The sequence below is a fragment of the Roseateles sp. GW821-FHT09G03 genome, assembly GCF_059416045.1.
The window spans coordinates 167,201-280,715 of sequence record NZ_JBWKOK010000003.1 but is presented as its reverse complement, the minus strand read 5'-3'; the positions used below and the strand labels follow the sequence as shown (position 1 = coordinate 280,715).

101 protein-coding genes (2 of these 101 cut by a window edge) are annotated in these 113,515 nt (G+C 69.1%); 49 read left to right on the top strand and 52 right to left on the bottom strand.

The window, feature by feature from the left end; all coding sequences use genetic code 11:
* The 3 genes from AC07OZ_RS13485 to AC07OZ_RS13475 form a co-directional block, all read right to left on the bottom strand.
* Positions 1–359: the start of an efflux RND transporter permease subunit gene (locus AC07OZ_RS13485; RefSeq protein WP_495467610.1), read on the bottom strand. Its footprint begins 2,905 nt before the window's first position; 359 of the gene's 3,264 nt are visible here — the first part of the coding sequence; it begins with the start codon at positions 357–359; its stop codon lies beyond the left edge, outside the window.
* A gap of 181 nt (positions 360–540) precedes the next feature.
* The gene (locus tag AC07OZ_RS13480; protein ID WP_495467609.1) at positions 541–1,752 is read right to left on the bottom strand and encodes an efflux RND transporter periplasmic adaptor subunit; all 1,212 of its coding nucleotides are present in this window, start codon (positions 1,750–1,752) and stop codon (positions 541–543) included.
* 56 nt (positions 1,753–1,808) lie between these two features.
* Positions 1,809–2,657: an alpha/beta hydrolase fold domain-containing protein gene (locus AC07OZ_RS13475; RefSeq protein ID WP_495467608.1), complete on the bottom strand. Its 849-nt coding sequence runs from the start codon at positions 2,655–2,657 to the stop codon at positions 1,809–1,811.
* Between the two features lie 242 nt (positions 2,658–2,899).
* On the opposite strand from AC07OZ_RS13475, the gene AC07OZ_RS13470 reads away from it, so the two are divergent.
* Positions 2,900–3,895 carry a LysR family transcriptional regulator gene (locus AC07OZ_RS13470; RefSeq protein ID WP_495467607.1) on the top strand — a complete coding sequence of 332 codons (996 nt, stop codon included), beginning with the start codon at positions 2,900–2,902 and terminating at the stop codon, positions 3,893–3,895.
* Positions 3,896–4,153: 258 nt separating this feature from the next.
* Positions 4,154–5,539, top strand: a complete 1,386-nt coding sequence (locus AC07OZ_RS13465) for a reverse transcriptase family protein (protein ID WP_495467606.1) — start codon at positions 4,154–4,156, stop codon at positions 5,537–5,539.
* Positions 5,540–5,554: 15 nt separating this feature from the next.
* On the opposite strand, the gene AC07OZ_RS13460 is transcribed toward AC07OZ_RS13465, so the two are convergent.
* The 3 genes from AC07OZ_RS13460 to AC07OZ_RS13450 form a co-directional block, all read right to left on the bottom strand.
* Positions 5,555–5,950 (bottom strand): DUF488 domain-containing protein, encoded by a 396-nt coding sequence (locus AC07OZ_RS13460; RefSeq protein ID WP_495467605.1) that lies wholly within the window; start codon positions 5,948–5,950, stop codon positions 5,555–5,557.
* A gap of 79 nt (positions 5,951–6,029) precedes the next feature.
* Complete coding sequence (locus tag AC07OZ_RS13455; RefSeq protein WP_495467604.1) at positions 6,030–7,487, bottom strand: sensor histidine kinase; 1,458 nt, start codon at positions 7,485–7,487, stop codon at positions 6,030–6,032.
* Between the two features lie 10 nt (positions 7,488–7,497).
* Positions 7,498–8,187 (bottom strand): response regulator, encoded by a 690-nt coding sequence (locus AC07OZ_RS13450; RefSeq protein ID WP_431101668.1) that lies wholly within the window; start codon positions 8,185–8,187, stop codon positions 7,498–7,500.
* A gap of 135 nt (positions 8,188–8,322) precedes the next feature.
* Here AC07OZ_RS13450 and AC07OZ_RS13445 point away from each other — a divergent pair, with 135 nt between their 5' ends.
* From AC07OZ_RS13445 to AC07OZ_RS13435, 3 genes are read left to right on the top strand one after another with little or no spacing between them, the layout of a single operon-like run.
* Positions 8,323–9,228: an alpha/beta hydrolase gene (locus AC07OZ_RS13445; RefSeq protein ID WP_495467603.1), complete on the top strand. Its 906-nt coding sequence runs from the start codon at positions 8,323–8,325 to the stop codon at positions 9,226–9,228.
* Positions 9,212–9,487, top strand: coding sequence for an acyl carrier protein (locus AC07OZ_RS13440; protein ID WP_495467602.1), 276 nt, complete (start codon positions 9,212–9,214; stop codon positions 9,485–9,487). The genes AC07OZ_RS13445 and AC07OZ_RS13440 overlap by 17 nt, the downstream gene beginning before the upstream one ends.
* 14 nt (positions 9,488–9,501) lie before the next feature.
* Positions 9,502–10,728, top strand: coding sequence for a beta-ketoacyl-[acyl-carrier-protein] synthase family protein (locus tag AC07OZ_RS13435; RefSeq protein WP_495467601.1), 1,227 nt, complete (start codon positions 9,502–9,504; stop codon positions 10,726–10,728).
* Here AC07OZ_RS13435 and AC07OZ_RS13430 read toward each other — a convergent pair.
* A complete protein-coding gene (locus AC07OZ_RS13430) occupies positions 10,705–11,352 on the bottom strand; it encodes a response regulator transcription factor (RefSeq protein ID WP_495467600.1) in 648 nt (215 codons plus the stop codon). The genes AC07OZ_RS13435 and AC07OZ_RS13430 overlap by 24 nt on opposite strands.
* Positions 11,349–13,370 (bottom strand): PAS domain S-box protein, encoded by a 2,022-nt coding sequence (locus AC07OZ_RS13425; RefSeq protein ID WP_495467599.1) that lies wholly within the window; start codon positions 13,368–13,370, stop codon positions 11,349–11,351. The genes AC07OZ_RS13430 and AC07OZ_RS13425 overlap by 4 nt, the downstream gene beginning before the upstream one ends.
* 188 nt (positions 13,371–13,558) lie before the next feature.
* Between AC07OZ_RS13425 and AC07OZ_RS13420 the strand changes: the two genes are divergently transcribed.
* The 4 genes from AC07OZ_RS13420 to AC07OZ_RS13405 all read left to right on the top strand — a co-directional run bounded on the left by AC07OZ_RS13420 (position 13,559) and on the right by AC07OZ_RS13405 (position 19,780).
* A complete protein-coding gene (locus AC07OZ_RS13420; RefSeq protein WP_067277993.1) occupies positions 13,559–14,581 on the top strand; it encodes a TRAP transporter substrate-binding protein in 1,023 nt (340 codons plus the stop codon).
* 79 nt (positions 14,582–14,660) lie between these two features.
* Positions 14,661–15,320 carry a TRAP transporter small permease gene (locus AC07OZ_RS13415; protein WP_495467980.1) on the top strand — a complete coding sequence of 220 codons (660 nt, stop codon included), beginning with the start codon at positions 14,661–14,663 and terminating at the stop codon, positions 15,318–15,320.
* Positions 15,317–16,645, top strand: coding sequence for a TRAP transporter large permease (locus tag AC07OZ_RS13410; protein ID WP_088404913.1), 1,329 nt, complete (start codon positions 15,317–15,319; stop codon positions 16,643–16,645). Before AC07OZ_RS13415 ends, AC07OZ_RS13410 begins: the two co-directional genes overlap by 4 nt.
* Positions 16,646–16,921: 276 nt before the next feature.
* Positions 16,922–19,780: a hypothetical protein gene (locus AC07OZ_RS13405; RefSeq protein WP_495467598.1), complete on the top strand. Its 2,859-nt coding sequence runs from the start codon at positions 16,922–16,924 to the stop codon at positions 19,778–19,780.
* 75 nt (positions 19,781–19,855) lie between these two features.
* On the opposite strand, the gene AC07OZ_RS13400 is transcribed toward AC07OZ_RS13405, so the two are convergent.
* Both AC07OZ_RS13400 and AC07OZ_RS13395 read right to left on the bottom strand, forming a co-directional pair.
* The gene (locus AC07OZ_RS13400) at positions 19,856–20,557 is read right to left on the bottom strand and encodes an SDR family oxidoreductase (protein WP_495467597.1); all 702 of its coding nucleotides are present in this window, start codon (positions 20,555–20,557) and stop codon (positions 19,856–19,858) included.
* Between the two features lie 105 nt (positions 20,558–20,662).
* Positions 20,663–21,796, bottom strand: a complete 1,134-nt coding sequence (locus AC07OZ_RS13395) for a thiolase family protein (protein ID WP_495467596.1) — start codon at positions 21,794–21,796, stop codon at positions 20,663–20,665.
* Positions 21,797–22,034: 238 nt separating this feature from the next.
* Here AC07OZ_RS13395 and AC07OZ_RS13390 point away from each other — a divergent pair, with 238 nt between their 5' ends.
* From AC07OZ_RS13390 to AC07OZ_RS13375, 4 genes are all read left to right on the top strand, one after another.
* Entirely contained in the window at positions 22,035–23,021 is a 987-nt protein-coding gene (locus AC07OZ_RS13390) for an HlyD family secretion protein (RefSeq protein ID WP_495467595.1), read from the top strand.
* A gap of 22 nt (positions 23,022–23,043) precedes the next feature.
* Positions 23,044–24,045: an ABC transporter ATP-binding protein gene (locus AC07OZ_RS13385; RefSeq protein ID WP_495467979.1), complete on the top strand. Its 1,002-nt coding sequence runs from the start codon at positions 23,044–23,046 to the stop codon at positions 24,043–24,045.
* Complete coding sequence (locus AC07OZ_RS13380; RefSeq protein WP_495467594.1) at positions 24,042–25,238, top strand: ABC transporter permease; 1,197 nt, start codon at positions 24,042–24,044, stop codon at positions 25,236–25,238. Before AC07OZ_RS13385 ends, AC07OZ_RS13380 begins: the two co-directional genes overlap by 4 nt.
* Positions 25,239–25,442: 204 nt before the next feature.
* Entirely contained in the window at positions 25,443–25,955 is a 513-nt protein-coding gene (locus tag AC07OZ_RS13375) for a hypothetical protein (protein ID WP_495467593.1), read from the top strand.
* A 184-nt stretch (positions 25,956–26,139) separates the two neighbouring features.
* Here the strand turns inward: AC07OZ_RS13375 and fdhD are convergent, their stop codons facing one another.
* The 4 genes from fdhD to AC07OZ_RS13355 all read right to left on the bottom strand — a co-directional run bounded on the left by fdhD (position 26,140) and on the right by AC07OZ_RS13355 (position 31,599).
* On the bottom strand, positions 26,140–26,976 hold the full coding sequence (fdhD, locus tag AC07OZ_RS13370; protein WP_495467978.1) for a formate dehydrogenase accessory sulfurtransferase FdhD: 837 nt from the start codon (positions 26,974–26,976) through the stop codon (positions 26,140–26,142).
* A gap of 68 nt (positions 26,977–27,044) precedes the next feature.
* Positions 27,045–27,401: a hypothetical protein gene (locus tag AC07OZ_RS13365; protein WP_495467592.1), complete on the bottom strand. Its 357-nt coding sequence runs from the start codon at positions 27,399–27,401 to the stop codon at positions 27,045–27,047.
* A 10-nt stretch (positions 27,402–27,411) separates the two neighbouring features.
* Entirely contained in the window at positions 27,412–29,772 is a 2,361-nt protein-coding gene (locus tag AC07OZ_RS13360; RefSeq protein WP_495467591.1) for an FdhF/YdeP family oxidoreductase, read from the bottom strand.
* Between the two features lie 156 nt (positions 29,773–29,928).
* Complete coding sequence (locus AC07OZ_RS13355) at positions 29,929–31,599, bottom strand: OFA family MFS transporter (RefSeq protein WP_495467590.1); 1,671 nt, start codon at positions 31,597–31,599, stop codon at positions 29,929–29,931.
* Between the two features lie 746 nt (positions 31,600–32,345).
* On the opposite strand from AC07OZ_RS13355, the gene AC07OZ_RS13350 reads away from it, so the two are divergent.
* From AC07OZ_RS13350 to AC07OZ_RS13340, 3 genes are all read left to right on the top strand, one after another.
* Entirely contained in the window at positions 32,346–32,708 is a 363-nt protein-coding gene (locus AC07OZ_RS13350; RefSeq protein WP_495467589.1) for a hypothetical protein, read from the top strand.
* Between the two features lie 67 nt (positions 32,709–32,775).
* The gene (locus tag AC07OZ_RS13345; RefSeq protein WP_495467588.1) at positions 32,776–33,636 is read left to right on the top strand and encodes a hypothetical protein; all 861 of its coding nucleotides are present in this window, start codon (positions 32,776–32,778) and stop codon (positions 33,634–33,636) included.
* A gap of 10 nt (positions 33,637–33,646) precedes the next feature.
* Positions 33,647–36,646: a TonB-dependent receptor gene (locus AC07OZ_RS13340; RefSeq protein ID WP_495467587.1), complete on the top strand. Its 3,000-nt coding sequence runs from the start codon at positions 33,647–33,649 to the stop codon at positions 36,644–36,646.
* Between the two features lie 99 nt (positions 36,647–36,745).
* Here AC07OZ_RS13340 and AC07OZ_RS13335 read toward each other — a convergent pair whose 3' ends face one another.
* Entirely contained in the window at positions 36,746–38,071 is a 1,326-nt protein-coding gene (locus AC07OZ_RS13335; RefSeq protein WP_495467586.1) for an epoxide hydrolase family protein, read from the bottom strand.
* A 263-nt stretch (positions 38,072–38,334) separates the two neighbouring features.
* Here AC07OZ_RS13335 and AC07OZ_RS13330 point away from each other — a divergent pair, with 263 nt between their 5' ends.
* Entirely contained in the window at positions 38,335–38,880 is a 546-nt protein-coding gene (locus AC07OZ_RS13330) for a cysteine hydrolase family protein (RefSeq protein WP_495467585.1), read from the top strand.
* Positions 38,881–38,895: 15 nt separating this feature from the next.
* Here AC07OZ_RS13330 and AC07OZ_RS13325 read toward each other — a convergent pair whose 3' ends face one another.
* The 5 genes from AC07OZ_RS13325 to AC07OZ_RS13305 all read right to left on the bottom strand — a co-directional run bounded on the left by AC07OZ_RS13325 (position 38,896) and on the right by AC07OZ_RS13305 (position 41,811).
* On the bottom strand, positions 38,896–39,666 hold the full coding sequence (locus tag AC07OZ_RS13325; RefSeq protein WP_495467584.1) for a Crp/Fnr family transcriptional regulator: 771 nt from the start codon (positions 39,664–39,666) through the stop codon (positions 38,896–38,898).
* A 176-nt stretch (positions 39,667–39,842) separates the two neighbouring features.
* Positions 39,843–40,535 carry a flagellar basal body L-ring protein FlgH gene (locus tag AC07OZ_RS13320; protein WP_495467583.1) on the bottom strand — a complete coding sequence of 231 codons (693 nt, stop codon included), beginning with the start codon at positions 40,533–40,535 and terminating at the stop codon, positions 39,843–39,845.
* Between the two features lie 71 nt (positions 40,536–40,606).
* Positions 40,607–41,182, bottom strand: a complete 576-nt coding sequence (locus tag AC07OZ_RS13315) for a cell division protein FtsI (RefSeq protein ID WP_495467582.1) — start codon at positions 41,180–41,182, stop codon at positions 40,607–40,609.
* A 10-nt stretch (positions 41,183–41,192) separates the two neighbouring features.
* Positions 41,193–41,543, bottom strand: coding sequence for a hypothetical protein (locus tag AC07OZ_RS13310; RefSeq protein ID WP_495467581.1), 351 nt, complete (start codon positions 41,541–41,543; stop codon positions 41,193–41,195).
* A gap of 19 nt (positions 41,544–41,562) precedes the next feature.
* Positions 41,563–41,811, bottom strand: a complete 249-nt coding sequence (locus tag AC07OZ_RS13305) for a hypothetical protein (RefSeq protein ID WP_495467580.1) — start codon at positions 41,809–41,811, stop codon at positions 41,563–41,565.
* On the opposite strand from AC07OZ_RS13305, the gene AC07OZ_RS13300 reads away from it, so the two are divergent.
* Entirely contained in the window at positions 41,806–42,042 is a 237-nt protein-coding gene (locus AC07OZ_RS13300) for a hypothetical protein (protein WP_495467579.1), read from the top strand. The genes AC07OZ_RS13305 and AC07OZ_RS13300 overlap by 6 nt on opposite strands.
* A gap of 8 nt (positions 42,043–42,050) precedes the next feature.
* Here AC07OZ_RS13300 and AC07OZ_RS13295 read toward each other — a convergent pair whose 3' ends face one another.
* From AC07OZ_RS13295 to AC07OZ_RS13285, 3 genes are all read right to left on the bottom strand, one after another.
* Positions 42,051–42,275 (bottom strand): hypothetical protein, encoded by a 225-nt coding sequence (locus tag AC07OZ_RS13295; protein ID WP_495467578.1) that lies wholly within the window; start codon positions 42,273–42,275, stop codon positions 42,051–42,053.
* A 261-nt stretch (positions 42,276–42,536) separates the two neighbouring features.
* Positions 42,537–42,677, bottom strand: a complete 141-nt coding sequence (locus AC07OZ_RS13290; protein WP_157522617.1) for a hypothetical protein — start codon at positions 42,675–42,677, stop codon at positions 42,537–42,539.
* Between the two features lie 55 nt (positions 42,678–42,732).
* Complete coding sequence (locus AC07OZ_RS13285) at positions 42,733–43,776, bottom strand: cation diffusion facilitator family transporter (RefSeq protein ID WP_495467577.1); 1,044 nt, start codon at positions 43,774–43,776, stop codon at positions 42,733–42,735.
* A gap of 172 nt (positions 43,777–43,948) precedes the next feature.
* On the opposite strand from AC07OZ_RS13285, the gene AC07OZ_RS13280 reads away from it, so the two are divergent.
* Positions 43,949–47,656: a CheR family methyltransferase gene (locus AC07OZ_RS13280; RefSeq protein ID WP_495467576.1), complete on the top strand. Its 3,708-nt coding sequence runs from the start codon at positions 43,949–43,951 to the stop codon at positions 47,654–47,656.
* Between the two features lie 41 nt (positions 47,657–47,697).
* Here AC07OZ_RS13280 and AC07OZ_RS13275 read toward each other — a convergent pair whose 3' ends face one another.
* On the bottom strand, positions 47,698–48,774 hold the full coding sequence (locus AC07OZ_RS13275) for a GGDEF domain-containing protein (RefSeq protein WP_495467575.1): 1,077 nt from the start codon (positions 48,772–48,774) through the stop codon (positions 47,698–47,700).
* Positions 48,775–48,965: 191 nt separating this feature from the next.
* Between AC07OZ_RS13275 and AC07OZ_RS13270 the strand changes: the two genes are divergently transcribed.
* Positions 48,966–49,340, top strand: a complete 375-nt coding sequence (locus AC07OZ_RS13270) for a hypothetical protein (RefSeq protein WP_495467574.1) — start codon at positions 48,966–48,968, stop codon at positions 49,338–49,340.
* 153 nt (positions 49,341–49,493) lie between these two features.
* On the opposite strand, the gene AC07OZ_RS13265 is transcribed toward AC07OZ_RS13270, so the two are convergent.
* The 5 genes from AC07OZ_RS13265 to rtcR all read right to left on the bottom strand — a co-directional run bounded on the left by AC07OZ_RS13265 (position 49,494) and on the right by rtcR (position 59,128).
* Complete coding sequence (locus AC07OZ_RS13265) at positions 49,494–52,115, bottom strand: 2-oxoglutarate dehydrogenase E1 component (protein WP_495467573.1); 2,622 nt, start codon at positions 52,113–52,115, stop codon at positions 49,494–49,496.
* Positions 52,116–52,151: 36 nt separating this feature from the next.
* Complete coding sequence (locus AC07OZ_RS13260) at positions 52,152–53,696, bottom strand: methyl-accepting chemotaxis protein (protein WP_495467572.1); 1,545 nt, start codon at positions 53,694–53,696, stop codon at positions 52,152–52,154.
* A gap of 103 nt (positions 53,697–53,799) precedes the next feature.
* A complete protein-coding gene (locus tag AC07OZ_RS13255) occupies positions 53,800–54,036 on the bottom strand; it encodes a hypothetical protein (protein ID WP_483108826.1) in 237 nt (78 codons plus the stop codon).
* Between the two features lie 241 nt (positions 54,037–54,277).
* Positions 54,278–57,352, bottom strand: coding sequence for a two-component regulator propeller domain-containing protein (locus AC07OZ_RS13250; RefSeq protein ID WP_495467571.1), 3,075 nt, complete (start codon positions 57,350–57,352; stop codon positions 54,278–54,280).
* Positions 57,353–57,502: 150 nt separating this feature from the next.
* Positions 57,503–59,128 (bottom strand): RNA repair transcriptional activator RtcR, encoded by a 1,626-nt coding sequence (gene rtcR, locus AC07OZ_RS13245; RefSeq protein WP_495467570.1) that lies wholly within the window; start codon positions 59,126–59,128, stop codon positions 57,503–57,505.
* A 267-nt stretch (positions 59,129–59,395) separates the two neighbouring features.
* Here rtcR and AC07OZ_RS13240 point away from each other — a divergent pair, with 267 nt between their 5' ends.
* From AC07OZ_RS13240 to AC07OZ_RS13225, 4 genes are all read left to right on the top strand, one after another.
* Complete coding sequence (locus AC07OZ_RS13240) at positions 59,396–60,982, top strand: vWA domain-containing protein (RefSeq protein ID WP_495467569.1); 1,587 nt, start codon at positions 59,396–59,398, stop codon at positions 60,980–60,982.
* Positions 60,983–61,466: 484 nt separating this feature from the next.
* The gene (locus AC07OZ_RS13235; protein WP_495467568.1) at positions 61,467–62,681 is read left to right on the top strand and encodes an RtcB family protein; all 1,215 of its coding nucleotides are present in this window, start codon (positions 61,467–61,469) and stop codon (positions 62,679–62,681) included.
* Positions 62,682–62,754: 73 nt separating this feature from the next.
* Entirely contained in the window at positions 62,755–63,825 is a 1,071-nt protein-coding gene (rtcA, locus tag AC07OZ_RS13230; RefSeq protein ID WP_495467567.1) for an RNA 3'-terminal phosphate cyclase, read from the top strand.
* 94 nt (positions 63,826–63,919) lie between these two features.
* Positions 63,920–64,897 carry an aldo/keto reductase gene (locus AC07OZ_RS13225; protein WP_495467566.1) on the top strand — a complete coding sequence of 326 codons (978 nt, stop codon included), beginning with the start codon at positions 63,920–63,922 and terminating at the stop codon, positions 64,895–64,897.
* Positions 64,898–65,069: 172 nt separating this feature from the next.
* Here the strand turns inward: AC07OZ_RS13225 and AC07OZ_RS13220 are convergent, their stop codons facing one another.
* The 3 genes from AC07OZ_RS13220 to AC07OZ_RS13210 all read right to left on the bottom strand — a co-directional run bounded on the left by AC07OZ_RS13220 (position 65,070) and on the right by AC07OZ_RS13210 (position 67,418).
* A complete protein-coding gene (locus AC07OZ_RS13220; RefSeq protein WP_495467565.1) occupies positions 65,070–66,125 on the bottom strand; it encodes an NAD(P)H-dependent flavin oxidoreductase in 1,056 nt (351 codons plus the stop codon).
* Between the two features lie 61 nt (positions 66,126–66,186).
* Complete coding sequence (locus AC07OZ_RS13215) at positions 66,187–67,092, bottom strand: SDR family NAD(P)-dependent oxidoreductase (protein WP_495467564.1); 906 nt, start codon at positions 67,090–67,092, stop codon at positions 66,187–66,189.
* Positions 67,093–67,202: 110 nt separating this feature from the next.
* A complete protein-coding gene (locus AC07OZ_RS13210; RefSeq protein ID WP_067278079.1) occupies positions 67,203–67,418 on the bottom strand; it encodes a hypothetical protein in 216 nt (71 codons plus the stop codon).
* A gap of 290 nt (positions 67,419–67,708) precedes the next feature.
* Here AC07OZ_RS13210 and AC07OZ_RS13205 point away from each other — a divergent pair, with 290 nt between their 5' ends.
* From AC07OZ_RS13205 to AC07OZ_RS13180, 6 genes are all read left to right on the top strand, one after another.
* Positions 67,709–68,164, top strand: coding sequence for a hypothetical protein (locus AC07OZ_RS13205; RefSeq protein ID WP_495467563.1), 456 nt, complete (start codon positions 67,709–67,711; stop codon positions 68,162–68,164).
* 96 nt (positions 68,165–68,260) lie between these two features.
* Entirely contained in the window at positions 68,261–70,861 is a 2,601-nt protein-coding gene (locus tag AC07OZ_RS13200; RefSeq protein WP_495467562.1) for a hybrid sensor histidine kinase/response regulator, read from the top strand.
* A 2-nt stretch (positions 70,862–70,863) separates the two neighbouring features.
* Positions 70,864–71,247 carry an SMU1112c/YaeR family gloxylase I-like metalloprotein gene (gene gloA2, locus AC07OZ_RS13195; RefSeq protein WP_495467561.1) on the top strand — a complete coding sequence of 128 codons (384 nt, stop codon included), beginning with the start codon at positions 70,864–70,866 and terminating at the stop codon, positions 71,245–71,247.
* Between the two features lie 80 nt (positions 71,248–71,327).
* Positions 71,328–71,681 (top strand): DUF805 domain-containing protein, encoded by a 354-nt coding sequence (locus AC07OZ_RS13190; RefSeq protein ID WP_495467560.1) that lies wholly within the window; start codon positions 71,328–71,330, stop codon positions 71,679–71,681.
* Positions 71,678–73,921: an FAD-binding protein gene (locus AC07OZ_RS13185; RefSeq protein ID WP_495467559.1), complete on the top strand. Its 2,244-nt coding sequence runs from the start codon at positions 71,678–71,680 to the stop codon at positions 73,919–73,921. The genes AC07OZ_RS13190 and AC07OZ_RS13185 overlap by 4 nt, the downstream gene beginning before the upstream one ends.
* A 59-nt stretch (positions 73,922–73,980) precedes the next feature.
* Positions 73,981–75,024, top strand: coding sequence for a hypothetical protein (locus AC07OZ_RS13180; protein ID WP_495467558.1), 1,044 nt, complete (start codon positions 73,981–73,983; stop codon positions 75,022–75,024).
* A 55-nt stretch (positions 75,025–75,079) separates the two neighbouring features.
* Here the strand turns inward: AC07OZ_RS13180 and AC07OZ_RS13175 are convergent, their stop codons facing one another.
* Positions 75,080–76,108 (bottom strand): SphA family protein, encoded by a 1,029-nt coding sequence (locus tag AC07OZ_RS13175; RefSeq protein WP_495467557.1) that lies wholly within the window; start codon positions 76,106–76,108, stop codon positions 75,080–75,082.
* A gap of 297 nt (positions 76,109–76,405) precedes the next feature.
* Between AC07OZ_RS13175 and AC07OZ_RS13170 the strand changes: the two genes are divergently transcribed.
* Entirely contained in the window at positions 76,406–77,026 is a 621-nt protein-coding gene (locus AC07OZ_RS13170; protein WP_495467556.1) for a chalcone isomerase family protein, read from the top strand.
* 66 nt (positions 77,027–77,092) lie between these two features.
* Here AC07OZ_RS13170 and AC07OZ_RS13165 read toward each other — a convergent pair whose 3' ends face one another.
* Positions 77,093–77,719, bottom strand: a complete 627-nt coding sequence (locus AC07OZ_RS13165) for a class I SAM-dependent methyltransferase (RefSeq protein WP_495467555.1) — start codon at positions 77,717–77,719, stop codon at positions 77,093–77,095.
* Positions 77,719–77,961 carry a glutaredoxin family protein gene (locus AC07OZ_RS13160; protein ID WP_495467554.1) on the bottom strand — a complete coding sequence of 81 codons (243 nt, stop codon included), beginning with the start codon at positions 77,959–77,961 and terminating at the stop codon, positions 77,719–77,721. Before AC07OZ_RS13160 ends, AC07OZ_RS13165 begins: the two co-directional genes overlap by 1 nt.
* 111 nt (positions 77,962–78,072) lie before the next feature.
* Between AC07OZ_RS13160 and AC07OZ_RS13155 the strand changes: the two genes are divergently transcribed.
* Positions 78,073–79,293, top strand: a complete 1,221-nt coding sequence (locus AC07OZ_RS13155; RefSeq protein ID WP_495467553.1) for a helix-turn-helix domain-containing protein — start codon at positions 78,073–78,075, stop codon at positions 79,291–79,293.
* A 92-nt stretch (positions 79,294–79,385) separates the two neighbouring features.
* Complete coding sequence (locus AC07OZ_RS13150) at positions 79,386–80,048, top strand: Vgb family protein (protein WP_495467977.1); 663 nt, start codon at positions 79,386–79,388, stop codon at positions 80,046–80,048.
* An 81-nt stretch (positions 80,049–80,129) separates the two neighbouring features.
* On the opposite strand, the gene AC07OZ_RS13145 is transcribed toward AC07OZ_RS13150, so the two are convergent.
* Complete coding sequence (locus AC07OZ_RS13145; protein ID WP_495467552.1) at positions 80,130–81,077, bottom strand: GlxA family transcriptional regulator; 948 nt, start codon at positions 81,075–81,077, stop codon at positions 80,130–80,132.
* Positions 81,078–81,177: 100 nt separating this feature from the next.
* Here AC07OZ_RS13145 and AC07OZ_RS13140 point away from each other — a divergent pair, with 100 nt between their 5' ends.
* Positions 81,178–82,005, top strand: a complete 828-nt coding sequence (locus AC07OZ_RS13140; RefSeq protein ID WP_495467551.1) for an SDR family NAD(P)-dependent oxidoreductase — start codon at positions 81,178–81,180, stop codon at positions 82,003–82,005.
* A 132-nt stretch (positions 82,006–82,137) separates the two neighbouring features.
* Here AC07OZ_RS13140 and AC07OZ_RS13135 read toward each other — a convergent pair whose 3' ends face one another.
* Positions 82,138–82,773 (bottom strand): CAP domain-containing protein, encoded by a 636-nt coding sequence (locus AC07OZ_RS13135; protein WP_495467550.1) that lies wholly within the window; start codon positions 82,771–82,773, stop codon positions 82,138–82,140.
* Positions 82,774–82,953: 180 nt separating this feature from the next.
* Entirely contained in the window at positions 82,954–85,149 is a 2,196-nt protein-coding gene (gene katG, locus AC07OZ_RS13130; protein WP_495467549.1) for a catalase/peroxidase HPI, read from the bottom strand.
* A 448-nt stretch (positions 85,150–85,597) separates the two neighbouring features.
* Here katG and AC07OZ_RS13125 point away from each other — a divergent pair, with 448 nt between their 5' ends.
* From AC07OZ_RS13125 to AC07OZ_RS13105, 5 genes are all read left to right on the top strand, one after another.
* Positions 85,598–86,269 (top strand): PA4824 family protein, encoded by a 672-nt coding sequence (locus tag AC07OZ_RS13125; protein WP_495467548.1) that lies wholly within the window; start codon positions 85,598–85,600, stop codon positions 86,267–86,269.
* Positions 86,270–86,482: 213 nt separating this feature from the next.
* Positions 86,483–87,142, top strand: a complete 660-nt coding sequence (locus tag AC07OZ_RS13120) for a peroxiredoxin (protein ID WP_495048936.1) — start codon at positions 86,483–86,485, stop codon at positions 87,140–87,142.
* 184 nt (positions 87,143–87,326) lie between these two features.
* Positions 87,327–88,193, top strand: a complete 867-nt coding sequence (locus AC07OZ_RS13115) for a hypothetical protein (RefSeq protein ID WP_495467547.1) — start codon at positions 87,327–87,329, stop codon at positions 88,191–88,193.
* A complete protein-coding gene (locus AC07OZ_RS13110) occupies positions 88,190–89,101 on the top strand; it encodes a hypothetical protein (RefSeq protein WP_495467546.1) in 912 nt (303 codons plus the stop codon). Before AC07OZ_RS13115 ends, AC07OZ_RS13110 begins: the two co-directional genes overlap by 4 nt.
* A 45-nt stretch (positions 89,102–89,146) precedes the next feature.
* Positions 89,147–89,665 carry a hypothetical protein gene (locus AC07OZ_RS13105; RefSeq protein ID WP_495467545.1) on the top strand — a complete coding sequence of 173 codons (519 nt, stop codon included), beginning with the start codon at positions 89,147–89,149 and terminating at the stop codon, positions 89,663–89,665.
* Between the two features lie 25 nt (positions 89,666–89,690).
* On the opposite strand, the gene AC07OZ_RS13100 is transcribed toward AC07OZ_RS13105, so the two are convergent.
* A complete protein-coding gene (locus AC07OZ_RS13100; protein ID WP_495467544.1) occupies positions 89,691–90,590 on the bottom strand; it encodes an SDR family oxidoreductase in 900 nt (299 codons plus the stop codon).
* 93 nt (positions 90,591–90,683) lie between these two features.
* Here AC07OZ_RS13100 and AC07OZ_RS13095 point away from each other — a divergent pair, with 93 nt between their 5' ends.
* Positions 90,684–91,598: a helix-turn-helix transcriptional regulator gene (locus AC07OZ_RS13095; RefSeq protein ID WP_495467543.1), complete on the top strand. Its 915-nt coding sequence runs from the start codon at positions 90,684–90,686 to the stop codon at positions 91,596–91,598.
* A 69-nt stretch (positions 91,599–91,667) separates the two neighbouring features.
* On the opposite strand, the gene AC07OZ_RS13090 is transcribed toward AC07OZ_RS13095, so the two are convergent.
* Complete coding sequence (locus AC07OZ_RS13090) at positions 91,668–92,570, bottom strand: LysR family transcriptional regulator (RefSeq protein ID WP_495467542.1); 903 nt, start codon at positions 92,568–92,570, stop codon at positions 91,668–91,670.
* A 132-nt stretch (positions 92,571–92,702) separates the two neighbouring features.
* Here AC07OZ_RS13090 and AC07OZ_RS13085 point away from each other — a divergent pair, with 132 nt between their 5' ends.
* Positions 92,703–93,428, top strand: coding sequence for an SDR family NAD(P)-dependent oxidoreductase (locus AC07OZ_RS13085; RefSeq protein WP_495467541.1), 726 nt, complete (start codon positions 92,703–92,705; stop codon positions 93,426–93,428).
* 10 nt (positions 93,429–93,438) lie between these two features.
* Complete coding sequence (locus AC07OZ_RS13080; protein ID WP_495467540.1) at positions 93,439–93,675, top strand: tautomerase family protein; 237 nt, start codon at positions 93,439–93,441, stop codon at positions 93,673–93,675.
* Positions 93,676–93,721: 46 nt separating this feature from the next.
* On the opposite strand, the gene AC07OZ_RS13075 is transcribed toward AC07OZ_RS13080, so the two are convergent.
* From AC07OZ_RS13075 to AC07OZ_RS13060, 4 genes are all read right to left on the bottom strand, one after another.
* Complete coding sequence (locus tag AC07OZ_RS13075) at positions 93,722–94,264, bottom strand: hypothetical protein (RefSeq protein ID WP_495467539.1); 543 nt, start codon at positions 94,262–94,264, stop codon at positions 93,722–93,724.
* Between the two features lie 201 nt (positions 94,265–94,465).
* Positions 94,466–95,131: a YitT family protein gene (locus AC07OZ_RS13070; RefSeq protein WP_495467538.1), complete on the bottom strand. Its 666-nt coding sequence runs from the start codon at positions 95,129–95,131 to the stop codon at positions 94,466–94,468.
* Between the two features lie 50 nt (positions 95,132–95,181).
* Positions 95,182–96,210, bottom strand: coding sequence for an amidohydrolase family protein (locus AC07OZ_RS13065; protein ID WP_495467537.1), 1,029 nt, complete (start codon positions 96,208–96,210; stop codon positions 95,182–95,184).
* 226 nt (positions 96,211–96,436) lie between these two features.
* A complete protein-coding gene (locus tag AC07OZ_RS13060; RefSeq protein WP_495467536.1) occupies positions 96,437–97,342 on the bottom strand; it encodes a LysR family transcriptional regulator in 906 nt (301 codons plus the stop codon).
* Positions 97,343–97,497: 155 nt separating this feature from the next.
* Here AC07OZ_RS13060 and AC07OZ_RS13055 point away from each other — a divergent pair, with 155 nt between their 5' ends.
* On the top strand, positions 97,498–98,646 hold the full coding sequence (locus AC07OZ_RS13055) for a porin (protein ID WP_495467535.1): 1,149 nt from the start codon (positions 97,498–97,500) through the stop codon (positions 98,644–98,646).
* A gap of 9 nt (positions 98,647–98,655) precedes the next feature.
* On the opposite strand, the gene AC07OZ_RS13050 is transcribed toward AC07OZ_RS13055, so the two are convergent.
* Entirely contained in the window at positions 98,656–100,050 is a 1,395-nt protein-coding gene (locus tag AC07OZ_RS13050) for an RtcB family protein (RefSeq protein ID WP_495467534.1), read from the bottom strand.
* A 268-nt stretch (positions 100,051–100,318) separates the two neighbouring features.
* Between AC07OZ_RS13050 and AC07OZ_RS13045 the strand changes: the two genes are divergently transcribed.
* Positions 100,319–101,497 carry a BaiN/RdsA family NAD(P)/FAD-dependent oxidoreductase gene (locus AC07OZ_RS13045; protein WP_495467533.1) on the top strand — a complete coding sequence of 393 codons (1,179 nt, stop codon included), beginning with the start codon at positions 100,319–100,321 and terminating at the stop codon, positions 101,495–101,497.
* Positions 101,498–101,519: 22 nt separating this feature from the next.
* Here AC07OZ_RS13045 and AC07OZ_RS13040 read toward each other — a convergent pair whose 3' ends face one another.
* Together AC07OZ_RS13040 and AC07OZ_RS13035 are read right to left on the bottom strand one after the other, a co-directional pair.
* On the bottom strand, positions 101,520–102,104 hold the full coding sequence (locus tag AC07OZ_RS13040; RefSeq protein ID WP_495467532.1) for an RloB family protein: 585 nt from the start codon (positions 102,102–102,104) through the stop codon (positions 101,520–101,522).
* On the bottom strand, positions 102,101–103,480 hold the full coding sequence (locus AC07OZ_RS13035; RefSeq protein ID WP_495467531.1) for an AAA family ATPase: 1,380 nt from the start codon (positions 103,478–103,480) through the stop codon (positions 102,101–102,103). Before AC07OZ_RS13035 ends, AC07OZ_RS13040 begins: the two co-directional genes overlap by 4 nt.
* A 219-nt stretch (positions 103,481–103,699) precedes the next feature.
* On the opposite strand from AC07OZ_RS13035, the gene AC07OZ_RS13030 reads away from it, so the two are divergent.
* Complete coding sequence (locus tag AC07OZ_RS13030; RefSeq protein WP_495467530.1) at positions 103,700–104,128, top strand: hypothetical protein; 429 nt, start codon at positions 103,700–103,702, stop codon at positions 104,126–104,128.
* A gap of 94 nt (positions 104,129–104,222) precedes the next feature.
* Positions 104,223–106,082, top strand: a complete 1,860-nt coding sequence (locus AC07OZ_RS13025; protein ID WP_495467529.1) for a DUF885 domain-containing protein — start codon at positions 104,223–104,225, stop codon at positions 106,080–106,082.
* A gap of 78 nt (positions 106,083–106,160) precedes the next feature.
* Here AC07OZ_RS13025 and AC07OZ_RS13020 read toward each other — a convergent pair whose 3' ends face one another.
* Both AC07OZ_RS13020 and AC07OZ_RS13015 read right to left on the bottom strand, forming a co-directional pair.
* Positions 106,161–107,084, bottom strand: coding sequence for a LysR family transcriptional regulator (locus AC07OZ_RS13020; protein ID WP_495467528.1), 924 nt, complete (start codon positions 107,082–107,084; stop codon positions 106,161–106,163).
* Positions 107,085–107,468: 384 nt separating this feature from the next.
* Complete coding sequence (locus tag AC07OZ_RS13015; protein ID WP_495467527.1) at positions 107,469–108,389, bottom strand: type I restriction enzyme HsdR N-terminal domain-containing protein; 921 nt, start codon at positions 108,387–108,389, stop codon at positions 107,469–107,471.
* Positions 108,390–108,510: 121 nt separating this feature from the next.
* Between AC07OZ_RS13015 and AC07OZ_RS13010 the strand changes: the two genes are divergently transcribed.
* The 3 genes from AC07OZ_RS13010 (at position 108,511) to AC07OZ_RS13000 (ending at position 110,798) form a co-directional block, all read left to right on the top strand.
* Positions 108,511–109,014 (top strand): DUF6265 family protein, encoded by a 504-nt coding sequence (locus AC07OZ_RS13010; protein ID WP_495467526.1) that lies wholly within the window; start codon positions 108,511–108,513, stop codon positions 109,012–109,014.
* 54 nt (positions 109,015–109,068) lie between these two features.
* On the top strand, positions 109,069–109,464 hold the full coding sequence (locus AC07OZ_RS13005; RefSeq protein WP_495467525.1) for a GFA family protein: 396 nt from the start codon (positions 109,069–109,071) through the stop codon (positions 109,462–109,464).
* A gap of 101 nt (positions 109,465–109,565) precedes the next feature.
* A complete protein-coding gene (locus AC07OZ_RS13000; RefSeq protein WP_495467524.1) occupies positions 109,566–110,798 on the top strand; it encodes a chitosanase in 1,233 nt (410 codons plus the stop codon).
* 56 nt (positions 110,799–110,854) lie between these two features.
* Here AC07OZ_RS13000 and AC07OZ_RS12995 read toward each other — a convergent pair whose 3' ends face one another.
* The 3 genes from AC07OZ_RS12995 to AC07OZ_RS12985 all read right to left on the bottom strand — a co-directional run.
* Positions 110,855–111,754: a PhzF family phenazine biosynthesis protein gene (locus AC07OZ_RS12995; RefSeq protein ID WP_495467523.1), complete on the bottom strand. Its 900-nt coding sequence runs from the start codon at positions 111,752–111,754 to the stop codon at positions 110,855–110,857.
* 47 nt (positions 111,755–111,801) lie between these two features.
* A complete protein-coding gene (locus tag AC07OZ_RS12990; protein ID WP_495467522.1) occupies positions 111,802–112,767 on the bottom strand; it encodes a Bug family tripartite tricarboxylate transporter substrate binding protein in 966 nt (321 codons plus the stop codon).
* A 168-nt stretch (positions 112,768–112,935) separates the two neighbouring features.
* On the bottom strand, positions 112,936–113,515 hold the 3' portion of the coding sequence (locus tag AC07OZ_RS12985) for a helix-turn-helix domain-containing protein (protein WP_495467521.1). Its footprint extends 257 nt past the window's final position; the window shows 580 of its 837 coding nt (coding positions 258–837); the start codon falls outside the window, past its right edge; it ends in the stop codon at positions 112,936–112,938.

The window sequence follows — 113,515 nt, the reverse complement described above, 5'->3', positions numbered from 1 at the left end:
AAGCGCGGCTCGGCTTGCGAGACGCGGTTCTGCACCAGCTGCTGGGCCTTGTCCGGGTCGGTGCCCAGCTTGAAGGTCACCGTCAGCGTCATGAGGCCGTCGGTCGTCGCCTGGCTGCCCATGTAGAGCATGCCTTCGACGCCGTTGATCGATTCCTCGAGCGGCGTGGCCACGGCTTCGGCGATGACCTTGGGGTTCGCGCCGGGGTACTGCGCGCGGACGACCACCTGCGGCGGCACGACTTCGGGGTACTCGGAGATCGGCAGCACGCGCACGGCGAGCAGGCCGGAAACGAAGATCAGCACCGACAGCACACCCGCGAAGATCGGGCGGTCGATGAAGAATTTGGAGAGATTCATGTCAGTCTTTCAAGTCGACTGGATAAACAGGCAAAGGTCGTCCTCGCGCGGGGCGAAACCGCCGCGCCAGAGGGCGTCCGTGAGACCGTCGAGTCAGGACAGCGCCGGGCCGCCCCAAGCTGTCCTGACGCCCCCTCGGGGGGCGGGACGGCCATAGGTCGGACCGGGGGCCGTCATGTCATCAGGACTTGTCGGCCTTGGGGGCGCCGTCCTTGGCCTGGATCTCGGCCTTGGCGTTCATCGGGACGATGGTCGGAGCGACCAGCGCGCCGGGGCGCACACGCTGCAGGCCGTTGACGACCACGCGCTCGTTGGCCTTCAGGCCCGACGTGACGACACGCAGGCCGTCGACGTTGGCGCCCAGCAGCACCTCGCGGTAGCTCAGCGTGTTGTCCGCGCCGACCACCATCACGAAGCGCTTGCTCTGGTCGGTGCCGACGGCGCGCTCGTTGACGAGCACCGCCGGACGCGACTTGGCCTGGCCCAGGCGGATGCGCGCGAACTGACCCGGGATCAGCGCGCCGTCCTTGTTGTCCAGCACCGCGCGCACGCGCACCGTGCCGCTGCGGGCGTCGACCTGGTTGTCGATCAGCTGCAGCTTGCCGGCGAACGGCGTGTCCGCGGTGGCGGCGGTGCCGATCTGGACGGGGATGCTCGACAGGTCACCGGTGGCGATCTTGGCGTTGCCGTGCAGCTCGTTCAGCGCGCGGGCGACGGTGCCTTCATCGGCATCGAAGCTCGCGTAGATCGGGCTGACCGAGACCAGCGTCGTCAGCACCGGCGCGCCGGGACCGGCGGCCACGAGGTTGCCCTGCGTGACTTCCAGCTTGCCGACGCGGCCGGCCACCGGCGCCTTCACCTGCGTGTAGCCGAGGTTCAGCTTGGCCGACTGCAACGCGGCCTGCGCGGCGCGCAGGTTGGCGTTGGCTTCATTGGAGGCGTTGCTGCGCTCGTCCAGTTCGCGCTGCGCGATGGCGCGCTCGCTCCACAGGCGGGTGGAGCGCTCCAGCTCGCTCTTCGAGTACGTGACGCGGGCCTGCGCGGCCAGCACCTGCGCATCAGCGCGGTCGACCTCGGCTTGATACGGCGCGGGATCGATGGTGATCAGCAGATCGCCGGCCTTCACCAGCGCCCCTTCCCGGAAATGCACCGACTGCACGGCGCCGGAGACGCGGGCGCGGACATCGACGCGCTCCACGGCTTCCAGGCGGCCCGAGAACTCGTCCCACGCGGCCACGTCCTGGCTCGCGACGGTGGCGACGGAGACGGGAATCGCCTGCGGCGCGCCCGACGGTTGATTAGCGACCGCCTGCTGGCTGTGCAGACCGACGACGAGGGCCCCGACCACCGCGGCGACGGCGGTGAGCGAGGTGGCAAAGATCTTCTTGTTCATGGTGGGTGCTCCGGTGACGGGGATAGACGTTGGGAGTTCTGTGAAGGCTCTTGGGGTCAGGCAGGTTGCAGCCGGGACTTACCGGCCGGTGGGATCAGGGACAGGAAATCGGCCAGCTTCTGGCGCAGGGCGCTCGCCCAGGGCAGCTGGAGGGCGGACAGCGACGGCAGCTTCATCAGGCTGCAGGGCCAGCCGCTGGGGCCGGCGATCAGCGCCTGCTGCACGTCGACGCCGGCGCGCTTCATCGCGCGGGCATAAGCCAGTGCCTCGTCGCGCATCGGGTCGTCGTCGGCGCTGACGACCAGCGCCGGCACCAGGCCCGCGAGGCGGCCGGTGTTGGCCGGCGCGGCGTAGGGGTGGTCGCCCTCCTCGCATTCGCCGAGGTAGGCGCGCCAGCCGTGCATCCAGCGGCATTCGCCGTAACCGGCGTCGGCCTGACGCAGCGAGGCGGTGCCCATGCAGGGATTGAGCATCGGCCCGATCAGGATCTGGCCGGAGAGCTTGCGGTGGCCCTGGTCGCGCGCCATCAGCGCCAGCGCCGCGGCGAGGTTGCCGCCCGCCTCTTCACCGGCGACCAGCAGCGGCGCGCCCTTGCCCGACAGCTTGGTCCGCGCCTTGTGCACGCCGACCAGCAGCGCGTCCAGCGTCTTCAACGCGGTAGGGAACACGGTCGCTTCGCCGGTCGGGTAGTCGACGTCGACGACCACCGCGCCCGCATCCGCCAGCAGCCGCGAGACCAGCTCGCCGCTGTCCAGGTCGCCGCCGGTGAAGGCGCCGCCGTGCAGGTGCATGACGACCGGCGCGTCCTTGCGGCGGGCGGCGCTCTTGTACACGCGCACCGGCACCACGCCGTCGCCGGCGGGCAGGAGGTCGTCGTGGCAGGAGGTCAGCGGCAGCGCGTCCATGGCAGGGCCAAAGGCCTGCTCCCCGTGGGGGCAGACCGGTTCATGTTGCAATGCAGCGAAATTTAGACAACGGACGCCGTCCGATAAATAGCCCGGCACGCGCTTCAGCGTTTCATCGACGAAACAATCGATCGGGCAGGATGGCGACCTCGCGCGCGCGCAGACGCGCCGTTGTGTTGTTGGCGCAGTCGCGGTGAGCAGCCGCAGCAGTCAGGGGTTCAAGGATGGACAAGCTCAATGCCATGCAAGCTTTCGCGCGCGTCGTGGAAGCCGGGACGTTCACGCGGGCGGCGGAATCGCTGGACCTGCCCAAGACCGCGGTGACGCGGTTGATCCAGTCGCTGGAGGACCACCTCAAGGTCAAGCTGCTGAACCGCACGACGCGGCGCGTCAGCGTGACGCCGGACGGCGCCGCGTATTACGAGCGCGTGACGCGGCTGCTGTCGGACATCGAGGAACTCGAGGGTTCCGTGTCGCATGCGCGCGCGGCGCCGAAGGGACGCATCCGTGTCGACGTCGCGTCGAGTGTGGCGCGCCTGCTGCTGATCCCCGCACTTCCGGAGTTCTATGCAAGACATCCGGACATCCAGATCGACCTCGGCGTGTCGGACCGGCCGGTGGACCTGATCGGCGACAACGTCGACTGCGTCGTGCGCGGCGGCGAGATCACCGACCAGTCGCTGGTCGCGCGCCGCATCGGCGACTGGGGCTACGGCTGCTGCGCCTCGCCGGCCTACATCCAGCAGCACGGCTTGCCGCAGCATCCGCTGGACCTGGAATCGGACCAGCACCACGTGGTCAGCTACTTCTCGACGCGCACGGGCAAGCGCTTTCCGTTCGACTACAGCAAGAACGGCCAGCGCTACGAGATCTACGGCCACTACAAGGTCTCGGTGAACGACGGCAACGCGTACATGACGGCGGGCCTGACAGGGCTGGGCGTGATCCAGGCGCCCTACTTCATGATCAAGCCGCACATCGACTCGGGCGAGCTGGTGCCCTTCCTCTGCGATTGGGAATCGGACCCGCTGCCGCTGTACGTCGTGTACCCGCCGAACCGGCACCTGAGCACCAAGCTGCGCGTCTTCGTCGACTGGATCGCGGAGCTGTTCGAGCGCCACTCGCAATGGCAGAAGCAGCTGGTCGCGAGCTGCGAGGCCAAGCGCACCGAGTCCGACGCGGAATACATCCCGCTGCAGGCCAATGCGGCGAAGCAGGCGGTGCTGAGCGCGGCTTGACGCGTCACGCCTCGCGCCCATAATCGCCGCCGACCTCCGGTCGCCGCCAAGCCTTCGGAAGCGTTCGCGCCTCCGGCCGCGGGGGTTCCCCGCGGCGCTCTTCTTCGTTAGTCATCCGGCGCCGATACGACACCGCGCTGCCGCGCGGACCTGTATCGGTCGAGACCGGCCAGTTGGCGGCGCACCCGGGGGTCACCTCTTGCCCCCGTCGCCGCGATCGCCCAGATCGCGGTGGCGACAAGGATCGCCCCGCCGCCGATGACCGTTGCCGCGCCGTTGACCTATCCCCGCTGGATCGCGCTGGCGCTCGCCCGCGCGCTGCAGGCGGACGACGAGTCGCCGCGCGCCCGCGAGGCCGAAGCGCTGCAGGCGCGTGCCGAGCAATGCCTGGGCGTCGAAGCGCGGCCCTGGCTGAAGCCGCTCTGCGTGGCGCTTGCACGATGGACGACGCCGGTGTGGCGCGCGCATTCGATCCGCAGCTTCGCCGATGCGCTGCTGGAAATCGACGCGTTCCACGAGGGTTTCGATCTCGAACGATTCCCTCGACCCACCGTTCGCCGCCTGCTGCTTCGGCCATCGCGGATGCGGCCCTTGCCCTTTGCGCTGGAGCACCTCGTGCTGCCGGACTGGTCGACGGAGGCCGACCTGGCGGCGTGGCTCGACCTGACGCTCGAAGAGCTCGATCACTTTGCCGGCCCCGCGCGGCGCTACCGCGAGGCGGTCGCCACGCCGCAACGACCACACGTCGCGCCAACGCCGCATTACCGCTGCCTGCTCGTGCCGAAGCGCCGCGGCGGCCTGCGACTGATCGAAGCGCCGCTTCCGCGCCTGAAGGCCATTCAACGCCGCCTGCTCGACGGGCTCCTGAACACGCTGCCCTGCCACGAGGCCGCGCATGGTTTCGTGCCCGGCCGCAACGTCGCGACGAACGCGGCGGTCCACGCCGGCCAGGACTTCGTCATCCGCTTCGACCTGCGCGACTTCTTTCCCAGCATCGGACGCGCGCGGATCGCGGCTACGTTCCGGACACTGGGGTTCTCCGACGCGGTCGTCGAGCGGCTGACGGCGCTCTGTACCGCGCGCACGCCGACACCCATCCGCGAACGGCTGCGCGAGGACGGATCGATCGACTTCGACGGTGCCAAGCGTCTCGCTTCGCCGCACCTGCCGCAGGGCGCGCCGACGTCACCGGCGCTGGCCAACCTGTGCGCGTTCCCGCTCGACCTGCGGCTGGACGGACTCGCCCATCGCTTCGGCGCGCGCTATTCGCGGTACGCGGACGACCTGGTGTTCTCCGGCCCCGCGACGCTGCGCCGCGATCAGCGCGAGTTCCGCGCCTGGGTCCAGGCCATCGTCGAGGACGAGGGCTTCCGGCTGCGCCGCGACAAGACCCTTGCGATGCCCTCAGGCGGCCGGCAGCGGGTGACCGGCGTCGTCGTCAATGCGAAGCCCAACCTCGCACGGGAGGACTTCGATCGATTGAAGGCCGAGCTGCATCAGCTCGGTGCGCTCGATGCCGTCGATCCGGCGCTGCGCTCGCAACTGTCGGGGCGACTCGCGTGGGCTCGCCAGTTCCTGGCACCGACCCGGGTGGAAAAGCTGCAGCGGATGTTCGACGCGATCGCGTTCGGCGCGGCTCGCTGATCTCACTGGCTGCTCTCACTCGCTGCTCATCGCGGCGCCACGTTCAGTGAGCAACTGCGTGAGCAGGCTGCGATGGCAGCGCAGCGGGTTGTCGCAATAGCAGCCCATCGACAGATTGGACGAGTGGGACAGCGCCGCCAGCGTGTCCAGCATCTGCGACGGCGCCGATTCGCTCATCTCCTTGCGATACGCACGAGCGAAGGTGGTCCACTGCTTGTCGTCCTCGGCGGCCCGCCCCTGGGCCATCAGTTCGGCACTGGGCGACAGCAGCGGCAGCCAGCTGTCGTAGTAGTCCAGACGCCCGTAGTCCTCCTTGCGGACGCCACGCGGAGGGCGGCGGACAGTGCCGAGGCGGGGGCCTTCATTGGGCAGGCGTGGCGTGACGCCGAGCTGGACGATGCGGATGCTCATGGCGACATGATCGCCGCCTCGCAGGTCACTTCCAAGCGTCGCATTCCCGGAATGCTGTCGGGCTGCGACGACGTCCCGTTCAGGCCTGAACGCCGGCCCGCGGCACGCTCAACCGCACCCGCAGCCCCTGCCCGGCCGTCGCATCGAGCAGCTCCAGCTTCCCGCGGTGCCGCTGAGCAATGTCCACCGCGATCGCCAGGCCCAGGCCGCTGCCTGTGCCCTTGGACTCGCTGCCGCGTTCGAAGCGGCGCAACGCGCGGTCCCGGTCCTGCGGCGGGATGCCGGGGCCGTTGTCCTCGACCTCCACGCGCGACCACTCGCCGTCGCAGCCGGTGCGCACCGTGATGCGCGGATTCGGTCCGGCGTAGTTCAGGCAGTTGTGCAGCACGTTGGCCAGCAGTTCCCGCAGCAGGAAACTCTGCCCCAGCATCGGCGCGCTCTCGAGCTCGAACTCGAGGTCCGCCCCCGCCTGCAGCGCGCGCGGCACCCAGTCCTCCGCCACCTGTGCCGCGATGTCGCGCAGGTCCAGCAGCTGCTCGCGGCCGCCCGGCTCGGCCTCGGCCCGCGCGATCGACAGCATCTGCGTCGCGAGGCGCGCGCTCCGGTCCACCGATCCCTGCAGGCGCTTGAGAATCGGCTCCATCTGCGGATCGTGCGGCTCCAGCAGCGCCAGGTCGATCTCGGTCCGCAGCGACGTCAGGGGCGTGCGCAGTTGATGCGCCGCATTCGCCAGGAAGTCCTGCTGCGCCGACGAGGCCCGCCGCAGCCGCTCGAACAGCCGGTTGAACGCCGCGATCAACGGCCGCAATTCGCCGGGCACGTCGTGCTGCAGCGGCTCCAGGCGGGCGAGGTCGCGTTGCTCCAGTTCCGCGCTCAGTTGCGACAGCGGCCTCAGGCCGCGGTAGGTCGCCCACCAGCCGGCGCCCGCGAGCAGCACGGCCATGCCGCCGATCAGCAGCGCCACGACCACCAGCAATTGCTGTTGCAGCGCGTCGCGCTTGTTCAACGTCTCGGCGACCAAGATCTGGCAGACGTGCCCGCCACCGCAGGTGGCGCCAAGCGCCGCCGCGCGCAGCGACTCGCCGTCCAGCGTCGCCAGCGTGAAGAACCATTCATTGGGCTTGCGCTTGGGCAGCTTCAGCCGCGCAAGCTGCACGTCGCCGAGCAGGACCTCGCCCGCCGGGTCGAGCACCAGGTAATAGACGCGGTCCGTGCGGTCGAAGCGCAGCGCGCGGTCGGTCGGGCCCGACACGTCGACGACGACCTGGCCGTCGCGCTCCCGCAGCAGGCTGGCCACCGCGAGCGCCGTGTCGCCCAGCGCCTGGTCGAGCCAGGAGATCGCCGTGTCGTGCATGACGCGGTAGAGCATGAAGCCGGCCGCGGGCACCGCGACCAGCACGGGGGCCATCAGCCAGATGAGCAGCCGCTGCTTGAGGCTGAAGGTCCGGCCGCCGCCGGACCGGGGGTTTCCAGAGGGGACGCTGCCGGAAAGAGCGCTGCCGGAAGAGGCGCCGCCGGGCGGGGACGACTCGCTCATGCCGCGGGGGTCAGGCCTTGGCCGCCGGCGCGGGCGGCATCTCTTCCAGCAGATACCCCAGACCGCGCACGGTGCGCAGCTGCAGGCCGGCGGGCTCGATCTTGGCGCGCAAGCGCGAGACGCAGACCTCGATCGCGTTGTCGCTGACGCCTTGCTCCCAGCCATTGCTGGCCGAGGCGATCTGTTCCTTCGCGACCACCTTGCCGGCGCGCGCCAGCAGGAAGCCCAGCACGTCCCACTCGCGTGCAGAGAGCGCCAGCGGCTCCTCGGCGATGTAGGCGCGGCGAGCTTCCAGATCCATCCGGAGCGAGGAGAGTCTCAGCTCGTTGCCGGTGCGGGCCTGGCTGCGTCGCACCAGCGCGCGGGCCCGGGCGATCAGTTCGCTCAGCGCGAAGGGCTTGACCAGGTAGTCGTCCGCGCCACCTTCCAGGCCGCGCACGCGGTCCTCGACGGCGTCGCGCGCCGTCAGCAGCAGCACCGGCGTCGTGCTGCCCTGGGCGCGCACGCGTCGCAGCGTCTCGAAACCGTCGATGCCGGCGAGGCCGATGTCCAGGATGAGCAGGTCGTAACGATCCTCGCGCAAGGACAGCGGGACGGGCTCGCCGCGGGCGCTGACGTCCACGACCCAGGACTGCGAGCGCAGGGCCCGGGCGGTGGACTCCGCCAGGAACTCATCGTCTTCGACCAGGAGGATTCGCATGGAGCGTCAGCATAAGCCTAGAGCCTTGCGGCGGCCAATCGGTCACCTGTCGGAAACCTGAGGGCAACGGCACCGACAGGTTTCGGACAGGTTTGCGTCAAGTCCGCAACAGCGAGCTTGGCCAGACTGCCGCCCATGCCGAACAACGTTCACAACGCCTTCACCGCTCACCCGGACCCGCGCCCCGCCGTGCTGCTCCTGCACGGCCTGTGCGCCAACCCGCTGGAGATGATGCCGCTGGCCCGTGCCCTGCGCGACGCCGGCTACGCCGTGGAAGCGCCCGCGCTGGACGGTTACGGCGTCGTTCCCCCGGTCGCCGGGGCGCCGGTCGCCGACAAGCCTCGTCGCGCGCCGGTCCCGCCCTTCGAACAGTGGGTCGACATGGCAGCCGCGCACTTCGACGCGCTGGCCGCCAGGCACACCCGCGTGGCCGTCGGCGGCCTGTCGATGGGCTCGGTGCTGGCCTTGGCCCTCGCGCTGAAGCGGCCTGCGGCGGCCTTGATGCTGCTGTCCACCAGCCTGCATTTCGACGGCTGGAACGTCTCGCCGTGGCGCCGCCTGCTGCCGCTGGCCTACGTGCCGCCGCTGCGCCAATGGCTAGCCTTCCGCGAGACACCGCCCTACGGCATCAAGAACGAACGGCTGCGCGAATGGGTGGCGCAGGCGATGAATTCGAGCCACGTCTCCGCGGCCGGCGCGGACCGGCTGCCGGCCGCCTCCCTGTACCAGGCCTCGCGGATGATCCGCCTCGTGCGCCGCCGCCTGCACGAGATCGACGCGCCCGCCGTCGTCCTGCATGCGAGCGAGGACGACGTCAGCGGCCCCCGTTCCGTGCTGGACCTGCAACGCCGCTTGGCGACGACGCCCGAGGTGCATTGGTTCCATCACAGCTATCACATGTTGACATTGGACAACGAACGCGGCGCCGTCACCCAGGCGGCGCGCCAGTTCCTGCAACGGCTGGTGCCTGTCGACGCACTGTCCGAACACCCAGCTTCTTTGACCACGACCGAGGACCGCCGCCATGAGCAACACGCTTGATCAACTCCGCCAACTGGCCTGCCACGAGCTGGGCATGGCCGAGGACGCCCTGAAGAACGACGTCACCTTCGCCGAACTGGGTCTGGACTCGCTGATGCTGGTCGACTTCATGTTCGCGGTGGAGGACAAGTTCCACATCGAGATCGACCACGACACCGCGATGAAGCAGCCGACCATCGTCGGTCTGGCCGCGATCGTGGACGCGCAACTGGCCGCCAAGGCCGACGCCGGCGGCACGCCCGCGGCCGTCGCCGCCTGAGCGCCGGTGCCGGCATGAGCCCGGAAGCGGTATGGATCACCGGCATCGGCGCCTGCAGCGCGCTCGGCCCGGACGCGGACTCGCTCGCGGAGGCGCTGGCGCAGGGGCGGTCGGGGATCGCGCTGCAGCCGGGAGAACCGGCGCGCGGCGTGGCGCCGTTCGCGGCGGCAGCGGTGACGCTGCCGCTGGGACAGGACATGCCACCGGCGCAGCGCAACCTGCACGACCGCCACAGCCTGATGGCGCTGCACGCGGCGCGCGAGGCCTGGACGCAGTCCGGCCTGCCGGCGACCTCCGCGACGCCGGAACGCTCGGCGGTGGCCTGGGGCACGGGACTGGGCGGCTCGAACGCGCTGCAGCAGTCCTACGGCGAGCACCTGACGAAGGAAACGCCGCGCATCCATCCGTACACGGTGGTGCGGGTGATGAGCAACTCGGCCGCCTCGCACCTGGCGATGAAGTACGGGCTGAAGGCGGCGATGCTGACGATCTCCAACGCCTGCGCCTCGTCGGCGCAGGCGATCGGCGAGGCGCTGATGCTGCTGCGGCAGGGCCGCGCGGACGTGGTGCTGGTCGGGGGCTCGGAGGCGATGCTGAATCCGGGCTCGGTGGCGGCGTGGCAGGCGATGGGCGTGATGGCGCCGGCGGATCCGGAAGATCCGTCGCGCAGCTGCCGCCCGTTCGACGACACGCGCAAGGGCCTGGTGCTGGGCGAGGGCGCGGCGGCGCTGGTGCTGGAGACGGAGAGCCACGCCCGCGCACGCGGCGCATCGGCGCTTGCCGTGCTGGCCGGCTACGGACATAGCGTCGACGCGGTCCACCTGTCGCGTCCCGACGCCGACGGCCAGGAGCGCGCGCTGCGCGCCGCGCTGGCGGACGCGGGCGTCGAGGCTTCGCAGGTTGGTTACGTGAATGCGCACGGTACGGCGACCGACGTCGGCGACACGGTCGAGGCCGAATCGCTGGCGCGCGTGTTCGGCGTGCGCGGCGTGCCGGTCAGCGCGACCAAGGCGCTGCACGGTCACCTGATCGGGGCCGGCGGCGCGCTGGAGCTGGTCGCCTGCATTCAGGCGATGCGCCGCGGTCAACTCCCGGCGAGCGCGCACATCGCGACGAGCGTGCTCGAGGAAGTCGCTGACGTGATCCGCGAGCCGCGCGCCTTCGATCCCTCGAAGGCGATGGTCAGCAATTCGTTCGCGTTCGGCGGCAGCAACGTGTCACTGGTGATCCGGGCGGCCTGAGCCGCCCTTCACCTCGAACCGCTCCAGCATCGTCGCCAGCTCCGCCGCGGAGCGCAGGCCGAGCTTGGTGAACGCTCTCGCGCGGTGGACCTCCACCGTGCGGATCGCGATGCCGAGCTCATCGGCGACCTGCTTGTTGAGCTTGCCGGCCGCGACCAGCACCGCGACCTCGCGTTCGCGGTCGGTCAGGCTGGCGAGCTTGCCGGCGACGTCCGCATGGACGCGGGACTCGCGCCAGCGGTGGATGTCCGTGGCGATCGCGCGCTGCACCTTGTTGACCAGCGCCTGATCGTTGAACGGCTTCTCGACGAAGTCGAGCGCGCCCTTCTGCATCGCGTCCACCGCCATCGGGATGTCGCCGTGGCCGCTCAAAAAGATCACCGGCAGCGGCACGCCGCGCGCGATCAGCTCGTCATGCACCTGCAGCCCGGAGAGCGGCTCCATCCGCACGTCCAGCACGATGCAGCCGTGCGGATCGATGGCGCGGTCGAGCGCCTCGAACAGCGCGGGCCCGCTCGCATGCGGTTCCACCCGCAGCCCGTGCGTGCGCATCAGGAAGGCCAGTGCGTCACGCACCGCCGCCTCGTCGTCCACCAGGTGGACCGTCGCCTGTGGGTCGCTCATCGCGCGCCCTCCTTGTGTTGTCCGATGCCGCCCTTGCCGGAGCCGGCAACGCTGCCCGGGTTCGTGCCCGCGCCACTGGCAGCAGCATCCGCGCTGCCGTCGCACGCGCCCTGCCCCGGACACAGCGGCAGCGTGAAGCTGATCCTCGCGCCGCCGAGCGCGCTCGCGCCGGCTTCCATGCCACCGTGATGTGCCTCGATCACCGAGCGGCAGATCGCCAGTCCCATGCCCATGCCCTCGGACTTCGTCGAATAGAACGCCGTCGTCAGCTGATCGATGCCGCGGCCCTGCAGCCCGGGGCCGTTGTCATCGACATCCACGCGAACGAAACGTTCGCCGACGCGCTGCGCGGCGATGCGCACCTGCGCGCCCGGCCGGCCGTGCAATTCATCGAGCGCGTTGCGGACCAGGTTGATCAGCACCTGCTCGATCAGCACCGCGTCGGCCTGCACATCCGGGAGACCGGCCGGCATCGTCACGTCGACGAGCACGCCGCGCAGATCGCGCTTGAGCAGCGCCAGCACGCGCGCCGCGAGTTCAGGCACCGCGCAGCGTTCCGGCTGCGGCGCGCGCCGCGTCACGAAGGCGCGGATGCGCTGCACGATGCGCCCCGCCTCCTGCGCCTGCTCGCCGAGCCGGCGCAGCGCCTCCAGCACGATCTCGTCGGCCTGACCGGCACGCTCCAGCGAGCGCAGCGCGCCGGCGTTGTAGCCGGCGATCGCCGCGAGCGGCTGGTTCAGCTGATGCGCCAGCGCCGACGCCACTTCGCCCAGCGTGCTCAGCCGCGCCTGGTGCGCGAGCGCCTCCGTGCGACGCCGGTCGCGTTCCTCGGTCTGCTTGCGCGCGCTGATGTCGACGATCGAGCCCATCCAGCCGATCTGCACGCCGTTGGCATCCACCAGCGGCGCCTCGAAGATCATCACGTCCAGCACGTGGCCCTCGCGGTGCATCCAGCGCGCCTCGTAGCCCTCTCGCGGCGCGCCACCCGCCATGTTCCGCTGGTGGCGGCGCAGGCTGTCCTCCATCTCGTCAGGCAGCCAGTACGGCATCGGCGGCAGGCTGCCGAGCAGTTCCTCGGCGCTGTAGCCCACCAGGTCGCAGAACGCGCGGTTCAGATGCGTCAGCCGGCCGTCGAGATCACGTCCTCGCAGGCCCACCGTCAACGAGTCCTCGACCGCGCGACGCCACGCCGCCTCCGTGCGCGCCTCGCCTTCGGCACGCCGCACCTCGCGCATCTGCCGGCGCAGCATCCCGCTCGCCAGCGCCGAGAGCAGCAGGAACACGCCCATCAGCGCCGCCGCCAGCGTGTACCACCACGGGCGATGCGGCACGCGCGTGTTGAGCTCGAGCCAGGTCTCGCGCATCGCCGGATCGACGCTGACGCGATAGCTCTGCGTGCCGGTGAGCGCGAGCGTGTCGCCGGTCTGCGCCAGCGCATCACCGGTCTGCGCGAGCCGCTGACCCAGGCCGTCGACCAGCCTCACGTCGTACTTCTGCGAGAGCCACCACGGCAGCGTCTGCCGCAGCAGCGCGCTCGGCGCGAAGCGCACGACCAGCCGGCCGCCCTGCGGCCGCGGCGAGCTCCAGTGCGCGGTCAGCCCGCCCTCGTCGAGGCTCACGCCGCTGCGCTCCCGCGACGGCGCCAAGGCCTGCGGCGTCTGCTGCGGCACATGCGCGATGACGCGGTTGTTGCCGTCCAGCACGGTCACGCTGACCCACAGCCGCCGCAAGCCTTCGGCGACCGCGCGATGGTTCAGCAGCATATTGTCGTCGACGTTCCCCGGCAGCTGCTGCGCGAGGCGGTCCACCGCCGCGTGCTCCGCGTTGAGCCAGTCGGAGATGCGCGCCTCCAGCGACAGCGAGTCGGCGATCAGCGTCAGCCGCTCCTCCTCCAGGTCGCGCATGTCGCTCAGCCGCAGCCACACGCCGACCGACGCGGCGAAGGCCACCGCCAGCACCAGCGGCAGGGCCCAGCTCGCGCGCTTGAGCAGTTGGAGGAGTCGTCGGGACACGGCCATGGCGGCAGTCTAGGCGCTGCGCAGAGCGCACGAGAGGCCCTGCGCGATACGTGTTTCCCCAATGTGGAAGTCCACAACTGGCGGCGCGGGGACCGGATTTCCACAATCCGCCACATTCCGCGACAGGTCGTCACTGCGCCTGATGGGCGGATCCCGAAGAACACTCGCGAAGAACACCAGGAGACCGCATGTCCGCCAAATTCCCCCGCCGCCTGCTGCTGTCGGCCGCCCTCGCCGTCGCAGGTCTGGCCGCCACCGCGTCCGCCTTCGCCCAGGCCCCGATCGTCATCAAGCTGAGCCACGTCGTCGCCCCCGACACCCCCAAGGGCAAGGGCGCGCAGCGCTTCAAGGAACTCGCCGAGGAGCGCAGCAAGGGCAAGCTGAAGGTCGAGGTCTACCCCAACAGCCAGCTCTACAAGGACAAGGAAGAGCTGGAGGCGCTGCAGCTCGGCTCCGTCCAGATGCTGGCCCCGTCGCTGGCCAAGTTCGGTCCGCTGGGCGTCAAGGAATTCGAGGTCTTCGACCTGCCCTTCCTGTTCAAGGACGACGCCTCGTTCCGCAACACGACCAACACGCTGGGCATGGAGCTGTTCAAGAAGCTCGAGCCCAAGGGCATCAAGGGCCTGGCCTTCTGGGACAACGGCTTCCACATCATGAGCGCCAACAAGCCGCTGCACCACGTGGCGGACTTCAAGGGCCTGAAGATGCGGATCCAGTCCTCCAAGGTGCTGGACGCGCAGATGCGCGCGCTGGGCGCGATCCCGCAGGTGATGGCCTTCTCCGAGCTGTACCAGGCGCTGCAGTCCGGCGTGGTCGACGGCACCGAGGGCGTGCCGTCCAACTTCTACACCCAGAAGACCTACGAGGTGCAGAAGCACACGACGATCAGCAACCACGGCCACCTGGCCTACGCGCTGATCATCAACAAGAAGTTCTACGACGGCCTGCCGGCCGATCTGAAGGCCGTGGTCGACAGCAGCGTCAAGGACGCGACCACCTACGCCAACGCGATCGCGCAGACCGAGAACCAGCAGGCCTTCGAGAAGATCAAGGCCAGCGGCAAGACGACCATCTACACGCTGACGCCGGCGGAAGTGAACGAGTGGAAGCTGGCGCTGATGCCGGTCCACAAGGAGATGGAGTCGCGCGTGGGCAAGGGCACTGTCGAGGCCGCCTACAAGGCCGCCGGTTTCGTGCCTCCCACGAAGTAAGACAACTCCGCTCCCTCTGTGCCGCGCCCCTGCCTAGGGCGGCGCGGCTTTTCTTTGCCTGAAGGAGACCGCCATGTCATTGAAGTGGCTGGATCGTTTGGAGGAGACGCTGATCGCGTTCCTCATGGGCGCCGCGACGCTGGTGATCGCGATGGCCGTGCTGCACCGCTTCCTGGCCGGCGTGCCGGCGGTGCAGGACTACGTCATCCGCATCGACGTGAGCTGGGCGCAGGAACTGTGCATCTACATGTTCGTGTGGATGGCCAAGTTCGGCGCCGCGTACGGCGTGCGCGCCGGAACGCACGTCGGCGTCGACGTGGTGGTGCGCAAGCTCAAGCCCGAGCACGCGAAGTACCTGGTGATCTTCAGCCTGCTGGCCGGCGCGCTCTTCACCGCGACGGTGGGCACGCTGGGCGCGACCTTCGTGTGGGAGAACGGCGCGCACTACGCCTTCACGCACGCCTTCGGCATCGAGAACCCGGACCTCTTCGAAGGCCCGACCTCGCCGGACCTGGAGATCCCGACCTGGATCGCCTACTCCTGCGTGCCGCTGGGCTCCTACCTGATGTGCTTCCGCTTCCTGCAGGTCTGCTGGAACTTCATCCGCACCGGTGAAGCGCCGCACGCGGACCACGGCCACGTCGAAGGCATCGAGGACGACGTCGCCGCCGTGGGCTCGGCAAAGGCCACGGAAGAGGCCGCCAAGTCGGCGAAGGCTTCGAAGGGAGACCGCGCATGAACACGCTGATCATCTTCTCGCTGCTGGTGGTGCTGATGCTCACCGGCATGCCGATCTCGATCTCGCTGGGCCTGACGGTCCTGACCTACCTCTTCACGATGACGAACGTGCCGATCGAATCGGTCGCGCTCAAGCTGTTCACCGGCATCGAGAAGTTCGAGATCATGGCCGTCCCGTTCTTCATCCTGGCGGGCAACTTCCTGACGCATGGGGGGGTGGCGAGGCGGATCATCCACTTCGCCACGACCATGATCGGCCACTGGTACGGCGGCCTCGGCCTGGCCGGCGTGCTGGCCTGCGCGATGTTCGCGGCGATCTCGGGCTCGTCGGTGGCGACAGTGGTCGCGGTCGGCTCCATCATCCTGCCGGCGATGACCAAGCAGGGCTATCCGAAGCAGTTCGGGGCCGGGGTGATCACGACGTCCGGCGCGCTGGGCATCCTGTTCCCGCCGTCGATCAACCTGGTGATGTTCTCCATCGCCACGGCCGGCATGTCGGCGACGGGCCCGCACGGCGAGGTCGTGGGCACCGCGTCCGTCGGCCAGCTGTTCATGGCCGGCGTCGTGCCGGGCGTGTGCCTGTCGATCCTGCTGGGCATCACGACCTGGTACCGCGCCAAGAAGTACGACTACCCGCGCATGGTCAAGGCCACCTGGGGCGAGCGCTTCAAGGCCTTCCGCGACAGCTTCTGGGGCCTGATGCTGATCGTCGTCGTCATCGGCGGCATCTACAGCGGCAAGTTCACGCCGACCGAAGCGGCCGCCGTGGCCGCCGTGTACGCCTTCATCATCTCGGTCTTCGTCTACAAGGACATGGGCCTGAAAGACGTGCCCAAGGTGCTGCTGAAGGCCGCGGCGATGAGCTCCATGCTGCTGTACATCATCACCAACGCGGTGCTGTTCAGCTTCCTGATGGCCTCGGAGCAGATCCCGCAGACGATGGCCGCGTGGATGTCGGCGCAGGGCTTCGGACTGTTCGTCTTCCTGCTGCTGGTCAACCTGATCCTGCTCGGCGCGGGCAACTTCATGGACCCCGCCGCGATCGTGCTGATCATGGCGCCCATCCTGTTCCCGGTGGCGGCCAAGCTCGGCGTCGATCCGGTGCACCTGGGCATCCTGATGGCGGTGAACATGGAGGTGGGCCTCTGCCACCCGCCGGTGGGCTTGAACCTCTACGTGGCCTCGGGGATCACGAAGATGGGGATCACCGAACTCACGGTCGCGGTGTGGCCGTGGCTGCTCACGATGCTGGGCTTCCTGATGGTGGTCACCTACTGGCCGACGCTGTCGCTGGCGCTGCCGAGGGCCCTGGGCCTGGTCGGCTGACGACACGCTCTTCTGCTCTAGAAGCCCCGCCGGCGCGCTTGCGCCGCGGGGCTTTTTCCTTTGCGGCGTAACCGCTCTCAACGGTCCTCGCCTCCCTCGCAAGAGGTAGGCATGTGGTGCGCCATTCCCCGGATTCCGCAACACGGGTAACGGTCGATTTCAGAGGGGCACGATCGATTGACGCGACCAGTAGCGGACCACTTTAATGCGCTGCCCTGACGCACGACTCGTGCGCGGGACCCGACCACGCCGGCCGCAGCGCCGAGAGGAATCCGCATGGCGCTCGCCCCCCGTCCCACTGCCGCCGAATGGCTCCGCCGGTCTGCCGTCCGATCGACCCGCGCCGCACTGGCCGCGGCGTTGCTCGCGGCGCTGAGCGCCTGCGGCGGCGGCGGCGGCGACGAGTCCAAGCCTCAAGGCAATCCGCCTGTCGCCACGGATCCGGGAGCCGGCGGCGGCACGGGGACGGGCTCGGGCGGAACGGGCACCGGCGGCGGAACGGGTGGCGATCCCACCACCGAGGTTCCTCCGCCGCCGTCCACGCCGATGCTGCCGACGACGCCGGTCGATCCCGAGCCTGCGCCACCCGCGCCGCCTCCGACCAGCACACCGACCGCGCCGTCGCCTTCTCCGGCACCGGCGCCTTCTCCAGCACCCGCGCCGGCACCGCCGCCATCGAACGGCCCGACCGCTTCGACGGCACTGCAACTTCCGCTGGAAGTGCTAGGCGCCGGCCTGCCCAGCGCGCCGACCATCGCCACCGCGAACCTGACGCTGGACGCCAACGGCCTCGGCGCCGCCACCGCGCTGTGGCTGCGCTGCCATCGCTGCAGCTTCTTCGGTCCACCGGAACACGAGGCGACCAGCGAGACGCCGGCAGCCGTCAAGGCGAGCCTGCGCATCCTCGGCGGCACGCCGGCCGCCAACGCCAGTGCCGTTCCCTGGGTCGACATCACCGACGGCACCATGGTGCTGGCCGATGCCGAACGCGTGCAGGGCGGACTGAAGCGCGGCGGCGGCCTCTACACGGCACGCATGACGCTGACACTCGATGCGGCCACGAAGGCGCGTCTGGTCAGCGGCGTGAACCTCGTGCAGTTCCGCTTCAACGGCAGCGATGGCGAGTCGAACGGCTACCGCGTCATCGACCTGCAGTTCCGCAACGCGCAGGGACAGAGTCTGGCGACCAACGCGGTGACGCGCGCCGACATCAACGCCGAGAAGGTGGCCGGCCGCACGCTGACCGCCGATGTCGCCGCCGGCGAGAAGCTGTGGAAGGCCGAGAACACGCTGCTGAAGTCGACGCTGGTGAAGCGCCAGATCCGTGCGGCCTGCGCGTCCTGCCATGCCTCGGACGGGCGCGACCTGCAGTACTTCAACTACTCCAACAACTCGGTCGTCCAGCGCTCGCGCTTCCACGGCCTGACCGAGACGCAAGGCGGACAGATCGCCGCCTACCTGCGCTACGCGCTGCGCGACATGGCGCACGTCGCGCAGGCCGCGCCGTGGAATCCGCCTTATCAGCCGGGGCCAGGTCTTGACAGCAAGCCGGTCACGGAGTGGTCCGCCGGTGCCGGGCTGGACGCGGTCCTCGACTCGCCGACGGACGCGGTCAAGGCGCTGTTCGGCAAGCCGCTCGACGGCTCAGCGCTCGCGCTGACGCAGGCCGACGTCGACAAGGTGATGGACGCCAACGCGACGCTCAACACCCGCGAGGTGCCCCTGCCCATCCAGTTCCCGGACTGGAACTCCTACCTGCCGGCGATGCATCCGCTGGACATCTGGCCCACGGGCGCCGACGCGGCCGGCTCGTTCGAGAAGGGCGCGACCTTCACCGCGGACAACCGGCGCCTGGATCCCCTGGCCACATCGAAGAAGATCACCGCCTGGCTGGAGTCGCACCGCTCCGCCACCTTCGGCGACTGGAGCCACCTGACGCCGCAACAGCGCAACGAGATCCAGAGCCTGCTCAAGCCGTCCGGCTTCGAGCTGTATGCCTTCCTCGGCGGCGGCCGCGGCAACCACCTGGCCAAGACCGGTCTCTACGGCGCACAGGTCGGCGCCGCGCAGTTGCAGAAGCTGGCTTCGCAGACACGCACCGCCACCGAGCCCGCCGCCTTCACGACCAACGCCTTCATTGAACGCGTGGTCGGCAGCACGCTGCAATGGAACCTCGTCCAGCAGTGGGAATGGGCGCAGCGTTACGGCATGGAAGGCGACCAGCGCTGGTTCATCGGCGACTACGACGCCACGGCCAAGACCTGGGCCGGGCGCGGCGAGAAACGCGGCTGGCCGTTCAACACGGTCAGCGCCTTCTTCCTGGCGCCGCACATGGTCTATCAGCAGGACAACGACGCCACCGGCAAGATCACCCGCGAGTGGCTGCTCGCCTGGGAGTCCGGCAACAAGCTGGGCTCCTACACGCGCACCAATGCCTGGTACCAGATGCAGGTCACGCTCAATCCGGGCGCGCAGAGCGACTGGGTGAACTACTCGGTGGATTGGCCCTATCTGACCGGTTTCGACTCGCTGCTGTCGCAGACGCTGGGCGACGCCACGCCGGCGCAATCCACCGCCGCGCTGATGAGCGACATCCGCCTGCTGCAGGCGCGCATCAAGTCGGCGCAGTTCGTCAACAACAACATCCCGCTGTGGGTGCCGACGGACACGCGCTCCATCATCAACAACCGCGGACGCTTCAGCAAGGCCGCGGTGGTCAAGCACCTGAACCCGATCAACTTCATGGAGGCCGTCTCCACGCAGGCGACGCAGACCTCGCCGTTCCGCCGCCTCGACAAGCTGCAGGCCGGACTGACGCTGAAGCTGCTGAACGGCGCGTTCAAGCAGTTCAACCAGCTCTACACGGTCACCGATCCAGCGATCTGGCGCCGGTGCGATCCGAACAACATGGACCTGGGCGAGGCCGAACCCACCGCCGGCTTCTCGTTCTGCCTGGACCAGACGAAGCAGCCGCTGACGCTCAAGTCACCCGGCGTCTACGTCATGGCGTCCACGGACTACCGCAGCACGGCCGAGCAGAAGCTGCAGTACGCGGTCTGGAAGGCCGGCACGCTCGGCGCCGATGCGGACCGCGTCAAGACGCTGAACGACTGGCTGCTGCGCGCCTGGCCGTGATGGCCGCGGGGCCCGCGCGTCCTTCATGAACGTGAAGGTCGCGACGGACGAACTCGGGCTGCAGCGAGTTGGATCTCAGACGCCGCCGCGATAGCTGCCCTGTTCGGCCGACAGGCCGGCCTTCACGCCGCGCGTGAGTTCGTCGGCATAGACCTCGTCACGTCCGGCGGCGATCGCGTCCAGCACCTGCTTCGCGACATCGAGCGGGTCGGCCTTCGGCGCGTCCAGGCGGGCGGTCATGTCCGTGTCCATGAAGCCCACGTGCAGCGCGACGACCGACGTGCCCTGGCCCTTCAGCTCCTGCCGCAGACCGTTGGTGACCGACCAGGTCGCCGCCTTCGACACGCTGTAGGTCGCGGCGCCCGTGAGGTTGAGCCAGCTCAGCACCGACAGCACGTTCACGACCGCGCCGCCGCCCTGCGCCTTCAGCACCGGCGCGAAGGCGCGCGTGAGTTCCAGCGGTCCGACGACGTTGGTCTCGAACTCGTCGCGCAGCGCCGCCAGCGCGTTGTCGGCCAGCAGCGGCGAGCCGCGCGAGATGCCCGCGTTGTTGATCAGTAGCGTCACGTCGCCGGCGGCGCGCACGGCGGCCTCGATCTGGTCCTGCTTCGTGACATCGAGCTTCACCGGCACGACGCCGGGCAGGTCGATCAATGCCGGGTCACGCGCGGCGGCGTAGATCTTCTTCACGCCAGCAGCCTGCAGCGCCTTGACGAAGCTCTTGCCCAGACCGCGATTGGCGCCGGTGACGAAGGCGACGGTGTTCTTGAAGTCCATGATGAGTCCTTGAATGAGAGGCGACGGATGAGGGAAGACCGATGACGGAAGACGGATGAGGGGGCGAAGCGGTGACCGGGTCTGTCGGGTCGAAGGAAGACGGCGTCAGACGCGCTCGAGCACCGTGGCGATGCCCTGCCCGCCGCCGATGCATTGCGTGGCCACCGCATAGCGGCCGCCGGTGCGCTGCAGCAGCGCGGCGGCCTTGCCGGTGATACGTGCGCCGGTGGCGCCGAGCGGATGCCCGATGGCCAGGCCGCCCCCGTCCAGGTTCACGCGTTCCGGGTCCAGGCCCAGGTCGCGGATGCAGGCCAACGCCTGCGAGGAGAACGCCTCGTTGAGCTCGACCACGTCGATCTGGTCGACGCTCAGCCCGGCGCGCTTGAGCGCCAGTTGCGTCGCGGGCACGGGGCCGATGCCCATCACCGCCGGATCGACGCCGACGCTGGCGAAACTGACGACGCGCGCCAGCGGCTCGATGCCATGGCGGCGGGCGAAGTCCTCGGTGCAGACCAGCACCACCGACGCGCCGTCGGTCAGCGGCGACGAGGTGCCTGCCGTGACCACGCCGTCCGGCCGGAACACCGGCTTCAGCGAAGCCAGCGCCTCCAGCGTCGTGCCGGGACGGATGCAGCCGTCCTCCGCGACCGTCTCGCCGGCGGCGTTGAGCACCGGCACGATCTCGTCGCGCAGCAGGCCGTCGGCGCGTGCCGCGGCCGCCTTCCGGTGGGACGCCAGCGCGAACGCTTCCTGGTCCGCGCGGCTGACCTCCCAGCGCTCAGCGACGTTCTCGGCCGTATCGCCCATGGAGATGTACGCGTCGGTGTCGGCCTGCAGCGCCGGGTGCGGCGAGAAGTTGAAGCCGCCCTGCGGCACGAAGGTCATCGACTCGACGCCGACGCACAGGTAGGCCTCGCCGATGCCAGCTTCCAGATTCGCCGCGGCGATGTGCACCGCCTGCATCGACGAGCCGCAGAAGCGGTTCACCGTCATGCCCGGCACGCTGTGCGGCAGCCCGGCGAGCAGGCCCACGATGCGCGCCAGGTTGTTGCCCTGCGCCGCCTCGGGATAGGCGCAGCCCAGGATCACGTCCTCGATTTCCGCGCCGGCCACGCCGGTGCGCGCCAGCAGGCCGCGCACGGCCTGGGCGGCCAGGTCGTCGGGCCGTGTCTGGGCCAGCGCGCCCTTCTTCGCGAAGTGGAACGGCGTGCGGGCGTAGGCGGCGATCAGCGCTTTCATTCTCGTCTCCTTGAGCATTTCAATGTTGCTCGACATGAATAATGTAATGTCGAGCTTCATCGAAACGCAGCGGGGCACCGGTCTTGCCCCTGGTGGCGGAGGGGCAATAATCCCTGTCACCCCGTCGCCGGAGACCGTGTCGATGCCGAAGATGCCGCGTTGCCTGAGTCACCGCCTCTCTCTTCGGAGAGAAGGATGGATCGCCCCCAGGGCGGAGGCGCCGCGGCGACGGGGCGCGTTGCCGATCCCGGCCCTGCTGGCGGCGGTGTTGCTGACCACCGGCTGCGGGGACGACCCGCCACCGGCCTGGTCCGGTTATGCGGAGGGTGATCCGGTCTACGTCGCGGCGCCGGTCGCGGGACAGCTCGTCGAACTCCGGGTGCAGCGCGGCGACACCGTCGACGCGGGCGTGCCGCTCTTCAGCATCGACCTCACGCCGGTGAGTGCCGCGCGCGCCGAGGCCGACGCGCGGCTGGCGGCGGCGAAGGCCGAGCAGGAAGACGTCGCCAAGGGCCGCCGCCCCGACGAGATCGCGATGAGCCGCGCGCAGCTGGCGCAGGCCCGCGCGCAATCGACGCTGGCGGACTCGGACCTCGCGCGTCAGCAGCAGTTGATCGGACAGGGCTTCATCTCCGCCTCCCGGCTGGACGACGCGCGCGCCACCGCCGCGCAGGCGCGGCAGCGGGTGCGTGAACTCGAGTCCTCCCTGCGCGTCGCCGAGCTGCCCGCACGCAACGACCAGCAGGCCGCCGCGCGCGCCAACACGGCGGCCGCGTCGGCGGCGCTCGCCCAGCAGCAGTGGCGCGAGTCGCAGACGCGCCAGAGCGCGCCGGCGGCCGGCCTGGTCGACGACACCTTCTACCGCGTCGGCGAATACGTGAACGCCGGCCAGCCGGTCGTGTCGCTGCTGCCGCCGGCGCAGCGCAAGGCGCGCTTCTACGTGCCGGAGCCGGAGCTCGCCTCGCTGCGCCAGGGCCAGGCGGTGCAACTCAGCTGCGACGGCTGCGGCGCGCCGATCCCGGCGCGTGTCAGCTACATCTCGCCGCAGCCGGAGTACACGCCGCCGGTGATCTACTCCAACAGCCAGCGGTCGCGGCTGGTGTTCCTCGTCGAGGCCCGCCCCGACCCGGCGCAGGCGCTCCGACTGCATCCTGGCCAGCCGCTCGAGGTCCGGCCGGTCGCCAGCGCTGCGGGCGTCGCGGCTTCGGCCACCTCCAGGCCGTGAGCCCGCCGTGAGCGAACGCAAGATGCCGGATCACCTGCCCTCATCTGAATCCGTGGCCGCAGACGGTGTCGTCGATGGGGCGCGAGGAGAACTCGCCATCGACGTCCGTGGCCTGACCAAGCGCTACGGCCAGCGGACGGTGGTCGACCATGTCGACCTGCAGCTCGGACGCGGCCGCATCTGTGGCTTCCTCGGTCCCAACGGCAGCGGCAAGACGACCACGATCCGCATGCTCTGCGGCCTGCTGACGCCCGACGAGGGCGAAGGCACCTGCCTCGGGCTCGACATGCGCAAGCAGGCCGGCGAGATCAAGCGGCAGGTCGGCTACATGACACAGCGCTTCGGGCTCTACGAGGATCTCTCGATCCGCCAGAACCTCGATTTCATCGCGCGTCTCTTCGAACTCGACGACCGCGCGCGTCGCGTCGACGAGGCGCTCGATCGACTCGGATTGAAGACGCGCCAGGACCAGCTGGCCGGCGCGCTGTCCGGCGGCTGGAAGCAGCGGATGGCCCTCGCGGCCTGCCTGCTGCACGATCCGAAGCTGCTGCTGCTCGACGAACCCACCGCCGGCGTCGACCCGAAGGCGCGCCGCGACTTCTGGGACGAGATCCATCGCCTCGCGGCGGACGGCATCACGGTGCTGGTCTCCACGCATTACATGGACGAAGCCGAGCGTTGCCATGAACTCGCCTACATCGCCTACGGCAAGCTGCTCGCGCGCGGCACGCAGCGGGAGATCATCGACCAGGCGAAGCTCACCGTCTGGGCGCTGCATGCGGACGATCCGAAGCGTCTGGCCGAGCTGTCGTCCGCGCTCAACGGCGCGGAGGGCGTGCTCAGCGTCGCCGCGTTCGGCAACAGCCTGCACGTCGCCGGTCAGGACGAAGCCGCGCTGGAGCGCGCGATCGCGCCGCACCGCGACGGCTCCGGCCTGCGCTGGGAACGCGCCGAAGCCAACCTCGAGGACGTCTTCATCAGCCTGATCAGCAAGACGCCCGACAACTTCGAGGCGGCGCGATGAGCTCGCGCCGCTTCAGCCTCGCGCGCGTGCTGGCGATCTTCATCAAGGAGGTCCAGCAGATGCTGCGCGACCGGCCGACCTTCGCGATGGCGGTCGGGGTGCCGATCCTGCAGCTGCTGCTCTTCGGCTACGCGATCAACACGGACCCGAAAGGACTGCCCACGGCGGTGGTGACGCAGGACCGCGGCCCGATGGCGCGCAGCCTGGTCGCGGCGCTCGAGCAGAGCGGCTACTTCCGCGTCCAGGCCCGACCGGCGTCGGAGCGCGACGGCGACCGGATGGTCGAGGACGGCGAGGTCCAGTTCCTGATCGTCATCCCGCCCGACTTCAGCCGCCGCGTCATCCGCGGCGAACAGCCGGCGGTGCTGGTGAGCGTCGATGCGACGGACCCGTCGGCGTCGAGCAACGCGCTGGCCGCGCTGGCTCAGCTTGGCGCGCAGGCGCTGCGGCGAGATCTCGTCGGCGCCGCGCGCCCGAATGTCGTTGCAGCGACCGCGACCGCTGCGACCGGCTCGCCCTCCGCAACGCCGGGCGGCGCGTCGCCGGCCATGCCCTTCGAATGGCGCATCCATCGGCGCTACAACCCCGAGGGGCTCTCCCGCTACAACATCGTGCCCGGCCTCATCGGCACGATCCTCACGATGACGATGGTGATGCTGACGGGCCTGGCGATGACGCGCGAGCGCGAGCGCGGCACGATGGAGAACCTGCTCGCCACGCCAGTGCGGCCCTTGGAGGTCATGATCGGCAAGATCCTGCCTTACATCGTGCTGGGTTACGTGCAGCTGGGCGTGATCCTGCTCGCGGCGGCGCTGCTGTTCCAGATTCCGATGGCGGGCAGCTTCACGCTGCTGCTGGTAATGATCGGCGTGTTCATGCTGGCCAACCTGGCGGTGGGCTTCACCTTCTCGACGCTGGCGAAGAACCAGTTGCAGGCGCTGCAGGCGACGTTCTTCTTCTTCCTGCCGTCGATGCTGCTGTCGGGTTTCATGTTCCCGTTCCGAGGCATGCCGCGCTGGGCGCAGTACATCGGGGAAGCGCTGCCGCTCACGCATTTCCTGCGCATCGTGCGGGGGATCATGCTGAAGGGGAATTCGTTCCAGCAGCTCGTGCCGGAGCTGTGGCCGATGCTGATCTTCCTGCTGGTTGCAGGAACCATCGCGCTGCTCCGATACCGGCAGACGCTCGACTGAACGCTTCAGTACTGCCACCGCCGCTGGCCCTCACCCCTGCCCTCTCCCGCAAGCGGGAGAGGGAGTAAGGAAAATGCCCCGCATCCCCCATGGGCACGGGGGAAAGTCCTGATCCTGGCTTCAGCCGCGCTTCAGCACCCGCGCGCACCGTGAGGGCTCGCGGGTTGGCGGTTGGCGGTTGGCGGTTGGCGGTTGGAGGATCACATGAAGCACGCCTCACGGAGGACATGGCGGAGGATTGCCGGCGTGGTGGCGACGCTCGGCATGGCAGGCATTGCCGTCGCCGCGCCGACGGCCGCGGAGCCGACGCCTTCGGCATCAGCACCAACAGCGGCGCAGGAGGTGGCCGCACCGGCAGAACCGGTGCGCCGGCCGCTCGCGCTGCAGGCCTCGCTCGCCGCGCTGCGGACCCGGCTCCAGACCACCACGGCAAACCCACAGGAAAGTTCGCGATCCAACGTGATGCTGAGCCGTGGACTCGACATTCAGGTCGTCGAGCTTCCGCGCGAGGGCGCGCCCATCGGCCCACCGCCCAAGCGCGCTCATCATGCGGTGAGCATCGGCATGGAAGGCCCGAAGCAGATGCTGAGAGGTCTGGGGCTTGATGCCACCGAGTGCGCCGCGCGATTCCGCATGCCGTCGAAGCTCAGCCGCAAGGGCGACGGATCGGCGCAGATCGACATCACGGCCCAACTGGGCATGGGCTGCAAGTTCTGAAGTCCCCGGTCGCGGAGACCGTTAGTGCCCGATACCAGGACCGGAGTCCTCGGTAGCAAAACCGTTGAAGGACGGCAATGGTTGGGGACGGCATTGCTGGGGGTTCAGGCGCTCGCCGCCTGTGGCCCCCTGCAATGGCGGCCAACGCCTCAGACGGCGCAGGTGGGCGTTCACCCGAACGCGACTACGCGTACAGCGTCGCGCGGCCTTCGCGGACAAAGCCCGCGAGCCGTAGCCCACAGGACTGTGCGGTGCGGATCGCCAGATGCGTGGGTGCGCTGACTGCGGCCAGCATCGGCATGCCGGCGATCGCGGCTTTCTGGACCATCTCGAAGCTCGCGCGGCTGGTGACCGCGGCGAAGCCTTGCGACGCGTCGATGCCGGCCTTGGCCATTGCGCCGATCAGCTTGTCGAGTGCGTTGTGGCGGCCAACGTCCTCGCGCACGAGGACGACTTCGCCGTCCGGGCGGCACCACGCTGCCGCATGGATGCCACCGGTGCGCTGCTGCAGCGGCTGCGCCGCGGCGAGCTCACGCATCGCGCGCGACAGCGCCGGCACAAGGGCTTCGGCATGGCCGAGCCCAGCGGGCAGCGACGGCACCGGCCGATCCGGCACGCGGAAGACCTGATCCAGGTTGTCGGTGCCGCAGAGCCCGCAGCCCGTGCGGCCCGCCATGCTGCGGCGACGCTCCTTCAGCAGCGCCTCGCAGCGCGCCGTGATGCGCAGTTGCAGCGCGACGCCGTTGGGCCGCGTGCGCACCTCCACGTCGAGCAGATCCGCCGGCGAGGCCAGCAGCCCTTCGGTCAGCGAGAAGCCGAGCGCGAAGTCCTCCAGATCCAGCGGCGTCGCCAGCATCACCGCATGCGACAGGCCGTTGTACTCGAGCGCGATCGGCACTTCCTCGGCCACGAACTCCTCGTCCGCCGCGCGCGCGGCGCCGAGGCGCTCCGGCCGCACCGCGATCAGCGCGGAGGGCAGCGGGGCGTCGTCATCGTCGGGCAGCGCGCAAGCGTCGCTCATGACATCACGCATGGCGTCGCTCTTGGAGTCGTTCTTCGCGTCGCTCATGGCGCCGCCCGAGGTCCCGCTCATGGCGCCGTCTCCGCCGCCCCGTCGTCCGCGCCGTCGCCCCGACCCGCCGGCGTGATGCGGGCGATCCAGCGACCGTCCTCATCCACGTGCAGACGCACCCAGCCGGGCCCCTGCGCGTCGCCGACGCGCGCATCGCTCATCAAGGTGTAGAGCCGCAGCAGCACGCTGACGCGCAGCCCCGTTCGCTTGGCCAGCCGCGGCAGCGAGACACCGTTGCCGCCGTCCAGCTCCGCCAGCGTCTCCAGCGCGAATCGCGCCTGCGCGGCCATGTCGCCGTCGTCCTCGATCTCGTCCTCGACCTTGCGGTCGGGATCGTCGTGGACATCGGCGGCAGGCGCGTCGGCGCGGTTCATCGCCGGTGCCTCAGGCGTTCGCCCCGGCCACCGACCGGGCCTGGTCCTGCGGCAGCGGCGCGTCCTGCTCGCGCAGCGTCAGCACCACCGGGATGGACTTCGACGTCGGCGTGCCGGCGCCGATGGACACGCTGCTCAGCGGCACCAGCGCGTTGGTTTCCGGGAAGTAGCTGGCCAGGCAGCCGCGCGGGATGTCGTACTCGATCAGCACGAACTTCTCCGCGCGACGCGTGTCGCCGTCGCTGTACACGCTGGTGATGTCGACCCACTGGCCGGCCTTCATGCCGATCGCCCGCAGATCTTCCTTGTTGATGAACACCACGCGGCGATGGCCCCAGACACCCCGGTAGCGGTCGTCGTTGCCGTAGATCGTCGTGTTGTACTGGTCGTGCGAACGCACCGTCGCCAGGTTGAACACCACCGTCTTCTCGTCGCCGCGCATCCGCGCGCGTGCCTGATGCAGGGGCGTGTCCGTCGGCAGCGCGTAGGTGATGAAGTTGGCCTTGCCCGTCGGCGTGTTCCAGACCCGCTCCGACGCGGTGTTGCGCAAGCGGAAACCGCCCGGCTTCTTGATCTTCTCGTTGAAGCCGGCGAAGTCGTCGAAGACCTCCTCGATCTTGTCGCGGATGCGCGAGTAGTCCTCCACCAGCCACATCCACGGCGTCTTCGAGCGGCCCTTCAGCGTCGCGGCCGCCAGGCGCGCCACGATCATCGGCTCCGACAGCAGATGCTCCGACGCCGGCGCGTTCATGCCGCTGGACAGGTGGACCATGCTCATCGAGTCCTCCACCGTCACGCCCTGCGGACCGGCGGCCTGCATGTCGATCTCGGTGCGGCCCAGGCACGGGAGCACCAGCGCCTCCTTGCCGTGGATCGTGTGGCTGCGGTTGAACTTGGTCGTCACGTGGACCGTCAGGTCGGTGGAACGCAGCGCCTTCCAGGTCGCGATCGTGTCCGGCGTCGCCGAGGCGAAGTTGCCGCCGAGCGCAAAGAACACCTTGCCCTTGCCGTCGAGCATCGCCTGGATGGCCTCGACCGTGCCGTAGCCGTTCTCGCGCGGCGGCTCGAAGCCGAAGACCTGGCCCAGACGGTCCAGCAGCGCCTTGGGCGGCTTCTCGTAGATGCCCATCGTGCGGTCGCCCTGCACGTTGGAATGGCCGCGCACCGGGCAGGCGCCCGCGCCTTCACGGCCCAGGTTGCCGCGCAGCATCAGGAGCGCCGCGATGTGCTGGATCGTCGCGACCGAGTGCTGGTGCTGCGTGATGCCCATGCCCCAGCAGATGATCACGCGCTTGGCCTGCGCGTACAGGTCGCCGGCGGCGCAGAGCTGTTCCTGCGACAGGCCGGATTCAGCCTCCAGCGCTTCCCAGGTCTCCGCGCGGATGCTGGCCTCGAATTCCTCGATGCCGTGCGTGTGCTCGGCAATGAAGCCCAGGTCCAGCACGCGCTCGCCGCCCGCGGCGACCGCCGCGTCGTCGAGCTCGAAGACGCGCTTGCACAGCGCCTTCATCACGGCCATGTCGCCGCCGATGCGCAGCTGGAAGTAGTTGGTCGAGATGGGCGTGCTGCCCAGCGTCGCCATCTCCATCTTGTCCTGCGGATCGGCGAAGCGCTCCAGGCCGCGCTCGCGCAGCGGGTTGAAGCTGACGATCTTGCAGCCGCGCTTGGACGCCTCGCGCAGTTCACCCAGCATGCGCGGGTGATTCGTGCCGGGGTTCTGGCCGAAGATGAAGATCGCGTCCGCCTGCTCGAAGTCGTGCAGCGTCACCGTGCCCTTGCCGATGCCGATGGTCGGCTTCAGGCCCTGCCCGCTGGGCTCGTGGCACATGTTCGAGCAGTCGGGGAAGTTGTTGGTGCCGAACTCGCGCACGAACAGCTGGTAGAGGAACGCAGCTTCGTTGCTGGCGCGGCCCGAGGTGTAGAACATCGCCTCGTTGGGGCTCTGCAGCGCATTCAGGCGCGCGGCGATCAGCTCGAAGGCGTCGTCCCAGGCGATCGGCGTGTAGCGGTCCGTGGCGCGGTCGTAGACCAGCGGCTCGGTGATGCGGCCCATGTTCTCGAGGTCGTAGTCGGACCACTCGGCCAGCTCGCTGACGGTGTGCCCGCCCAGCACCTCGGCGGTGGCGCGGTGCGCGGTCGCCTCGGCGGCGATCGCCTTGGCGCCGTTCTCGCAGAACTCGAAGGTCGAGCGGTGATCCCGGTCGGGCCACGCGCAGCCCGGGCAGTCGAAACCGTCCGCCTGGTTGGCCGACAGCAGCGTCTTGGCGCCCTTCACCGCGACGCCCTGCTGCTGCAGGTGCTTCGCGACGCTGCGCAACGCGCCCCAGCCACCGGCCGGCCCCTTGTAGAAATGGATCTTCTGGTCGCTCATCGAGTCCTCCAGTATTCGTTATCCCCTGTCCGCCCCTCGCCCAACGCGAGGTCTTGAAACAGAGTCGCCCCGTGGTCGTCGTGGACGGCCGCCGGGGCGAGGGTCATGCTAGCCGGTCAGGCGCTTGCGCGCCGCCGGCGGGGTTTGAGCGCCAGCTCAGCTGAAGAACTTCGCGGCGCTCAGCAGCGTGCGATAGATGCCCCAGGCCAGCGGGATGCCCACGGCCAGCCAGGCCAGCGCGACCAGCGCGGTCGGCGTCGCAGCGCCGGCGCCCGGGCCGCTGCCCACTTCGGCGGCGGCGGCCTTCTCGTGCGCCAGCTTCTTCTCGACGGCCAGTTCGGCATCGGTCATGAAGTGCTTGTCGGCGACCGGACGGATGGCCAGGTTGGCGATCAGGCCGATGACCAGCATGCCCACCAGGATGTACATCGTCTGGTTGTAGACCTGCTCGCGCGGGATGCCCAGGCCCAGCTGGTAGTCGCGCATGTAGTTCACGACGATGGGGCCCAGGATGCCGGCGGTGGCCCACGCGGTCAGCAGGCGGCCGTGGATCGCGCCCACCATCTGCGTGCCGAACAGGTCGCCCAGGTAGGCCGGCACGGTGGCGAAGCCGCCGCCGTACATCGACAGGATGATGCAGACCGCGCCCACGAAGGCCAGCTTGTGACCCGCGGCCGCGCTGCTCGGCAGGCTGGCGTACAGCAGGCCGCCCAGCACGAAGAACACGGTGTAGGTGAGCTTGCGGCCCAGCTTGTCCGACAGCGAGGCCCACACGAAGCGGCCGCCGATGTTGAACAGGCTCAGCAGCGCGGTGAAGCCGCCGGCGATCGCGGCGATCGCGGCCAGCTGCGTCTTGTCGAGCTCGGCGAACTTGGCTTCCACGCCGATCAGCGAGCCGCCGAAGATCTCCTGCAGCATCGGGCTGGCCATGCCGATCACGCCGATGCCGGCGGACACGTTCATGCACAACACGATCCACACCAGCCAGAACTGCGGGATGCCCCACACCTTCTTCACGTGCACGTGGCGCTGCGTGATCATGGTGTTGGCGGCCTGCGCCGGCGGCGGGGTCCAGCCTTCAGGCTTCCAGCCGGTGGGCGGCACGCGGTAACCCAGCGCGCCCGCGACCATGAACAGGAAGTACACGACGGCCATGACGACGAAGGTCTGCATCACGCCCGCGTCGGTCGGCGTGGCGAAGTGCTTCATCAGCTCGACGGCCAGCGGCGAACCGATCATCGCGCCGCCGCCGAAGCCCATGATGGCCATGCCGGTCGCCATGCCGCGGCGATCCGGGAACCACTTGATCAGCGTCGACACGGGCGAGATGTAGCCCAGGCCCAGGCCGATGCCGCCGATCACGCCGGAGCCGAGGATCATCATCCAGAACTGGTGGGTGTGGATGCCGATCGCGGAGATCAGCATGCCGCCGCACCAGCACACGGCCGAGACCAGACCGGCCTTGCGGGGACCGGCGCGCTCGAGCCAGCCGCCCCAGATCGCGGCGGCGCAGCCCAGGAACACGAAGAACAGCGTGTACATCCAGCCCAGGGTCGCGACGCTCCAGTCGCACTGGGTGGTGAACAGCTGGGCGAAGAAGCCCACATCCTTGCCGCACGCGGCGCCGGTGCCGGCGGTCTGCAGCATCTTGGAGAGCGGCAGCCAGAACACCGAGAAGCCGTAGGCCATCCCGATGCACAGGTGGATGGCGAGCGCGCTCGGCGGCACCAGCCAGCGGTTGAAACCAGGAGCGGCGATGGTGCGCTCCTTGTCCAGCCAGCTCGCGCCGGCGGATCCGCCGCCCTGATCGGTCAGCACAGTAGACATGGGTCCTCCTCAAACAATGAAAGGCGGCCGCGACGCGGCCCGCTGAGAACGAACGGCGCCGAACCCTCCAACGGCGCCCTCCGGCCGCGTCCCGTGTTCCGACGCTCCCCGTCCCTTTCGGCATCAAGAAACCGTTAGGAAACCGGTATCTGGTGACGGGCTGAAAAAGTTGGGGCAGAACGCTCGCGGCGGGCGCGATCTTGACGCATGTCGTTGACATCCATTGACAACCACACATAGCGAACGGACATGTATCGCACGAAACCGACAGCCGGCATCTATGAAACGCCGGGCGGTAACCGAATGTGGCCTCGGGAGTTTGGGCGATTGACGCACAACACCCCCTGGAGAAGGTGTCCATCCCAGGAAGCATCGGGGAGTGCCAGGCACCAGGGAGGATTGTTGAGGCCCCCACAACGGTGCGTTGCGCGGCGCAGCATTTATGCGATCGGGGTGAATGCCTATTGTTTGGAGGTTTCCTGTCTCCGAAGGCGTCCATCAGCGCCTTCTTCACCGGACCGCCCTTCAGGGGCCGTCCGGTTTTTTCTTGGTCGCTCGCAAGGGGCAGGAGAAGGCGAGGGATCGCCGTTTGCCCCGATGGCAACGCGGATGTATCGGGGTGAAACCTGCCGGTTGTCCTACAAATCCTCGCGACATCAGCCCACGTCCGACTCCCCCTCGACGGTCCAAAGTTGGTCCTAACCGATCTCCACCGATCGGCCCCTCAAGCCCAAAGGAGAGACCCAATGAACGCGACCAAATCCCTCGTCACCGGTGCCGTTGCCCTGACCGCTTTCGCCAGCGTGCTGGGCCTGGCCTATGCGCAGGTCGAGAACTCGACCGAGTCGACCCCGACGCAAGCGACGCAGGAACAGTACCCCGCCACGCAGACTGAACAGCAGGCGCCTGCCGACCAGAGCATGACGCCGGCCGACCCGTCGACCCCTGCGACCACGCAGCAGCAGTCCACGCCTGAAGCGCAGTCGCAGCAGACCCAGCCTTCGTCCACGGACCAGTGGCAGAACCAGCAGCCGCAGTCGCAGCAGGATCCGCTGCCGACCGAGCCGACCAGCGCCGGCACGCCGGCTCCCCGCGCCGACCGCAACTGAGCGGTGAGTGATCGCCGCCGCCACGCACGGACCTGATCCGGCATCTGCCTCTCCCTGAAAGCCCACCATGCTGCGCGCCTCCAGCGGGTACTACTTCAGCGATCCGCCGCCACCGAAGCCGCCCTCGAGGCTGGTGTCGGCCTGGATCCCGGAGCACCTGCGGGAGCGTGCGGGATGGGTGGCACAGGGACTGGCGCTGGGTCTGGCCGGTGCGCTGCTGGCCTGGCCGGCGGCCACCTTCCTGATGAAGCAGCTGCGACCGGCTCCGCCCGTCGTGGCCCGTCACACCCCTTCCGCACCGGTCCAGCCGGTCGTCCACGCCCCCGCACCAGTGCTGCGGACCGGCAAGGCCGACTTCGGCAAGACCAAGGTTTCGAGACAGGCTCGCCAGGTCGCCCAGTGGGTGATGGCGGGCTGGGATCACAACGGACGCCCATTCGCGATCCTCGACAAGCGCCAGGCGCAGGTGCTGGTGTTCAGCCCCGACGGCAAGCTCCAGGCGACGACGCCGGTGCTGCTCGGCTATGCGGCTGGCGATGACAGCGTCGCCGGCATCGGCCTGCGGCCGATCGCTGAGGTGAAGCCGTCCGAGCGCACGACACCGGCCGGACGCTTCGTCGCGCAGCCCGGCAAGAACGCCGGGCACGAGGACGTGCTCTGGGTCGATTACGACGCCGCCGTGTCCATGCACCGCGTGCGCCCGATCAACCCCGCGGAGCGTCGACTGGAGCGCCTCGCCTCGCCGACGCCCAAGGACAACCGCATCAGCTTCGGCTGCATCAACATGCCGGTGAAATTTTTCGAGCAGACGCTCTGGCCGACCTTCGGCAAGCGCGGCGGCATCGTGTACGTGCTGCCTGAAAAGAAGTCGGTGGAACAGGTCTTCGCGGAGCAGATGCGCCGCGCCAAGGCCGGTCCGTCCACCTGACGCGCGGTCGATGCGCGCCCCGCGTCCGCGGTCGACGACCGCTTCCTGCCCCTCCTCCGTCCGGCCCGCGCTGGCGCTGGCCGTTGCCATCGCGTTCGCCGCCGGCGTCGCGACGTCCGCCCACGCGCAGGTGAGCCGCGCGACGGTGCGCGGGCTCGTCACCGCGCCGGCTGGCGTCCAGCCCGGCGGACTGTCGATCACGGCGACCAACAGCGCCAACGGCGCCCGCTACCGCACCAGCACCCGCGGCGACGGCCGCTACGCGCTGATCGGCCTGGCGCCGGGCGAGTACGTCGTCAGCGTCGCCGCCGCCGACGGCGCGCCCCTCAAGAGCGAACGCATCACGCTGTCCGTCGGCGAGAGTGCCTCGCTCGACCTCGGCGCCGCGTCCGCGCCGAACACGGCGGACGCGATCCAGCTCGGCACGGTGACCGTCGAAGGCAACGCGAGCCGGCAGGGCGTCAAGGATTCGCAGCTCGGTACCGTCGTGTCGCAGCGCATGATCGAGGCGCTGCCGCAGACCACGCGCAATTTCCTCAGCGCGGCGGACCTCGCGCCGGGCGTCGCGTTCTCGACCGACTCCAGCGGCCTGAGCCGCGTGCAGTCGGGCGCGCAGGACTTCGACCATCTGAACGTCTTCATCGACGGCGTGGGCCAGAAGAACAACATCCTGCGCGGGGGCGTCAGCGGCCAGTCGGACACGCGCGGCAACCCGTTCCCGCAATCGGCGATCTCCGAATACAAGGTGCTGACGCAGAACTACAAGGCCGAGTTCGACCAGGTCAGCAGCGCGGCGATCACGGCCGTCACCAAGTCCGGCACCAACGAGTTCCACGGCGAGCTCTACGGCGACCGCACCGGCACCAACTGGCGCTCGAAGAATTCGCTCGAGAAGGAGCGCGAGGCCCAGGGCATCGCGCGGCCGTCGTCCGAGAAGTACGAATACGGCGGCAGCGTCGGCGGCCCGATCGTCAAGGACAGGCTGCATTTCTTCGTCGCCTACGACGCGAAGCGGATCGAGGACTCGCGCCAGATCGCGGGTCAGAACTTCGAAAAGCTGCCCAACGCGGGCATCGTGCCGGACCTGCTCTCGCGGCGCGGCAGCCAGGTCGATCCCTTCCACGAGGACCTGTTCTTCGGCAAGCTCGACGCCCAGCTCAACGACGAGCATCGCCTGACCCTCAGCGCGCGGCTGCGGCGCGAGACCGACCGCATCGCCGAGGACCGCAACCTCTCGCTGCCGGGCAACGACAAGGAGCGCCGCAACGACGAGACGCGCATCGACCTGAAGCACGAGTGGTCGCGCGACGACTGGCTCAGCGAGGCACGCATTGGCTACGAGGACTACCTCTGGAATCCGAAGTCGGCCTCCGACACGGCGCTGGTGCGCTACAAGGTCTCGACCGCATCGCCGCAGGTGCTGACGGCCTCGCAGGACGTGATCCTCGACGGCGGATCGCCGGACGCGCAGCGGCGCAAGCAGCGCGGCACCTTCGTCTCGGAAGAGCTCACCTTCACCGGGGTCGACGGCCACGTGATCAAGGGCGGCGTGAAGCTCAAGGACATGCGCTACGACCTCAGCGGCACGGCCAACTCGGTCGACGGCGTCGACGTGCTGATCGACAACGTCACCGGCCTGCCCTACTGGGACGGCACGAACTGCACCGGCACGAACGTCTCCAACAACGGCAGCACCAGCGACCAGTGCAACATCCGTCGCGCGGCCGCGCCGTCGGTGGCCAGCTTCAAGAACAGGCAGTGGGGGCTGTACCTGCAGGACGACTGGAGCCTCACGCCCAAGCTGGAGCTCAACCTCGGTGTCCGCTGGGACTACGAGGACAACATGCTCAACAACGCGTACGCGACGCCGGCCGACCGCATCGCGGCGCTGCTGGCGCCGGACGTGACGCGCTACGGCATCACGCCGCCGACGGGCCAGACCTACGCGCAGTCGCTGGCCAAGGGCGGCATCGACGTGTCGCAGTACATCAGCAGCGGCAATTCCCGCAAGGCGTTCAAGAATGCGATCGCGCCGCGCGTGGGGTTCTCCTACGACGTCCTCGGCAATCGGAACACGGTGGTCTTCGGCGGCTATGGCCGCAGCTACGACCGCACGATGGCGAACCATGCGCTGGATGAGCTGCAGAAGAACCAGTCGCCCGGCGGCGAGATCTGGCTGATCCGCAACGACCTGAAGATGCCTTACGCGGACCAGTTCAGCATCGGGCTGCGGCAGGCGTTGACGAAGACATGGAACGGCGAGATCGCACTCAGCCGCGTCGAGGCGAAGAACCAGTTCGTCTGGTTCAGCGGCAACCGCGACGCCAACGGCGGCTTCGCGCAGCAGTCGTCCATCGACCCGCTGTGGGGTGGACCGAACGGCTACGGGCAGGTGGTGCTCGGCGACTCGATCGGGCGCACGCGCACCGACTCCGTGTTCGTGAAGGCGGAGAAGCCGTATTCGGAATCGTCCGGCTGGACGGCCACGCTGGCCTACACCTACAGCGATGCGAAGACGACCAACCTCCAGTGGAGCAACGACACCTTCGACTGGACCTATGGCCGGGCGGGCCGCGGCTGGAATCCGAGCACGCTGGTCGACAGGCACCGGCTGGTCGGCGCGTTCATGACCGACAAGCTGCTGCCGTGGGGGCTGACGTTCTCGGCCAAGGGCACGTATGCGAGCGGCTTCCCGCGGCGCCTGACGAATTGCATCGGCGGCACGCCGCAGTGTTTCCTGGTCGAGGGCGACTCGCCGAGCTTCCGGCAGGTCGACATCAGCATCGGCAAGGCCTTCAAGTACGGCATTCACCAGGTCGCGATCCGGCTGGACGTGCTGAACGTGCTGGGCGCCGACAACTACGGCGGCTTCGACGACTGGATCGGCAACGCGCCGCAGGCGGGGGCGACGCCCAACCGGCTCGGCGGCGACAACCTCAACCTCGACAAGCCCAACAACATCCGCGGCGACAACCGCGCGATGCGGGTGGTGTTGAACTACAAGTTCTGAGGACTTCGCTCCGATCGTCCGCCGCCGTTCTCAACGGCGGCGGACGAGTCGCGTGGCGTCGCGGAACGTGAAGCCGCTTCGTGGCAAGTCGAGTCGTGATCAGCGCAGCGGCCGGAACGCCGCGCGCAGCTCCTCGGCGAAGAGCTGCGGCTCTTCCCATGCCGCGAAGTGGCCGCCCTTCTTGACCTCGTTGAAGTAGCTCAGTTTCGGATACGCCTTCTGCGCCCACGACTTCGGCGCCTGGTAGATCTCGCCGGGGAACACGGTGACCGCGACCGGCACCTTGATCTCACGCGTGCGCTGCTCGACGACGTTGAAGTTGTTGTTGTTGTTCTCCCAGTACAGCTGCGAGCCGGAGGTCCCGGTATTGGTCAGCCAGTAGAGCGTGATGTCGTCGAGCATCTCGTCCCTCGACAGCGAACGCTCCGGCACACCGCCACTGAAGGTCCAGTCGGCGAACTTGTCGTAGATCCACGCGGCCTGGCCGGACGGCGAATCCGACAGGCTGTAGCCCAGCGTCTGCGGCCGCGTGACCATCATCCCGGCGTAGCCGCCGCCGCGCGTGTACAGGCGGTTCATCGATTCGTAGGCCGCCTTCTCCTTCGCGGAGAGGCTCGCGGGCGCGGGCTTGCCGCTCTTGATCGAGGCGGCGATGTCCGCCGGCACGGTCGCCGGCATGTTCACGTGGATCCCGAGCAACCCTTGCGGCGCCAGCCGGCCCTGCGCTTGCGCGACGACAGAACCCCAGTCACCGCCTTGGGACACGTACTGCGTGTAGCCGAGGCGCTTCATCAGCACGTCCCACGCACGCGCCATGCGCTCGGGGCCCCAGCCGGTGCCGGTCGGCTTGCCGGAGAAACCGTAGCCGGGCATCGACGGGATGACGATGTCGAACGCATCCGATGCCTGGCCGCCGTGCGCAGTGGGGTCGGTCAGCGGGTCGATGATCTTCAGCTGCTCGAAGACCGAGCCCGGCCAGCCGTGCGTGACGATCAGCGGCAGCGCGCCGGGATGCTTCGAGCGCACATGGATGAAGTGGATGTCCAGCCCGTCGATGCGGGTCACGAATTGCGGATAGGCGTTGAGCCTGGCTTCCGCCTTGCGCCAGTCGTAGTTGGTGCCCCAGTAGCGCACGAGGTCCTGGAAACCGGCGAGCTGCACGCCTTGCGAGCGGTCATCGACCGTCTCGCGATCGGGGAAGCGCGTCGCCGCGATGCGCTGGCGCAGGTCGGCCAGCGCGGCTTCCGGAATGGCGGTCTTGAAAGGGCGGATGGTGGTGTCTTCGGCGGCATCGCGCGACGCGGACAGGGCTGTCGGCGTTTGCGTCTGCGCCATGCTGGCGACGGGGAACACGGCGAGGGTGAAGGCGCTCGCGATGGCGGCAGCGGTCGCGGTGACAGCCAGGAGGTGGTGCTTGGCGTTCATGGGACTCCGTGGAAAAGATTCGGCGCGCCGGGATTCGGCACGGAACGAATTCCAACGGCCTTCGGTATCTCCGACGTGTCCTGCAAGGGGCCGTTTGGTCAGGCTCCGTATGCGATCGTCGAGCAGATACACGCGCATACGATTCGCTCGCACGCGATACACATCAGAGATGCCGGAACGGCGTTCCGACCGAGGCATGGCGAATGGACGACGCGAGCGCGCGGCGTATGCTGACCCGCTTCGCAACTCCGTGGTCCGGTGCCATGACGACTGCCCTGCTCATCATCGATCTGCAACGCGCGCTCTGCATCGGCGAGTACGCGTGCCACGACGTCGACGCCGTGATCGGTCGCATCAACGGCCTGATCGCGCGGGCGCGGGACAGCGGCACGCCGGTGGTCTTCGTCCAGCACGAGGAAGAGGGTTACGAGCCGCTGCGCCACGGCGGCGAGGGCTGGCAGATCGACGATCGCCTGCACGTGCGGCCCGACGACCGGCGCGTGTTCAAGACCTCGCCGGACTCTTTCCACAAGACCGACCTGGACGCGGTGCTGAAGGGCTTCGGCGTGACGCACCTCGTCGTCTGCGGCGCGCAGAGCGACTTCTGCGTCGACACGTCGACGCGCCGCGCGTTGAGCTCGGGCTACGACGTCACGCTGGTCGAGGACGGCCACACGACGATCGCCTTCGGCGACCTCACGGCGCCGCAGATCATCGACCACCACACGCTGATCCTGCGCAACCTCAACAGCTTCGGGCCAACGATGGAGGCGAAGAAGGCGGCGGAGATCAGCTTCGAGGCCACCTGATTCGCGGCTCCCGGATCATTTGAACGACGTGCGCGAACTGGCCAACTGCGACAAGGTCATGTCGCACTGATCCACCGTCGCGATGCAGTCGAGCCCGCGGGACTCGACCTCGCCCATCAGGCTCAGCCACGCGTTCAGGCCCTCGAGCGTGACCTTGGTGCGCGAGGTGCGGCTCCAGCCGCGCTCGGCGAGCTGCCCCAGGTAGATCCATGTCTGCCGGCGCGACAGCCCCGACAGTTGTCCGATGCAGGCCTGCGACACCGGCAGCGCCAGGCTGTTGCCCGCCGTGCCCGCGCGCTGCGAACTGCTCAGCGCCGCCGCCAGGGTGGCGAGCACGCTGATCAGCCGCTGGAAGCCGTTGCCGGCCAGACGCATCGTGATCTGGTCCTGCAGCCGCGACGCCGTCGCCGCGTACAGCTCGCCCGTGGCCGCGTCGCGCTCCGGCGCGCTGGTGTCCTTCATCCGCGGCATCGGGATGTGGATCGTCGTCACGTCGACCAGTGCCGTCACGTCGTAGCGCGCCGCCAGCTTGCCCAGCGGCGAGTCCGCCCCGATCACGTCACCCAGCCACAGCGCCGCCACGGCCACCCGCGTGTCCGCCGCGACCTTCGCCGCGAGGAACGCCGCCCCGCCGCTGATCGCGATCCACTCGGCCAGCGGCGAACCGGCCTCGATGATCTTCTGGCCGCGCCGGTACGTCCGGATCTGGCCGTCGGCCAGCCAGTCGTCGCTCGTCGTGTCCGGTGCGCCGTCGTGCGGCGGCGTCCGCGTCCCTCTCGTGCTCATGATGTGTTCTGCATAAGGTCCGCCGGACAAGGCTCCGCCCTCCGCCTCGAATGCGGAACGTTCGCGAATGCCATGACGGCGAATCGTGGGTTATAGAAGCGGACCGCGGGCGCCGATCGATGGATAAGCCCCGTGGCGCCGGCCCGGTTTGCGCTTTGCGCTTTGCGGTCGGCGGATCACCAGATGGACAGGCTCCTGGCCAGCACGCGCTGCAGCCAGCTGCGCGACGACGCCTCCGACACGTCGCCCTGCGCGACGCTCTCGAGGCTCGCGTTCACCACGTCGCGCGACGACACGAGATTGCCCGGGCGGATGTCGCGCGGATTCACGATCCCCGAGAAACGCAGCGTGTTCACGCCCTTGTTCAGGCCCACGTTGCGCTCGCCCGCCACCAGCAGGTTGCCGTTGGGCAGCACGTTGATGACGCTCACCGCCACCTGCGTGGTGAAACTGTTGTCCGTCTCCGTCGTGCCCGAGCCCTTGAACGAATCGCTGCCCGCGGCCGTCGCGTCGATGTTGAGCAGCCGCTCCACCGCGCCGATCTTGCTCTGGCCGCCCGGCCCATGCACCGCGAGCTTGTTGTCCCGCGCCGTGTCGGTCGTCTGCTTCTGACTCGCCTTCAGCGTCTCCTGGATGTCCACCTTCAGCGTGTCGCCGATCGCGCTCGGGCGCTTCTCGCCCGAGAACAGCGACGTCGCCGACATGGTCGGCTGGTAGATCGCGCCGTTGTTGGGCCGCTCGATGTACATCGGCGCCTGCGGCGGCGTGACCATCATCGGACCGGCCACCGTCGGCGGCGTGCCGGCGCATCCGCCGAGCGCGGCGAGTGCAATGACCGCGATGAACGCGGGCGCCGGCACTCCTGCCATCGCCCTTTCCGGCGCCTTTGCCGGCGCCTTCGCGCGGCGGGATTCTTCTGTCGACATCACATCCCTCTCCCTCAGCTCTGGAAGCCGGTGATCAACGCCTTCACCACCGGCGCGATCTTGTTGCGCGTCCCGGCCCAGCGGGCCAGGCCGAAGTTCTCCTCGGCGACGTAGCTGCTGGTCGACAGCAGCGTCCCGTCCGCCCGGTGCAGGCTCAGCGACGCGGCGCTGAGATTGGCGCGGTAGCCGCTGGCCATCGGCGGCACGCCCCATTCGATGGTCGCGACGTAGCGCAGCCATACGCCACATTGCTGCAGGCCCGTGCCGGGCTCGTACACCCGGCTCTCGACGCCCTGCCCCTTCAGCTCCGCCTGCATCGCCGGGACCAGGTCCTCCAGCGGCGCGTTGCGGTTGAATTCGATGCACAAGGTTCGCACCGGCGCGTCGCCGTGATGGACCGTGTTGCTGGCCTTGGCCGGCGCGGCGGTCGCCAGCGCCGTCGATGTCGCGGTGCCGGCGCCCTTGAGCAGCTCCCAGGCGGGCAACGGACTCAGCGCGCTGCAGCCGCCGAGGCCCGTCAGTGCGATGAGCGCCACGAGCGCGGCGGGTCGCACGGAGCCGGATGGCGACGAATCCAGTCGAATGCGCATGACCCGGCCCTCACACCAGTTCATCGAGCACGGCGCCGCCGCCGAGCGCGGCCATCACGCCGTAGCCGATGACATTGCCGAGCACGTTGCCGACGCCGCCGGCGACGTCGCCCACCGTATCGGTGACGACATCGGCGACCGTCTCGACGGCATCCACCGCGTCCCCGGCCAGCGCCTGCAGGCCCTTGGCGCTGATGGTGGCCGTGACGCCGAGCACCGGCCCGAGCGTGACGCTGGGACCGGATCCTCGCGAGGAAGATCCGGAAGACCCGCCCGACGAAGCGGCGCGGCCGCTCTCGTGAGAGCCGTCGGAGGACGTCGCCAGGGCCACCAGGCTGGACAGGAGGGGCACGCTGCTCAAGGGGAACTCCCGGCGACGCTCAGCCGCGCGCGGCCAGCGAGGCCGTGTCGAGCGACAGCGTCGCGGGCGCGGCGGCCGGCGTGGCGGCAGCGGCCGGCGCGGCCGCCATCGGTACCGTCGCCGCGGAGGCCGGTGCGCCGGCCTTCGCGTCGTTCAGCATCTTGGTGAAATCGGGCGCGCCGGACTTGGCGCCCTTGGACGATCCTGCGGACGCCGGGGCGCCGACATGGGCCGCGGGCGACGGGGAAGCGTTGGGCTTGACATGCATGGCGAAGCGCTCTCGTTCGTTGGGGTGAACGGATTCTTCGCCGCGGCCACCTCCCGGCATGCCGCAATGAGCGCAACGAACTCAGGGATCGTCGCGGACTCGGTGACGTGCATCACCGAGGGAGATCAACTGGCGGGTTTCTTCGCCGCTCAAGCGGCTCAAGTTCGCGCGAGTGCGGCACCGGCCTGGGCGATCAACGCGCAGGATGGGCGACAGGTCGACAAGCGTTGAGGGTCAGGTCATGCGCCGCGGCTCTGATGCGCCATCGCCTCGGTCCATTCGTCCCAGGTGGACTCGGTGACCTCGAGGCCTTCCAGCGCGGGCGGTTCCTCGATCGGCCAGCCGGACGGGCTGAAGGGAATGCGCCGCTGCAGCAACAGCTCGGTCTGCCGCAGGATGAGCTGCATGGCCTTGCTGAAGGGGTGGCCGGGTTCCCCGGCGGCTGGCGCGAATCGTTGTCGCATGGTCCTCTCCTGACGAGTTCCCACTATCAGCGGGGGTCGGCCCAAGTGCCATCCCACCATAGGGTGGACTCGGGGGGATGCCGGAGGGGGTGTGACGAAAGGCAGCGGGGGTCGGCCAGGCGGTCGGCGGCGTGACGCCGCTTCGGAACCTCATCAGATCGATCATTTCGATCTGATGGAACTGATCGGGAGCCTCCTTGAAGGCGGCCCCGGCGGCGGCCGTTCGGGGCCACGCCGGAGGCGTCCGCCTGACGGGTCAGATCAGATCACCTGGCGGAGCAGCGCATACAGCGCGATCGCGCCGGAGACCACCGCGCAGGCAGTCTTCATCGAACGGTTGGCCACGAAAGCGCCGATCAGGCTGCTGACCAGGATGGCGGCGAGGAGGTAGTTGGTTTTCATGGGCCGCGATTGTGGCGTCGCGCCGGAGGGCGACCGGCGAGCGCCGCGGCGCGGATCAGACAGTCGCCCGGTCGGGGCGGTTGATCTCGACGGTGACGTGAACAAGTTCCTCGTGGACGGACAGCAACCGGCGGACCTCGTCCGGCCGCGCCTCGGGGCTGTCGGTCACCAGCGAGACGATGCAGGCGTACTGCGCACGGCCGACGCGCCACACATGCAGGTCGGCGATCGCCGCCGGCCACGGCGCGGCGGCGACGGCCTCGCGGATCTCGTCGACGACCGGCGCGTCCATCTCGGCGTCCAGCAGCACGCGGCCGGTGTCGCGCAGCAGCCCGCGCGCCCAGACCGCCACCAGCACCGCGCCCGCGATGCCCATCGCCGGATCGAGCCAGTCCGCGCCCCACAAGCGGCCGCCCAGCAGCGCCACGATCGCCAGCACCGAGGTCGCCGCGTCGGCCAGCACATGCATGTAGGCGGCGCGGAGGTTCAGGTCGTCATGGCCGTGGCCCTGCGCCTGTCCGCAGGATTCATCGTGGCTGTGCGCGTGACCATGCGCATGCCCATGCCCATGCCCATGCCCATGCCCATGCCCGTGACCATGGCTGTGCCCGTGGTCGTGCCCGTGGTCGTGCCCGTGATGGGGCTCGCCGCGCAGCAGCCAGGCGCAGGCGAGGTTCACGAAGAGCCCGACCGCGGCGACCGCGATCGCCTCGTCGTAATGGATGGGCGTCGGCGCGATCAGCCGTTCGACCGACTGCCACAGCATCAGCCCCGCGACGCCGACCAGCAGCAGCGCGCTGCTGTAGCCGCCGAGGATCTCGATCTTCCACGTGCCGAAGGCGAAGCGCCCGTCCTTCGCCCAGCGCCGCGCGGCGCCGTAGGCCAGCAGGGACACGCCCAGCGCCACCGCGTGCGAGCTCATGTGCCAGCCGTCGGCCAGCAGCGCCATCGAGTTGAAGACGTAGCCGCCGATGATCTCCGCGACCATCATCAGCGCCGTCAGCAGCACGGCCCAGCGCGTGTTGCGGGCGGCGAGCGGATTGCCCTCGTCGAAGACGTGCGTGTGTTGCCAGGGCGTGGTGGACGTCGACGAAGACATGGCGGCTGCGAGGTCAGGGTGGAAGTGGCGGCGGCGGGACCGGCGATGACGCGCGGCGCGTCGCAGTATCCCCTCGGCGACCCGCGTGGCCGCGAGAGTCCCCGCGCCGGTCCGGTCATGCGTCGGGGGTAGACTGCGCCGCAGCTTTTCAATCAAGACAACGGGACCCTGGGTGGACACAGAGGAGCGACAACCCTTGCGGGTGGTGGTGCTCGGCGGCTCGGCGGGCAGCATCGATGCGCTCGGCACCGTGCTTGGTGCGCTACCGAACGAACCGGGCTTCGCGGTCCTGGTCATCACCCACCTCGACCCCAACGAAGAGACCCGCCTGCCCGAGGTCCTGCGCGACCGCACCACGCTGCCGGTGGAGCGCCTCGAGCACCTCACCAAGGTCGAACACGGCCACGTCTACGTGATGCCGGAGAACGCCGGCGTCATGGCGCTGGACGGCCACTTCCGCCTCACCCGCCGCACGCCCGGGCTGCACCTGCCGATCGATGCCTTCCTGGCCTCGCTGGCGCAGGACCCCGACCTCGACGGCGCGGTGGTCATCCTGTCGGGCACCGGCCAGGACGGCGCGGCCGGCCTCGTCGACCTGAAGGCCACCGGCGGCTTCGCGCTCGCGCAGGCGCCCAACACCGCTGCGCACGACGGCATGCCCGTCGCGGCGATCAACACCGGGCTGGTGGACGAGGTCCTGCCGCCGGAGGACATCCCCGCCGCGCTGCTGCGCCGCTTCGGTCAGCCCCACCACGAGAGCGACCTGCCCGGCTCCGCCGGCGTCGCGCAGGACGTCGACGCGCTGGAGACCGCGCTGGCGATCGTCCAGCAGAAGGCCGGCGTCAACCTGGGCTACGTCAAGGACGTGAACCTGCGCCGCCGCTTCCTGCGCCGCGTGCTGCTGCAGAAGGACCGCGACGTCGGCGCCTACCTGCAGTTCCTGCGCACCGATCCCTACGAGGCCGCGTCGCTGCGCGACGACGTGCTGATCGGCGTCACCGCGTTCTTCCGCGACGCGGAATTCGTGAACGTGCTGCGCCAGGTCGTGCTGCCCAAGCTGCTGGCGCTGCGCCACGACCCGATCCGCGTCTGGGTGCCCGCCTGCTCGACCGGCGAGGAGGTCTACACGATCGCGATGCTGCTCAAGGAGGCGATGAACGCCGAGGGCATCCACCGCCGGGTGCAGATCTTCGGCACCGACCTGAACGAGGCCTCGATAGAGACCGCGCGCGCCGGCCGCTACACCGCCGCCGCGCTGGAGAACGTGCCGCAGCCCTTCCGCGACACCGCCTTCGTGCCGAGTTCCGGCGGCTACCTGGTGGCCAAGGACCTGCGCGAGATGTGCGTGTTCGCGCGGCACAACCTGCTGACACATGCGCCGTTCTCCGGCATGGGCCTCATCAGCTGCCGCAACATGCTGATCTACCTGCGCAAGGAAGCGCAGCAGCACGTCTTCGAGGTCCTGCACTACGCCTGCCGCAACGACGGCTTCATGCTGCTGGGCCGCGCCGAGGCCGCCTCGGTCGCCGACGGCTTCGAGCACGCCGGCGCGCCGCACCTGTACCGCAAGCTGCCCAACTCGCGCCGCCACCGGCCGCTGTTCCCGATCGACGCGCTGCGCCCCTGGGCCAGCGACGGCAACGCGCCGCGCGTGCCGCAGGCGCCGCCGCCGGACCTGGTCAGCGAGGCGGCCAACCGCGTCGCCCTCGCGCGCTACGTGCCGCCTGGCTTCGTTGTCAGCCAGGGCGGCGACGTCGTGCAGTTCCGCGGCGATGTCTCGGCCTTCATCGCGCCGGCCAGCGGCGAGGCCACGCTGGCGCTACCGCGCCTGCTGGACGCGGCGCTCAACGTCCCCGTGCGCACCGCGCTGGTCGAGGCCAAGCGCACCGGGCAGCCGGTGCGGCGCGAGCGCGTCGCCTTCAACGACCGCCGCTACGTGCTCGAGGTCCTGCCGCTGGAAGCGGGCGAGGCGCCGCAGCACTTCCTGGTCACGCTGGCGCCGCAGCCCGACGAGCCGGTGGCCGACGCCACGTCGGCGCTGTCCACGCCGCCGTTCTCTCCCAGCGGCGCCCGCGCGCGCGTCGACGAGCTCGAGCGCACCGTCACGACCCTGTCCGATGAGCTCGAGGCGACCCAGGCGCAGTTGCGCACGCTGGTCGTCGAATTCGAATCGGCCAATGAGGAACTGCGCACCGCCAACGAGGAGATGCTCAGCACCAACGAGGAACTGCAGAGCGCCAACGAAGAGCTGCAGAGCGCGAAGCAGGAGCTCGAATCGGCGAACCAGGAGCTGCTGTCGCTGAACGAGGAACTCAAGTCGCGCAACGACGAGCTGGACCTCGCCAACGACGATCTCAGCAACCTCGTCGAAGGCATCCCGCTGCCGGTCGTGGTGCTGGACCGCCAGCTGCGACTGCGGCATGCCTCGCCGCAGGTGGCGCAGCTGTTCGGTCTCGATCCCGCCGCGCTGGGCCAGGCGATCGGACAGCCGGTCGTGAACGTCACCTCCCGCTTCGCCGTCGGCCAGCTGGAGCAGCTGGTGCAGGCCGCCGTGCAAGGCCTGGCCCCGGTCGAGCACGAACACCAGGACACCGAGGGCCGCTGGTGGTTGATCAACGTGCGGGCCTACCGCACCGCGGACGAGCGCATCGACGGCGCGGTGATCGCCTTCCAGGACATCCATGAACTGCGCTGCGCGCTCGAATCGGCGCAGCACGCGCGCGACGACGCGGAGCGCGCCAACACCGCCAAGGACGATTTCCTCGGCATGGTCTCGCACGAATTGCGCGCGCCGCTGAACGTGATCTCCGGCTGGGCCTCGGTGCTGAAGCAGTCGCAGGAACGCGGAACGCTCGGCGAGGCGACCGCGACGCGCGCGATCGCCACCATCCTCAAGCACTGCCAGGCGCAGGCGCAGTTGATCGACGACCTGCTGGACGTGTCGCGCATCGCGTCGGGTCACCTGACGCTGGAGATGCGCCCGCTCGACCTCTCGGCCTGCGTGCGCGCGGTCGTGGACGGTCTGCAGCCGGCCGCCGAGGCCAAGGGCCTGACACTGAGCAGCACCGGCCTGCAGCAGCCGCATCGCATCCAGGGCGACCAGCGCCGGATGCAGCAGATCGTGGCCAACCTCGTCGGCAATGCCTTGAAGTTCACGCCGCGCGACGGCCGGATCACCGTGTCGCTGAGCCGCATCGGGCCGACAGTCGAGCTGGCGGTCGTCGACAACGGCATCGGCGTCGCGGTGGAACTGCTGCCGCGCCTGTTCGACCGCTTCACGCAGGCCGACATCAGCCGCACGCGCGAGTACGGCGGCCTCGGCCTGGGCCTGTCCATCGTGCGCCACCTGGTGCTGGCGCACGGCGGCACGGTCACCGCGCACAGCGACGGCGAAGGCCGCGGCACGCGCCTGACGGTGCGTTTCCCGGCGGTGGAGCTGGTGTCCGACACGCCCGAGACGGCGCCGCGCGAGAGCACGGACGCCGACCTGGTCGGCCTGCGCGTGCTGCTGGTCGACGACGATCCGCATGCGCTGGATGCGCTGCGCCATCTGCTGGAACTGGCCGGCGCCGACGTGCGCGCCGCAGGGTCGGTCGAGCAGGGGTGGGAACAGGTCGCGGCGGCATCGGAGCATCCGCCGCATGTGCTGATCAGCGACGTGGCGATGCCCGGCGCGGACGGCTATTCGCTGGTGCGCCGGCTGCGGGCGCGTGAACGGGCGCTCGGCACCGCGGCACCGCTGTTCGCCGTGGCCCTGACGGGACTGGCCACGCTGCAGGATCGCGACGCGGCGATCGCCGCCGGCTTCGACGACCACCTGGCCAAGCCGGTGGACGTCGACCTGCTCATCGAGAAGGTGCTGCTCGCGCGCCCGCGCTGACCGGCGCCGTCACGGCGCCCTCGCGGCGCCCTCCCGGCGGATCAGTCCGCCGCCTGCATGATCGCCGGCAGGTCGATGCTCCGGCGTCGCGCGCGCTTGACGTCGTACATGCGCTGGTCGGCCAGGTGCAGCGCCTGCTCGACGCTGAGCCCCGCCGGATCGAGCGCCACGACACCGACGCTGGCGCCCGCGTACTGCAGCGCGTGGCCGTCGAGGTCGAAGCGACCGACGCTCGCGAGCGCGGCACGCTGCTCCAGCGTGCGCGCGGCCTGCGCCGGTTCGCCGCGATCCACGAGCGGGCCTTGCGAACGCGGCATGCCGCCCAGGCTCACGCCGGGTCCGACGACGATGAACTCGTCCCCACCGACCCGCGCCAGCATGTCGGAGCCGCGCAGCTCCAGCGACAGGCGCTGGGCGATCTCGCGCAGGAACAGGTCGCCGCGATGATGGCCGAGCTGGTCGTTGACCGACTTGAAGCCGTCCAGGTCGATGCAGCCCAGCAGCACGCAGGTGCCGTCGCGGGTCGCGCGCTGCAGCTCGCGCTGCAATTCGTCGAACAGCGCGCGGCGGTTCGGCAATCCGGTCAGCGCATCGGTCAGGGCGTAGGTCGTCAGCTGCTCGTTGGCGGCGCGGAGATCGGCCACCAGCCGCTCGCGCTGCAGGAACTGGCTCACCAGGGACGAGAACAGCCGCAGCAGGGACTGCGCCTCGGGGTTGATCGCGCGGCGCTCCGCGCTGGCTGCGCACAAGGTGCCGAGCAGCTCGCCGCTGTCGTCGCGGATGGGCGCGCTCACGTAGGTCTGGATGCCGAGCTGTCGCGCCGCGTCGGAATCTCCCCAGCAGGCCGCCACATCGCTCGTGGCCATGCGGCCGGCATCGAGCGCGCGCTTGCACAGCGTGTCCGCCCAGGGGACCGTCAACCCTTCCGGGATGGTCATCGTGCCGGCATTGCGGGCCAGCAGCACGTGCTGTTCCCCGGCACGCAGGTCGATCGTGGTGAGGTAGGTCGACTCCAGTCCGGTGACCGTGCCCAGCATGTCCAGCAGCGGGCGGGTCAGCTGTTCCAGGTTGCGGGCGACGGGGACGGTCGACGTCAGGCGGGCGAGCAGGGCATCCAAGATCGGCAGTCGAAATCATGGCTGAAGCGTGGATGTTGTCACAAGTGTGAAGGCCCGCCGGACGCCGTCCGTCATGACACCGGTGCCGTCCGCCGGATCGCGGGCACGTCCTTCATGAGTGCGACATAGTGCCGCTCCGCCGGGCGTGGGAATTGCCGCTTTCGCAACATCGCAGACCCGGGAGAACCCTCATGCAACGCGACGGACAGTACCGCGGCGTCACCTACCGCGTCGAATCGACGCCCGCCCCCGGCGATACCTTCGTCGGACATTTCCAGCTGCTCGACACGGGAAGGCGGCGCAGCGATGCGGAGGAGCTGGCACGCGTCGCCGCCGCGCCGGCTGCGGAGGACGCGTTCGGGGATGCGCTCACACCCGCCCGGGACGACGTCGACGATGTCGTCCACCCGAGCGTCGACTCCGCATGGGCGACGGAGAACGAGGCGCTCAACTACGCGACCGAGGCGGCCTGTCATGCGATCGAGATCCTCCAACTGGGGCGGCCTCAGGCACAGGGGCGCGGGAGCTCGTCGAGCCGGAGGCGGACGGACTCGCTGGGGCAGTGAGCAGGGGGAGAGACCGCCCAACTGCGCCTGGCCTGGCGCGGGCACTCCACGGGGCATGGGGCGCCCCTCCAGGGACCCCAAGCCCCATTCCGGCCCCACCAGCACTCGCTGACCATGGGCCTTGGGACTTTCTGACTGCGGGACAGAGCGGGGTCAGGCCTCGCCCAGTGCGCGGGCCACAAGTTCAACCTGCTCCAGTTGATGGATCGCGTGGGACGACGTGGCGCCCGATCCGTTTGCGCGGCGCGCCACGCAGCGCAGTTGCACATGCTGCGGCAAGACCGCGTCCATCTGCTCGCGGATGAAGCTCCACGCGCCCTGCTGGCGATGTTCCTCCTGCACCCAGGTGATCTCGACGAGCGCCGGGTAGCGTGCGAAGAGCGCCGTCAGTTCTTCCGCCGGGAACGGATAGAACTGCTCGATGCGGGCGAGCGCCAGGTCCGCGCGCGCGACCGAGCGTCTGCCGCGATCCAGGTCGTGATGCACCTTGCCGCTGCACAGCAGCAGGCGTTCGATCTGCGACGGACGCTCGACCGTGGCGTCGTCGATGACCGGCTGGAACCGGCCCGTCGTGAGGTCCGGGATCTCCGCGTGCGAGGCCTTCTCGTGATACAGCGTGCCCTTCGGCGACATCACGATCAGCGGCTTGCGCAGCGTGTCGAAGGCCTGCCGGCGCAGCAGGTGGAACCATTGCGCCGCCGTCGAGGGGCAGGCCACGCGCAGGTTGTCCTCGCCGCACAGTTGCAGGAAGCGGCTGAGGTAGCCGCTCGAGTGATCGGGCCCGATGCCCTCGTTGCCGTGCGGCAGCAGCATCACCAGCGAGGAGGTGTCGCCCCACTTCTCCTCGCCCGAACTGATGTACTGGTCGACGAAGACCTGCGCGCCGTTGACGAAGTCGCCGAACTGCGCCTCCCACACGGTGAGCGTGCGCGTCGCGCCGACGCTGTAGCCGTACTCGAAACCGAGCACGGCCTCTTCCGACAGCGGTGAGTTGAAGATGTCGAAGCGGCCGGGGGCGGCGTCAGCGATCCGGCGCAATGGCACGAACTCCGACGGCACACCCTCGCCCACCGGACCCGTCAGCCGGTTCGTCTGCGAGGTCCACACGGCCTGCCGATGCAGGAAGGTGCCGCGTCGCACGTCCATGCCGGAGATGCGCACGTTGAGTCCGCCTTGCAGGATGGTCGCGTAGGCCAGGTTCTCGGCGAAGCACCAGTCCGCGCGCAGCGGCGGATCGGCCAGGCCCGCCATGCGCCGCCAGTGGTCGGTCAGCGTGCGCACCATCGCATGCGGCTCGAAGCCGTCGGGCAGGCGCGTCATCGGGTCGATCAGCGCCTGCACGCCGGCGAGGTCCAGCGGCGGCACGTCGCCCGGACGTCGCAGCGGCGACGGCGACTCGTCCTGCGCCGGGATCACCGGATCGGAGAACGCCTGGTGCGCCCGCACGCGGCTGTGCGTGACGTGCGAGGCCATGTCGGTGTCCGGCGGCAGCACGCGATCGGCGCGCAGCGCAGCGGCATAGCGGTCGACGATGGTCGGATGCGTCTGCATCAGCGCGTGGATGCGCGGCCGCGTCAGCGACGGCACGTCGCTCTCCGAGTGGCCGAGCCGGCGATAGCCGATCAGGTCGATGACGATGTCGGAGCCGAAGCGTGCGCGCCAGTCCAGGGCGATGGCGGCGGCGCGCAGGGCCTGTTCCGGCTCGTCCGCGTTCACGCGCAGGACGGGTGCATCGACCATGCGCGTGACGTCGGTGCAGTACTGCGCCGGCCAGGCGCTCATCGGGTTGGGCTCGGTGAAGCCGACCTGGTTGTTGATGATCACGTGCACCGTGCCCCCCACGGTGTAGCCGGGCTTGGCGCCGAGCATCAGCGTCTCCATCACGACGCCCTGCCCCGCGAAGGCGGCGTCGCCGTGCAGCATCAGCGGCAGCACGAGGCGGCGTCCGTCCTGGTCCGCGCGCTCGCGGCTGAGCGCGTCCTGGCAGGCGCGCGCCAGGCCCGTGAGCACCGGATGCACGCTCTGCAGGTGCGAGGGGTTGTGCGCGAGCGTGAGCGTGAGACGGCCTTGCGGCGTGTCGAGTTCGCGCTCGCCGCCGAGGTGGTAGATCAGATCCGTGTGGCGCTCGGGATGCGGCGACTTCGGGTCGAAGAAGTCGAGCACGCGCGCGGGCGGGAAGCCCATCAGGTTGACCAGCACGTTGACGCGGCCGCGGTGCGGCATGCCGAGGAAGACGCGCCGCACACCGTGGCCCGCGGCTTCCTCGCAGAGCGCGTCCAGCAGCGGGATCAAGGTCTCGTTGCCTTCCAGCGAAAAGCGCTTCGCATGCGGGAACGCTTGCGCGACGTGCTCTTCCCAGCCCTGCGCGCGGATCAGCCGGTCCAGCAGCGCGAGGCGCTCCGCGGCGCCGCCGGCCCCGGGAGGCGCGGACTCCATCGCGTGATGCAGCCAGTCGCGACGCGACGCGTCGCGCACGGCGCTGGCATCGAGCGCGAGGCCGCCGCAATAGATCGCTTTGAGCGCGCGGTCGAGATCGGCGACGGTGCGGGCGCTCCACAGCGGAGTGCCCCTCGGCGACAGCCAGTCGCCGGGATCAAGTCCGAAGCGCTGCGGGTCGAGCAGCGTCGGGTCCGCCGGGCGCGAGACGCCGAGCGGATCCAGCCGCGCGCTGCGATGTCCGTCGCGACGATGCGCCTCGATGAAGGCGAGGACCTCGGGCCGCCAACGTGTGGACGATTCGCCCGCAGGCGAGCCGTCGTGAATCCGGTCGTTCATTCTTAACTCCCTGGTGAGTTGCGAAGACGCCGGCCCTCAAAGTACAAAGGCCCGCACCGCGTTGTTCAGATGCGCCGCCTCGTCCTGCAGTGCCTTGGCCGACGCGGTACTCTGCTCCACCATCGCCGCGTTCTTCTGCGTCGTGTCATCCATCTGGATGATGGCCGCATTGACCTGCTCGATGCCCATGCTCTGCTCGCGGCTGGACGCGCTGATCTCGGCGACGACGCCGCTGACCTGCCGGATGCCCGAGACGACCTGCGACATCGTCTCGCCGGCCCGCTCGACCAGCCGGCCGCCGGCCCCGACCTGCTCGGTCGATTCGACGATCAGCGACTTGATCTCCTTGGCCGCGCCGGCCGAGCGCTGCGCCAGCGCGCGCACCTCCGAGGCCACCACCGCGAAGCCGCGGCCGTGCTCGCCTGCACGTGCCGCCTCGACAGCCGCATTCAGCGCCAGGATGTTGGTCTGGAACGCGATGCCGTCGATCGTGCCGATGATCTCGCCGATGCGCTGCGAGGACGCGGAGATGGCGCTCATCGTCGCGACCACCTCGCCCACCGCCTGGCCGCCGGCGCTGGCGACCTCCGACGCCGAGGCGGCGCTGGCGTTGGCCTGGTCGGCGTTGTCGGCGCTCATGCGCACAGCCGCGGTCAGCTGCTCCATCGCGGAGGCGGTCTGCTGCAGCGCGCTGGCCTGCGCCTCGGTGCGCGCCGAGAGATCGGCGTTGCCCTGCGCGACCTCCTTCGCCGCGGCGGAGATGGTGTCCGCGCCCTGCCGCACTTCCGAGACGATGCGATGCAGGCTGCGCACCATGTGCTGCAGCGCGGCGATGAGCCGGCCGATCTCATCGGTGCTCTGGGGCATCGGACGCAGCGTGAGGTCGCCTTTGGCGACGTCCTCGGCCAGCTGGATCGCGCCATGGATGCGCTGCGTGATCGAACGCGTGATGCTGACGGCGGTCACCACGCCCAGCACCACGGCGATCGCGGCCACCAACGTCATCCACAGCTTGGATCGCCGCGCGTCCTCCTTGGCCTTGACGACGTCGTCGGCCATGGCCTTGGCCTGGTAGTCGACCATCTTGTCGATCAGCGCGTAGTAGCGGACCTGCGACTGCGCCATGTCGCCCTGGTAGATGGCCATGGCCTGCTCGCGCTGGCCGGCGGCAATCAGGTCGAAGAGCTTGCGCACCGCGGCGCCATAGATCTTCCGGGCCTCCGACTGCTCGGCGAAGATGGCCTTGGCCTCGTCGGTGCTGAGCATCTTCTCGAACTTCGCGAAGTTCTCCGTGTTGGCGGCGCGGACGGCGGCGTAGTCGTCCATGTAGCGCTTGGCCTGCGCGGGGTCGGTGGCCATCAGCAGGCGCCCGATCACGATCACGCCCTGGTCGCCGACATTCTTGATGTCGTCGCTCAGGGCGATCTGCCCGTAGCGGTCCTCGACCACCCGATCCATCGTGCCACTGGTGCGGTTCAGCACCGAGACGGCGACGGCCAGCACCAGCAGCAGCAAGACGATGACGACGGCAAATGCGGCGGCCAGCCGCGTGCCGATATTGAAGTTGGACAACGTTGGCATGTTTTCTCCCTGAAGGCCGACGGTCGGACCTCGGCGGGGCAAAAAACGGTCCGGCAGGCTTTACAGACGCGTGTTCACGGCGTCTGCACTTCGGCCTGATTTCTTATGCCTGCTCAGCGAACGTGGCGATGTACTGGCAGGCCACGCGATCGGCGTGGGCAACGGCCTCGTCGGCGGAAGGGAATTCATCGTCCAGCTCGTGCCAGGCGGTGACGCCGGGGCGGCCGTCCTCCTCGCCCTTGACGACGAATCGCCCTCGCCAGGGCCCGGAGCCTGGCCCGTGGGTATCGAGGACGTAGGTACGGCCCTTGTGCTGGCGGACGGTCTGCGAGGTCGTCATGGTCGGCAACGGTCGGACGGACGCTGGAGTGCCGGTTCGACGGGCGCGAAGGGGGCGTGCCCGGACCCGGGTGTCGCGGAGTCCGTGTTGTACACCGCCGCCCGCTTCACTGGAATGAAATCCTTGCGACCGTCCCGACTCGTGGAGGAGCCGGGCGTGCCGGCACCCCCGGGAGCGAATTCCGAGCGGCGAGGAGGAGATTGAGCTCCCGGGGGTGCCGGCATGCCCGGCGACCGCTCGGTCAACGGACCTGATTGCGGCCTTCCCGCTTTGCGGTGTACAGCGCCGTGTCGGCCTGGGCAATGAGGCTTTCCAACGTGCACTCGTCGCTGGGAATGCAGGCGGCGACGCCCAGGCTGATGGTCACGACCGGCCCGGCCGGAGAGGTCGGATGCGGCATGGCCAGCGACTCGATGCCGGCGCGGACGGACTCCGCCACCTTGAGCGCCGCCTCGCGGTCGGCGCCGGGCAGCAGCACGACGAACTCCTCGCCGCCGTAGCGCGCCGCCAGATCGCCGGCACGCCCGATGGACGCGCCCAGGACCGCCCCCACGGCGCCCAGGCACTCGTCGCCCTTCAGGTGGCCCATCTGGTCGTTGTAGCGCTTGAACGCGTCGACGTCGGCCAGCACCAGCGCCAGCGAGGTGCCGGTGCGGCGCGCGCGTCGCCACTCCTCGTCGGCCGCTTCGTTGAAGCGGCGGCGATTCGGCAACCCGGTCACCGCGTCCAGGAAGGAGAGCTGCTTCAGATGCTCGTTGGCCTGCCGGAGTTCCTCAGTGCGCTGGGCCACCAGCCGCTCCATCTCGATGTGACGCTCACGCAGCTGGCGCATCCGGAACATCACCGCTCCGGTGAAGAACCCGATCGCCGCCACGGCGACCAGGAAGTGGAACCAGCCGGTCTCATGGAAGCGCGGCTGCACGGTGACCGGCAGCGGCGTGGCCGATTCGCGCCAACGCTGACCGTCGCCGGACACCGCCAGGCGCAGCTTGTACTGACCGTGCGAGAGCGCGGGGAAAGTGAGCTCGCGATCGTTGCCCACGTCGGTCCAGCCGCGCGACAGGCCCTCCATCCAGAAGCGGAAACGCACGCGATCGGCTTCCCGCAGCGTCGATGCGGCGAGGCTGACCGACAGCGCCACCGGCCCCGGCGGGAGCACCAGCGGCTCGCCGTCGAGCGTCAGCGTTGCGCCGTCGACCTTGATCTGTTCGATGCGCACCGACGGTGGCTCGCCGCCACCGGGCAGGCGCTCGGGATCGACGACCACCAGGCCCGACGACGACGGCAGCCAGACGCGGCCGCGGGCGTCGACGGCACCGGCCGCCTGCAGATTGCCGGCGAAGCTCGTGGCGCGCAGCGTGTCGCCCGGACCGAAACCGACCGATCGCACCTGCTTCAGCCGGCCGTCGAGGAAGGCGTCGAGCTCGTCACGCGCGACGCGGTAGAAGCCGCGATTGCAGGTGATCCAGAAGTGCCCCGCGCGGTCCTCGAGGAAAACCTGCGACAGCCCGTCCCACAGGCCGTCCGCCGGCTTGACCGCGCCGATGCGGCCGTCCTTCATGCGGTTGATGCCTTCGCCGTTCGTGCCGATCCAGAGCTCGCCGCGGGCGTCCTCCTTGAGCGCGATGATCCAGTCGGACAGCAGGCCGTCGGCCGTCGTGAACTGACGCGCCTTGCCGTCGCGCCAGCGGACCAGGCCCTGCCCGGTCGTGCCGAACCAGAGCGTGCCCGTGCGGTCCTGCAGGATCGCGGCGACGCCTTCATTCGGCAGGCCGGGCGCGGTGACGACGTCGAAGCCGTGGCCGTTGAAGCGCGCCAGCGCGGTGCGCGTACCGACCCACAGCGTGCCGTCGCGGTCCTCGAAGATCGAGCGGATCTCGATGCCGGGCAGGCCGCTGCCGGCACCGAAGGCATCGATGTGGCCGTCCGGCCGCCGGCGCGCGATCCCGGCGGTGTAGGTGCCGATCCAGAGCGTGCCGTCGCGCGCCTCGTGCATCGTCGAGACCTCGTCGGTCGGCAGGCCGTCGGCCTGGCGCAGCGTCGTGATGCGGCCGTCCTTCAGCCGGTTGAGCCCGCCGCCGGAGGTCGCGGCCCAGACGGCGCCGTCGCGCGCGGCGACGACCGAACGGACGTTGTCGTGGCTGAGGCCCTCGGGCGTGCCGAGCACGGTGAAGGCGCGGTTGCGCAGCCGGTTCAGGCCGTCGACCCAGGTGCCCACCCAGATGCTGCCTTCGCGGTCGGCCATCAGCGACCAGATCTGGCCGCCGGCCAGGCCGGTGCCCGGACCGCTGCCGCTGGAGATCGTGCTGAAGCGCCCCTCGCGGAATCGGCTGACGCCGGCGCCCCAGCTGCCGACCCACAGGTCACCGCGGGCGTCGCGGGTCAGCGCGGTCAGGTGATCGCTGGGCAGGCCGTCGGCGGTCGTGTACACGCGCATCGCCGCCTGATCGATGCCGGGCATGCGCACGAGTCCGCCGCCCGCCGTCGCGGCCCAGATGCCGCCGGCCGGATCGGCGATCACGAAGCGCACCTGCGCATGCGGGAAACCGTTCGCCGGATCGAAGACCTTGAACTTGCCGTCCGGCGTCATAGCGAACAGGCCGGCGCCGGTGGTGCCGATCCAGAGCGTGCCGGTGGTGTCGAACGCGGCGCTGCGCAGGCGTCCGGCGGGCAGACCATCGGCGGTGCCGAAGACCTTGACCGCGCCGTCCTTCCAACGGACCAGGCCGCCGTCGCCGGCTGCCCAGATCGCGCCGGTCTCGTCCTCGACCAGGGACCAGATCCGGCGGCCACCCGCCTGCGCCTTGGTGACCGCCGGCGAGAAGCGGCCATGCTCGTACACGGTCACGCCGTTGGGGTGTCCGATCCACAGCCGGCCACGCCGGTCTTCGAGCAGGGCGAACACGGGCTGCGAGGCGACATCCGGCGCTTGCGCGGCGTCGAAGCTCACGAAGCGTCTGCCGTCGAAACGCGCCAGTCCGCCGCCAGTGCCAATCCACAGGCCGCCATCGCGGGACTGGAGCAATGCCTGGACGGTGTTGAGCGGCAGGCCTTGTTCGGTCTGCCAGAGGTCGACCTTGTATTGGCTGACCGCGCGGACCGGATCGGACAGATCGCCGATGGCGCCGAGGTCGACAGCGGGCGCGGAGGCCGCTTTCGCCGGCGCCGCCGAGGCCGAAGTCGACGCCGACTTCGAGGCGGACATCGTCGCCGTGGGCGCGGACGCCGCCGTCGCCGCCATCGTGGTCCCCGATGCCGCCACCGCCAGGCAGAACGCGGCGAGCAGGCACGCCGCCGCGCGCCGAGGCATCGGCATCGCAGGCTGACGGTGGACGGCGGAGGCGGAGAGGGACCGGTCGAAAGTCATAGGCGGGGAATTCGCGATTGTGACCGGTCCCGCAGCAGCATCCGGGCTGCCGTACGGACGACGGGTGCGGATCGCGTGAAGGCACAGTGGGGTCATCGGTCACCGCGCCGAAGCGATGCGATCCCAGGACAGGCCGAACTTCAGCAGGTACTTGCGCAGCCGGTCCGCGTCGTTGACCACGCTGCGCGCCTGCCGGCTCGCATGGAAGAGCTGCCGCCCCGCTTCCGACAACGAGGACGACGCCGCACACACGCGCAGGACGGCGACGAGCTGCAGGCGGTCGAAGAGATCCATCGTCTCGAGCGCCGACGCGTCGAACAGCGCCGCGAGCAGCGCCTCGCCCTCGCCTGCCGCCGCGCCGCCCGGACCGGCGGCGGTCTCGCGCTCCCACAGCCACTCGAGCCGCGCGATCTCGGCCTCGACCAGCGGCAGGCCGATGCGACCGCCTTCGGCCAGCGTCACCAGCCGCGTCACCGACGCCGACAGGTCGCGGAAGTTCCCGCTCCACGGCGCCCTGGGCGATTGCGCGAAGCCGAGATAGCGCGCCTTCGCCTCGGCATTGAAGCGCACCGCGCGGCCGCTCTCGCGGCCGACCTGCTGCACCAGATGATCGACGTTGGGCTCGATGTCCTCGGGCCGGTCGCGCAGTCCGGGCAGGCTGTAGGTCCAGAGGTTGATCCGGGCGAACAGGTCGTCGCGGAAGCGTCCCGCGGCGACCTCCACGCGCAGGTCGCGGTTGGTGCCGGCGATCAGCTGGAAGTCGCTGGCGACTTCGCGGTCCGCGCCCACGGGCAGGAAGCGTTTCTCCTCGATCGCCTTCAGCAGCATCGCCTGCTCGTCGAGGCCGAGTTCGCCGATCTCGTCCAGGAACAGCAGGCCGCCGTCGGCGGTGCGCAGCAGGCCGGCCCGGTCCGCCATCGCCCCGGTGAACGAGCCCTTCCTGTGCCCGAACAGCGTCGACGCCGCGCCGTCGCCGCGCAGCGTCGCGCAGTTGACTTCGACGAAGGCGCCCTCGAGCTGGTGACGTGTCTGCTTCAGCTCATACATGCGGCGCGCGAGGAAGGACTTGCCCGCGCCCGTCGGCCCGGCCAGCAGGATGGGTGCGCGCGAATGCACGGCCACGCGCTCGATCTCCTCGATCAGCGCGTTGAAGCGCCGGTTGCGTGTCGCGATGCCGCTCTTCAGGAAGGCGACGGCGTCGTGCTGCTCGGCCCGGAAGCGCTGCGCGATGCCGTCGTAGCGCGACAGGTCCAGGTCGATCAAGGTCATCGAGCCCGGATCGCCCGCACGCTGCTTGCGGGGCGGCGAGGTCTGCAACAGCACGCCCGGGATGAAGCGCGCCTCCACCATCAGGAACATGCAGATCTGCGCGACGTGCGTGCCGGTGGTGATGTGGGCCCAGTACTGCTCATGCGCGGGATCGAAGCGGTAGCCGCGCACCCAGTCGTAGAGCGTCGCGTAGACCTCGCCGAAGTCCCACGGGTCCTCGTGCGGCATCGGGATGAGCTGGACCTCGGTTTCGGGCGAGACGGTGGCGATGTCGCTCCGCAGCAGTTCCGCGAGGGTCAGGTGTTGCGGCGCATGGAAGAGCTCCAGCCGGTGGACGACCACGTCCGGCTGCGACACCAGCGAGATCGTCGGCCGCCATTTCTCCCAGCGGCCCGAACCCTGACCACCATCCAGCTGCGACCCCAGGTAGCCGATCACCACGTTCTTCTTCGACATGGCCCGCAGTTTATCCGCGCCGGTCGGGCGATCTAGCTTTTTCGCTAGTTGCTTATCCAACCATCCAACCCTGGGAAGAGCCGCGGATGAATGGCGGGTGCGTGTTTTTCAGCCAATCAAGAATTTTTCCCTTGTGGATCAACGGGTTGATGAACTTCAAGCGAGACCTGGCAAGACCTGGCACGGGCGTTGCAATGAAGAAGGCAAGACAACACGGCCACGCAGCAAAGACAGCAACGCCGAACGACATCCGACAGGGAGGACAACATGGTCAACACGCAACTCTTCAAGACGACGCCCGGCAAGCTGGCGCCCGCCGCGGACGCGGTGAACCAGTCCGGCGCACGAGCCTACGGCTACAAGACCCGGCACCACCTGGCGCAACTGGCGGCCACCGGTTGCATGACGTCGACCTTCCACGCCGACGCCCAGGCCCAGCTGGAGGACGCGCTGGCGCTGGCCCAGGACGTCGACACCGCCTTCCTGGCGAAGACCGCGATCTACGCCCGTCAGGCCGGCCACATGAAGGACATGCCGGCGCTGCTGGCGGCCGTGCTGGCGCAACGCGACATTGCGCTGCTGCAGCCCGTGTTCGGCCGCGTGATCGACAACGGCAAGATGCTGCGCAACTTCGTGCAGATCCTGCGATCGGGCCAGACCGGCCGCAAGTCGCTGGGGTCGCGTCCGAAGAAGCTGGTCCAGCAATGGCTGTTGAACGCGAACGAGCAACGCCTGCTGCAGGCGTCCGTCGGGAACGAGCCGACGTTGGCCGACGTGGTCCGCATGGTCCACCCGAAGCCGGCGGAAGCCTGGCGCGCGGCGTGGTTCGCGTGGCTGATCGGCCGCCCGTACGACGAAGCGGCGCTGCCGCCCGCGACTCAGGCGTTCGAGCGCTTCAAGCGGGCGCTGCTGTCCGGCAAGACGGAAGGCGCGACGGCGGACGATCTGCCGCCCGTGCCTTTCCAGATGCTGACGGCGCTGCCGCTGAACGACTCGCACTGGGCGCGCATCGCGGCGCAGGGCTCCTGGCAGATGGTGCGTCAGAACCTGAACGCGTTCGCACGCCATGGCGTGTTCGACCGTCCCGGCATGACCGCGCAACTGGCCGCGCTGCTGCGCGATCCGAAGGCCGTGGCCTCGGCCCGCGTGCTGCCGTACCAGCTGATGACGGCGTTCAACGCGGCGTCCGACGTGCCGGCGGAGATCCGCGACGCGCTGCAGGATGCGATGGAGGCCGCGCTGGTCAACGTGCCGGCGATCGCCGGCCGCGTCGTGGTCTGCCCGGACGTGTCGGGGTCGATGTCGTCGGCGGTGACCGGCCGGCGCGGTTCGGCGACCTCGTCGGTGCGATGCATCGACGTGGCCGCCCTGGTGGCCGCGGCCCTGGTCCGCAAGAACCCGGGTTGCCGCGTGATGCCGTTCGAGCAGCAGGTCGTGTCGATCCAGCTGAATCCCCGCGATTCGGTGATGACCAACGCGGCGAAGCTGGCGGCGATCGGTGGCGGCGGAACGTCGGTCAGTGCGCCGCTGCGCCAGCTCAACGCGGAGCGCGCGCAGGTGGACCTGATCGTGATCGTGTCCGACAACGAGTCGTGGATCGACGCGCGCCGTCACGGCGCGACCGAGACCATGGCGCAGTGGGAAGCGATCAAGGTCCGCTGCCCGGCGGCCAAGCTGGTGTGCATCGACATCCAGCCGGGCGCCTCGACGCAGGCGGTGGAGCGCAAGGACGTGATGAACGTCGGCGGCTTCTCGGATGCGGTGTTCCGCATGGTCGGCGACTTCGCCGCCGGTGCGACCGAGGTCGGCCACTGGGTCCGCGAGATCGAGCGCGTGGCGCTCGATCCGCAGTGATCGAACGCATGAAGTGAATGCTGTCGCGTGGCGAATGCCGGCGAGGACTACATCTCCAAAATCGATGTCCTCGTCAACCGTTAGTCACCACGCGGGGGCTGTGTTTGAACAACGAGAAAGAATCGAAGGATTGAAGGCTGTCGGCGGACCGGATCCGGTTGCCGCGGCGAGCGATGAATGCAGGTGGAACTACAGCACTGTTAATGCCCTGGTCGCGGGTTCGAATCCCGCCGGGATCCTTCGGGAGACCGTAGCTCAGTCTGGTAGAGCAGGAACACGTTTCACCATCCCTTGTCATCGCTCACCGCGGCAACTGCCCGGTACCCTGTTTTTGCGGTGAATGCTGGCAGGACTACATCGGAAAGAGCGCCGCGCCCCTCGGGGACGCGGAGGTCGCGGGTTCAACTCTCGCCCGGCGCAAGCCGGTAGCTCAGAAAAACGTCTTGCCGACTCCTTGTCACCGCGCTTTTGAATGGAACGAATCATGAAGAACTACAACGAGATGGAAGTCGCCGGCGGCGTGCCGGTGAGGATGTGGACGCAGGGCGTGCCCGTCGAGGACGAAGCCCGCAAGCAGCTGAGCAACGCGGCGAAGCTGCCGGTCGTGTTCAAGCACATCGCGGCGATGCCCGACGTGCACCTGGGCATCGGCGCGACGGTGGGCTCGGTGATCCCGACGCTGAAGGCGATCATCCCGGCCGCGGTCGGCGTCGACATCGGCTGCGGGATGATGGCCTGCAAGACCACGCTGCGCGCCGAGGACCTGCCCGACAACCTGGGCCCGCTGCGTTCCGCGATCGAGGCCGCCGTGCCGCACGGCCGCAACCCCAAGGGTCGCGACGAAGGCGCGTGGGAGAACCCGCCCGACATGGTCGACGCGGCCTGGGCGACGCTCGAGGCCGACTTCACCGAGATCTGCCGCGACTACCCGAAGCTGAAGAACACCAACAACCACAAGCACCTGGGCACGCTCGGGACGGGCAACCACTTCATCGAGGTCTGCCTGGATGAAGTGGGCTTCGTGTGGTTCATGCTCCATTCGGGGTCGCGCGGCGTGGGCAACGCGATCGGCACGATGTTCATCGAGCTGGCGAAGAAGGACGCGATGCAGCACCAGGCCAACCTGCCCGATGCGAACCTGGCGTACTTCGAGGAAGGTGCGAAGTACTTCGGCGACTACGTGCGCGCGGTGGGCTGGGCGCAGAAGTTCGCGGAGACCAACCGCGAGGTGATGATGCGTCGCGTGATCGGCGCCGTGAAGAAGGTGATCGGCAAGAAATTCGAGAGCCACATCGAAGCGGTCAACTGCCACCACAACTACGTGCAGAAGGAAACCCACTTCGGCCAGGACGTGTTCGTGACCCGCAAGGGCGCGGTCAGTGCGAAGAAAGGCCAGATGGGGATCATCCCCGGCAGCATGGGCGCGCGCAGCTACATCGTGCGCGGCAAGGGCAACCCGGAGAGCTTCGAGAGCTGCTCGCACGGGGCCGGCCGCACGATGAGCCGCACGGAGGCCAAGCGCCGCTTCACGCTGAAGGACCATCGCGAAGCCACCGAAGGCGTCGAGTGCCGCAAGGACAAGGACGTCATCGACGAGATCCCGATGGCCTACAAGGACATCGATGCGGTGATGGCGGCCCAGCAGGACCTGGTGGAGGTGGTGCACACGCTCAAGCAGGTGGTGTGCGTGAAGGGATGAGAGCAACAAGAAGGTGAGGAGCGACGCCGCGCGGAAGAGGAAACCGCGCGGCCTCCGCTCGCGAGAGGGAATCATGGACAACAAGAACAAGGTCATTGAACTGGACGGCTCGCACGGCGAAGGCGGCGGGCAGATCCTGCGCACGGCGCTCGCGCTGTCGATGTGCACCGGCGCGCCGCTGCGCATCGAGCGCATCCGCGCGAAGCGCCCGAAGCCCGGGCTGATGCGTCAGCACCTGACCTGCGTGCTCGCCGCGCAGGAGGTCTGCGGCGCGACGGTGATCGGCGCGGAGCTCGGCTCGCAGGCGCTGGAGTTCCGGCCCGGCCAGGTGCATGCCGGCGACTACCGCTTCACGGTCGGCACCGCGGGCAGCTGCACGCTGGTGCTGCAGACGGTGCTGCCGCCGCTGATGCTGGCGGACGGTCCCAGCCGTCTGCGCCTGTCCGGCGGCACGCACAACCCGATGGCGCCGCCCTTCCATTTCCTGCAGCGCACGTTCGCGCCGCTGATGCGCCGCGCGGGAGCGAAGCTGGACCTGACGCTGCGCCGTCACGGCTTCTACCCCGCCGGCAGCGGCGAGATCGACGCCGTGGTCACGCCCGCCGAAGGCGGCCTGCGCCCCTTCGACCTGCTCGAGCGCGGCGAGCCGCTGGAGGCCTTCGCCGAAGCGCTGGCGCCCGCGCTGCCGCGTGGCGTGACCGATCGCGAACTCGAGGCGCTGGAGCGCCTGACCGGCTGGGACAAGCACCAGCTGCGCGTCGGCACGGCGCGTCAGAACGAAGGTCCCGGGAACGCGCTGATGACGACGCTGGCGTACGAACAGTTGACCGAGGTGTTCATCGCCTTTGGAGAGCGCGGCCTGTCGGCGGAGGAAGTGGCGCGCACCGTCTTCACGGAGATGCGCGCGTACGAGGCCGCGGCGGGTGCGGCGGGTCCGCACCTGGCGGATCAGCTGGCGTTGCCGCTCGCGCTGGCGGTGGCGGGTTCCGGCCGCCCGGCCGCGTACACCTGCACCGAGCTGACCGAGCACAGCCGCACCAACTTCGGCGTGATCGAGCGCTTCCTGGACGTGCGCTTCGACTCGCGGCTCGAGGTCTCGCGCGCCGGCAACGCATGGCGCGTGGACATCCTCCCGCGCTCGTAACCACGATGAAACGCGGCGCCCGCGCGCCGCGTCACAATCCCGCACCGCGCGCCCACCCGGGCGCGTTCCCCATTCCAGAACGCGCACGCCCACCATGAGCCACGCCCTTCCGTTGCAGCAGCATCTCCCCACCGCCAGCCCGCTCGCCTATGGCTGCATGGGCCTGGGCGGCCACTGGGACGACTCCCCGTGGACCGACGCCCACGTCGACCATGCGCAGGCCGCCGTCGAGGCCGCGCTGGCGATCGGCGTCACGCTGTTCGACCACGCCGACATCTACACCCGCGGCAAGGCCGAGTCGGTCTTCGGCGAGCTGTTCCGCCGCCAGCCCTCGCTGCGCGAGCGCATCGTGCTGCAGAGCAAGTGCGGCATCCGTTTCGCCGACGATCAAGGGCCCGGCCGCTACGACCTGTCCGGCGGCTACATCGTCGAGGCGGTCGAGGCCAGCCTGAAGCGCCTCGGCACCGAACGCCTGGACATCCTGCTGCTGCATCGCCCGGATCCGCTGATGCAGCCCGAGGAGATCGCCGAAGCCTTCCAGCGCCTGCGCGCGGCGGGCAAGGTGAGCCACTTCGGCGTGTCCAACATGAACGTCGGACAGATGGCCTGGCTCGGCCGCGCGCTGGATCAGCCGCTGGTCGTGAACCAGCTGGAACTCGGCCTCGGCCATCTGGAGCCGTTGGATGCGGGCACCTGCTTCAACGACCGCCAGGCCGCGGCACGCCCCGGCGCGCTGGCCTGGACCGGCACGCTGGAACACTGCCAGCAGCACGGCATCCAACTGCAGGCCTGGGCCGCGCTGGCCCGCGGCCGCTTCAGCGGTGAAACCGCTCAAGACCCCGCCGACGAAGCCGCCCGCGTGCTGGTCCAGAAGCTCGCGCAGGAACACGGCGTCAGCACCGAAGGCATCCTGCTGGCGTGGCTGATGAAGCACCCGGCGCGCATCCAGCCCGTCATCGGATCGGCGAATCCCGACCGCATCCGCGCCTGCGGCGATGCGCTGAAGGTTCAACTCAGCCGGAACGAGTGGTACGCGCTGTACGTGGCGGCGCGGGGGGCGCCGTTGCCTTGACTGCGGAGGTCGGGGCGTTGGCCGGGCCTTGACTGCTTAGGCCCGGGCGTTGGCCGCGAGGTCGCAGGGCCTTGGCGGCGAGCGCCAAAACCCTGCGACCTCCCGTCCCCAACCAGTACCGTCCTTCAACGGTTTTGCTACCGAGGACTTCGACGGAACATCGGGCCGAGCGTCAGAACGCGGCGCTGAGCTCGGTCACGAGGGCGGCGGCGCCGATCTCGCGCAGCGCGGCGAAGTTCTGACCCGACCAGAGCGGCGAGAAATCGCCGCTGCCCTGCGCTTCGGCCTTCGCGCGTAGCGGCGCGACGCTGGAGGTCGCCAGCGGGAATTGCGGCGCCGACTCGTTCAAGGGGCCGACCTCGCGCATGTAGCGGTTCACGATGCCCCGCGCGGGACGTCCGGTGAAGAGATTCGTCACCGCCGTGTGGTGATTCGCCGGATCGCGCAACACCGCCCGGTGGGGCGCGCTCGTGGTCGCTTCCTCGCACAGCAGGAAGGCCGTGCCGAGTTGCACGGCCGACGCGCCCAGCGCCAGCGCCGCGCGGATGCCGCGCACATCGGCGATACCGCCCGCCGCGATGACCGGCACCCTCACGGCGCGCACGATCTGCGGCAGCAAGGCCATCGTGCCGGGCTGCCGCGTCAGGTCGTCGCTGAGGAAATGGCCGCGATGGCCACCCGCTTCCCAGCCTTGCGCGATCACGCCATCGGCACCGTGCGCTTCGAGCCAGCGGGCCTCGTCGACCGTGGTCGCGCTGCCCAGCACCAAGCTGCCCCAGCCCTTCACGCGAGCGATGAGTTCGGCGGACGGCAACCCGAAATGGAAGCTCACCACAGGCGGCTTGAACGGCTCGACGAGATCAGCGATCTCTGCCGTGAACGGCGCGCGTCCGGGGCCTGCCTTGATCTGCGTCGGGTCGATGCCGAACTCGGCGTAATACGGACCCAGGCGATCGCGCCAGCGGGCCTCGCGCGCCTCGTCCGGCGTCGGCGAGGTGTGGGCGAAGAAGTTGACGTTGAACGGCTTGTCGGTGCCGTCGCGCAGCGCCTTCAGTTCTTTCTGGAGGACCTCCGGCGTCAGCATGGCCGCGGGCAGCGAGCCCAGCCCGCCCGCGTTGCTCACCGCGAGCGCCAGCCGTGCGTCCTGCACGCCGGCCATGGGCGCCTGGATCAGCGGCAGCCGGGTGCCGAGGAAGAACGGAGCGAAAGGCGCGCTGGAGGTAGGCATGGCGACGGATCCTGGACTCGACAAGACAGGTCCTGATGATCGCGCAAGGCCGATGCCCCTGTCAGGATTGCTCCATCTCGAAGGGCGGAATGCGGCGGCCGTCGATGTCGGTGAAGCCGTATTCGGCCGCCAGGTCGCCGACGCGCAGCACCCGGCCCGTGCGGTCCATGACGCGCGGATCCGCGGCCAGCGCGGCGACCGCGCGGCCGACGTAGCGCGGCGATTCGGTGCCCGCCAATTCGGGGCGCTGCTGCCAATGGTCCTCGTCGGTGTGATGGCCGGCGAGCACGAACTCCGTCCGCATCCAGCCCGGCGACACCGCCACCGACGCCACGCGATGCGGCCGCAGGTCCTGCGCCATCGCGCCCGCCAGACGGGTCATCGCCGCCTTCGCGAGGTCGTAGACGAGATTGCCCTTCAAGAACTTGTCGCGGTCCCAGAAGGTGGTCGTGACGATCAGGCCGCCGCCCCGCGCGATCAGCATCGGCGCCGCGGCGCGGCTCGCCAGCAGGTGGTTGCGCACGCCGCGGTCCAGCATGGCCTCCCACTCGTCGAGCGGACGTTCCCAGAACGGCGCGTCGAAGACGCCGCTGAAGACCTCATGACCGCCCCAGGCGTTGTTGACCAGCAGGTCCAGGCCGCCCTGCTCCGCCTGCACGCGCGCGAACAGCGCGCGCACCTGCGCGTCGTCGGTGTGGTCACAACGCGCGGCGATGCCGCGGCCGCCGAGCCGGGTGATCTCGTCGGCGGTGTCGTCGATCGTCCCGGGGATCTGCGACATCCCGCTCAAGGCCTGGAGGCGCCCGTACTGCGTCGCGGGCCGTTCGCGCGTGCTGCGTCCGGTCACGTAGACCGTCGCGCCCGCGGCGCCCAGTTCCAGCGCGATCCCGCGGCCCGCGCCCCGGCTCGCGCCGGTAACCACGGCCACGCGTCCGGCCAAGGGCCGATCGGATCCTTCAGTGCTCATGTCGCTGTCTCCCGTTGACGGTGAGCGACAACGATACGCGGCCCTCGAGGGGCCGCGTGCCGAGTCCTGTCAGCAGCGCCGGGCGGACCGCGTGCCGGCGTCGGTGCCGATCACTTGCAGCTGTAGCTCTTCGAGTTGACTTCCTTGACGTTGCCCGCGCCGCAGGTGGCGGTGGCCTGCTCGCTCATCTTGCGGACGTCTTCCATGCGCTGGGTGGTGGCCTCGGCGGTGTTGGGCGCGATCACGCAGCCGGTGGACAGGACGGCGGCACCGCCGGCAAGCAGCAGGGCCATCAGACGGACGGCGGGGATGGAGCGGATGGTCATGAGTCAGTTCCCTCGGAGGTTGAAATCGAAGCGCAGTCTAGGCAGCCGCGCGCCACGCGGATGCCCCTGCGACAGTCCGACGCCCGGACGGGATGAACTGCAGGACGAGGCGACACGCCGGTTGGATCTGTCCCGCCCCGCCGGCGACGGACAGGCCACCGGGCGCGGATGTCCCAGGGATCTGGGGCCGTGCGCATGTCGCGCAGTAACCCCGTTCACACGCGCTTGACGATGCCTCGCTACGCTTCGCGCCTCGACCCGCGGTCCAGCGGGACGATCCAGGAGTTGCCTTGACTGACCTCAGATCGATCCAGCGCCCTGCGACCGCGGTCCGCGCCGCGATCGCGGTCGCAGTCCTGTGCGCCCTGCTCGGCGCCTGCAGGTCGGAGTCCGCCGGCCGCAAGCCGGAGATGACCGCCTTCGAGACCGCGCAGCACGACCGCTGCGTCGCCCTGCTGCGCCCGATGCTGCAGGGCCAGCCGGTGCGCTCGACGGCGGTCGAGCATGGTGCGCAGGGGCTGGACTACGTCTGGGTGAACGCCGAGGTGCACGACGACGATGACGACCTGGACCGCCGTCTGGCCAAGGGCACGAGCGTCGGCGGCCATTGCCAGTTCGAAGCCGGCGGCGAGGGCGTGCACCTGCATGTCTACGCATTGGACGACGAGGCCGCGCCAGTCCCGGCCCCCGGGTACCGCTTCGTCGCCGGTCCGCGCGAAGTGATCGTGAGCGCCGGCGCGCACTGACGGCCCCGGCCGGCGGATGCGACGGCGACGCCGCCAGCCGGTCGGCGTCACGGCTCGGCGGATACTTCCGCCATCCGTTGACTCGCGGGAGCGCGCTTGATTGCCCCGTCCGATCCTTCCGTTTCCACCGCACGCCCCGCGCTGCCGCCCTTCCTGTCCGGCGGCGGCGAAGCGGCGCGGCTGATCGACGCCTTCGACTGGGCCACGACCGCGCTGGGCCCGTTGAGCACGTGGCCCGATCACGTCCGCCATGCGACGGCGCTGATGCTGCGTTCGCGCACCCCGATCGTGATGCTGTGGGGCGAACCCGGCGTGATGATCTACAACGATGCCTATGGCGTGTTCGCCGGCGCACGGCATCCCCGCTTGCTCGGCAGCAACGTGCGCGAGGGCTGGCCCGAGATCGCCGACTTCAACGACCACGTCATGCGGATCGGCCTGGCCGGCGGCACCCTGCACTACGAGGACCAGGAACTGGTCCTTCACCGCCACGGCCGCGCCGAGAGCGCGTGGATGAACCTCGACTATTCGCCCCTGCTGGACGACGACGGACGCCCGGCCGGTGTCATGGCGATCGTCGTCGAGACCACGGGCAAGGTGATGGCCGAACGCCGCCTCCGCGGCGAGCGGGAGCGCCTGACCCAGCTCTTCGAGCAGGCGCCGAGCTTCATGGCCGTGCTCGCCGGTCCGGAGCACCGCTTCGAGAGCGTCAATCCGGCCTACCAGCGGCTGATCGGCAACCGGGATGTGGTGGGACGCAGCGTCGCGGAGGCGCTGCCCGACGCGGCCACGCAGGGCTACGTGACCTTGCTGGACGCGGTCTACGCGACCGGGCGCGCCTACACGGCGCAAGCGGCGCTGTTCGTCGCCCACACGACCGACGAACCCGACAGCCCGTCCCGCGAGCACTTCCTGGACTTCGTCTACCAGCCGATCCGCGACGAGCACGGCGCGGTCACGCACATCTTCGTCGAAGGCGTCGACGTCACCGCCCGCGTGCGCGGGGAGCAGCGCGGCGCGGCCCTCGCCGGCCTGAGCGAGCGGCTGCGCGAGGTCGGCTCGCCGGCCGACATCGGCTTCGCGTCGGCGCAGATGCTGGGGATGATGCTGACCGCGACGCGGGCCGGCTACTGCACCGTCGATCACGAGGCGGAGACCGTGCGCATCGAACGCGACTGGCGGCGCGGCGGTTTCGACAGCCTCGCCGGACAGCGGCGGTTCCGCGACTACGGCAGCTTCGTGGACCAGCTCAAGCGCGACGAGGTCGTCGAGATCACCGATGTCCACGAGGATCCGCGCACGCGCGAGCATCGTCGCCCGTTCGACGCGATGCGGGTGCGTTCCATCGTGAACGTGCCGGTGCTGGAGCAGGGCCGGCTGGTGGCGCTGCTCTTCGTGTACGACGAGACGCCGCGGGCCTGGAGCGCCGACGACGTGTCGCTGATCCGCGAGGCGGCGCACCGCACGCGCGTCGCGGTCGAGCGCGCGCGCAACCAGGCGATCGCGCAGGACCGCGAGGAACGCCTGCTGCGCTCGGACCGGCGCAAGGACGAGTTCCTCGCGACGCTGGCGCATGAGCTGCGCAATCCGCTGGCACCGATCCGCAACGCGGTGCACCTGCTGGCCGCCGCCGATCGCGAGGACCGCTTCACCGGCATCCGCGAGCTGCTGGAGCGGCAGGTCAATCACATGGTGCGGCTGGTGGACGATCTGCTGGAGGTCTCGCGGATCAGCCGCGGGCTGATCACGCTGCGTCATGAGCCGGTGAGCCTGAGCGCCGTCATCGACGCGGCGGTCGAGAGCAGCCGCCCGTTGATCGATCGCGAGCAGCATCGCCTGACGCTGCGATTCGACGGCGCGGCACCGTGGGTGCAGGGCGACCTGGTGCGGCTCACGCAACTGCTCGTGAACCTGCTGAACAACGCGGCGCGCTACACCGACGCGGGCGGACGCATCGACGTGCATGTCGCGCGCGAAGACGGCGACGCCGTGCTGACCGTGACGGACAACGGCATCGGCATCGCGCCGGAGCAGCTGCCGCAGCTGTTCGAGCTGTTCTCGCAGCTGGATCGGTCTCACAGCCGGTCGCAGGGCGGGCTGGGCATCGGGCTGAGCCTGGCACAGACGCTCGCGCGCCTGCACGGCGGCCAGCTGACCGCGACGAGCGACGGCCTCGGACAAGGCAGCAGCTTCCAGCTGCGACTGCCCGAGGTTCCTGCGGCGGCGGCTGGTGCGCCGACGGCGGCGGACAACGACGCGCCGTTGACCGCGCGGCTGCTGCTGGTCGACGACAACCGCGACGCCGCCGACACGACCGCGGAACTGCTGCGGCTGATGGGCGCGGAGGTGGCGGTCGCGTACGACGGGGCGTCGGCGCTGAAGGCCGTCCGCGCGCTGCGTCCCGACGCGGTCCTGCTGGACATCGGCATGCCCGACATGGACGGCCACGAGGTCGCGCGTCGATTGCGCGCGATGGCCGACGACATCGGCCATCCGCGCCTGATCGCGCTGACCGGCTGGGGGCAGGAACAGGACCGCGAGAAGACGCGCGAGGCCGGCTTCGACGACCACATGGTCAAGCCGGTCGACGTCGACGTGCTGAAGGCCGCCTTGATGGCCGCGCGTCGGCCAACGATGGCCCCCCTGCAACCCCTGGACCCCATGATCCGAATGGACCGAACGGACGGAATCGACTGACCATGCTGCTGCGCATCCACCACGCCGCGATCATCTGCGCCGACTACGAACGCTCACGGCGCTTCTACACCGAGGTCCTGGGCCTGCGCGTGATCGCCGAAACCTACCGCGAGGCACGGCGCTCCCACAAGCTGGACCTGGCGTTGCCGGACGGCTCGCAGATCGAGCTCTTCAGTTTTCCGGGCGCGCCGCCGCGGCCCTCGTACCCGGAGGCGCAAGGGCTGCGCCATCTGGCCTTCGAGGTCGACGACGTCGAGCAGGGCAAGCGCGAGCTCGAAGCCAAAGGCGTCGCCGTCGAGCCGGTGCGCGTCGACGAGCTCACCGGCAAGCGCTTCACCTTCTTCGCGGATCCCGACGGACTGCCGCTGGAGCTCTACGAGCGCTGAGGCCCCCTCACCCGGGCGGGGTTCCCCGGGCCGGAGCGACACCCGCCCTGCGGCATGATGCGCGCCTGGGAGGAATGGCCATGCCATCGACACACGCGGCCGCGAGGGAGTTCTCGACGGCCGGCACGATCACGCGACGCGGATTCTGGCTGCGCCACGGCACGCTGGTGCCGCTCGCGCTGTGGATCGCGATCGCGGTCGCGGACACGCCGCTGGGATGGGCCGCCGCGCTGGCGGCGACCGTCCTGCTGATCTCGATCTGGGGACGCCGCCTGCACGACCGCGGACGCTCCGCCTGGTGGCTGCTGCTCGCGGCGCTGCCGGTGCTGGGCCCGCTGGCGCTGTGCGTCGAATGCGGCCTGCGCCGCTCCGTCCCCGAAGGCCGCCGCTTCGATGCGCGGTCTCCCGCCGACTACCTGACCGTCGCCCCATGAGTCAGTCTTCCCATCACATCGTCAACGACGTGACCGGCCTGAATCCGGTCCGCGTCATGGCCATCGTCGCGCCGGAATCGGTCGAGGACGTCCAGGAAGCGCTGCGGCGCACCACCGGCCCCGTGTCCGTCGGCGGCGGCCGTTTCAGCATGGGCGGCCAGACGGCCAGCCCGGGCAGCCTGCACATCGACATGCGGACCATGAACCGCGTGGTCGCGTTCTCGCCGACGGCGCGCACTATCCGGGTCCAGGCCGGCACGCGCTGGTGCGACATCCAGCGCTTCATCGACCCGCACGGGCTGTCGGTGAAGATCATGCAGACCTACGCCAACTTCACCGTCGGCGGCGCGTTGAGCGTCAACTGCCACGGCCGCTACGTCGGCCTCGGCCCGCTGGTGCTGTCGGTGCGCGCGATCCGCGTCGCGCTCCACGACGGCAGCGTCGTCGAGGCCACGCGCGAGTCCCATGCGGAGATCTTCCGCGGCGCCATCGGCGGCTACGGGGCGCTGGGCGTGATCGTCGAGGTCGAGCTCGACCTCGACACCAACCAGAAGGTGGAACGCCACGACGCGGTCATGGCGCTGGAGGACTACTGGAGCTACTTCAAGGACCAGGTGCGCGGCAACCCGGCCGCGGTCTTCCACAACGCGGATCTGTACGGCCCCCACTACCGCACGCTGCGCGCGGTCACCTGGAAGGAGACCGACAAGCCCGCCACCGTCCCCGACCGGCTGCAGCCGCTGCGCACGTCGTATCCGCTGCACCGCTACTTCCTGTGGTCGATGTCGGAGACGCCTTTCGGCAAGGAACGCCGCGAGAAGCTGATCGATCCGCTGCTCTACCTGCGCGGCAAGGTGCACTGGCGCAACTACGAGGCCGGCTACGACGTGGCCGAGCTGGAACCGCCGACGCGCATGCATCGCACCTACGTGCTGCAGGAGTACTTCGTGCCGGTGGAGCGGCTGACGGAGTTCGTGCCCAAGATGGCCGAGATCCTGCGGCGCCATCGCGTGAACGCGCTCAACATCTCGATCCGCCATGCGATGCCGGATCCGGACACGCTGCTGGCCTGGGCGCCCACGGAGACCTTCGCCTTCGTGCTGTATCACAAGCAGCGCACCCGCGAGAACGCGCGACGCCGCGTCGCCGTGTGGACGCGCGAGCTGATCGACGCAGTGCTGTCGGTGGGCGGCGCGTACTACCTGCCCTACCAACCGCATGCGACGCACGAGCAGTTCCACCGCGCCTATCCGGGCGCGCGCGGGCTCTTCGCGCTCAAGCAGCGGCTGGACCCTCAGGGTCGCTTCACCAATGCCCTCTGGGACAAGTACTGCCCCGGGCCGACCTGCGCGCCGGATGCAGCGGATGCAGCGCCGGCGAGCGGCGCCACCGAGTTCCACCGCGTGTTCGGCGACACGCGCCTGTCCGACGCTTTCTACCTCTTCCTGCAGAACGTGTTCCACACCGCGCCGGAGGATCGCTTCCATCACCTGATCGCGGACGCCGTCGCGCGCCATCGCGACGAGGAGAGCATCTACCGCGACATCCAGCGTCGGCTGCCGTCGATCAAGCCGGCGGCCGCAGAGCTGCGTTATGCGCTGCCGGCGCTGTTCAAGCAGAAGGCGGAGATGACGCGGCAGACGCTGACCGTGCTGGCGGAGCGCGAGTTCGACGGCTACCTCGAGATCGGCTCCAAGGCCCGATATCACGGCGGACTGGCGAAAGCGTTGCGGCTGCGCGGCGAGCTGGTGTTCGTCGAGGAGAAGCCGCAGGGCAACTCGCCCGTCGACATCGTCGAGCGCGGCCGGATCGCGCGGCCGGGCCGGCACTTCACGCTCGACGACTACGCGCCGCTGCCCGAGGCCATCGCTTCGGGCAGCATCGGCCTGGTGACCTGCTACATCGGCCTGCACCACATGACACCGGAGACGCTGGGGCCTTTCCTGCGCTCGGTCCACCGCGTGATGCGCCCGGGCGGCGCGTTCATCGTGCGCGACCACGACGTGCGCGATCCCGACCTCGGCGCGCTGGTGTCGCTCGCGCACACGGTCTTCAACGCCGGACTGGGTGAGACCTGGGAGAGCAATGTCGCGGAGCGGCGCCACTTCGCCTCGGGACAGGATTGGGTGGACCGCCTGCGCGATGCCGGCTTCGAGGACAGCGGCCATCGCGTGCTGCAGGCCAACGATCCGACGATGAACACGCTGTTCTGCTTCATCAAGCCGGCGGAGGTCGCATGAACGGACGCTCGCCATCACGGTCGCCGGGTTGGATCGCCAGGGCTAAGACCGTCGCATCGATGCTGGCCATCGGGGTCACGGTGGCCTTCGGTGGCGCCGACGTCGTCGGCGCCGCCGAGCCTGAGACGCCGGTCGAGGATCGCCGCACGCCCGACCAGACCTTTCTCACCTTCCCCGAGTGGTACCTGGTGCACAGCCCGGCGGAGTACGCCGCCTGGCTGGGCCGCAGCGACGCACCCAGCCGCTTCCCGCTGTTCGCGCACGTCGGGCAGTTCTGGCAGTCGTACGGCGCGATCAACCGCGAGATCGAGCGCTACCCGTTCAACGGCGGCTACCACCTGATGGTGATGGTCATCGGCGTCAGCACGACGGTGGAGTACGCGCTCAAGGGCGCCTACGAACGCACGATCGGCCGCATCGCCGAAGGCCTGCGCGGCACGGACTGGCCAGTCGAGGAAGAGCGCTTCGCGGCCCGGTACGCGCAGGACTACGTCGACTTCATCCGCGTCGACCCCTGGTACAAGTTCGACTTCGCGTCGCAGCTGAAATCGCTGTGGTGCGACGTGCCGATGACCGGTCCGGACATGATGCGCAAATGGGAGCGTCGCTACCTGCTGACGACGGAACTGCTCGTCAAGGAAGGCTACGCACGGCTGATCAAGCTGGGCACGCAGACGATCTACGACGCGCCGAAACCGGTCACCGCCGTGTGGCTGAGCCGTGCGCCGGACGATGCGGCCGAGCGCGCCGCGTATCCGGACTTCATCGTCCCGCCGATGTCGTCGCCGTCGTCCTCATCGACGCAGGGCCCGGTCTTCGCGACGATTCCCCGCTACGAGGGGTTCACGACCTACAGCCGCTGGCTCGCACGACAGGACGTGGACTTCCTCAGCGTCGCCGGCAACACCGGCGAGATCGTGGTCAGCGAACTGGTCCCGCAGGCCTGGCAACCGACCGGGGCGCGGCTGCTCTTCGAGCAGCCTGTCCTCACACGGCCGGGCACCAAGCGCGCGGTCATCGCGCTGCCGATCGCGCGTCTGGGCGACGAGCTCCGGCGCGCCGAGCGGGCCGGCGACGCCATCGAGCATATCTACGACTTCTGACGCCCGACGCTCTGGACGACGCCCGGCGATCGGGGCGTCCTCCGTCTTCCGACGATCAGTTCAGACGGTAGTTCAGGCGCAGCCAGGTGATGGTGCCTTCGGGACGGTTGCGCACCGAGAACTCCTTCATCACCTTGAAGTCGACGCCCCACTCGCCGCTCTCCGCCAGGTAGGCGATCAGCGGGCCGGCCGACAGCGCCTGCACCTTGTTGGCGCCGGCATCGCCGCCGCGATCGGCGGTGAACTGCTTGAGCACGTAGCCCTGGACGCCCACCTTCCACTGGTCGTTGACGTTGTAGGTGCCGGACCAGTCCGCATGCAGGTACTGGCCGGAACGCACGCCGGTGTCGTCGTTGCGCGTGTTGATCGAATACGTGGCGCGCAGGCCGACGGCCAGGCCGTTCTCCCACACGCGCGAGGCCACCAGCAGCGGCTTGAAGGTCCAGTACTTGCCCGCGCCCGGATTGACCGCACGCTCCGCGTCGTACGAGCCCATCGGCGGGTTGAACGCGACGCCGAGCGCGACTCGCGATTCATCCTGCTGCCAGTCGATGTAGGCGGCGAGCTCCGGATCGGCCAGGCCGCTGCGCGTGCCCGACAGCGCGCCGCCGGCGGCGGACAGCTGCTGGTTGATCTGTGCCACGGCGGTCGGCGGCAGGCCGGCCGGCAGCACCGTGCTCAGCGTGAAGTCGTTGGTCTGCTTGACCAGCGGGAACGCGGCGGAGAAGCCCAGGCGGCCGTCCATCACGATCTTCTCGGTGACCCAGGTCAGGCGCGGCACGAAGACGTCGGCCTTGATCGAGCCGTGCACCGTCAGCGGCAGCGTGCCGACGCCGGGGATGGTCAACGAGCGCGTCGGCGTGTTGCCGTCGGCGTCGCGCAGCTTGTCGGCTTCGTAGTGCTGGTACCAGGTCTGAAGGTAGACGCCGGGGAACTGCGGCGTCGAGATCTCATAGGACGGCGCGCCGAGCAGCGCGCGCACCTGGCTGTTCTCGGTGGCGTGCGCGGCGCCGGTGACGGCGGCCAGCGAGATGAAAGCGGCGGCGAGCGCGCACGGGCGCACGCGGAGAAGGTCGATGGACACGGGGATCCCTCCGGGGAGTTCTGGATTTTCGAATCGGGGCGCATCGTGCCAGCGGAACAGGCGAGGGCTTGTGCCATTCGTCACATCGGGCCTCGGATTAGAGGCACGGCCCCAGTTTCCGGGGCTGACGCGCCACACCCCGCCGCGCTTTAATCCGGTCCGCAACGCGCCCGCGATCGCCGTCACCATCGGCCTGAACTCGCGACGCCCCGAGCCACGACCTCACTTGCCACCGCATCCGGCCGGCTCGCGGTTCCCTCTCACAACATGACGCGTCACGCCTCGAGGAGACATCCCATGCACCGTTCCGCCCCTGCCCGCTCCACCCTGGTCCGTACCTTCCGGAACGCCCTGTTCATCGGCCTCGCCGCGATGTCCTCGTTCGCCTTCGCGGCGGAGGTGGAGGTCGAGGGCTTCAAGTTCCAGGACACCGCGCTGCTGCACAACCAGACGTTGCAACTGAACGGCGCGGCGACGTCGAGCATCCTGTCGACGCGTTCGACGGCGGTGGCCTTCTACCTGCCGAAGAAGCAGACCACGATGGAGGCCGCGGTCGCCGAGAAGGGCGCGAAGCGCATCACCTTCTACATGATGCGCGACGTGTCCTCGCGCGACCTGGCCAACGCGATGCTGGACCGCATCCGCCAGAACGCGGCGGAGGAGTTCTCGAAGAACATCATCCAGACCGCGCAGTTGGGCGTCGTCTTCGGCAACCGCGCCAAGCTGCTGAAGGGCGACCTGGTCGTCATCGACTACGACCCGGCGAAGCAGACGACGGAGTTCAGCGTCAACGGCCAGAAGGTCGGCGACACCATCCAGGGCGAGAGCTTCTTCCCGATGATGATGAAGGTCTGGATCGGCCCGAAGGTCCGCGGCAGCACGCGCGACGGCCTGCTGGGGATCGCGCCGGCGAAGTGATCGCCGCCCGTTGGACCGCGCCGCGCGCCGGGAAGGCGCGCGTGCACGTCCGGCCGATGTGGCCGCTCAGCGTTCGACCGACGCGGCGTACAGCATCAGGCCGCGCTTGAGCAGCAGCGGCTCGACGCGCGCGAAGCCGGCTTCGGCCAGCGTGACGCGCTGCTCCTCGATGCTCATGTAGAGCTGGTCGTTCTTCATGCCGCCGTCGCCCGCGAAATGGTCGCAGACCAGGTAGCGGCCGCCCGGCGCGAGCAGCCCTCGCACCTGCTCATGCAGCGCGCGCGTATGCCGCTTGTGGCGCAGCTCGTGCACGGCCTGGTTCGTGACGACGTGATCGAACGGGCCGAGGCCCTCCGCCCAGTCCGGCTCGCGGAAGCTGCGCTCGACGAAACGCACACGATGCGCGTCGTCGCCGATGCGCTCGGCGGCGAGCTGATGCATCGCGGGCGAGAAGTCGAGCGCCACGTAGTCGACGGCGGGCAAGGCCTGGAGCAGGTACTGCGCCAGGAACCCCGGACCGGAGCCCAACTCGAGCACGCGACGGGCGTTGGCGGCGTCCAGTGCCTCGGCGAAGGTCGCGAAGAACTCGGTCCGCCACGGCCGTTTGACCATCGCCTCGTCGGCCCATTGGCGGGCGTCGGACATCTCGCGAAGGTCGATCGGGCTCGGGACGTCGAGCTGGGACAGGGACATCAGCGGCCCAGCTGCTTCAGCGCGGCCTGCAGGCCGGTGACACCGCCGACGCGCTGGTCGTTGATGAAGACCTGCGGCATCTGGCGCACGGACGGGCCACACTTCTCGTAGAAGGCCAGGCGCTCGGCCTCGTCGTCGATCAGGATTTCCTGATATTCCATCCCGCGGGACTTGAGCAGACTCTTCGCCGTGTCGCATTGCGGGCAGGCGGACTTCGAATAGACGACGATCTTCAGTTCCATGGGGCACGAGTGTATTCGTGGCCCCCGGCACCTGCCGACCAGGGGTCTCCCTGACCCCGGGGGATTGGAGGATCCCGGAGCCGCCGTCGCTGGCGCTTAAGCTCCGCCCCCATGGACGCCCTGATCACCGCCGCCGCCCGCTTCCTCGCCGCCGGCGACGCGTTGAGCGCGCTGCAGCGGGTGGCCCTGCGCGACGACGCGCCGGCGCTCGCGCTGCGCGGCATCGCGATGGCGCAGCTCGGCGAACACCCCCGCGCCCGCGAGCTCCTGCGGCAGGCCGCCAAGGCCTTCGGACCGAAGGAGGCCGTCGCCCGCGCACGCTGCGTCGTGGCCGAGGCGGAAGTCGCGCTGGCGATGCGCGATCTCGGCGATCCGACGCGTCCGCTGCTGCAGGCGGCCGCGACACTGGACGCCCATGAGGACCGCGCGAATGCCCTGCAGGCACGGCTCATCGCCGCGCGTCGCCTGATCCTGCTCGGTCGTCTCGACGAGGCCGCCGAGGCTCTCGCCGCGGCGGACGTCGACGGCGCGCCGCCCCTGCTCGGCGCGATGGCGGGCCTGGCCGCTGCGGAACTCGCGATGCGTGCGTTGCGAAGCAGCGACGCCAAGGTCGCCATCGAACGCGCACTCATCGCCGCGCAACGTTCCGGCGTGACGGCCCTGATGGCGGAAGCAACCGATCTACGCGCTTCGCTCGATCACCCGGCGGCTCGTCGCATCGACGGCGGCCAGATGAGGACCTTGCGGCTCCAGGAGGTCGAGTCCTTGCTGGCCTCGCCGATGCTGATCGTGGATGCCTGTCGCCGCGCGATCCGCGGCGCGGGGCTGGCCATCGACCTCGCGCGCCGGCCCGTGCTGTTCGCGCTCGCCCGCGTGCTGGCCGAGTCCTGGCCCGGCGACGCGGATCGGGCGACGCTCATCCTCCGCGCCTTCCGGACCCGGCATCCCGACGAGACCCACCGCGCGCGATTGCGCGTCGAGTTGGGCCGCCTGCGCGCCTTGATCGATCCCGTCGCCCGCATCGAAGCCACGCAGGAGGGCTTCGCCTTGCGAGTCGCGGACGAACACGCGGTCTGCCTGCTCGTGCCACCGATGGAAGGCGAAACCGCCTCGCTGCTGGCCCTGCTGGCCGACGGTGCGGCCTGGTCGACCTCCGCGCTGGCGATGGCGCTCGGCGCGAGCCAGCGGACGGTCCAGCGCGAGCTCGCGGAACTCGAGGCCGCGGGCCGGGTGCGCGCGCTCGGCCAGTCGCGCGCGAAGCGCTGGCTGGCGCCGCCGATGACGGGAATCGCGACGATCTTGTTACTCCCCGCGCAGCCGCCCGGTGGATAGATTGAGGTCCATGCGGCGACGGTTTCGCCGTACAGGAGATGACGATGACTGCTTCCACCCACAACCCCTGCGATCCCCACACCGAGGCTCGCATGGCCTCCAACGCGCACCTGCCCGCGGCCCGTGCCGCCGAGGTCGTCCGTGAGTACGGCCCCTACCCCGGCGCGCCCGCCGTTCACGGCGTGAGCCACGACGGCGACCGGGTCTGGGCCGCCACGGCGCTGGGGCTGCTGGCGATCGATCCGGCCAGCGGCGAGGTCCAGCGCACCCTGCCCTGCGCGGCGGACGCCGGCACCGCTTTCGACGGCCGCCACCTCTACCAGATCGCCGATTCACAGATCCAGAAGATCGACCCGCAGAGCGGGCGCGTCGTCGGGACCATCCCCGCGCCGTCGGGTCAAGGCAGCGATTCGGGACTCACGTGGGCCGAGGGCAGCCTGTGGGTCGGCCAGTACCGCGACCGCAAGATCGTGCAGATCGATCCGGAGACCGGTGCCGTGCGCCGGACCATCGAATCCAACCGCTTCGTCACCGGCGTCACGTGGGTGGACGGGGAGCTCTGGCACGGCACCTGGGAAGGGGACGAAAGCGAGTTGCGCCGCGTGGACCCGGCGGACGGCACCGTGATCGAGCGCTTGGCGATGCCGGCCAACGTCGGCGTCAGCGGGCTGGAGTCGGACGGCGCCGGGCTGTTCTATTGCGGCGGCGGCAACAGCGGCAAGCTGCGCGCCGTGCGGCGACCGGCGCGCGCCTGAGCGCATCCGCGATTCGGCGCAACGCGACCCGGCGAGGCGAGGCGGAACGCAAGACGCGAGGCGCGGTTCGAGCGTCCCGCGTCAGTCGGCCGCTCGAGCGCTCCGTCGCACCGCCTGCGGCGGCACGCCGAAGTGCCGGACGTAGACCTCGCGTAGGTGGCGTCGATCGCGGAAGCCGGCCTCGCGCGCGACCACGTCGAGCGAGTGCCGGCTCTGCTCGATCATCAGTCGGGCCGCTTCGAGCCGCAGTCCCTCGACGGCCTTGGCCGGCGGCATGCCGGTCTCCGCTGAAAACACGCGGCTGAACTGGCGCGGGCTGAGCGCGGCCACCTCGGCGAGTTCCTCGACCGACAGCGCCTTCGCGAGGTTGGCCCGCGCATAACTCAGCGCGTGCTGGATGCGATCCGACTTGGGCGCGAGGTCCAGCATCTCCGAGTGCTGGGATTGCCCGCCGCTGCGACGCTGCTGCATCACCAGCTTGTGCGCGACCGAGCGCGCGATCTCGTCGCCGAGGTCCTTCTCCACCATCGCCAGCGCCAGGTCCAGGCCCGCCGTCATGCCGGCGGAGGTCCATATCGGGCCGTCGACGATGAAGATGCGATCGCTGTCCATGTCGATGCCGGGGTGGCGTTCCTGCATCGCCTGCGCGAAGTACCAGTGCGTGGTGGCGCGCCGGCCATCGAGCAGACCGGCCTCCGCGAGCACGAAGGCGCCCGTGCAGATCGCGGCGATGCGACGCGCGTGCTGCTCCGCGCGCTGCAGGAAGCGCAGCACCTCCTCGGGCGGGCCGACCTCGACGGGGTCGGCCACGCCGGCCACGATCCAGGTGTCCGCGCGCGTCGCCCCGGTCAGCGGTCGCGCCGACACGGTGACGCCCATCGACGAGCGCACTTCGCCGCCGCCCGGCGAGTAGCAGGCCATCTCGTAGAACGGGCTGCCGGCGACCAGGTTGGCGTACTCGAACACGGCCTGCGTGCCCAGCGCCAGCAGCTGGAAGCCTTCGTTGAGGACATATCCGATGCGATGCATGGCCGGAATCATACCCTTCTACGTCATTTACGCCATATGACCGGATTCCTACCATGGACGTACTTCCAGCCAATCCCGGCATTCATCGAAGGAGTCCTCCATGACCACGTCCACTTCCGTCACGACCGCGTCCTCCGCCACTCGCCCCGGCACCGCGCTGATCACCGGCGCCTCGACCGGCATCGGCGCGATCTATGCCGACCGCCTCGCGCAACGCGGCTACGACCTGATCCTCGTCGCCCGTCAGCGTGACCGCCTGAACGCGCTCGCCGACACGCTGGCGACGAAGCATGGCCGCGCCGTCGAAGTGCTCGATGCCGATCTGGGAGATCCGGTGCAGCGCCGCCGCGTCGAGGACAAGCTGCGCGACGACGCGAGCATCACGCTGCTCGTCAACAACGCCGGGATCGGCACGCACACACCGCTGCTGGAGAGCGACGTCGAGCGCATGACGCAGATGGTGGAACTCAACGTCACGGCTCTGACGCGGCTCACCTACGCGGCGGTGCCCGGATTCGTGGCGCGAGGCCGCGGCGCGGTGATCAACATCGCCAGCATCGTGGCGATCGCGCCGGAGATCCTGAATGGCGTCTACGGCGGCAGCAAGGCCTTCGTCGTGGCATTCAGCCAGTCGCTGCAGCACGAGCTGGGCGGCAAGGGCCTGCGGGTGCAGGCGGTGCTCCCGGGCGCGACGGCGACGGACTTCTGGGCCATCGGCGGCCGGCCGGTCGAGCATCTGCCGCAGGAGATCGTCATGAGCGCCGAGGACATGGTTGATGCGTCACTCGTCGGCTTCGATCGCGGCGAGCTGATCACGATCCCGGCCTTGCACGACGAGTCGCAATGGCAGGCCTACGAGGGCGCGCGCCAGGCGATGTTCGGCGGCCTGTCGACCAGCGTACCGGCTCCGCGCTACGCGAAGGTCTGAACGTTCTTGCTCCCTCTCCCGCTTGCGGGAGAGGGTGGGGGTGAGGGCCAGCGGCGGTTGCAGTCCTGAAGCCCTTCTGCGCCGCCCCCCGCTTGCGGGAGGCGCGGGGAGGAGGGTCTTGCGACGCCTCGCTCAACGAGCCTTGCCGAGGTCCATGACCCAGTACTTGCTGTACGTGTTGGACGACGAAGCCGCCGGCCGGCAGGCGACGCCGACGTCGACGAAGTTCGCAGACATCAGGTTGGCGCAATGGCCGGCGCTGTTGCGCCAGGAGTTCATGACCGACTCGACGGTCTGCTGCCCTGCGGCGATGTTCTCGCCGACGGCGGCCCAGGTGTAGCCCGCATTGGTGATGCGGGTGGAGAAGCTGCGCCCGTCCTGGCTGTCGTGGCTGAAGTAGTTCTTCGTCGCCATGTCCAGCGCATGGGCGTCGGAGGCCGCGGTCAGCTTGTCGTTCCAGACCACCGGCGCCACGGCGGGGAAGTTCCCCGAGGTCCCGCAACTCGCGCCCGCCGCGCGCATCGCATTGATGCGGGTGAGCAGGTCCTGCTTGAAGTTGGGCAGGTCGCAGGTCCCGGCGACAAGGGGAGGATCCGTCGGCCCGGGGCCGGTCGGGTTGGTGGGATTGGTGGGCGTCGTGACGGGGTCCGGGGTCGGCGCATCGCTGCCCCCACCGCCGCACGCACCCAGACCCAGCACCAGGAGGGCAGCGATGATCATCGAAGTGGGGAACTGCCGGTGGGCCGGCATGTTGGAAGGGACGTCCATGCCCTTATCTTAGGAAACGTTTGGAAGGAATTCTGGAACCAAACGTTGCAAAGGTCAGCGGGCAAGGCCACCAGCCCTGGGGTGTAGCCAACTTGCCCACACCGTAGCCAAATTGCCTACAGCGCCTCTCCAGAGGAACGAGGGCCGCCAACCCTCCCGGGTCGACGGCCCCGTGACCACTCAGATCAAGTCGTAACGGTCCAGGTTCATCACCCGGGTCCAGGCCTTGACGAAGTCATTGACCAGCACCTTCTCGCCGTCCTTGGACGCGTAGACCTCGGCCAGCGCCCGCAGCTGCGAGTTCGATCCGAAGACCAGGTCCGCCGTCGTGGCGGTCCACTTCGCGGCGCCCGACGTGCGGTCGCGGCCTTCGAGCACGCCGTCGTCGCTCGCCGACTTCTGCCACTTCGTCCGCATGTCCAGCAGGTTGACGAAGAAATCGTTGCTCAGCGTCCCGGGCCGCGTCGTGAGCACGCCGTGCTTCGTGTGACCCGTATTGGTGTCGAGCACCCGCATGCCGCCGACCAGCGCCGTCAGTTCCGGCGCGCTCAGCGACAGCAGCTGGGCCTTGTCGATCAGCAGCTCGGCCGTGTGCTTGACCAGGTCCTTGCGCACGTAGTTCCGGAAGCCGTCGGCCGCGGGCTCCAGGTAGCCCATGGCGTCGACGTCGGTCTGGTCCTGCGACGCGTCGGTGCGCCCCGCCGTGAACGGCACGACGACGTCATGGCCGCCCTGCTTGGCCGCCGCTTCGATGCCCGCGGAGCCGCCCAGCACGATCAGGTCGGCCAGCGAGATCTTCTTGCCGCCAGCCGCCGCGCCGTTGAATTCCTTGCGCACCGTTTCCAGCTTGCTCAGCACCTTCTCGAGCTCGCTGGGCTGGTTGACCGGCCATTCCTTCTGCGGCGCGAGGCGGATCCGCGCGCCGTTGGCGCCGCCCCGCTTGTCGCCGCTGCGGAAGGTCGAGGCCGAGGCCCACGCCGTCGACACCAGCTGCTGCACGGTCAGGCCGCTGGCCAGCAGCTTGGCCTTCAGGGCGGTGACGTCCTGGTCGTCGACCAGCGGATGGTCGACCTTCGGTACCGGGTCTTGCCAGATCAGCTCTTCCTTCGGCACCAGCTTGCCGAGGTAGCGCGACTGCGGTCCCATGTCGCGGTGCGTCAGCTTGTACCAGGCACGTGCGAACGCGTCGGCCAGTTCGGCCGGGTTGTCCTTGTAGCGGCGCGAGATCTTCTCGTAGGCCGGGTCCACGCGCAGCGCGAGGTCGGCCGTCGTCATCATCGGCGCGTGCTTGCGCGACTTGTCGTGCGCGTCGGGCACCGTGCCCGCGCCCGCGCCGCCCTTGGGCGTCCACTGGTGCGCGCCGGCGGGGCTCTTGGTCAGCTCCCATTCGAAGCCGAACAGCGTCTCGAAGAAGCTGTTGTCCCACTTCGTCGGCGTCGGCGTCCAGGCGCCCTCGATGCCGCTGGTGATCGTGTAGACGCCCATGCCCTCGCCGAGCGCGTTCTTCCAGCCGAGGCCCTGGTCCTCGATGTCGCCGCCCTCGGGCATCGCGCCGACGTGGTGGGCCTCGCCCGCGCCGTGCGCCTTGCCGAAGGTGTGGCCGCCGGCGACCAGCGCGACGGTCTCTTCGTCGTTCATCGCCATGCGCTTGAAGGTCTCGCGGATGTCGCGCGCCGACGCGGCCGGATCGGGATTGCCGTTCGGGCCTTCCGGGTTCACGTAGATGAGGCCCATCTGCACGGCGGCCAGCGGATTCGCGAGGTCGCGATCGCCGGCATACCGCTCGTCGCCGAGCCAGGTGGTTTCCGGTCCCCAGAAGACGTCGGTCTCCGGTTCCCAGACGTCGGCGCGGCCGCCGGCGAAGCCGAAGGTCTTGAAGCCCATCGATTCCAGCGCGACGTTGCCGGCCAGGATCATCAGGTCGGCCCAGGACAGCTTGCGGCCGTACTTCTGCTTGATCGGCCAGAGCAGGCGGCGGGCCTTGTCGAGGTTGCCGTTGTCGGGCCAGCTGTTGAGCGGCGCGAAGCGCTGCGCGCCGGTGCCGGCGCCGCCGCGGCCATCCTGCACGCGGTAGGTGCCGGCCGAGTGCCAGGCCATGCGGATGAAGAACGGACCGTAGTGGCCGTAGTCGGCGGGCCACCAGTCCTGGGAGTCCGTCATCAGCGCGTTCAGGTCCTTGACGACGGCGTCGAGGTCGAGGGTCTGGAACTCATGCGCGTACTTGAAATCCTCGCTCATCGGATTCGTCCTGGACGAATGCAGCGAGAGGATGGAGAGGTTCAGCTGTTCGGGCCACCAGTCGCGGTTGCCCTTGGTGCCGGCCACCGCGTGGTGGTGGGTACCGCCCGTGAACGGGCACTTCGATTCGCCTGACATGTCTTCCTCCTGAGTTGAGCCTTGGGGAACAGTCCGCTGGTCCGCCTGCAGCGGGTGAGCGCGGACGAGTCTAGGACTGGCTGAGTGGCGACAGCAACAGTCGTGGTTTATCGGGGCGATAGTTTTCTCGACGCCCATGGTCCGGTCGAGGTTGCCGGGTTCGTCACCCCGGTGCCACAATCCGCGCCTTTCATCCCTTGGAGCCCTTCGTGGACAGTGCCCCCAGTCTTATCGCGACGCGAGCCGGAACGGCCGCCGCACGACTGACGCGCTGACCCGGCTCCGGTGGCGCGCAGCGCCGCGCAGCCCTTCTTCTCCTGTCGCATCGATCGCCTTTCCGAGGCAACCGTCGCCCAGACGCGACGACTCACCCGATCCGATCCATCGTGAACCGCGCCGTCATCACACCCCAACGGGTGTGCCGGACAGTGCGCGCAGGAGTTTTCCCATGCCCTTCTTCCTGCTGGTCCTGCTGACCGGCCTGCTGCTGCCCTTCCACGCCTTCGCCGCCGGCGGACATCACGCCGTCGATGACGCGGCGATCGCCGAACCGGGCCAATGCAACCTCGAACTCTGGGCCGAGCGCTCCAACCTCGACCGTCGCCAGCTTCAGCACGCCGGTCTCGGCTGCAATCTGTCCGGTGTCGAAGTGGGACTCAACGCCGATCGTGAAACCGCGCGCGGAGCTTCGTCGCTCCACGTCCACGGCGTGCAACTCAAATGGGCGACGGAGTTGCGCCCGCAACTGGCGATCGGACTGGTCGCCGCGCTGGGGTGGCAAGACCAGACCCCGCGGGCGCAACAGTCCTTGCTGGTGCCGCTGACGTGGACGCCGCGCGAGGACGTGGCGATCCATCTGAACCTGGGCCGCACCTTGCTCAGGGGCGCCGACGATCGCACCCAGCGCGGCATCGCCGCGGAGTGGCAGATGACGCCGGACTGGCAGGCGCTGACCGAGTATTTCCACGACGGCCGGCGGCCGCTGACGCGACTTGGCCTGCGCCGCACGCTGAGCGACCGGCTGACGCTCGATCTGAGCTTCGCGAAGACGACCGCCACCTCGCGCGCGCCGAAGGAAGGCTGGTGGACGATCGGCGCGAACTGGACCTTCGGCCAGTGAGCGCGCATGGGCCCGAGCGGCATGCATTCCCCGCATGAATAAACTCGCTGGTCGAGTAAGGCCATTGGGCAGACTCCGTTCGTCGTCAATCTGGAGGACAAGAATGACGCTCCCCCCTGCCGGGCGCCCCCGGCAGCAGGATTGACGACGAGAATCGCCCGGCTTGCCGGATCGCCCGCGTGGGCGACGGCACTTTCAACCTTGGAGCCCACCATGTCTCTGCGCATCAACGACATCGCCCCGAACTTCACCGCCAAGACCACGCAGGGGGAGATCGACTTCCACAGCTGGATCGGCGACAGCTGGGCGATCCTGTTCTCGCATCCGAAGGACTTCACGCCGGTGTGCACGACCGAACTCGGCTACATGGCCAAGATCGAGCCCGAGTTCACCAAGCGCAACGCCAAGCTGATCGGCCTGTCCATCGACCCGGTCGAGAACCACGCCAAGTGGGCCGCGGACATCGAGGAGACGCAGGGCGCGGCGGTGAACTACCCCATGATCGGCGACACGGATCTGGCCGTGGCCAAGCTCTACAACATGCTGCCGGCGGAAGAGCCGGGCACGTCGGACGGCCGCACGGCGGCGACCAACGCGACGGTGCGTTCGGTGTTCATCGTCGGTCCGGACAAGAAGATCAAGCTGACGCTGACCTACCCGATGACCACGGGTCGCAACTTCGACGAGATCCTGCGCGTGCTGGACTCCATCCAGCTGACCGCCAAGCACCGCGTCGCGACGCCGGTGAACTGGAAGCACGGCGACGACGTGATCATCGCCGGCTCGGTGTCCGACGACGAAGCCAAGACGATCTACCCGGAAGGCTGGAAGGCGCCGAAGCCCTACCTGCGCATCGTCAAGCAGCCGAAGTGATCGGATGCGGCTTGCGCGCGTCCCAGCGCGCATGACCCGCCCCCGATGCATCGCCAGGCCGGTGCCCCCTCCGATGGGGGGCATCGGCCTTTTTCGTTTTCTGCGTCGATAACATCCGCCGCGTCATTGCGGCGAACGACCGCATCGCAGGGAGTCGACGATGGATCATTCACGCCGCTGGATCGTGGCGGGCGGCCTGCTGCTGATCGGCGCAGCACTCGCCGTGCAGTTCTGGCCTGCTTCGCCGAAAGACGAGTACGTCGCGTCGGCGACCTCGCCCACCGCTGTGCAGTCGCCGTCCTCCGCATCGCAGCGCGCCTCCGAGCCTGCGTTCGCGAAACCCGAGAAACACGAGCAGGCCCGGCCGGCCGTCACGCCCGCTTCTGCGGCGGCGAGCGGCGCCACGGCCAAGGCCTCCCTGGAGTTCAAGCCACCGACGATGCAGGACTTCGGTCAGATCGCACTGATCGGCATGCATGGCGGAACACCGAAGCAGGCCGGTGAGGCGGCCTTCGTGCTGCAGACCTGTCTGGAGAACTCCCTGTACGACCGGTCTGGCGATGCCAGGCGATTGAGCCAGCAGGATCCGAAGCGCAACGGCAGGATCGCCGCCGCGGAGTGGCTCGAAAACCAATGCAAGTCGATCACGCCGGAGATGCAGGCCCAGCGCGGCGCCCTCGCGGGGCGAGCGGTGGAGGCGGGCCTGACCGGCGTGTCGTCGATCTACGGCCGCTCCGTCGGCTACCGTCCGCCCGAGGCGATGCGGGATCGGCTGCTGGACGCGATGAAGACCGAGTTCCGTGAGGGTGAGCTACGCATGGCCGAGGAGCTTGGTTTCAACGGCATGAAGTTGGGCATGTCCAAGACGGAGGCGCGTGCCTACCTCCTGGTGGCGTTCTCCGAAGCGCCGAAAGAGACCCGGGAGATGCAGGAGACGATCCTCCAGGGAAGCCCATTCCGCGACATGTCCGAGGAAGAGATCCGCGAGTCTGAAGCGATCGCCGAGCGCCTCAAGCAGGAACGGCAGCCGCCAAAGCGGCGGAACGGATGAGCGCCTTGAACGAACGCCCGAGGGCCAACGGACGCCGAACCATGTTTACCGGCGGGGCGCTGCTCCTGATCGGCATCGCGGCCGCGGCCACCTACTTCTTGGTCGTCCCTTCATCGGTTGAACAGACAGCATCGTTCGCGGCAGTTCCGGCGCCGATCGCATCCGCATCCGACAGCGAGGCCTCGCTCCCGGTGTCGATGGCGCGGCAAACCGCTCCGCCGAGCTCGGGCGCAGCCCGCGCCGACGAAGTGTCCCCTGTCGTTCCGACGCCAGGTGTCGGTGCCTCCGCTGCGATGCGGGACCATGGCCAGATCGTGATCACGGCCGTCAACGGCGGCACGCCGGCACAGCTCGGACGAGCGGTCATCATCATGTCGATGTGCCGCTTCGCCTCGGACATGTCGCGGACCGTGGAGCGGCTGAAGTCGGAAGGCCACCTGTCCGGCGAAGACGCCGTCGTCGCCACCGCGCACTTCAGCGAGCGTGAGCGTGAATGCCAATCCATCCCTCCCGATCTCATGCCTCGCCAGAAGGAGCTCGCGGAGCGGGCGCTGCTCGGCGGCGCGCGAGGGGTGGCCATCATCTACGCCGACCTGGTCGGTGTCGATCCCCCCGCATCGATGAGGCGGCCCTTGGGCGAAGCCCTGCGGGCCGATTTTCTCGACGGCGACTACCTCGCATCGCGAATGCTTGCGAAACATGCCGAACTGTTCGGACTTTCCCGCGTCGAGACACGCGCCTATGAAATCGCGTTCGAGACGGAGAAGAGTCGTCGCGGGAGAGCCTGGAACCTTGACGACTTCGTCAAGCCCACACCGGCGCTGAGCGAAGAGGAGCGGCGTCAGGCCCAGGAGCTGGCGCAGACGTGGCTCCGGAGCGTCAACAGGGCAGATCGACCGGGCGGCTGAGCCAGAATCCCGCCCTCAATCAAGACACCGATCCAGGGAGGATCCATGACCGACAAGAGAGCCATCCGGCGCCAGATGGACGCCATGCTCGCCGAGGGCGCAGGCAAGACCGAGGTCTTCCGGCAGCTGTCCGGACAAGGCGTCAAGGATCGCCAGCTCGCCATCTGGCTGGCGAGCAAGCCCGAACTCCAGGCCTTCGCCGAGATGAAACTGCACGTCAACATCCTCACGGCGTTCATGGTCCTGCAGGCGCTGATCATCCTCGCGATGACGGCCTCCACCTCCCTCTTTCTCGGGCTGGCGATGATGCTCATCCCGCTGCTCTTCGCCTGGGGCTTCCGACAGCCCCGGGCCGGCGCCTACACCGGCTACCTGTTCCTCTCGATCATCATGCTGGGCCGCAACGTCGCCGGCATGTTCCCGTTGACGGCCGGAAGCATCGTCGGCTTCTCGATCGCGATCGCGATGATCTGGTACGTCTTTTGGATCCAGCGTCGCATCTATCCCGACATGAGCTTCATCGGCCCCAATCGCAAGGGCCTCCAGTTCGTGTTCACGACATGAGACAGCGGCGCGCGCCGTATCGCCGTCAGGCCTTCACGTCGAAATAGCCCGCGTCATCGAGATCCTCCGCCAGCGTCGGATGCCTCGGCGCCCAGCCGAGCGCCTCACGCGTGACGGTGCTCGTCGCCGCGAAGCTCAAGCCGGCGAACTTCGTGAACCAGCCGAAGTGCGCCGGCGCCTCGTCCTGCGAGAGGCTCACCACCGGCACACCCAGCCGCTCGCCGATCGCCGTCGCGATGTCCTTGAACGGGATGCGCTCCTCCGCGATCGCGTGCCAGCGCGCGCCGGCCCGAGGCGATTCGATCGCCCGGCGGTACACCACCGCCGCATCGCGCCGATGCACCGCGCTCCACCCGATCTGCCCGTCGCCGATGTAGGCCGAGCGGCCCGTGCGCCGCGCGAGGTCGATGAGGATAGGCACGAAGCCGTGATCGCCCGCGCCGTGCACCGTCGGCGTGAGGCGCACGATCGCCGCATTGATGCCCCGCGCCGCGAGTGTCAATGCGGTCGGCTCGGACGCGCGGGGATAGCCCTCGGACACAGGCAGGCACGGATCGCCTTCGTGACCGAGGCGACCCAACACCTGCATCGCCAGCCCCGAGGTCACCAACAGCGGCCGCTGCGATCCCATCAGTGCCTCGCCCAGCGCCTCGATGGCGACGCTGTCGCGCCGGCAGCTCTCGGCGAAGCGGGAGAAATCGTGATCGAACGCCGTGTGGATGACCGCATCGGTCGCCGCCGCGCCCGAACGCAAGCTGTCGAGATCGTCGATCGTGCCGCGATGCACCTCGGCGCCGGTCCTCGCCAACGCCTCCGCGGAGGCGTCCGACCGCGCCAGCCCCAGCACCTGATGGCCAGCCTCGATCAATTCATCGACCACCGCCGACCCGACGAAGCCCGTGGCTCCAGTGACGAAAACGCGCATGAGAGAAACCCTCGAAAGTTGATGCCACGCATCGTCGACGCAGAATCCATCCCGGTGTAGTAGTGACCTTATCCAGGTATGGCGGCTAACAGGATGAACAACGTCTTTCCCCTTCCCTCCTTGCTTCCTGCCTCCGAGCCTCCTGCCTCCGCGCTGCCGACAGCGGCCACGCAGACGCCCAAGGACAACGTGCTCGGCGTCTACCTGCGCGATCGCCGCGAGCGGCTCGATCCCACCGCCCTCGGTCTGCCCATGACACGCCGGCGCACGCCCGGCCTGCGCCGCGAGGAAGTCGCGCAACGCGCCCATGTGAGCCCGACCTGGTACACGTGGCTGGAGCAGGGCCGCGGCGGCGCGCCGTCGGAGGTCGTGCTCGAACGCATCTCCGGCGCGCTGCTGCTGACGGAGGTCGAGCGCGAGCATCTGTTCCAGCTCGCCTTCGGACGCGCGCCCGAGCTCCGTGCGCCGGAAGCCGTCGGCATCACGCCGCGGCTGCAGCGCGTGCTGGACGCGCTGACGCTGAGCCCGGCGATCGTGAAGACGACACTGTGGGACGTCGTCGGATGGAATCGCGCGGCGGCGGCCGTGCTCACCGACTACGGCGCGCTGCCGCCTGAGCAGCGCAACATCGTGAAGCTGATCTTCTGCAACCCGCGCGTGCGCGCCGCGCAGGACGACTGGGAGAGCGTCGCGCGTTTTGTCGTGGCCGCGTTCCGCGCGGACTCGGCGCGCGTCACCGACACAGCCAAGGTCGAGGCGTTGGTGCGCGAGGTCAGCGTGCTGAGTCCCGAGTTCGAGAAGTTCTGGCGCGAGCACGACGTGCAAGCCTTCGGCGAAGGCGTGAAGCGGCTGCGGCACCCGGTCGCCGGACGGATCGCCTTCGAGTACTCGGCGTTCTCCGTCGATCAGCGATCGGACCTGGGGATGGTGGTCTATCAGCCGGCGACGCGCGACGACGAAGACAGCGTGCGCCGGCTGTTGAATCTCCAGGCGCTGGCCTCGACCTGAAGGCCCGCGCCTCGCGGACGCTCGCGGCGTCGGCGCACCGACGCATTGCGACATCAGTACATCAGCGACTCAGGGCAGGAACAGCGCCTTCTCTTCCTCGAACGCCTGCTGCAGGTGATCCGCCACCGTGCGGATCGCCCGGTCCTTCCGGTCCTGCCCGCGGATCAGCAGCCACATCTCGCGCGGATCGCGCACCGGCTCGAGCGCGCACACGCGCAGCCCCGGCACCTGCCGCCCGATGTAGTGCGGCAGCACCGCGAGCCCCGCGCCGGTCCTTGCCGCGATGGCCTGCGACATGTGGTTGTTGGCGCGGAAGGCCACCCGCGCGCGCGGGAAACGCTGCGCCAGCCACGCCGCGTCGGGCATGTCGGCGTTCTCCTCGTCGAAGCCGACGAACACCGGCTCCGCGCCGGCCTCCGCAGCCTCGCAGAGCGCCGGCGTGCCGTAGAAACCGAAGCCCATCGTGCCCAGCGGCTTCACGATGAAATCGCCGTCCTTCGGTCGCGTGAGACGCACCGCGATGTCCGCCTTGTGCCGGTCGAGGCTCACGGCCCGCAGGTCCGTCGCGAGGTCGAGATCCAGCCCCGGATGCAGGACCGAGAGCCGCGCCATCCGGTCGATCAGGAAACCCTGCGACAGCGCCGGCGGCGCATTCACCCGCACCAGCCCGCGCACCGCGCCTTCGCCGTCGCCCTCGCGCGCGAGTGACTGCGCCGCGGACTCCATGTCGCTCGCCGCCGAGAGCGCGCGCCGCCCCGCCGCCGTCAGCACGTAGCCATCGGGCCGGCGATCGACGAGCTTCTCGCCGAGGCTGTCCTCCAGCGCCTGGATGCGCCGCGAGATCGTCGCGTGATTGACCGTCAGCGCCCGCGCTGCCGCCGAGAGGCTGCCGTGCCGCCCCAGCGCGAGGAACACGCGCAGGTCCTCCCAGTCGACGCCCCCGCGGAACCCTGTGCGTTTTTGATCAGCCATTGAGACAGGATAGCGGCTACCGCCCGGGAGGGCCGGCTCCTAACCTTCTGTCCAACGCCGAACGAACTCCACTCGCCGCGGCGTCCCGACCCACCCGGATCCTCCGGATCCCGCATGAACAGGAGCCTTTCCATGTCCACGACTTCCCACACCACCGGCCAGAAGGTCGCCATCGTCACGGGTGCCTCGCAAGGCATCGGCGCCGCGCTCGTCGCCGCGTATCGCGCACAGGGCTACGCCGTCGTCGCCAACTCGCGCCACATCCAGCAGGGAGACGACGCCGGCGTCATCGCCGTGCCCGGCCACATCGGCGACCGCCTCGTCGCGCAGCGCGTCGTGCAGACGGCGCTCGACCGCTTCGGCCGCATCGACACGCTGATCAACAACGCCGGCATCTTCATCGCCAAGCCGTTCACCGAGTACACGCCGCAGGACTTCCAGGACGCGTTCGCGGTCAACGTCGCCGGCTTCTTCCACGTCACGCAGCTGGCGCTGCCGCAGATGCTGCAGCAGAAGAGCGGCCACGTCGTGACGATCACGACGACGCTGGTCGACCAGCCGATCGCCGCCGTACCGACCGGCCTGGCCGGCCTGACCAAGGGCGGCCTCGACGCGGTGACGCGCTCGCTGGCGATCGAATACGCGAAGACCGGTGTGCGCGTGAACGCGGTGCGTCCCGGCGTGATCAAGACGCCGATGCATGCGCCGGAAACGCACGACTTCCTCGCCGCGCTGCACCCGATGGGCCGCATGGGCGAGATCAGCGATATCGTCGACGCGGTGCTGTACCTGGAGCGCGCCGGCTTCGTGACCGGCGAACTGCTCAACGTCGACGGCGGCCAGCACGCCGGCCGCTGAGGAGCCCACCATGCCCTACGTCAATATCAAGGTAACCCGCGAAGGCACCTCCCCCGGCGCCAGCGCCACCACGCCCGAGCAGAAGGCCGCCCTGATCCAGGGCGTCAGCGATCTGCTGTTCGAGGTGATGGGCAAGCCGCACCACATGACCTTCGTCGTCATCGACGAGGTCGAGCTGGAGAACTGGGGCGTCGGCGGCCTGCCGACGGCGGAGTTCCGCCGCCGACAGGCCGGGACGCCGGGCTAGGGAGGCCCTGGAGACCGGTTCCCTCCACGGTGAGGATGACGCGGCGTCATCCGCCCTTGATCCTCACCGTGAACGTGAGTCGGTAGCTGCCGCCATCGCCGCTGTAGCTCAGCGGCGAGATGGCGGTCTCGGTCGTCACCGACGGCACGACGAAGCTGTGCCAGCCGAGATACTCGTCGTTGGACAGCGAGGCTTGCACGAAGGTCGAGAGCTTCGGTCCCACCACCGATCGGAGCTGCGCCGCGGTCAGGTTGGCCCAGCCGCTCTGTCCATACTGGTTCCAGACAGACTGCATCATCACCTGCAGGAAACCGCCGCTGCCCAGGTCCGGATCCCAGTCCTCCTCGAGCAGCCACGCGAAGACGAAGGCCCCGCCGGCCTCGGCCTCGTCGACGATCTGCCGGGTGTTGACGACCCGGCCCTTCAGGAAATGGTCGTCCCAGTCGGGATCGCGCACACGGATCAGCTTGCCGCCTGGCACGTTGCGATGCGCCATGAACACCAGCACGTAGGGCGAGTCGCCGCCGTCGCCTTCGCTCGTATCGTCCACGCACTTGATCTGCGTCACCATCAACTGACGTGTGGGCATGGGGCACCTCCTGCGAATCTCGCATCGCGGCCACCGCCCGAGATCGAGCCGTGAAGAAGCCGTGAGCCAGACTAGGCAGCGCCAAGGGAACGGCCCATCCCTAGGACCTTGTCGTCCCCCTAGCTTCGCCCCCCTAGGTTGGCAGCCCTCGTTGGAGGTTCCAGCGCATCGCGGGTGGGCATCGCCGTCACGGCGCGCCGGTCACAGCACCGCGTAGCGTCCCGGCTTGTGGTTCACCGCGATGAAGAGGTTCATCACCACCGCGGCCAGCACCGAGTACGCGACCCGCTCCACATCCACCACCGTGAGGGCGAGCAGCACGATCGCGCAGTCCATCGCCATCTGCACCTTGCCGGCGCGCCAGCCCTTGGCCTTCTGCAGGTAGAGCGAGACGATGGTCGCGCCGCCGAGGCTGGCGCGATGCCGTGCCAGGAACAGGCAGCCCGAGCCCAGTAGCGCGCCGCCGAGGATCGCGGCGTAGGCCGGATGGATGCGGTCGATGGCGAAGAGCTTGGGCGAGAACTCGGTCAACACCGACAGCAGCGCGATGGAGAGGAAGGTCTTGATCGTGAACTCGCGGCCCATGCGCGTCCAGGCGAACCAGTAGAACGGCAGGTTGATCAGGAAGAAGAGCTTGCCCAGGCTCACGCCGGTCGCGTAGTGCAGCACGAAGGCCGCGCCCGCCGTGCCACCGGTCAGCAAGCCGACCTGCGCGAACAGGATCAGCGCCAGCGAGACGAACAGCGTCCCGGTGAAGATCGCCTGCGCATCCTCGAAGGCCGTGTGGGAGCGGATCGCCAGATCGGCGAGCGGCTCCGCGACGTTCGGGGAAACCGGCGGTGGGGTGTCGTCAGGTGTGGCGCTCATCCTGGGCACGAAGCAGAAAGCGTGCCCAGGAGTGTCTCACCGGGCGTCGTTCACCGGCCTTGCGCCTTCAGCCGCGCATCGAGCCGCGAGAACACGCGCCGCGCATTGCCTTCGTAGACCAGGTGCCGCTCCTCGTCGCTGAGGTTCGGCGTGGCGGCGATGTAGCGCTTGGTGTCGTCGAAGTAATGGCCGGTCTCCGGATCGATGCCCCGCACCGCGCCGATCATCTCGGACGCGAAGAGCACGTTCTTCACCGGGATCACCTTCGTCAGCAGGTCGATGCCCGGCTGGTGATAGACGCAGGTGTCGAAGAAGATGTTGTTGAGCAGATGCTCGTCGAGCAGCGGCTTCTTGAGTTCCTGCGCCAGCCCGCGGAAGCGGCCCCAGTGGTAGGGCACCGCGCCGCCGCCGTGCGGGATCAGGAACTTCAGCGTCGGGAAATCCTTGAACAGGTCGCCGGTCAGGCACTGCATGAAGGCAGTCGTGTCCGCGTTCAGGTAGTGGGCGCCGGTCGTGTGGAAACACGCGTTGCAGCTGGTGCTGACGTGGACCATCGCGGGGATGTCCAGCTCGACCATCTTCTCGTAGAGCGGATACCAGTGACGGTCGGTCAGCGGCGGGCTCGTCCAATGGCCGCCGGACGGATCAGGGTTCAGGTTGATGCCGACGAAGCCGTAGTCCTTGACGCACTTCTCGAGCTCAGGGACGCAGCTCGCCGGATCGACGCCGGGGCTCTGCGGCAGCATCGCCGCGCCGACGAAGTGCTCGGGGAAGAGTTCGGCGACGCGCGCGCAGAGCTCGTTGCAGATGGCGGCCCAGGTGGCCGAGGTCTGGAAGTCGCCAATGTGATGCGCCATGAAGCTGGCGCGCGGGCTGAAGATGGTCAGATCGGAGCCGCGCTCCTTCATCTTCTTCAGCTGGTTGGTCTCTATCGACTCGCGCAGCTCGTCGTCGGAGATCTTCAGGTCGCTGGCCTTGGGTGCCCGCGACGGGTCCTTCAGGCCCGCGATCTGCAGGTCGCGCCAGGCGCCGAGCGCGGCGGGAGCAGTTGTGTAGTGACCGTGGACGTCGATGATCATGGGGCTCTCTGGTTCGAGGGGAACGACCGTGGCATGGCGCTGCCCTGCCGGGCCGACTGCGGTGCATTGTGGAGAGCCGCGCCTCGTCGTCCAAGTTATGGCCCGGACTAGCTGCTATTCAAATCCGGCATGGCGAGGGGACGAAGCTGAAGCGCCTCTTGCTCCCTCTCCCGCACGGCGGGAGAGGGTGGGGGTGAGGGCCAGCGGCGGTGGCAGTGCTCAAGCGTCAAGCGCGCCCGTGCGTGATGACGTACGCCGCCCGGTGCAGATGCGCCATGAAGTGCCGCACTGCCGGCTTCACCGCCGCGTCGTTGCGCGCCATGGCGCCGAGCGTCAGGCGCAGCGGCGCTTCCTTCACGGGCACCACCTGCAGGAACTGCGCCGCGAACGGATGCGCGGCGATCTGCCGCGGCAGCAGGCCGACGCAGTTGCCGCTGGCGATCACGGACAGCAGCCCCAGCGTTGAATTGACGACCGCCCCGGCGGGCGGCGGCGGCAGTCCGTTGTTCTCGAAGAGCGTGCGCGCCAGCCCCGTCGCTTCGGTCGCGCCGGTGTAGACCCAGCGCGCTTCGGCGAGATCGACCAGATGCTTCGATCGCGCCAACGCATTGCCCTTGCGCACCACGACGACCATGTCGATCGGCATCAGCGACTCGACGGTGCATTCACCGCGCGGCAGAGGCTCGGGCAAGGGACCGAGCGCGATGTCGACCTCGCCCTTGCGCACGCGCGTGAGCTGCGCGATGTAGAGCTCCTCCACGATGCGCAGCTGGATGTCGGGGAACTCGGCACCGAAGGTGCGCAGCGCCTCGGGCACCAGCAGCATCACCGCCAGCGGCACCGCGCCGATCGTCAGCGAGCCCGTCATGCGGCCGCTCAGTTGCTGGATCTGCTCCCGGGCGTGGGAGAGCTCGCGGTCCGCGGCCAGCGCGCGCTCGTACAGGACCATGCCCTGCGCCGTCGCCAGCACGCCGGTCGTCGAGCGCAGCAGCAGCGTCGTGGCGAGCTCGCGCTCGAGCTCCCGGACCATCTTCGTCAGCGCCGGCTGCGACACGCCGACGCGCCGCGCGGCCGATCGCAGGCTGCCTTCCTCCACCGCGGCGACGAGCGCCCGCAAGTTCGTGAGCTTCATGCGGGCGGATGATAGCCAGCGATAACGGGCAGTTATCGCCTCCCGGTCTGCGCCATCTATTCGCGTCTCGGCCCCCTGCCTAGAGTCGCGCCGGTTTCGCCTCGCTCCGTGTGTCGGGCGTGACCGGAACGACAAGAGCAACGAGGAGACAAGCGATGACGACAAGAACGATCGCCCGTGCGGCGAGAACGGCGTTGGCAACGGCAGCAGCCGCGTTGATGGCAGGTGCCCCCTGCGGGAGCGCGCAGGCGCAGACCGCGGGTAACGTGCAGATCTACGGACTGCTCGACGTGCCGGTCGAGTACCTGAACAACGTCGGCGCAGCCGGCGCGAGCCTGACCCGCATGCCGGGGCTGAGCGGCGGCTACGCGCCGTCGCGGCTGGGATTCCGGGGCACCGAGGATCTTGGCGACGGACTCAAGGCCGTGTTCACGCTGGAAATGGGCATAGGCGCCGACAGTGGCACGCTCAACCAGGGCGGCCGCGCATGGGGTCGCCAGGCCTACGTCGGATTGCAAGGCGGCTGGGGCACGATCAGCCTCGGGCGTCAGTACTCGATGCTGTTCTGGTCGCAGACCGACGCGGACATCCTCGGCCCGGCGATGTTCGGGTCCGGCTCCCTCGACAGCTACCTGCCGAATGCGCGCGTGGACAACGCGATCGCGTATCGCGGTCAGTTCAGCGGCTTCACCGTCGGCGCGACCTGGAGCCCCGGCCGCGATGCGGTCAACGCGGGACCGAGCCCGTCCGGCACCAACTGCGCGGGCGAGAACGCGGCCGACAAGAACGCCTGCCGGCAGTGGTCGGCGATGGTCAAGTACGACACGCCGGTGTGGGGCCTGGCCGCGGCGGTCGACGAGATCCGCGGCGGCGCCGGCGCCTTCGCGGGCCTGACCAGCAGCGCGATGAAGGACCGCCGCAGCACGGTGGCGGGCTGGTTCAAGACCGGGGACTGGAAGCTCGCGGCGGGCCTGATCGCGCGCCGCAACGACGCCAGCCTCGCCACACCCAAGAGCAATCTCTGGTACGCCGGCGCGACCTGGTCGCTGAACCCGAGCTGGGGACTCGACGCGCAGGTGTTCAAGCTCGACTACAAGAACAGCGCCAACGAGGCGACCCTGTGGGCCGTGCGCGGCACCTACTTCCTGTCCAAGCGCACGTCGGTCTACGCGACGGCGGGCCGCATCGACAACGACGGCACGCTTGCGCTGGGCGTCAGCAACGCGGCCGCGGCGGCGGGCAGCACGCCGTCGGCGGGCGGCTCGCAGACGGGGCTGGGCATGGGGATCCGGCACGCATTCTGACGAGTCGCCTCACGCCTTGAACGTCACCCACGGCCGCAGCTTCGCGACGCCTTCGATGAGTCCCGCGCTCGTCTGCGCATCGATGACGGGCCCGATCGGCTTGTAGGCCTCGGGCGCTTCCTCGATGCGTCGTTCCTCGCGCAGGGTCACGCATTGCCAGTCCGCGTCGCCGCGGTCGACGGTCTGCAGGCGCCGGGTCTCCTGACGGCGCATCCGGCGACCTGCGCCGTGGCTGCAGGACCAGAGCCAATCCGGATGGCCGAGTCCGCGCGCCACGTAGGAGCCATCACCCATCGAGCCCGGAATCAGCGCGAGCTGCCCCTCATGCGCCGGCGTCGATCCCTTGCGATGGATGTTGAGTCCGTGCTCGGTGAGCACGACGTTGTGCGGCACGTCCACGACCAGCCGCGAGTGGTCCGCACCGAACAGGTCCGCCAGTTCTCGCCGCACCATCTCCGCCAGCACGACGCGGTTGGCCCATGCGTAGCGGGCGGCGACGCCCATGGCTTCGAGGTACTCGCCAGCCAGCGGACCTTCGAGGGCGTAGAGCTTGCTCTCTGGGTGGCGCACGCCGACAGGCCACGCCTCGCGGGCGCGATCCATCCAGCGGGCGCCGACATGGAAGCCCATGTCGCGCGACCCGCTGTGGATCATGACGACGACATCGCCGGCGCGCAGCCCGTGTTCATGAGCAGCATGCCGGTCAAGGATGCGATCGACGACCTGCAGTTCGACGAAGTGGTTGCCGCCGCCCGGCGTGCCGAGGCAGGGATCACGGAAGCGCTCGCGCCCGTCGACGAACGCATGCGGCGCGTGGCGCGAGTTCCCGCCGAGCCGGTCGAGCCCGACGCAACGGTCGACCTCCGCCGCGAGCCGGTCTCGGTCGACGCCGGCCCACAGGCCTTCCGGTGCGAGGCGGTCGAGAAAGGCCAGCGGCCCCTCGTCGAACAGCGCCTTGAAGGCCTGCGTCGGCGTCGGGACGTTTCGGGCGTTCTCGAGCAACACCGCCTTCAGTCTCGCGATCAGCGCGGACTGGCGGGGCGCCGCCTGCGCGAGCGAGAGTCCGGTCGTCACCAGCCGCATGCCGCAGTTGATGTCGGTGCCGATGGCGGCCGGGATGACGACATCCATCGGCGTCGCGACCACGGCGCCTACCGGTGCGATCGAGCCCGGATGGAAGTCCGGCGTGGCGCACGCGGCGCAGACGGCGGCGTCGCCGCCGGGTGTCTTCACCGAGGCGAAGTCGAGGAGCTGCTTGACGGCCTTTTCCTCCAGCGGCAGCGATGCCGGCAGCAGGATGGTGGCTTGGGCGCTGTCGTTGCGGACGGTGTAGACGCCGTCCTCGAAACGCAGGTCGATGTGCGAGCGCGCGAAGGCGCGCTGAAGTCGAAGGGAGTGAGACATGATGCTGTGCTCTCCGGGGCCGGGAGGCGCCCGAGGCCTGGAACGACCAGGCGAAAAGGGACAGCCGCCGGCGCGAAGCCGCGGCTGAGGACCTTTTCTGCAGCAGCAGTCAGAAAAGAGGGCGCGAGTCTAGCCGCCGATGGCGATGCCCGCAAGACCTGGCCCGGGCGCATGCGTTAAAGTCCCGCGCCCATCGCCCGCAGCGTTCCGCTCGACGCGAAGCGGGTTCAAGCTGGCCATCAAGGGTCGAAGGGAAGCAGTTGTGGATGTGCAGGACACCGATGTCGTGATCATTGGCGCGGGCGCCGCGGGGCTGATGTGCGCCGCGCTCGCGGGCCAGCGCGGCCGCCGCGTGCTGCTCGTGGACCACGCCAACAAGGCGGGCAAGAAGATCCTGATGTCCGGCGGCGGCAACTGCAACTTCACCAACCTGTACACCGAGCCGGCCAACTTCCTGTCGGAGAACAAGCACTTCTGCAAGTCGGCGCTGGCGCGCTACACGCAGTGGGACTTCATTGCGCTGGTCAACAAGCATCAGATCCCGCACCACGAGAAGAAACTCGGCCAGCTGTTCTGCGACAACAAGTCCATCGACATCCTGCGCATGCTGCTCGCCGAGTGCGCCCAAGTCGGCGTGACGCCGATGCTCGACACCACCGTCGAGACGATCGAGAAGACCGAGGCGGGCTACACGCTCGCGACGACCGCGGGACCGATGCGCTGCCAGTCGCTGGTGATCGCCACCGGCGGGCTGTCGATCCCGACGATGGGCGCGACCGGTTTCGGCTACCAGGTCGCGAAGCAGTTCGGCCACACGCTGTTGCCGACGCGCGCCGGGCTGGTGCCGTTCACGATCACGGACCAGCTCAAGGACCTGTGCAACGAGCTCAGCGGGACCTCGGTCGACTGCCTCGTGAGCTGCAACGGCAAGAGCTTCCGCGAGAACATTCTGTTCACGCATCGCGGCCTGAGCGGGCCGGCGATCCTGCAGATCTCGTCGTACTGGCTGCCGGGCCAGGCGGTGGAGATCAACCTGCTGCCCGACCTCGACGTGCCGGGCTGGCTCGCGCAGCAGCGCAATGACCGCCCTAATGCCGAGCTCAAGACGCTGCTGGCGGAACTGTTCACGAAGAAGATGGCGACGTTGATCGGCGAGCAGTGGTTCGTGTCCAAGCCGATCAAGCAGTACGCGCATGCGGAACTCGAGCAGATCGCCGAGCGCCTGTCCGCGTGGCAGGTCGTGCCCGCGGGCACCGAGGGCTACCGCACGGCGGAGGTCACGCTGGGCGGCGTCGACACCAAGGAGGTGTCGTCCAAGACGATGGAATCGCTGAAGTCGCCGGGGCTGTACTTCATCGGCGAGGTGCTCGACGTCACCGGTCACCTGGGGGGCTTCAACTTCCAGTGGGCGTGGGCATCGGCGAATGCGGCGGCGCAATTCGTGTGAAGACCTGATCGACTCGCGCCGCTCAGTGCGCCGACATCGCAAGCTTGTTTAGCCGTTCCACCAGTTCGTGCACCGTCGTGTAAGGCACCCGTTTGGCAGGGCCGAGCCCGGGTCCATGTGACCTCGCCAGTGTCTTGGCATGTTTGATCGCCAACTCCTGGCGCTTGAGCAACTGGTCATACATGCCGGCCGAGTTCTTCTCATAACCGCCCAACAGTTTTTTCAGCTGCGTCACGTAGAGACTGCGGTGCACTGCGGTATCGAGATAATCGAAATGCAGCACGTACCAGAGTTCGAAACACTCATTCGAGAACGCCACCTTGAAGCCGCTCTTCGCCGCGAGCGTGAACGCAGCATCCACTGCAGCGTCCTTGAACGAATCCTTGTCGAAGACGCACCAGACCTCTTCATAGTCGCCGCCCTGGTTCAGATCCTCAGCCTTCTTGACTAGGGACAGCGTGTTCCGGCCCGTTCCACGAATCTCACACACCTGGCTCGAGACTCGAAAGCTGCGAAAGTAGTTTGGCTCGGTCTGTTCGCCTTCGCACACGATCAGGATCTTTTTCTGGATCGCGCGAGTCGACTCTCGCCTCGGCTTCAGATTCATGAGGCCCGTCCCTTTCGGGTCGCCGCCTTGGCCTTGCTCGGCAGCGCGCCGGTCGCCTGCTTGGCCAACTCCGACCTGATGAACGGGGTACCGCCGTATTCTCCGCCCAGATAACTCTTCTCGAAACTGGCGTCGTTGCGAACGCGGAACTCGATCAGCGAGGTCAACGACGATCGTCCCAAACCATCCCGTCCAGCGAACCAGATCTGGTCCCGACGAAGCTGCTCGCCGCTCAGGAGATTCGTGTCATGCGTGGCCGCAATCAACTGCGCCCCGCCCGGATTGCCAGTCCCGGAATTGAAGAGTTCAATGATCAGTTTGCTCAGATTGGTGTGCAGCCTGGACTCGAACTCATCGATCACCAACACCTTCGACTTCATGAGCGTGTCGACGAGCGGACCAGCCAGCGCCACGAGCTTCTTCGTGCCTTCAGATTCATTGGTCGCCAGGTCGAACGGCACCTCGCCAACGAACTCGCCGTCGTCGTTGAAACTCCTGTGGACAGTGACGACCTTGTAGGACGGTCGACGCTTCAGCGCCTTGAGCGCGGAGGTCAGCAGCGCCGTCCCAGACGACGCCGGCAACTCTTCGCCCGACTCGTTGGTCAAGGCGACGTTCTCGAAATCGATCCCGGGCAACTCCTCTCCCTGTTCGAAGCGCTCGATGCCTAGATCGAACGCCTTCAACAACGCCTGAATCCGTGCGTTGTAGTCGGGCTGATTCAGTCGCGCCGAGGTCCACGCCAAGGCCGCGCTGTGAGCAAGACCCGACACGAATCCCACACCCGAGAACCAGTCCTGGACCGCAATGGCCACCTCTCCATCGAAGTGCGCGCACACCGAAAGAAACAATGCGTTCTGTCGAGTTCGCCTTTCAAGTCCTTGGCCTTCTTTGAAGAGCCGATTCACCTTGATCTTGTCCTTGTCGCGCAAGAACAGCTCGACCTCCCCCGCATGGTCCCTCAGGGCCTTGCGGCTCAGACGCTCGCGTTGCACGCGCTCGCTGGTGACCGAGATCTCGTACTGGAACAGGTTGTCGTCCCGCACAAAGATGATCGAGAAGTCAGACGCGCCCGTCTCGGTTTCAGGATCAAGGAGAAAGGGCGTGACCTTGATCGTTTCGCCCGAGGTCGACTCCCGCGATGAGTCCAGGACCAGGCGCCTGAAGAACCCCAAGGCCTTGATCAGATTGCTCTTGCCACTGTTGTTAGCGCCGTAGACAACGGCAGCCTTCAGAAGACTCAGCTTGCCCCCGACGACATGAACAGCCCCGAGGTCAAGCAGCCTGTCCTTCGACTTGCGTTTCGATGCAAGCATCGACAGGGTTGCTTCATCCTTGAAGGACAGGAAGTTTCGAACCGAAAATTGGACAAGCATGCTGGGCGGATCCCCGAGGAATTGCGGCTTCTACAAAGGCAGATGTTAATCAATCAATGGGCATTTGAGAATTTTTCTCAAATTCACAGTCTATGTTGCATGAATTTCCCCGCCACCTCGCTCCCAACACTTTCCGCTTCACCTCTCCATCCAGATGGCACGCACGGCCTGTCACACAGCCTCGCGAAGATCTCCCGCTTTCACGCATCGAGGCTCGCCATGCGAACGATCGCCCTGTTGCTCGCTATCTGCGCGTTCTGCGCCACTTCAACGAACGCGCAAACGCCTGCCGCTGCAACACCCGGCACCTCGCTCAAGGCGACCGCCTGCGTCGAGACCGACCGCATGATGGACTGGCGCGAGATCACCTGCACCCTCCCCGCGGGCCCGGCGCCCAAGCGCTTCAGCTTCCGCGCGATGTTCACCGGCGGGCATGACGACACCTCGGCCAGCATCGCCCCGGAAGTGAACGGCCAGCCGTTCGCCTGCGGCGAGGGCAGCAAGCTCAGCCTGTTCGGCGAGGACGGCAACGTCAGCGTGCACTGCCAGTTCGACCGGTCAACGTTGCCTGCGGCGGGCGCCAAGCTCAAGGTCCTCATCAAGTGGAACCACGCCGAGTTCGCCGACTACGAGTTCAGCGGCGAGTGACCCCGTCCCGCCTATCCCGCTCGTCCGGGAGTGACGAATAGCCGGGTACCCTGCCTCCCGTTCCAATCGACGCCTCGTCGACCAGGGAGAGCACATGACGAAGACGACCCGATCCCCCCGCGCGCTGCCCATCAAGCGCCGGACCTTGCTCGCTGCCGGCATGGCCGGCTGGATGGCCGGCGCGCCGGTCTTCAACGCCGTCGCGGCGACCACGAGGGCCACCTACGGCGCCGCCGACTTCGACGCCTGGGCCGAGCGCGTCGCCGCCGAGCGCATGAAGAGCTTCCCCGAGCACGCGACCCGCATGCAGTACTTCGAGGGGCCGCTGCAGGACCGGCTCGACGGCCTCTGGGATGACCTCTCGCGAGCCTCGGCGCTCGCCGACGTGGCCCGCGACCGCCAGGCGCTGATTGAGCTCGCCCGCTTCCCGCGCGAGGCGCTCACGCCGACGCAGCGCACCTCCGCGGCGCTCATGACGTGGGCCATGCAGCAGGAGGTGGCCGAGGCGACGTTCCTCGATCACCACTACGTCTTCGAGCACATGGAAGGCGTGCACGTCGGCCCGATCACCTTCCTCGTTCAAGAGCACCCGATGCGCCACGCGCGCGACGTGCGCAGCTACCTGACGCGGATGGCGGGCCTGGCCGCGCTGATGGACCAGGGCATCGTCCGCGCCCGCGCGGCGCAGGCCAAGGGCGTGCTGATGCCGCGCTTCATCACCGCGACGACGATCGGCCAGATCGAGCAATTCGTGGCCGCGCCCCCGGCTGCCAATCCGCTGGTGATCTCGCTGACGGAACGCACGGCCGGCCTGTCCGACATGACCGAAGGGGCCCGCAAACGCGCCCGCGCGCAGGCCGAGGCCATCGTGGCGAAGTCGGTCGTCCCGGCGTGGAAACGCGGACTGGCGCTGATGCGCGCGCAGCTCCCGCTGACCACCGACGACGCCGGCGTCTGGCGCCTGCCCGACGGCGACCGGTTCTACGCCGCGCGGCTGCGCGCCAACACGACGACCGAGCTCACGCCGGCCGAGATCCACGCGATCGGCCTGAAGCAGGTCGCCCGCATCGAAGCCGAGATGGACGGCCTGCTGCGCCAGCTCGGCTACGCGGACGGCACGATCGAACAGCGCTTCCGCAAGATGGACGCCGATCGCCAGCCCACGGGCGCCGCGCCGCAGGGCCAGCTGCTGGACCGCTACACCGCCTACCTGCGCGATGCGGAGGCGCGCGCCCGCCTGATCTTCGACGTGATGCCGAAGGCCCCCGTCGAGGTGCGCCGCGAGCCGGCGCTGACCGAGCCCACCGCCTCCGCGCACTACACGACGCCCGCGCCGGACGGCTCGCAGCCGGGCGTTTTCTGGGCGCCGCTCGCGGGGCCGACCTATGAGATCGCGGACATGCGCACGCTGGTCCACCACGAGGCGATCCCGGGCCACCACTTCCAGCTCGCGATCCAGATGGAGGCGAAGGACCTGCCCTACTTCCGCCGCCGCGCCGCGTTCATGGCGGGCTCGGCCTACGTGGAAGGCTGGGCGCTCTACTCGGAGCAGCTGGCCGTCGAGAACGGCTGGTATGACGGCGATCCGGTGGGGCACCTCGGCCAGTTGTACGGCGCGTTGTTCCGCGCGCGCCGCCTGGTCGTCGACACCGGTCTGCACGCGATGAAGTGGACCCGCCAGCAGGCCATCGACTACGGCATCACGCCGCAGGAAGTCGACCGCTACGTCACCTGGCCGGGCCAGGCCTGCGCGTACATGCTGGGTCGGCTGCGCATCGAGGCGCTGCGCGAGAAGGCCCGCCAACAGCTGGGCGACCGCTTCGAGATCAAGCAGTTCCACAACGTCGTGCTGCTGACCGGCGACGTGCCGTTGACGGTGCTCGAGGAAGTGGTCGATGCGTGGGTCGACAACCGCCGCGGCGCAGGTGCGGGTTCGGCCACCGCAGCGCCCTGAGGGCGTCGGTGGCGCCGGAGTTGCTGAGGGGTCACGTCTTGAGCACGCCCAGGACGCGCCCGCCTCAGCGGTGCCGTCTCATGCCCGCCCCGACGTCATCGGGGCGTGGCGAGCCATCAGTTCCTCGATCCAGTCCATGAACACGCGCAGCTTCGCGCTGACGTGCCGGTTGGGCGGATAGGCGAGGAACATCGGCATCGGATCCATCGTCCAATCGGTGAGCAGCGGCACGAGCTCGCCGCGCGCCGCATGCGGATCGGCCATGTAGCGCGGCAGCCAGAGCACGCCCATCCCGGCGAGCCCCGCCGCCAGATAGGCGTTGCCATCGTCGGCGGCCACCACGTAGCGGCCGCGCACCTCGACGGCCTCGTCCCCGCGTCGCATCTCGATGGACATCACCGTGCCCTTGCTGGCGCGCAGGAAGCCGACGATGCGATGGTGGGGTTCTTCGATGTCGCGCGGATGAGCAGGCGTCCCCGCGGCCTCCAGATAACCCGGCGACGCGAAGACGCCCAGCTGCAGATCCCCGACCCGCCGCGCGATCAGCGACGGCACGGTGACCTCGCCGCCACGCAGCACGGCATCGACGTTGTCGCCGATCACGTCGACGATGCGGTCGCTGACGCCCATGTCGAGCTGGATCTCCGGATGCCGCGCGTGGAAGTCCGGCAGCGCCGGCATCAGCACCATGCGCGCGAACGGGCTCGGCACGTCGACGCGCAGCCGCCCTCGCGGCGAGCTCGTCGCATCCGACAGCGCCGTGTCCGCGTCATCGAGCTCGGCGAGCACACGCACGACGCGCTCGTAATACGCGGCACCGTCGGGCGTGACCCGGACCTGCCGCGTCGTCCGATGCAGCAGCTTCACGCGCAACCGCGCCTCCAACTGCTGCACCAGCTGCGTCACGGTGGTCTTGCTCATGTGCAGCGTCTGGGCCGCCTTGGTGAAGCTGCCCGCCTCCACCACACGGGCGAAAGCCTGCAGCGCGTCGAATCGGTCCATGTCGCCGGATGGTCTGGAATTGCCGGACAGTCATTGTGCGGCTTGCCGGCAACGGGCCGGAAGCGAGCGGGAGGGGTGGCACTTGCCTTGCTCCCTTCGAAGGGGAACCATCGGCGGCCGGCCGGCTCGCCCTCGAAAGGAGACCTCCATGACCACCCATTCCGCCCGCGTGATCTCCGAGACGATCGATGTCGACGCCGACTCGGTCTACGACTTCGCCTGCGCTCCGGAACGCCTGCCGCTGTGGGCCTCCGGGCTCGCGACGGGGATCAGGCAGGAGGCCGACGGCTGGTTCGCCGAATCGCCGATGGGCCGCATCCGCGTCGAGCTGGCGCCACGCAACGCGTTCCGCGTGCTCGACCACGATGTGACGCTTCCGGATGGTCAGCGCTTCCACAACGCGATGCGCGTCACGCCGTCGGGCGACGGCTGCGTGGTGGCCTTCGTGCTGCTGCGCATGCCGGACGTGACCGACGAGGCCTTCGAAAACGACGCCGCGCATGTGGCTCGCGATCTGGGAACGCTCAAGGCGTTGGTGGAGAAGCGGGAGGCTTGAGGCGCGTCGCCCTTGCGCATGATCTCGCCGTCGTCCCTGGAGAGACGGAACTTCGCGAAGGTTCCCAGTTCATCGCCAATCGCCCAGAACTGCCACTGCACGTCCACATTCCGGAAGCGTTCATCGGCCATGACGGAAGCGGCATAACGCTCGATCTGGGAGACCTCGTCGGCATCGATCTTCACGCGAGGCGCCTTCAGTTCGACGACCAGATGCGACAGGCTGTTGGCCCGATGCCGGCGAGACGCCTTCGACAGCATGAGGTCCACGATGCCCCGTTCCTGCGACACGTGCCTGACGGGCGTGTCGATCACGATGTCCTCGTCAAGCAGCTTCTTGTGCTTGCGCAGCACCTCCGTCAAGGACTGATCATCGACCGACAAGGTGAATTGATCGCCGAACAGCCAGGTGTTCTGGGCGACGAGGCGATGGAGTTGGCTGCGTTCCTTCAATCGCTTGCGCGGTTCGGGATCGAACAGGATCGCCTCGAGCCCTTTGAGAAACAGCAGTCGATCCGCCACGACGCGCGCAGAGCTGATGATTGCGGACAGGGAGACGTCGCGCAGAAGCCTGGCCAGCTCGTCAGACGAGAGCCCGAATGGGTACTGCTGTTTCGCCAAGGTCATCACCTCGCCAGGACACTGGATTGGCAACCAGTCTAGGAGCGTCCAAGTCCCCTCGATTTCAGGGGAGATCGAGAGGGTTGCGCGCCTGCCACGGCAACTTTTTGCGTATTCGCTGAGCCCCATTGAATTCTGTCGCCGGCCTCCGCGCGATGCACTTTCGCGGCGGGACACGCCCCTGAGTCCGGGTGGCGGTCAGGGTCCTCCGGCGGTAGATTCGAGCATCGAGTGCCCGGAGACTACCGCCATGCGTTCATCCTCTGCAGCCGCCGTGGGCGTGCTGATCCTCTCCTCGCTGTCGCTCGCGTCGCGGCCGGCGCATGCGGAGGACGCCCAGCTCGAACGTCTGAGCTGGCTCGCGGGCTGCTGGGCTTCGGAGAAGGGCGAGCCCGGCTCTGTCGAGCATTGGCTGCCGCTGGCCGGCGGCACGATGCTCGGCATCGGCCGCACGGTGAAGAACGGTCGCACCGTCGAGCACGAGTTCCTGCAGATCCGCTTGAACGCCGAAGGCAAGGTCGTCTACGTCGCGCTGCCGTCGCGTCAGAAGGAGGCCACCTTCGTCGCGACCTCGATCGGTGATCGCGCGGTCACCTTCGAGAACCCGGAGCACGACTTCCCACAGCGCATCCTCTACAAGGCCGTCGGCGAGACAGGTCTCGCCGCGCGCATCGAAGGACAACGCAATGGCACCACGCGCGGCATCGACTTCCCGATGAAGCGCGTGGCGTGCGAGCCGGCCAGGTCGCCATGAAGCGATGCGATGCGGCGCGATGTGACGCACCGTGACGAGGAAGGAGCCCACACCATGGATCGATTCACCGGCGGCTGCCTCTGCGGCGATGTCCGCCTCGTCGCCACCGGTAGCCCCTACCGCGTCGGCCTGTGCCACTGCCTCGACTGCCGCAAGCATCACGGCGCGCTCTTCCACGCCTCCGCGATCTTTCCGCAGGACGCCGTCACCCTCTGGGGCGAGACCCAAGAGTTCCGCGGCCGGCACTTCTGTCCCCGCTGCGGATCGTCCGTGTTCTCGCGGACCGGCGACGAGATCGAAGTGCATCTCGGCGCGCTCGACGCGCCGGACCAGTTGACGCCGACCTACGAGCTCTGGACCGTCCGCCGCGAGACCTGGCTGCCGCCGTTCCCGCTCAGCCGGCACTACGAACGCGACCGCGACTCGGACAGCCGCTCCGAGGACCCGTGAACAGGGCTCATGCGCCCCGCCGGCCTCCTCCGGATTGAGGATGCGACCCGCCGGCGATCGCCCTACAAGCGGTCCATCGGGCAATCTCCGCGGAGTCCGCGATGGCACACACCGAACGCATCACCGACGTTCCCTCGTCCGAAGTCAGCGAGATCAGAAGCTCCTTCGAGCAGCGCGGCGGCATCGCGACGGTGACGGCGCAAGGGAACGATCTCTTCACCATCGAGGCCACCTACCCCGGCAGCGCGAAAGGCAGCATCGGCCTCGGCACGATGGGCGTGCTGTCGGCCGGCCTCGCCGCCAGGACGATCGCGGCCTCCGCCACGGGCCCGGGCCGCCAGACCCCGACGTCGGGCGCATCGGGTGCGGCAAGCGCCTCGGGCTCGCCCGTGCTGACGGCCACCCAGTCCCAGACCGCCAAGGCCATCGTCAACATCTTCGAGACCAGCGCCGTGCTCGGCCGCTACGACCAGGTCACGCTGATCCCCGGCGACACCGGGCATCTGACCTACGGCCGCTCGCAGACCACGCTCGGCTCGGGACTGCTGCACGACCTGCTCGCCCTGTACGCGGCCAATCCCGGCGCGCGCTTCGCGAAACGCCTCGCGCCCTTCCTGCCGCGCACGGCGGCGCTCGATCTGTCCCTCGACACCGATGCGAAATTCGCCAACGTGCTGCGCGCCTGCGGCGACGACCTGGTGATGCGCGACACCCAGGACGTCTTCTTCGACACGCGCTACTGGACCCCGGCCGTCGATGCGGCCCGCAAGCTGGGCCTGACCCTGCCGCTGTCGTTCGCCGTCGTCTACGACAGCCGCGTGCATGGCTCGTGGGACCGGTTGCGCGACGAGACCACCGAGAAGGACGGCAGCCTCCAGAAGCTGGGCGAGCGAGGCTGGATCCAGGCCTACGTCAAGCGCCGCTTGAACTGGCTCGCGACGAGCCAGCGCGAGGACCTGCGCGCCACCGTCTATCGCATGGACGCTTTCCAGCGCCTGATCGACCAGGATCGCTGGGGACTCGCGCTGCCGCTGGTCGTGCGCGGGCTGGAGATCTCCACCGCGACCCTGGCCGAGCCGCCGCCCGGCTGCTACGCCGGACCGACGCCCGGCACGCGGCCCGTGGCAGTCACCTCGCCGCTGACACGCGGGCTGGATGTGCGCCTGCTGCAATTGGCGCTCTCCGACGCCGGCGAGCCGGTGAAGGCCGACGGCGTGTTCGGCGATCAGTCCGCGAAGTCGCTGGCCCGCGTGCAGTCTGCGAAGGGCCTGCCCGCCAGCGGCGCCGCCGATGCGGCGCAGGTCGTGGCGCTGGTGCAGCCGGTCTTCGGTTGACGCCGGCGAGGATCACGCGCAGGTCCGGCGCTGGCCCAGCACCGATCTGGCGCGGATCAGCCGGCGTGGTCGGCCACGACGCGGCCGCCGAGGAAGCAGCCGAGCAGATCGCCGTCCGGCGCACGATGGAAGCGCACCCGAATCTCGGAGCCCTGCCCCATCGCACGGCCTTGATGCACGAGGACCTCCCCGTTGTCTGCCGGTACCAGACCGAGTGCCTTGAGCCCGAACAGCAGCGCCGCCGCGGCGATGCCGGTGGCCGCGTCCTCCGGATATCCCGACGACTTGGGGAACTGCCGCGCGTGGAAGCGGCGGTGCTCCAGCGACTCGATGGCAAACGGATAGAGCCCCGTCGACCCGATGGCCTCGCACAGCGCCTCCATGCGGGAGAAGTCCGGCTGCAATGCATCCAGCGCGGCCACCGAGCGCAAGGCCACGAGCGTCTTCACGCGACTGGTCGCCGCGTTCAGCACCGGATGCGGCAGCAGGTCGTCGACGGAGACCCGCAGCACCTCGGCGATGCGCCGCAGCACTGCCGGCTCGCCGAGGGCCTCGACGCGTCCCACCGGCTGCGTGATCTCGATGCGCTCCGAGGGCGATCCCGGCTCGCCGACGATGCCTTCCACGAGGCCGCTGAGCGTCTGGATGCGCGCGCTCGGCGCGCGCCAGAGTCCCGCCTCCCGAAGGCACCACAGCGCGCCCACGGTCGCGTGGCCGCACATTTCCATCTCGTGTCGAGGCACGAAGAAACGGAACCGGAAGTCGGTCTCTCCGCCACCGCTCGAACCTGTCTCCGCCGGCAGGACGAAGCCGCTCTCGTGACCCGCCTCGGCGGCGACGGCGCGCATCTCCTCGTCGCTCATGCCCTCGGCATCCAGCACGATCGGCGCCGGATTGCCGCCGCTGCCATCCGCGGCCGCGAAGACCCGCACCCGACGCGCCATGCCGCGTGCCATGCCGCTCTCCGCGGGACTCGTCATCGACGGGGGAGTGATGCGCCCGCTCATTCCATCACCACGCCGGACGTCTTCACCACGTTCGCCCAGTACGGCACCTGCTGGTTCAAGGTGGCGGCGAACTGCGCGGGCGTTCCCTCGGCGGGTGCCACGCCAGTGCTCTGCAGCGTGGCGACGGTCGTCCGGTTGGCGAGGACCTTGCGCAGGGCCTCGGAGAGCTTCTGAACCACCGCCGGCGGCGTGCCCGCCGGCGCCACGAGCCCGTACCAGAGCTGCGACTCGAAGCCGGCGAGGCCGGCCTCCTTGAAGGTCGGCACCTCGGGCAGCAGCGCGCTGCGCTGCGTCTGCGCGAGCGCCTTGATGCGCCCGCCGCGGATCTGCTGCACCAGCGTCGCCGGGTTGTCGAAGAGCAGGTCCACCTGCCCGCCCATGAGCTCGGTCTGTGCGGGCGAAGCACCCTTGTAAGGGATGTGGATGAGGTCCGTGCGCGTCGCCTGCTTGAACTGCTCGCCGATGAGATGGGACAGCGAGCCCTGCCCGACCGAAGCGAAGGTCAGCTTGCCCGGCGCCGCCTTGGCGTCGCGGATCAGTTCCGCGAGCGTCTTCGCGAGCAAGGTCGGACGCGCCACCAGCACATAGGGCGAGAAGCCGATCAGACCGATGGGCGCGAAGCTGCGCAAGGGGTCGTAGCGCGCGCCCTTCACCACGGCGAGGGCAACCGCATGCGTGCTGGTCGTGGCGACGCCCAGCGTGTAGCCGTCCGGCGCGGCGTGAGCGACGGCCGCCGAGCCGATCGTGCCGGCGGCACCGGCCTTGTTGTCGATGAGCACCGTCTGGTGCAACTCCTGCGACAGCGCCGGCGCGAGGCTGCGGATCAGGGCGTCCGTGCCGCCGCCTGCCGGGAACGGCACGACGATGGTGATCGGGCGGCTGGGGTAGGCGTCGGCGAGCGCCGAGGCGACCGGCGCGCACAGGGCGGCCGCACCGAGTAGCAGGAAGAGGGAGCGCTTCATGGCGAGTCCTTGGAGGAGAGCGACAGGCGTCAAGCATCGCGATCCCGCCGCGGACGCGCGCCTCCGTTCGGGCCAAACGACTAGAACGATCGGGCCATCACGATCGTCGTCGCGATCGCCTTCGCGCCGCACAGGCGGAACGCCTCGTCCGCTCGACGCCTCAACGCATCAACGTTGCGACGGCGGATACCCGTACCTCGCCCGATAGAGACGGGCGAAGTAGGACGGCGTCTCGAACCCGACCAGCAACGCCGCGTCCATCACGCTGGTCCGCGGGTCCTGCAGCAGCAGTTGCGCGCGCTCCAGGCGCTTGCCGTTGAGGAACTCGATCATGCTGAAGCCGGTGCGCTCGCGGAACAGCCGCGTGAAGTGCCGGCGCGAGAGCAGGAACTGCGCGGCGACGTCGTCCACGGTGAGCTGCTCCGCCATGTGCGCCTCGAGGTAGGCGACGATTTCGTGGATCAGCAGCGCGTCCCGTCCGCGATGCGCCGGCAGCGCGTTCGCCGTCGTCAAGGCCGTGGTGATGCACTCCGCGGCGATCAGCCGCTCCGTCGCCTGCATCCGGGGCGAGTCGCGATGCGCGCCATCGACACCGGCCAGTTCCTCGCGCAGCCGCAGCATGTGCACGAGCGAGGGGCTCATCCGCCACACGCCGCACGCCGGCGGTGCGGGAGGCGCCGCGGTGGTGCCGCCCTCGATGCCGGCAATGCGCCTGGCGCAGTCCTCGACGAAGGCCTGATCGACATAC

Coding starts and splice junctions, on each gene's coding strand:
- AC07OZ_RS13410 (WP_088404913.1), top strand. CDS start 15,317: ATGAACACGCTGATCATCTTCTCGCTGCTGGTGGTGCTGATGCTCACC.
- AC07OZ_RS13380 (WP_495467594.1), top strand. CDS start 24,042: ATGAGCTCGCGCCGCTTCAGCCTCGCGCGCGTGCTGGCGATCTTCATC.
- AC07OZ_RS13155 (WP_495467553.1), top strand. CDS start 78,073: ATGGACGCCCTGATCACCGCCGCCGCCCGCTTCCTCGCCGCCGGCGAC.
- AC07OZ_RS13395 (WP_495467596.1), bottom strand. CDS start 21,796: ATGAAAGCGCTGATCGCCGCCTACGCCCGCACGCCGTTCCACTTCGCG.
- AC07OZ_RS13385 (WP_495467979.1), top strand. CDS start 23,044: ATGCCGGATCACCTGCCCTCATCTGAATCCGTGGCCGCAGACGGTGTC.
- AC07OZ_RS13475 (WP_495467608.1), bottom strand. CDS start 2,657: ATGGACGCGCTGCCGCTGACCTCCTGCCACGACGACCTCCTGCCCGCC.
- AC07OZ_RS13055 (WP_495467535.1), top strand. CDS start 97,498: ATGACGACAAGAACGATCGCCCGTGCGGCGAGAACGGCGTTGGCAACG.
- AC07OZ_RS13375 (WP_495467593.1), top strand. CDS start 25,443: ATGAAGCACGCCTCACGGAGGACATGGCGGAGGATTGCCGGCGTGGTG.
- AC07OZ_RS13350 (WP_495467589.1), top strand. CDS start 32,346: ATGAACGCGACCAAATCCCTCGTCACCGGTGCCGTTGCCCTGACCGCT.
- AC07OZ_RS13365 (WP_495467592.1), bottom strand. CDS start 27,401: ATGAACCGCGCCGACGCGCCTGCCGCCGATGTCCACGACGATCCCGAC.
- AC07OZ_RS13455 (WP_495467604.1), bottom strand. CDS start 7,487: ATGAGCGAGTCGTCCCCGCCCGGCGGCGCCTCTTCCGGCAGCGCTCTT.
- AC07OZ_RS13075 (WP_495467539.1), bottom strand. CDS start 94,264: ATGCCCACACGTCAGTTGATGGTGACGCAGATCAAGTGCGTGGACGAT.
- AC07OZ_RS13460 (WP_495467605.1), bottom strand. CDS start 5,950: ATGAGCATCCGCATCGTCCAGCTCGGCGTCACGCCACGCCTGCCCAAT.
- AC07OZ_RS13095 (WP_495467543.1), top strand. CDS start 90,684: ATGAACAACGTCTTTCCCCTTCCCTCCTTGCTTCCTGCCTCCGAGCCT.
- AC07OZ_RS13030 (WP_495467530.1), top strand. CDS start 103,700: ATGCGAACGATCGCCCTGTTGCTCGCTATCTGCGCGTTCTGCGCCACT.
- AC07OZ_RS13060 (WP_495467536.1), bottom strand. CDS start 97,342: ATGAAGCTCACGAACTTGCGGGCGCTCGTCGCCGCGGTGGAGGAAGGC.
- AC07OZ_RS13000 (WP_495467524.1), top strand. CDS start 109,566: ATGGCACACACCGAACGCATCACCGACGTTCCCTCGTCCGAAGTCAGC.
- AC07OZ_RS13290 (WP_157522617.1), bottom strand. CDS start 42,677: ATGAAAACCAACTACCTCCTCGCCGCCATCCTGGTCAGCAGCCTGATC.
- AC07OZ_RS13260 (WP_495467572.1), bottom strand. CDS start 53,696: ATGCCAACGTTGTCCAACTTCAATATCGGCACGCGGCTGGCCGCCGCA.
- AC07OZ_RS13325 (WP_495467584.1), bottom strand. CDS start 39,666: ATGAGCACGAGAGGGACGCGGACGCCGCCGCACGACGGCGCACCGGAC.
- AC07OZ_RS13435 (WP_495467601.1), top strand. CDS start 9,502: ATGAGCCCGGAAGCGGTATGGATCACCGGCATCGGCGCCTGCAGCGCG.
- AC07OZ_RS13120 (WP_495048936.1), top strand. CDS start 86,483: ATGTCTCTGCGCATCAACGACATCGCCCCGAACTTCACCGCCAAGACC.
- AC07OZ_RS13185 (WP_495467559.1), top strand. CDS start 71,678: ATGAGTCAGTCTTCCCATCACATCGTCAACGACGTGACCGGCCTGAAT.
- AC07OZ_RS13065 (WP_495467537.1), bottom strand. CDS start 96,210: ATGATCATCGACGTCCACGGTCACTACACAACTGCTCCCGCCGCGCTC.
- AC07OZ_RS13405 (WP_495467598.1), top strand. CDS start 16,922: ATGGCGCTCGCCCCCCGTCCCACTGCCGCCGAATGGCTCCGCCGGTCT.
- AC07OZ_RS13020 (WP_495467528.1), bottom strand. CDS start 107,084: ATGGACCGATTCGACGCGCTGCAGGCTTTCGCCCGTGTGGTGGAGGCG.
- AC07OZ_RS13025 (WP_495467529.1), top strand. CDS start 104,223: ATGACGAAGACGACCCGATCCCCCCGCGCGCTGCCCATCAAGCGCCGG.
- AC07OZ_RS13125 (WP_495467548.1), top strand. CDS start 85,598: ATGCCCTTCTTCCTGCTGGTCCTGCTGACCGGCCTGCTGCTGCCCTTC.
- AC07OZ_RS13035 (WP_495467531.1), bottom strand. CDS start 103,480: ATGCTTGTCCAATTTTCGGTTCGAAACTTCCTGTCCTTCAAGGATGAA.
- AC07OZ_RS13315 (WP_495467582.1), bottom strand. CDS start 41,182: ATGCGCATTCGACTGGATTCGTCGCCATCCGGCTCCGTGCGACCCGCC.
- AC07OZ_RS13050 (WP_495467534.1), bottom strand. CDS start 100,050: ATGTCTCACTCCCTTCGACTTCAGCGCGCCTTCGCGCGCTCGCACATC.
- AC07OZ_RS13135 (WP_495467550.1), bottom strand. CDS start 82,773: ATGGACGTCCCTTCCAACATGCCGGCCCACCGGCAGTTCCCCACTTCG.
- rtcR (WP_495467570.1), bottom strand. CDS start 59,128: ATGTCGAAGAAGAACGTGGTGATCGGCTACCTGGGGTCGCAGCTGGAT.
- AC07OZ_RS13040 (WP_495467532.1), bottom strand. CDS start 102,104: ATGAATCTGAAGCCGAGGCGAGAGTCGACTCGCGCGATCCAGAAAAAG.
- AC07OZ_RS13085 (WP_495467541.1), top strand. CDS start 92,703: ATGTCCACGACTTCCCACACCACCGGCCAGAAGGTCGCCATCGTCACG.
- AC07OZ_RS13165 (WP_495467555.1), bottom strand. CDS start 77,719: ATGTCCCTGTCCCAGCTCGACGTCCCGAGCCCGATCGACCTTCGCGAG.
- AC07OZ_RS13305 (WP_495467580.1), bottom strand. CDS start 41,811: ATGCATGTCAAGCCCAACGCTTCCCCGTCGCCCGCGGCCCATGTCGGC.
- AC07OZ_RS13445 (WP_495467603.1), top strand. CDS start 8,323: ATGCCGAACAACGTTCACAACGCCTTCACCGCTCACCCGGACCCGCGC.
- AC07OZ_RS13465 (WP_495467606.1), top strand. CDS start 4,154: ATGACCGTTGCCGCGCCGTTGACCTATCCCCGCTGGATCGCGCTGGCG.
- AC07OZ_RS13270 (WP_495467574.1), top strand. CDS start 48,966: ATGCAACGCGACGGACAGTACCGCGGCGTCACCTACCGCGTCGAATCG.
- AC07OZ_RS13345 (WP_495467588.1), top strand. CDS start 32,776: ATGCTGCGCGCCTCCAGCGGGTACTACTTCAGCGATCCGCCGCCACCG.
- AC07OZ_RS12995 (WP_495467523.1), bottom strand. CDS start 111,754: ATGGCACGCGGCATGGCGCGTCGGGTGCGGGTCTTCGCGGCCGCGGAT.
- AC07OZ_RS13330 (WP_495467585.1), top strand. CDS start 38,335: ATGACGACTGCCCTGCTCATCATCGATCTGCAACGCGCGCTCTGCATC.
- AC07OZ_RS13420 (WP_067277993.1), top strand. CDS start 13,559: ATGTCCGCCAAATTCCCCCGCCGCCTGCTGCTGTCGGCCGCCCTCGCC.
- AC07OZ_RS13180 (WP_495467558.1), top strand. CDS start 73,981: ATGCTGGCCATCGGGGTCACGGTGGCCTTCGGTGGCGCCGACGTCGTC.
- AC07OZ_RS13220 (WP_495467565.1), bottom strand. CDS start 66,125: ATGCCTACCTCCAGCGCGCCTTTCGCTCCGTTCTTCCTCGGCACCCGG.
- AC07OZ_RS13335 (WP_495467586.1), bottom strand. CDS start 38,071: ATGAACGCCAAGCACCACCTCCTGGCTGTCACCGCGACCGCTGCCGCC.
- AC07OZ_RS13255 (WP_483108826.1), bottom strand. CDS start 54,036: ATGACGACCTCGCAGACCGTCCGCCAGCACAAGGGCCGTACCTACGTC.
- AC07OZ_RS13170 (WP_495467556.1), top strand. CDS start 76,406: ATGCACCGTTCCGCCCCTGCCCGCTCCACCCTGGTCCGTACCTTCCGG.
- AC07OZ_RS13190 (WP_495467560.1), top strand. CDS start 71,328: ATGCCATCGACACACGCGGCCGCGAGGGAGTTCTCGACGGCCGGCACG.
- AC07OZ_RS13300 (WP_495467579.1), top strand. CDS start 41,806: ATGCATGGCGAAGCGCTCTCGTTCGTTGGGGTGAACGGATTCTTCGCC.
- AC07OZ_RS13430 (WP_495467600.1), bottom strand. CDS start 11,352: ATGAGCGACCCACAGGCGACGGTCCACCTGGTGGACGACGAGGCGGCG.
- AC07OZ_RS13265 (WP_495467573.1), bottom strand. CDS start 52,115: ATGAACGACCGGATTCACGACGGCTCGCCTGCGGGCGAATCGTCCACA.
- AC07OZ_RS13210 (WP_067278079.1), bottom strand. CDS start 67,418: ATGACCATCCGCTCCATCCCCGCCGTCCGTCTGATGGCCCTGCTGCTT.
- rtcA (WP_495467567.1), top strand. CDS start 62,755: ATGGACAACAAGAACAAGGTCATTGAACTGGACGGCTCGCACGGCGAA.
- AC07OZ_RS13110 (WP_495467546.1), top strand. CDS start 88,190: ATGAGCGCCTTGAACGAACGCCCGAGGGCCAACGGACGCCGAACCATG.
- AC07OZ_RS13160 (WP_495467554.1), bottom strand. CDS start 77,961: ATGGAACTGAAGATCGTCGTCTATTCGAAGTCCGCCTGCCCGCAATGC.
- AC07OZ_RS13480 (WP_495467609.1), bottom strand. CDS start 1,752: ATGAACAAGAAGATCTTTGCCACCTCGCTCACCGCCGTCGCCGCGGTG.
- AC07OZ_RS13100 (WP_495467544.1), bottom strand. CDS start 90,590: ATGCGCGTTTTCGTCACTGGAGCCACGGGCTTCGTCGGGTCGGCGGTG.
- AC07OZ_RS13005 (WP_495467525.1), top strand. CDS start 109,069: ATGGATCGATTCACCGGCGGCTGCCTCTGCGGCGATGTCCGCCTCGTC.
- AC07OZ_RS13215 (WP_495467564.1), bottom strand. CDS start 67,092: ATGAGCACTGAAGGATCCGATCGGCCCTTGGCCGGACGCGTGGCCGTG.
- AC07OZ_RS13235 (WP_495467568.1), top strand. CDS start 61,467: ATGAAGAACTACAACGAGATGGAAGTCGCCGGCGGCGTGCCGGTGAGG.
- AC07OZ_RS13440 (WP_495467602.1), top strand. CDS start 9,212: ATGAGCAACACGCTTGATCAACTCCGCCAACTGGCCTGCCACGAGCTG.
- AC07OZ_RS13150 (WP_495467977.1), top strand. CDS start 79,386: ATGGCCTCCAACGCGCACCTGCCCGCGGCCCGTGCCGCCGAGGTCGTC.
- AC07OZ_RS13080 (WP_495467540.1), top strand. CDS start 93,439: ATGCCCTACGTCAATATCAAGGTAACCCGCGAAGGCACCTCCCCCGGC.
- AC07OZ_RS13425 (WP_495467599.1), bottom strand. CDS start 13,370: ATGGCCGTGTCCCGACGACTCCTCCAACTGCTCAAGCGCGCGAGCTGG.
- AC07OZ_RS13090 (WP_495467542.1), bottom strand. CDS start 92,570: ATGGCTGATCAAAAACGCACAGGGTTCCGCGGGGGCGTCGACTGGGAG.
- AC07OZ_RS13295 (WP_495467578.1), bottom strand. CDS start 42,275: ATGCGACAACGATTCGCGCCAGCCGCCGGGGAACCCGGCCACCCCTTC.
- AC07OZ_RS13145 (WP_495467552.1), bottom strand. CDS start 81,077: ATGCATCGCATCGGATATGTCCTCAACGAAGGCTTCCAGCTGCTGGCG.
- AC07OZ_RS13070 (WP_495467538.1), bottom strand. CDS start 95,131: ATGAGCGCCACACCTGACGACACCCCACCGCCGGTTTCCCCGAACGTC.
- AC07OZ_RS13015 (WP_495467527.1), bottom strand. CDS start 108,389: ATGGGGCTCAGCGAATACGCAAAAAGTTGCCGTGGCAGGCGCGCAACC.
- AC07OZ_RS13240 (WP_495467569.1), top strand. CDS start 59,396: ATGGTCAACACGCAACTCTTCAAGACGACGCCCGGCAAGCTGGCGCCC.
- AC07OZ_RS13355 (WP_495467590.1), bottom strand. CDS start 31,599: ATGTCTACTGTGCTGACCGATCAGGGCGGCGGATCCGCCGGCGCGAGC.
- AC07OZ_RS13140 (WP_495467551.1), top strand. CDS start 81,178: ATGACCACGTCCACTTCCGTCACGACCGCGTCCTCCGCCACTCGCCCC.
- AC07OZ_RS13105 (WP_495467545.1), top strand. CDS start 89,147: ATGACCGACAAGAGAGCCATCCGGCGCCAGATGGACGCCATGCTCGCC.
- AC07OZ_RS13250 (WP_495467571.1), bottom strand. CDS start 57,352: ATGCCGATGCCTCGGCGCGCGGCGGCGTGCCTGCTCGCCGCGTTCTGC.
- AC07OZ_RS13360 (WP_495467591.1), bottom strand. CDS start 29,772: ATGAGCGACCAGAAGATCCATTTCTACAAGGGGCCGGCCGGTGGCTGG.
- AC07OZ_RS13340 (WP_495467587.1), top strand. CDS start 33,647: ATGCGCGCCCCGCGTCCGCGGTCGACGACCGCTTCCTGCCCCTCCTCC.
- AC07OZ_RS13470 (WP_495467607.1), top strand. CDS start 2,900: ATGCAAGCTTTCGCGCGCGTCGTGGAAGCCGGGACGTTCACGCGGGCG.
- AC07OZ_RS13010 (WP_495467526.1), top strand. CDS start 108,511: ATGCGTTCATCCTCTGCAGCCGCCGTGGGCGTGCTGATCCTCTCCTCG.
- AC07OZ_RS13400 (WP_495467597.1), bottom strand. CDS start 20,557: ATGGACTTCAAGAACACCGTCGCCTTCGTCACCGGCGCCAATCGCGGT.
- AC07OZ_RS13285 (WP_495467577.1), bottom strand. CDS start 43,776: ATGTCTTCGTCGACGTCCACCACGCCCTGGCAACACACGCACGTCTTC.
- AC07OZ_RS13320 (WP_495467583.1), bottom strand. CDS start 40,535: ATGGCAGGAGTGCCGGCGCCCGCGTTCATCGCGGTCATTGCACTCGCC.
- katG (WP_495467549.1), bottom strand. CDS start 85,149: ATGTCAGGCGAATCGAAGTGCCCGTTCACGGGCGGTACCCACCACCAC.
- fdhD (WP_495467978.1), bottom strand. CDS start 26,976: ATGAGCGACGCTTGCGCGCTGCCCGACGATGACGACGCCCCGCTGCCC.
- gloA2 (WP_495467561.1), top strand. CDS start 70,864: ATGCTGCTGCGCATCCACCACGCCGCGATCATCTGCGCCGACTACGAA.
- AC07OZ_RS12990 (WP_495467522.1), bottom strand. CDS start 112,767: ATGAAGCGCTCCCTCTTCCTGCTACTCGGTGCGGCCGCCCTGTGCGCG.
- AC07OZ_RS13450 (WP_431101668.1), bottom strand. CDS start 8,187: ATGCGAATCCTCCTGGTCGAAGACGATGAGTTCCTGGCGGAGTCCACC.
- AC07OZ_RS13225 (WP_495467566.1), top strand. CDS start 63,920: ATGAGCCACGCCCTTCCGTTGCAGCAGCATCTCCCCACCGCCAGCCCG.